Annotated in this window: 104 protein-coding genes, 3 pseudogenes and 1 riboswitch (1 of these 108 cut by a window edge); of the genes and pseudogenes, 62 read left to right on the top strand and 45 right to left on the bottom strand. The window is 72.1% G+C overall.

The genetic code is table 11. The features are described from left to right. Window positions 1–98: 98 nt before the first annotated feature. Entirely contained in the window at window positions 99–758 is a 660-nt protein-coding gene (locus tag ACIQ7D_RS18880; protein WP_403938873.1) for a response regulator, read from the bottom strand. 2 nt (window positions 759–760) lie between these two features. Further along, entirely contained in the window at window positions 761–1,780 is a 1,020-nt protein-coding gene (locus ACIQ7D_RS18885; RefSeq protein ID WP_403938875.1) for a histidine kinase, read from the bottom strand. Between the two features lie 231 nt (window positions 1,781–2,011). On the opposite strand from ACIQ7D_RS18885, the gene ACIQ7D_RS18890 reads away from it, so the two are divergent. The 3 genes from ACIQ7D_RS18890 (at window position 2,012) to ACIQ7D_RS18900 (ending at window position 4,487) form a co-directional block, all read left to right on the top strand. Next, a complete protein-coding gene (locus ACIQ7D_RS18890) occupies window positions 2,012–2,299 on the top strand; it encodes a DUF3040 domain-containing protein (RefSeq protein ID WP_403938877.1) in 288 nt (95 codons plus the stop codon). A gap of 423 nt (window positions 2,300–2,722) precedes the next feature. Next, on the top strand, window positions 2,723–3,208 hold the full coding sequence (locus ACIQ7D_RS18895; RefSeq protein WP_403938879.1) for a cation:proton antiporter regulatory subunit: 486 nt from the start codon (window positions 2,723–2,725) through the stop codon (window positions 3,206–3,208). A 7-nt stretch (window positions 3,209–3,215) separates the two neighbouring features. After that, entirely contained in the window at window positions 3,216–4,487 is a 1,272-nt protein-coding gene (locus tag ACIQ7D_RS18900; RefSeq protein WP_403938881.1) for a cation:proton antiporter, read from the top strand. A gap of 117 nt (window positions 4,488–4,604) precedes the next feature. Here the strand turns inward: ACIQ7D_RS18900 and ACIQ7D_RS18905 are convergent, their stop codons facing one another. Further along, window positions 4,605–5,180, bottom strand: a complete 576-nt coding sequence (locus ACIQ7D_RS18905) for a TerD family protein (protein WP_382888258.1) — start codon at window positions 5,178–5,180, stop codon at window positions 4,605–4,607. A gap of 211 nt (window positions 5,181–5,391) precedes the next feature. Between ACIQ7D_RS18905 and ACIQ7D_RS18910 the strand changes: the two genes are divergently transcribed. After that, a complete protein-coding gene (locus tag ACIQ7D_RS18910) occupies window positions 5,392–5,883 on the top strand; it encodes a BlaI/MecI/CopY family transcriptional regulator (RefSeq protein ID WP_403939290.1) in 492 nt (163 codons plus the stop codon). Between the two features lie 5 nt (window positions 5,884–5,888). Continuing rightward, entirely contained in the window at window positions 5,889–6,878 is a 990-nt protein-coding gene (locus ACIQ7D_RS18915) for a M56 family metallopeptidase (protein ID WP_403938883.1), read from the top strand. Between the two features lie 16 nt (window positions 6,879–6,894). Here the strand turns inward: ACIQ7D_RS18915 and ACIQ7D_RS18920 are convergent, their stop codons facing one another. From ACIQ7D_RS18920 to ACIQ7D_RS18940, 5 genes are all read right to left on the bottom strand, one after another. Next, complete coding sequence (locus ACIQ7D_RS18920) at window positions 6,895–8,358, bottom strand: FAD-dependent oxidoreductase (RefSeq protein WP_403938885.1); 1,464 nt, start codon at window positions 8,356–8,358, stop codon at window positions 6,895–6,897. 168 nt (window positions 8,359–8,526) lie between these two features. Beyond that, window positions 8,527–8,934: a PTS-dependent dihydroxyacetone kinase phosphotransferase subunit DhaM gene (locus ACIQ7D_RS18925; protein WP_403938887.1), complete on the bottom strand. Its 408-nt coding sequence runs from the start codon at window positions 8,932–8,934 to the stop codon at window positions 8,527–8,529. Then, complete coding sequence (gene dhaL, locus ACIQ7D_RS18930) at window positions 8,931–9,584, bottom strand: dihydroxyacetone kinase subunit DhaL (protein WP_403938889.1); 654 nt, start codon at window positions 9,582–9,584, stop codon at window positions 8,931–8,933. Before dhaL ends, ACIQ7D_RS18925 begins: the two co-directional genes overlap by 4 nt. 92 nt (window positions 9,585–9,676) lie before the next feature. After that, on the bottom strand, window positions 9,677–10,669 hold the full coding sequence (gene dhaK, locus ACIQ7D_RS18935; RefSeq protein WP_403938891.1) for a dihydroxyacetone kinase subunit DhaK: 993 nt from the start codon (window positions 10,667–10,669) through the stop codon (window positions 9,677–9,679). An 804-nt stretch (window positions 10,670–11,473) separates the two neighbouring features. Further along, the gene (locus tag ACIQ7D_RS18940) at window positions 11,474–11,977 is read right to left on the bottom strand and encodes an N-acetyltransferase (protein WP_403938892.1); all 504 of its coding nucleotides are present in this window, start codon (window positions 11,975–11,977) and stop codon (window positions 11,474–11,476) included. A 342-nt stretch (window positions 11,978–12,319) separates the two neighbouring features. On the opposite strand from ACIQ7D_RS18940, the gene ACIQ7D_RS18945 reads away from it, so the two are divergent. The 4 genes from ACIQ7D_RS18945 to ACIQ7D_RS18960 all read left to right on the top strand — a co-directional run bounded on the left by ACIQ7D_RS18945 (window position 12,320) and on the right by ACIQ7D_RS18960 (window position 15,970). Continuing rightward, the gene (locus ACIQ7D_RS18945) at window positions 12,320–12,436 is read left to right on the top strand and encodes a putative leader peptide (protein ID WP_403938893.1); all 117 of its coding nucleotides are present in this window, start codon (window positions 12,320–12,322) and stop codon (window positions 12,434–12,436) included. Between the two features lie 75 nt (window positions 12,437–12,511). Further along, window positions 12,512–13,726, top strand: coding sequence for an LLM class flavin-dependent oxidoreductase (locus ACIQ7D_RS18950; protein WP_403938895.1), 1,215 nt, complete (start codon window positions 12,512–12,514; stop codon window positions 13,724–13,726). Between the two features lie 20 nt (window positions 13,727–13,746). Beyond that, window positions 13,747–15,120 (top strand): NtaA/DmoA family FMN-dependent monooxygenase, encoded by a 1,374-nt coding sequence (locus ACIQ7D_RS18955; protein WP_403938897.1) that lies wholly within the window; start codon window positions 13,747–13,749, stop codon window positions 15,118–15,120. Window positions 15,121–15,205: 85 nt separating this feature from the next. Further along, the gene (locus tag ACIQ7D_RS18960) at window positions 15,206–15,970 is read left to right on the top strand and encodes an alpha/beta fold hydrolase (protein WP_403938899.1); all 765 of its coding nucleotides are present in this window, start codon (window positions 15,206–15,208) and stop codon (window positions 15,968–15,970) included. Between the two features lie 174 nt (window positions 15,971–16,144). On the opposite strand, the gene ACIQ7D_RS18965 is transcribed toward ACIQ7D_RS18960, so the two are convergent. The 3 genes from ACIQ7D_RS18965 to ACIQ7D_RS18975 are packed head-to-tail and all read right to left on the bottom strand — an operon-like array spanning window position 16,145 to window position 18,082. Next, the gene (locus tag ACIQ7D_RS18965; RefSeq protein WP_403938901.1) at window positions 16,145–16,561 is read right to left on the bottom strand and encodes an arsenate reductase ArsC; all 417 of its coding nucleotides are present in this window, start codon (window positions 16,559–16,561) and stop codon (window positions 16,145–16,147) included. Then, on the bottom strand, window positions 16,554–17,678 hold the full coding sequence (gene arsB, locus ACIQ7D_RS18970) for an ACR3 family arsenite efflux transporter (RefSeq protein WP_403938903.1): 1,125 nt from the start codon (window positions 17,676–17,678) through the stop codon (window positions 16,554–16,556). Before arsB ends, ACIQ7D_RS18965 begins: the two co-directional genes overlap by 8 nt. Beyond that, window positions 17,675–18,082 carry an ArsR/SmtB family transcription factor gene (locus ACIQ7D_RS18975; RefSeq protein ID WP_403938905.1) on the bottom strand — a complete coding sequence of 136 codons (408 nt, stop codon included), beginning with the start codon at window positions 18,080–18,082 and terminating at the stop codon, window positions 17,675–17,677. The genes arsB and ACIQ7D_RS18975 overlap by 4 nt, the downstream gene beginning before the upstream one ends. Window positions 18,083–18,325: 243 nt before the next feature. On the opposite strand from ACIQ7D_RS18975, the gene ACIQ7D_RS18980 reads away from it, so the two are divergent. From ACIQ7D_RS18980 to ACIQ7D_RS19005, 6 genes and pseudogenes are all read left to right on the top strand, one after another. Beyond that, the gene (locus ACIQ7D_RS18980; RefSeq protein WP_403938907.1) at window positions 18,326–18,517 is read left to right on the top strand and encodes a hypothetical protein; all 192 of its coding nucleotides are present in this window, start codon (window positions 18,326–18,328) and stop codon (window positions 18,515–18,517) included. A gap of 216 nt (window positions 18,518–18,733) precedes the next feature. Beyond that, on the top strand, window positions 18,734–19,072 hold the full coding sequence (locus tag ACIQ7D_RS18985; protein ID WP_403938909.1) for a cupin domain-containing protein: 339 nt from the start codon (window positions 18,734–18,736) through the stop codon (window positions 19,070–19,072). Between the two features lie 244 nt (window positions 19,073–19,316). After that, window positions 19,317–20,477 (top strand): epoxide hydrolase family protein, encoded by a 1,161-nt coding sequence (locus ACIQ7D_RS18990; protein WP_403938911.1) that lies wholly within the window; start codon window positions 19,317–19,319, stop codon window positions 20,475–20,477. 167 nt (window positions 20,478–20,644) lie between these two features. Beyond that, window positions 20,645–21,112 carry a hypothetical protein gene (locus ACIQ7D_RS18995; RefSeq protein ID WP_403938912.1) on the top strand — a complete coding sequence of 156 codons (468 nt, stop codon included), beginning with the start codon at window positions 20,645–20,647 and terminating at the stop codon, window positions 21,110–21,112. A gap of 387 nt (window positions 21,113–21,499) precedes the next feature. Beyond that, a pseudogene (locus ACIQ7D_RS19000) lies at window positions 21,500–21,756 on the top strand (SAM-dependent methyltransferase); the annotation flags it as partial. 42 nt (window positions 21,757–21,798) lie between these two features. Next, on the top strand, window positions 21,799–22,290 hold the full coding sequence (locus ACIQ7D_RS19005; RefSeq protein WP_403939292.1) for a DinB family protein: 492 nt from the start codon (window positions 21,799–21,801) through the stop codon (window positions 22,288–22,290). Between the two features lie 120 nt (window positions 22,291–22,410). Here ACIQ7D_RS19005 and ACIQ7D_RS19010 read toward each other — a convergent pair whose 3' ends face one another. The 4 genes and pseudogenes from ACIQ7D_RS19010 to ACIQ7D_RS19025 form a co-directional block, all read right to left on the bottom strand. Continuing rightward, window positions 22,411–23,307: an SDR family oxidoreductase gene (locus ACIQ7D_RS19010; protein ID WP_403938914.1), complete on the bottom strand. Its 897-nt coding sequence runs from the start codon at window positions 23,305–23,307 to the stop codon at window positions 22,411–22,413. 119 nt (window positions 23,308–23,426) lie between these two features. Continuing rightward, window positions 23,427–23,690, bottom strand: a pseudogene (locus ACIQ7D_RS19015) (hypothetical protein); the annotation flags it as partial. A gap of 5 nt (window positions 23,691–23,695) precedes the next feature. Further along, window positions 23,696–24,826, bottom strand: coding sequence for an epoxide hydrolase family protein (locus ACIQ7D_RS19020; protein ID WP_403938916.1), 1,131 nt, complete (start codon window positions 24,824–24,826; stop codon window positions 23,696–23,698). 29 nt (window positions 24,827–24,855) lie between these two features. Further along, window positions 24,856–25,866: an ankyrin repeat domain-containing protein gene (locus ACIQ7D_RS19025; protein WP_403938918.1), complete on the bottom strand. Its 1,011-nt coding sequence runs from the start codon at window positions 25,864–25,866 to the stop codon at window positions 24,856–24,858. A 269-nt stretch (window positions 25,867–26,135) separates the two neighbouring features. On the opposite strand from ACIQ7D_RS19025, the gene ACIQ7D_RS19030 reads away from it, so the two are divergent. After that, a complete protein-coding gene (locus ACIQ7D_RS19030; RefSeq protein WP_403938920.1) occupies window positions 26,136–27,122 on the top strand; it encodes an AraC family transcriptional regulator in 987 nt (328 codons plus the stop codon). A gap of 156 nt (window positions 27,123–27,278) precedes the next feature. On the opposite strand, the gene ACIQ7D_RS19035 is transcribed toward ACIQ7D_RS19030, so the two are convergent. After that, window positions 27,279–27,836 carry a pyridoxamine 5'-phosphate oxidase family protein gene (locus ACIQ7D_RS19035; RefSeq protein ID WP_403938921.1) on the bottom strand — a complete coding sequence of 186 codons (558 nt, stop codon included), beginning with the start codon at window positions 27,834–27,836 and terminating at the stop codon, window positions 27,279–27,281. A gap of 495 nt (window positions 27,837–28,331) precedes the next feature. Between ACIQ7D_RS19035 and ACIQ7D_RS19040 the strand changes: the two genes are divergently transcribed. Continuing rightward, on the top strand, window positions 28,332–28,631 hold the full coding sequence (locus ACIQ7D_RS19040) for a tautomerase family protein (RefSeq protein ID WP_403938922.1): 300 nt from the start codon (window positions 28,332–28,334) through the stop codon (window positions 28,629–28,631). A 192-nt stretch (window positions 28,632–28,823) separates the two neighbouring features. Here ACIQ7D_RS19040 and ACIQ7D_RS19045 read toward each other — a convergent pair whose 3' ends face one another. The 5 genes from ACIQ7D_RS19045 to ACIQ7D_RS19065 all read right to left on the bottom strand — a co-directional run bounded on the left by ACIQ7D_RS19045 (window position 28,824) and on the right by ACIQ7D_RS19065 (window position 32,795). Continuing rightward, window positions 28,824–29,303, bottom strand: coding sequence for a MarR family winged helix-turn-helix transcriptional regulator (locus ACIQ7D_RS19045; protein WP_403938924.1), 480 nt, complete (start codon window positions 29,301–29,303; stop codon window positions 28,824–28,826). 36 nt (window positions 29,304–29,339) lie between these two features. Beyond that, complete coding sequence (locus ACIQ7D_RS19050; protein WP_403938927.1) at window positions 29,340–30,254, bottom strand: NADP-dependent oxidoreductase; 915 nt, start codon at window positions 30,252–30,254, stop codon at window positions 29,340–29,342. A 262-nt stretch (window positions 30,255–30,516) separates the two neighbouring features. Further along, window positions 30,517–31,224 carry a B3/4 domain-containing protein gene (locus ACIQ7D_RS19055; RefSeq protein ID WP_403938929.1) on the bottom strand — a complete coding sequence of 236 codons (708 nt, stop codon included), beginning with the start codon at window positions 31,222–31,224 and terminating at the stop codon, window positions 30,517–30,519. 40 nt (window positions 31,225–31,264) lie between these two features. Next, on the bottom strand, window positions 31,265–31,912 hold the full coding sequence (locus ACIQ7D_RS19060) for an FMN-binding negative transcriptional regulator (RefSeq protein ID WP_403938930.1): 648 nt from the start codon (window positions 31,910–31,912) through the stop codon (window positions 31,265–31,267). Between the two features lie 46 nt (window positions 31,913–31,958). Continuing rightward, the gene (locus ACIQ7D_RS19065) at window positions 31,959–32,795 is read right to left on the bottom strand and encodes an EamA family transporter (protein ID WP_403938932.1); all 837 of its coding nucleotides are present in this window, start codon (window positions 32,793–32,795) and stop codon (window positions 31,959–31,961) included. Window positions 32,796–32,912: 117 nt separating this feature from the next. On the opposite strand from ACIQ7D_RS19065, the gene ACIQ7D_RS19070 reads away from it, so the two are divergent. Further along, the gene (locus ACIQ7D_RS19070) at window positions 32,913–33,497 is read left to right on the top strand and encodes a helix-turn-helix domain-containing protein (protein WP_403938934.1); all 585 of its coding nucleotides are present in this window, start codon (window positions 32,913–32,915) and stop codon (window positions 33,495–33,497) included. A 115-nt stretch (window positions 33,498–33,612) separates the two neighbouring features. Here the strand turns inward: ACIQ7D_RS19070 and ACIQ7D_RS19075 are convergent, their stop codons facing one another. After that, entirely contained in the window at window positions 33,613–34,002 is a 390-nt protein-coding gene (locus ACIQ7D_RS19075; protein ID WP_403938936.1) for a VOC family protein, read from the bottom strand. Window positions 34,003–34,148: 146 nt separating this feature from the next. Beyond that, window positions 34,149–35,222, bottom strand: a complete 1,074-nt coding sequence (locus tag ACIQ7D_RS19080) for a LacI family DNA-binding transcriptional regulator (protein ID WP_403938938.1) — start codon at window positions 35,220–35,222, stop codon at window positions 34,149–34,151. A gap of 281 nt (window positions 35,223–35,503) precedes the next feature. On the opposite strand from ACIQ7D_RS19080, the gene ACIQ7D_RS19085 reads away from it, so the two are divergent. The 4 genes from ACIQ7D_RS19085 to ACIQ7D_RS19100 all read left to right on the top strand — a co-directional run bounded on the left by ACIQ7D_RS19085 (window position 35,504) and on the right by ACIQ7D_RS19100 (window position 40,775). Continuing rightward, window positions 35,504–36,877, top strand: a complete 1,374-nt coding sequence (locus ACIQ7D_RS19085; protein WP_403938940.1) for an extracellular solute-binding protein — start codon at window positions 35,504–35,506, stop codon at window positions 36,875–36,877. A 23-nt stretch (window positions 36,878–36,900) separates the two neighbouring features. Further along, window positions 36,901–37,851, top strand: a complete 951-nt coding sequence (locus ACIQ7D_RS19090; RefSeq protein ID WP_403938942.1) for a carbohydrate ABC transporter permease — start codon at window positions 36,901–36,903, stop codon at window positions 37,849–37,851. A gap of 2 nt (window positions 37,852–37,853) precedes the next feature. After that, a complete protein-coding gene (locus ACIQ7D_RS19095; protein ID WP_403938944.1) occupies window positions 37,854–38,753 on the top strand; it encodes a carbohydrate ABC transporter permease in 900 nt (299 codons plus the stop codon). Between the two features lie 201 nt (window positions 38,754–38,954). After that, entirely contained in the window at window positions 38,955–40,775 is a 1,821-nt protein-coding gene (locus tag ACIQ7D_RS19100; protein ID WP_403938946.1) for a glycoside hydrolase family 2 protein, read from the top strand. A gap of 84 nt (window positions 40,776–40,859) precedes the next feature. On the opposite strand, the gene ACIQ7D_RS19105 is transcribed toward ACIQ7D_RS19100, so the two are convergent. Continuing rightward, a complete protein-coding gene (locus tag ACIQ7D_RS19105) occupies window positions 40,860–42,506 on the bottom strand; it encodes an RICIN domain-containing protein (RefSeq protein ID WP_403939294.1) in 1,647 nt (548 codons plus the stop codon). A 387-nt stretch (window positions 42,507–42,893) separates the two neighbouring features. On the opposite strand from ACIQ7D_RS19105, the pseudogene ACIQ7D_RS19110 reads away from it, so the two are divergent. After that, window positions 42,894–43,541: pseudogene (locus tag ACIQ7D_RS19110) on the top strand (phosphotransferase); the annotation flags it as partial. Window positions 43,542–43,662: 121 nt separating this feature from the next. On the opposite strand, the gene ACIQ7D_RS19115 reads toward ACIQ7D_RS19110, so the two are convergent. Continuing rightward, a complete protein-coding gene (locus ACIQ7D_RS19115) occupies window positions 43,663–44,172 on the bottom strand; it encodes a cupin domain-containing protein (protein WP_403938948.1) in 510 nt (169 codons plus the stop codon). Between the two features lie 150 nt (window positions 44,173–44,322). Between ACIQ7D_RS19115 and ACIQ7D_RS19120 the strand changes: the two genes are divergently transcribed. The 10 genes from ACIQ7D_RS19120 (at window position 44,323) to ssuE (ending at window position 53,751) form a co-directional block, all read left to right on the top strand. Beyond that, complete coding sequence (locus ACIQ7D_RS19120) at window positions 44,323–44,757, top strand: RrF2 family transcriptional regulator (RefSeq protein ID WP_403938950.1); 435 nt, start codon at window positions 44,323–44,325, stop codon at window positions 44,755–44,757. A 29-nt stretch (window positions 44,758–44,786) separates the two neighbouring features. Beyond that, window positions 44,787–45,701 carry a DsbA family protein gene (locus tag ACIQ7D_RS19125; RefSeq protein ID WP_403939296.1) on the top strand — a complete coding sequence of 305 codons (915 nt, stop codon included), beginning with the start codon at window positions 44,787–44,789 and terminating at the stop codon, window positions 45,699–45,701. A 495-nt stretch (window positions 45,702–46,196) separates the two neighbouring features. Next, window positions 46,197–47,765 (top strand): ABC transporter substrate-binding protein, encoded by a 1,569-nt coding sequence (locus tag ACIQ7D_RS19130; RefSeq protein ID WP_403938951.1) that lies wholly within the window; start codon window positions 46,197–46,199, stop codon window positions 47,763–47,765. A 103-nt stretch (window positions 47,766–47,868) separates the two neighbouring features. After that, complete coding sequence (locus ACIQ7D_RS19135) at window positions 47,869–48,858, top strand: ABC transporter permease (RefSeq protein WP_403938953.1); 990 nt, start codon at window positions 47,869–47,871, stop codon at window positions 48,856–48,858. A gap of 2 nt (window positions 48,859–48,860) precedes the next feature. Further along, a complete protein-coding gene (locus ACIQ7D_RS19140) occupies window positions 48,861–49,751 on the top strand; it encodes an ABC transporter permease (RefSeq protein ID WP_403938955.1) in 891 nt (296 codons plus the stop codon). After that, on the top strand, window positions 49,748–50,620 hold the full coding sequence (locus ACIQ7D_RS19145) for an ABC transporter ATP-binding protein (protein ID WP_403938957.1): 873 nt from the start codon (window positions 49,748–49,750) through the stop codon (window positions 50,618–50,620). Before ACIQ7D_RS19140 ends, ACIQ7D_RS19145 begins: the two co-directional genes overlap by 4 nt. Before the next feature lie 161 nt (window positions 50,621–50,781). Next, the gene (locus ACIQ7D_RS19150) at window positions 50,782–51,591 is read left to right on the top strand and encodes an ABC transporter ATP-binding protein (protein WP_403939298.1); all 810 of its coding nucleotides are present in this window, start codon (window positions 50,782–50,784) and stop codon (window positions 51,589–51,591) included. Window positions 51,592–51,623: 32 nt separating this feature from the next. Continuing rightward, entirely contained in the window at window positions 51,624–52,964 is a 1,341-nt protein-coding gene (locus ACIQ7D_RS19155; RefSeq protein ID WP_403938958.1) for an LLM class flavin-dependent oxidoreductase, read from the top strand. Window positions 52,965–52,973: 9 nt separating this feature from the next. Then, on the top strand, window positions 52,974–53,168 hold the full coding sequence (locus tag ACIQ7D_RS19160) for a hypothetical protein (protein WP_403938960.1): 195 nt from the start codon (window positions 52,974–52,976) through the stop codon (window positions 53,166–53,168). A 25-nt stretch (window positions 53,169–53,193) separates the two neighbouring features. Continuing rightward, window positions 53,194–53,751 (top strand): NADPH-dependent FMN reductase, encoded by a 558-nt coding sequence (ssuE, locus tag ACIQ7D_RS19165; RefSeq protein ID WP_399289052.1) that lies wholly within the window; start codon window positions 53,194–53,196, stop codon window positions 53,749–53,751. Between the two features lie 70 nt (window positions 53,752–53,821). On the opposite strand, the gene katG is transcribed toward ssuE, so the two are convergent. After that, complete coding sequence (gene katG / locus ACIQ7D_RS19170) at window positions 53,822–56,050, bottom strand: catalase/peroxidase HPI (RefSeq protein ID WP_403938962.1); 2,229 nt, start codon at window positions 56,048–56,050, stop codon at window positions 53,822–53,824. Window positions 56,051–56,422: 372 nt separating this feature from the next. On the opposite strand from katG, the gene ACIQ7D_RS19175 reads away from it, so the two are divergent. Beyond that, window positions 56,423–56,842: a Fur family transcriptional regulator gene (locus ACIQ7D_RS19175; protein ID WP_403938964.1), complete on the top strand. Its 420-nt coding sequence runs from the start codon at window positions 56,423–56,425 to the stop codon at window positions 56,840–56,842. On the opposite strand, the gene ACIQ7D_RS19180 is transcribed toward ACIQ7D_RS19175, so the two are convergent. Further along, window positions 56,839–58,230, bottom strand: a complete 1,392-nt coding sequence (locus ACIQ7D_RS19180; protein WP_403938965.1) for a GDSL-type esterase/lipase family protein — start codon at window positions 58,228–58,230, stop codon at window positions 56,839–56,841. The two genes, ACIQ7D_RS19175 and ACIQ7D_RS19180, sit on opposite strands and share 4 nt — an antisense overlap. A 264-nt stretch (window positions 58,231–58,494) precedes the next feature. Here ACIQ7D_RS19180 and ACIQ7D_RS19185 point away from each other — a divergent pair, with 264 nt between their 5' ends. Then, window positions 58,495–59,232, top strand: coding sequence for a GntR family transcriptional regulator (locus tag ACIQ7D_RS19185; protein WP_403938968.1), 738 nt, complete (start codon window positions 58,495–58,497; stop codon window positions 59,230–59,232). A gap of 108 nt (window positions 59,233–59,340) precedes the next feature. Continuing rightward, window positions 59,341–61,065, top strand: coding sequence for a purine-cytosine permease family protein (locus tag ACIQ7D_RS19190; protein WP_403938970.1), 1,725 nt, complete (start codon window positions 59,341–59,343; stop codon window positions 61,063–61,065). Window positions 61,066–61,074: 9 nt separating this feature from the next. Here ACIQ7D_RS19190 and ACIQ7D_RS19195 read toward each other — a convergent pair whose 3' ends face one another. After that, window positions 61,075–62,394, bottom strand: coding sequence for a cytochrome P450 (locus ACIQ7D_RS19195; protein WP_403938972.1), 1,320 nt, complete (start codon window positions 62,392–62,394; stop codon window positions 61,075–61,077). A gap of 246 nt (window positions 62,395–62,640) precedes the next feature. Continuing rightward, window positions 62,641–64,458: an FAD-binding dehydrogenase gene (locus tag ACIQ7D_RS19200; RefSeq protein WP_403938974.1), complete on the bottom strand. Its 1,818-nt coding sequence runs from the start codon at window positions 64,456–64,458 to the stop codon at window positions 62,641–62,643. 190 nt (window positions 64,459–64,648) lie between these two features. On the opposite strand from ACIQ7D_RS19200, the gene ACIQ7D_RS19205 reads away from it, so the two are divergent. Continuing rightward, window positions 64,649–65,818 carry a PucR family transcriptional regulator gene (locus ACIQ7D_RS19205; protein WP_403938976.1) on the top strand — a complete coding sequence of 390 codons (1,170 nt, stop codon included), beginning with the start codon at window positions 64,649–64,651 and terminating at the stop codon, window positions 65,816–65,818. Window positions 65,819–66,344: 526 nt separating this feature from the next. Beyond that, on the top strand, window positions 66,345–67,760 hold the full coding sequence (locus ACIQ7D_RS19210) for a nucleobase:cation symporter-2 family protein (RefSeq protein ID WP_403939300.1): 1,416 nt from the start codon (window positions 66,345–66,347) through the stop codon (window positions 67,758–67,760). A 161-nt stretch (window positions 67,761–67,921) separates the two neighbouring features. On the opposite strand, the gene ACIQ7D_RS19215 is transcribed toward ACIQ7D_RS19210, so the two are convergent. Further along, on the bottom strand, window positions 67,922–68,533 hold the full coding sequence (locus ACIQ7D_RS19215; RefSeq protein ID WP_403938977.1) for a hypothetical protein: 612 nt from the start codon (window positions 68,531–68,533) through the stop codon (window positions 67,922–67,924). Then, window positions 68,530–70,248: a PHP domain-containing protein gene (locus ACIQ7D_RS19220; RefSeq protein ID WP_403938979.1), complete on the bottom strand. Its 1,719-nt coding sequence runs from the start codon at window positions 70,246–70,248 to the stop codon at window positions 68,530–68,532. The genes ACIQ7D_RS19215 and ACIQ7D_RS19220 overlap by 4 nt, the downstream gene beginning before the upstream one ends. Window positions 70,249–70,493: 245 nt before the next feature. Between ACIQ7D_RS19220 and ACIQ7D_RS19225 the strand changes: the two genes are divergently transcribed. Then, on the top strand, window positions 70,494–71,819 hold the full coding sequence (locus ACIQ7D_RS19225) for a jacalin-like lectin (protein WP_403939302.1): 1,326 nt from the start codon (window positions 70,494–70,496) through the stop codon (window positions 71,817–71,819). Here ACIQ7D_RS19225 and ACIQ7D_RS19230 read toward each other — a convergent pair. Then, entirely contained in the window at window positions 71,804–74,230 is a 2,427-nt protein-coding gene (locus ACIQ7D_RS19230; RefSeq protein ID WP_403938981.1) for a beta-galactosidase, read from the bottom strand. The genes ACIQ7D_RS19225 and ACIQ7D_RS19230 overlap by 16 nt on opposite strands. Before the next feature lie 223 nt (window positions 74,231–74,453). Beyond that, window positions 74,454–74,575, top strand: a riboswitch (SAM riboswitch). Window positions 74,576–74,753: 178 nt separating this feature from the next. On the opposite strand from ACIQ7D_RS19230, the gene ACIQ7D_RS19235 reads away from it, so the two are divergent. The 12 genes from ACIQ7D_RS19235 to ACIQ7D_RS19290 all read left to right on the top strand — a co-directional run bounded on the left by ACIQ7D_RS19235 (window position 74,754) and on the right by ACIQ7D_RS19290 (window position 90,882). Further along, complete coding sequence (locus ACIQ7D_RS19235) at window positions 74,754–75,872, top strand: PotD/PotF family extracellular solute-binding protein (protein WP_403938982.1); 1,119 nt, start codon at window positions 74,754–74,756, stop codon at window positions 75,870–75,872. Continuing rightward, window positions 75,839–77,113 carry an ABC transporter ATP-binding protein gene (locus ACIQ7D_RS19240; protein WP_403938984.1) on the top strand — a complete coding sequence of 425 codons (1,275 nt, stop codon included), beginning with the start codon at window positions 75,839–75,841 and terminating at the stop codon, window positions 77,111–77,113. Before ACIQ7D_RS19235 ends, ACIQ7D_RS19240 begins: the two co-directional genes overlap by 34 nt. Beyond that, entirely contained in the window at window positions 77,110–77,988 is an 879-nt protein-coding gene (locus tag ACIQ7D_RS19245) for an ABC transporter permease (RefSeq protein ID WP_403938987.1), read from the top strand. Before ACIQ7D_RS19240 ends, ACIQ7D_RS19245 begins: the two co-directional genes overlap by 4 nt. Beyond that, entirely contained in the window at window positions 77,981–78,919 is a 939-nt protein-coding gene (locus ACIQ7D_RS19250) for an ABC transporter permease (protein ID WP_403938989.1), read from the top strand. The genes ACIQ7D_RS19245 and ACIQ7D_RS19250 overlap by 8 nt, the downstream gene beginning before the upstream one ends. Before the next feature lie 2 nt (window positions 78,920–78,921). Next, window positions 78,922–81,021, top strand: a complete 2,100-nt coding sequence (locus ACIQ7D_RS19255) for a hydantoinase/oxoprolinase family protein (protein WP_403938992.1) — start codon at window positions 78,922–78,924, stop codon at window positions 81,019–81,021. A 43-nt stretch (window positions 81,022–81,064) separates the two neighbouring features. Beyond that, on the top strand, window positions 81,065–83,071 hold the full coding sequence (locus ACIQ7D_RS19260) for a hydantoinase B/oxoprolinase family protein (protein ID WP_403938994.1): 2,007 nt from the start codon (window positions 81,065–81,067) through the stop codon (window positions 83,069–83,071). A 123-nt stretch (window positions 83,072–83,194) separates the two neighbouring features. Then, window positions 83,195–84,415: a substrate-binding domain-containing protein gene (locus ACIQ7D_RS19265; protein WP_403938997.1), complete on the top strand. Its 1,221-nt coding sequence runs from the start codon at window positions 83,195–83,197 to the stop codon at window positions 84,413–84,415. A gap of 101 nt (window positions 84,416–84,516) precedes the next feature. Further along, window positions 84,517–85,863 carry an ABC transporter substrate-binding protein gene (locus ACIQ7D_RS19270; RefSeq protein ID WP_403939000.1) on the top strand — a complete coding sequence of 449 codons (1,347 nt, stop codon included), beginning with the start codon at window positions 84,517–84,519 and terminating at the stop codon, window positions 85,861–85,863. 70 nt (window positions 85,864–85,933) lie between these two features. After that, window positions 85,934–86,974, top strand: coding sequence for a carbohydrate ABC transporter permease (locus ACIQ7D_RS19275; RefSeq protein WP_403939003.1), 1,041 nt, complete (start codon window positions 85,934–85,936; stop codon window positions 86,972–86,974). After that, window positions 86,971–87,870 carry a carbohydrate ABC transporter permease gene (locus tag ACIQ7D_RS19280; protein WP_403939006.1) on the top strand — a complete coding sequence of 300 codons (900 nt, stop codon included), beginning with the start codon at window positions 86,971–86,973 and terminating at the stop codon, window positions 87,868–87,870. Before ACIQ7D_RS19275 ends, ACIQ7D_RS19280 begins: the two co-directional genes overlap by 4 nt. 67 nt (window positions 87,871–87,937) lie before the next feature. Then, window positions 87,938–88,966 (top strand): hydroxyacid dehydrogenase, encoded by a 1,029-nt coding sequence (locus ACIQ7D_RS19285; RefSeq protein WP_403939009.1) that lies wholly within the window; start codon window positions 87,938–87,940, stop codon window positions 88,964–88,966. Continuing rightward, on the top strand, window positions 88,963–90,882 hold the full coding sequence (locus ACIQ7D_RS19290; RefSeq protein WP_403939012.1) for a DUF2264 domain-containing protein: 1,920 nt from the start codon (window positions 88,963–88,965) through the stop codon (window positions 90,880–90,882). Before ACIQ7D_RS19285 ends, ACIQ7D_RS19290 begins: the two co-directional genes overlap by 4 nt. A gap of 63 nt (window positions 90,883–90,945) precedes the next feature. Here the strand turns inward: ACIQ7D_RS19290 and ACIQ7D_RS19295 are convergent, their stop codons facing one another. Further along, window positions 90,946–91,578 carry an N-acetylmuramoyl-L-alanine amidase gene (locus tag ACIQ7D_RS19295; RefSeq protein ID WP_403939015.1) on the bottom strand — a complete coding sequence of 211 codons (633 nt, stop codon included), beginning with the start codon at window positions 91,576–91,578 and terminating at the stop codon, window positions 90,946–90,948. Window positions 91,579–91,898: 320 nt separating this feature from the next. Between ACIQ7D_RS19295 and ACIQ7D_RS19300 the strand changes: the two genes are divergently transcribed. Continuing rightward, window positions 91,899–92,420, top strand: a complete 522-nt coding sequence (locus ACIQ7D_RS19300) for a GNAT family N-acetyltransferase (RefSeq protein ID WP_403939018.1) — start codon at window positions 91,899–91,901, stop codon at window positions 92,418–92,420. On the opposite strand, the gene ACIQ7D_RS19305 is transcribed toward ACIQ7D_RS19300, so the two are convergent. Continuing rightward, on the bottom strand, window positions 92,398–93,318 hold the full coding sequence (locus tag ACIQ7D_RS19305) for a DUF3152 domain-containing protein (RefSeq protein ID WP_403939020.1): 921 nt from the start codon (window positions 93,316–93,318) through the stop codon (window positions 92,398–92,400). The two genes, ACIQ7D_RS19300 and ACIQ7D_RS19305, sit on opposite strands and share 23 nt — an antisense overlap. Before the next feature lie 161 nt (window positions 93,319–93,479). Here ACIQ7D_RS19305 and ACIQ7D_RS19310 point away from each other — a divergent pair, with 161 nt between their 5' ends. From ACIQ7D_RS19310 to ACIQ7D_RS19320, 3 genes are read left to right on the top strand one after another with little or no spacing between them, the layout of a single operon-like run. Beyond that, on the top strand, window positions 93,480–94,163 hold the full coding sequence (locus tag ACIQ7D_RS19310) for a response regulator (RefSeq protein ID WP_403939023.1): 684 nt from the start codon (window positions 93,480–93,482) through the stop codon (window positions 94,161–94,163). 22 nt (window positions 94,164–94,185) lie between these two features. Then, complete coding sequence (locus ACIQ7D_RS19315; RefSeq protein WP_403939026.1) at window positions 94,186–95,736, top strand: sensor histidine kinase; 1,551 nt, start codon at window positions 94,186–94,188, stop codon at window positions 95,734–95,736. After that, window positions 95,733–96,341 (top strand): hypothetical protein, encoded by a 609-nt coding sequence (locus ACIQ7D_RS19320; RefSeq protein WP_403939028.1) that lies wholly within the window; start codon window positions 95,733–95,735, stop codon window positions 96,339–96,341. The genes ACIQ7D_RS19315 and ACIQ7D_RS19320 overlap by 4 nt, the downstream gene beginning before the upstream one ends. On the opposite strand, the gene ACIQ7D_RS19325 is transcribed toward ACIQ7D_RS19320, so the two are convergent. From ACIQ7D_RS19325 to ACIQ7D_RS19340, 4 genes are all read right to left on the bottom strand, one after another. Continuing rightward, window positions 96,335–96,976 carry a DUF305 domain-containing protein gene (locus tag ACIQ7D_RS19325; RefSeq protein ID WP_403939031.1) on the bottom strand — a complete coding sequence of 214 codons (642 nt, stop codon included), beginning with the start codon at window positions 96,974–96,976 and terminating at the stop codon, window positions 96,335–96,337. The two genes, ACIQ7D_RS19320 and ACIQ7D_RS19325, sit on opposite strands and share 7 nt — an antisense overlap. Window positions 96,977–97,033: 57 nt before the next feature. Next, window positions 97,034–97,435, bottom strand: a complete 402-nt coding sequence (locus ACIQ7D_RS19330) for a DUF6153 family protein (protein ID WP_403939034.1) — start codon at window positions 97,433–97,435, stop codon at window positions 97,034–97,036. Between the two features lie 94 nt (window positions 97,436–97,529). Beyond that, on the bottom strand, window positions 97,530–98,630 hold the full coding sequence (locus tag ACIQ7D_RS19335; protein WP_403939037.1) for a FecCD family ABC transporter permease: 1,101 nt from the start codon (window positions 98,628–98,630) through the stop codon (window positions 97,530–97,532). Continuing rightward, on the bottom strand, window positions 98,627–99,700 hold the full coding sequence (locus tag ACIQ7D_RS19340; RefSeq protein WP_403939040.1) for a FecCD family ABC transporter permease: 1,074 nt from the start codon (window positions 99,698–99,700) through the stop codon (window positions 98,627–98,629). Before ACIQ7D_RS19340 ends, ACIQ7D_RS19335 begins: the two co-directional genes overlap by 4 nt. Window positions 99,701–99,755: 55 nt before the next feature. On the opposite strand from ACIQ7D_RS19340, the gene ACIQ7D_RS19345 reads away from it, so the two are divergent. Beyond that, window positions 99,756–100,802, top strand: a complete 1,047-nt coding sequence (locus tag ACIQ7D_RS19345) for an ABC transporter substrate-binding protein (RefSeq protein ID WP_403939043.1) — start codon at window positions 99,756–99,758, stop codon at window positions 100,800–100,802. 80 nt (window positions 100,803–100,882) lie between these two features. On the opposite strand, the gene ACIQ7D_RS19350 is transcribed toward ACIQ7D_RS19345, so the two are convergent. Further along, window positions 100,883–101,467, bottom strand: coding sequence for a TMEM165/GDT1 family protein (locus tag ACIQ7D_RS19350; protein WP_403939045.1), 585 nt, complete (start codon window positions 101,465–101,467; stop codon window positions 100,883–100,885). A gap of 456 nt (window positions 101,468–101,923) precedes the next feature. Here ACIQ7D_RS19350 and ACIQ7D_RS19355 point away from each other — a divergent pair, with 456 nt between their 5' ends. Next, window positions 101,924–102,550 carry a hypothetical protein gene (locus ACIQ7D_RS19355; protein WP_403939048.1) on the top strand — a complete coding sequence of 209 codons (627 nt, stop codon included), beginning with the start codon at window positions 101,924–101,926 and terminating at the stop codon, window positions 102,548–102,550. 34 nt (window positions 102,551–102,584) lie between these two features. Then, a complete protein-coding gene (locus ACIQ7D_RS19360) occupies window positions 102,585–102,980 on the top strand; it encodes a cupredoxin family copper-binding protein (RefSeq protein WP_403939051.1) in 396 nt (131 codons plus the stop codon). A gap of 87 nt (window positions 102,981–103,067) precedes the next feature. Here ACIQ7D_RS19360 and ACIQ7D_RS19365 read toward each other — a convergent pair whose 3' ends face one another. Continuing rightward, a complete protein-coding gene (locus ACIQ7D_RS19365) occupies window positions 103,068–103,982 on the bottom strand; it encodes a DUF2382 domain-containing protein (protein ID WP_403939053.1) in 915 nt (304 codons plus the stop codon). 345 nt (window positions 103,983–104,327) lie between these two features. Between ACIQ7D_RS19365 and ACIQ7D_RS19370 the strand changes: the two genes are divergently transcribed. Continuing rightward, window positions 104,328–105,404 carry an NAD(+)/NADH kinase gene (locus ACIQ7D_RS19370; protein WP_403939055.1) on the top strand — a complete coding sequence of 359 codons (1,077 nt, stop codon included), beginning with the start codon at window positions 104,328–104,330 and terminating at the stop codon, window positions 105,402–105,404. Window positions 105,405–105,474: 70 nt separating this feature from the next. Here the strand turns inward: ACIQ7D_RS19370 and ACIQ7D_RS19375 are convergent, their stop codons facing one another. Next, the gene (locus ACIQ7D_RS19375) at window positions 105,475–106,131 is read right to left on the bottom strand and encodes a TetR family transcriptional regulator (RefSeq protein WP_403939057.1); all 657 of its coding nucleotides are present in this window, start codon (window positions 106,129–106,131) and stop codon (window positions 105,475–105,477) included. A gap of 109 nt (window positions 106,132–106,240) precedes the next feature. Between ACIQ7D_RS19375 and ACIQ7D_RS19380 the strand changes: the two genes are divergently transcribed. Both ACIQ7D_RS19380 and ACIQ7D_RS19385 read left to right on the top strand, forming a co-directional pair. Then, window positions 106,241–106,402 (top strand): hypothetical protein, encoded by a 162-nt coding sequence (locus tag ACIQ7D_RS19380; RefSeq protein WP_403939059.1) that lies wholly within the window; start codon window positions 106,241–106,243, stop codon window positions 106,400–106,402. Next, the gene (locus ACIQ7D_RS19385; RefSeq protein ID WP_403939061.1) at window positions 106,399–106,650 is read left to right on the top strand and encodes a DUF4190 domain-containing protein; all 252 of its coding nucleotides are present in this window, start codon (window positions 106,399–106,401) and stop codon (window positions 106,648–106,650) included. The genes ACIQ7D_RS19380 and ACIQ7D_RS19385 overlap by 4 nt, the downstream gene beginning before the upstream one ends. Window positions 106,651–106,701: 51 nt before the next feature. On the opposite strand, the gene ACIQ7D_RS19390 is transcribed toward ACIQ7D_RS19385, so the two are convergent. The 3 genes from ACIQ7D_RS19390 to ACIQ7D_RS19400 all read right to left on the bottom strand — a co-directional run bounded on the left by ACIQ7D_RS19390 (window position 106,702) and on the right by ACIQ7D_RS19400 (window position 110,550). Beyond that, window positions 106,702–107,754, bottom strand: coding sequence for a PHP domain-containing protein (locus ACIQ7D_RS19390; RefSeq protein WP_403939063.1), 1,053 nt, complete (start codon window positions 107,752–107,754; stop codon window positions 106,702–106,704). A 435-nt stretch (window positions 107,755–108,189) separates the two neighbouring features. Next, window positions 108,190–108,861 (bottom strand): LAETG motif-containing sortase-dependent surface protein, encoded by a 672-nt coding sequence (locus ACIQ7D_RS19395; protein ID WP_403939065.1) that lies wholly within the window; start codon window positions 108,859–108,861, stop codon window positions 108,190–108,192. Window positions 108,862–109,320: 459 nt separating this feature from the next. After that, the gene (locus ACIQ7D_RS19400; RefSeq protein WP_403939067.1) at window positions 109,321–110,550 is read right to left on the bottom strand and encodes an aromatic acid exporter family protein; all 1,230 of its coding nucleotides are present in this window, start codon (window positions 110,548–110,550) and stop codon (window positions 109,321–109,323) included. A gap of 194 nt (window positions 110,551–110,744) precedes the next feature. Between ACIQ7D_RS19400 and ACIQ7D_RS19405 the strand changes: the two genes are divergently transcribed. Then, window positions 110,745–110,957 carry a hypothetical protein gene (locus tag ACIQ7D_RS19405; RefSeq protein ID WP_403939069.1) on the top strand — a complete coding sequence of 71 codons (213 nt, stop codon included), beginning with the start codon at window positions 110,745–110,747 and terminating at the stop codon, window positions 110,955–110,957. Between the two features lie 57 nt (window positions 110,958–111,014). Here ACIQ7D_RS19405 and ACIQ7D_RS19410 read toward each other — a convergent pair whose 3' ends face one another. After that, on the bottom strand, window positions 111,015–111,091 hold the end of the coding sequence (locus ACIQ7D_RS19410; RefSeq protein WP_403939070.1) for a GNAT family N-acetyltransferase. Its footprint extends 472 nt past the window's final position; 77 of the gene's 549 nt are visible here — the last part of the coding sequence; its start codon lies off the right edge, out of view; the stop codon is at window positions 111,015–111,017.

The raw sequence follows: 111,091 nt of genomic DNA on the forward strand, positions 1-111,091 counted from the left end.
CAACCCGCCTCGCCCGGACAGCCCCGTCGTCACCCTCGTCAAGCCCACCAAAACAGCCCCAACCCCACGGACGAAGCCCTAAAACACCGGTATTGCGTCTAGGGTTCGATCAGACCGGCCCGGATCGCGTACCGCGTCAGTTCCAGCCGGTCGCGCAGCCCCAGCTTCTGGAGGAGGTTGGCGCGGTGGCGCTCCACGGTCTTGGCGCTGATGAGCAGCAGACCGGCGATCTCCTTGGAGGTGTGTCCCTCGGCCACCAGCTTGAGGATCTCCTCCTCCCGGGGGGTGACCGCGCTGTCCGGGACGCCGTCGCCCTGCCGTACCCGGTCGAGATAGTTGCGGATCAGGGCCGTCACCGCCCCCGGATAGAGGAAGGGCTCGTCGCGCATCGCCGCCCGGCACGCCTCCACCAGATCGCGGTCCGCCACGGACTTGAGGACGTAGCCGCTCGCCCCGGCCTTCAACGCCTCGAAGAAGTACTGCTCGTTGTCGTACATGGTCAGCATCAGGATGCGGGTCCCCGGCTGGAGCCGGGAGAGTTCGCGCGCCGCCTGAAGGCCGGTCAGCCGGGGCATCGCGATGTCCAGGATCACCAGGTCCGGGCGTTCGGCGCGGGCCAGTTCGATGGCCTCGGCGCCGTCCCCGGCCTCGCCGACGACCGTCAGGTCCGGCTCGTTGTCGAGGATCAGCCGGACCCCGCGGCGGACCAGCGCGTGGTCGTCCGCGAGCAGGATGCGCGTCGGTGTCGTCTCGGCCATGGTCAGTTGCTCCCGTTACTGATCGGCACCCGCAGGCGTACGCCGGTTCCGCCGCCCGGTTCCGCCGTCCGTCCCTGTGTATTCCTGTGCGCGTCCGTCCGTACGTCTGCCCGTACGTCTCGCAGGCCGGGGTCCACGGTGAGTTCGGCCCCGATGAGCAGCGCCCGTTCCCGCATGCCCCTGATCCCCGCGCCCTCCGTCGCCGTACCGACGCCCCGGCCGTCGTCCGCGAGAAGCAGCTCCACCCCGGTGGGTGTGCGCCGGAGCGCGAGATCGACGCGGCGCGCGTCCGCGTGGCGGACGATGTTGGTCAGCCCCTCCTGCGCCACCCGGTAGACGACCAGCTCCACATCCTCGCCCAGCTCCGGCAGATCGCCGTCGAACCGCTGCCGGACCGTCAGCCCGGTGTGCGTGGTGATCTCGGTGGTCAGCGCCTTGAGCGCGCTGATCAGCCCCAGTTCCTCCAGTACGCCGGGGCGCAGCCGGCGCGCGATCCGGCGGATCTCGTCGAGGCTGTCGCGCGTCGTCTCCTGTACGTGGAGCAGATCGGCGCGCAGCGGCGCGGGGGCCCCGTCGGCGACCCGCTTCAGTTCGAGCAGCACGGCGGTGAGGGTCTGGCCGACCTCGTCGTGCAACTCCTGCGCGATCCGGCGGCGTTCGGCCTCCTGCGCGGAGAGCGCGAGCCCGCTGCTCGCCGCGCGCTCGGCCTCCAGCCGGTCGAGCATGGTGTTGAACGTCATGATCAGCTCGGCGATCTCGCCGTGTCCCGACACCGCGGGCCGGCGGCCGGGGCGCAGCAGATCGGTCGTCGTCATCGCCCGGGTGAGCCGTTGCAGCGGAGAGAGCCCCACGCGCAGCAGCGCGGCGTTGGCGACGAGCATGGCCACCAGCCCGAGGGCCATGATCAGGGCCTCCGTGAGCAGTACGGGGGCGGACACGGTGACGGGGCCGAGCAGCAGCAGGGCGGTGGCCGCGAACAGTACCGCGGCGTTGAGCAGAAAGATCCGCCAGAACAGGGACACGGGGCATGGCCTCCTCGCAGGTGACGCCCCCACTATCACCCGCGCGGGAGGAGAGGCCCGACCACAGGACCGCCACCCCCACGCGTCTGCATGTCGCCCACCCCCGGATGTGGGTGTCGATGCGGATGGCGGGGGAGCGCGGTGACGGGCGATCGTAGGGACACCGCCCGGGGCAGGCGGCAGGGCGGGCGGCGGGGCAGGGAACGGCGTACGACGGCGGGGAGGCGGACCATGACGACGCACGAGGACCGACTCGGTGACCTGGCGGAGCGGCTCCGCCACGACGACCCCCGGTTCTTCCACGCGCTGGAGGCCGGCACCCCGTGCCGCCCCCGCGAGTACCGGCACGGCACCGCCTGGCTGACGCTGGCCGTCGCGCTCGGCGGGCTGGCCCTGGGCATCGTCCTCGGCCATGGGCTGCTCATCGCGGGAGGACTGGTCCTGGCGGGGATCGGCGCGCATCTCTTCGACCCCGACCGCGCCCGGGCCGGGCGGGGCATCGGACCGCCTCCCGGATAGCGCCCCCGTGTCCCCGGTCGGCTCGCGCCGCCGGGGAAGGACGAACCGCCGGGGTCTCCGGCGGTTCTTTTCGTTGTATAGGCCACAAACCTCACAAATTATTTTACGTTAAAATAGTTCGGAGGTGACCAACGCTTTCTCCTGAGCGTTGGCACGCCCATTACTGAGATGCTGGGCGGTCGGTCGAATTCGCGGGGGCGGAGGGGGCGGTTCCATGAGACGCGCACCCCTGGCGGCCCGTCGCGTCCGGTCGGCCGGCACGGTGTCCGCCTCTCCGCGCGACCCCTTACACGTGCTTCCCCGCGACGCATGATGCAGAATCCCTGTCCGGTGGCGGACGGCTGACGCAGTCGTGCCCGTCGCCCTGACAGGGGTCAGCATGCCCGCACGCCCTCACGCCACGCCCGCATGGAGCCGTTTCCTATGGAGCACACCGCTCACGTCAGCAAGACCACCCTGCCCGGGGTCGGCACCCGCTACGACCTCAACACGGAAGCGGGAAAGCATCTCTCGGTCGTCGTGCACCAGGACGGGCGCCGCATCCTGGCCTTCCACGACCCCGAGGACGACGACAACTGCCGGGACGCCGCGACCCTCGCCCCGCACGAGGCGACCGCGCTCTGCGAGCTCCTGACGCCCGACCCCGTCGCCCATCTCCACCAGCACATCGAGATCGACCTGCTCACCGAGCACATCCCGGTCACCAAGCGTTCCCCGTACGTCGGCCGGACGCTCGGGGCGACCCAAGTACGCAGCCGCACCGGCGCCTCCATCGTCGCCGTCCTGCGCCGCACCGACGCCTTCCCCTCGCCCACCCCGGACTTCCGCTTCGCCCTGGGGGACACGCTCGTCGTCGTCGGCACCCGGGAAGGCGTGGACGCCGTCGCCGAACTGATCACCGGAGGATAAAGCGCCCGTGCACGAGACCACCGCACTGCTCATCGAACTCGGGGCCATCATCCTGGGTCTGGGGATACTCGGGCGGCTCGCCGGCCGCGTGGGCTTCTCCGCCATCCCCCTCTACCTGCTCGCCGGACTCGCCTTCGGGCACGGCGGACTCCTCCCGCTCAACGCGAGCGAGGAGTTCGTCGCCACCGGCGCCGAGATAGGCGTGATCCTGCTCCTGCTCCTGCTGGGGCTGGAGTACAGCGCGTCCGAACTCGTCTCCAACCTCAAGACGCAGTACCCCTCCGGCATCGTGGACTTCGTCCTGAACGCCGTGCCGGGCGCCGCCGCCGCGCTGGTCCTGGGCTGGGGGCCGGTCGCCGCGGTCGCGCTGGCCGGTGTCACCTGGATCTCCTCCTCCGGCGTGATCGCCAAGGTCCTCGGCGACCTCGGCCGCCTCGGCAACCGTGAGACCCCCGTGATCCTCGGCGTCCTCGTCATCGAGGACCTGGCCATGGCCGTCTACCTGCCGCTGCTCACTGCCCTGCTCGCCGGGCTCAGCTTCGCGGGCGGCAGCCTGACGCTGCTGATCTCGCTCGGCACGGTCGGCGCGGTGCTCTACCTGGCGCTGCGCCACGGCCGGCTGATCAGCCGCGCGGTCTCCTCCGACAACCCCGAGATGCTGCTGCTGGTCGTCCTCGGCCTCACCGTGCTCGTCGCCGGGGTCGCCCAGGAGCTCCAGGTGTCCGCCGCCGTCGGCGCGTTCCTCGTCGGCATCGCGCTCTCCGGAGAGGTCGCCGAGGGCGCGCACAACCTGCTGGCCCCGCTGCGCGACCTGTTCGCCGCCGTCTTCTTCGTCTTCTTCGGCCTGAACACCGACCCGGCCGCCATCCCGCCGGTCCTGGTGCCCGCCCTCATCCTGGCGACCGTCACCACCCTGACGAAGATCGCCACCGGCTGGTACGCGGCGAAGCGCGCCGGGGTCAGAACGGCCGGCCGCTGGCGGACCGGCGGCACCCTCGTGGCCCGCGGTGAGTTCTCCATCGTCATCGCCGGTCTGGCCGTCGGGGTGGAGCCGCGGATCGGCCCGCTGGCCACCGCGTACGTCCTCATCCTGGTGATCCTCGGCCCGCTGGCCGCGCGCTGGACGGAGCCGCTGGCCCGCCGGATCACCGGCGGCTCCAAGGCCCCGGTCCCGGCTGCGGCCGCCGCCGCGCCCGTACCGCTCGTGAAGGCGGAGCCCTCCGACCGGACCGAGCCCTCCGTACCGGAAGCGAGCGACACGGCGCCCAGCCAGGGCTGACCACCCGCGCCCGCCCGCCCCGTACGGCCCTGGGAAGGCGAACGGGGCACAGGACGCGCGCCCTGCGTCCTGTGCCCCTGCCCGGGGGTGCCGGCCGGGGCGGGCCGGCACCGGTGGTCAGACCCCGACGCCGAAGTCCGCGGCGATGCCCGAGAGACCCGAGGCGTAGCCCTGGCCGACCGCGCGGAACTTCCACTCCGCGCCGTTGCGGTACAGCTCGCCGAAGACCATCGCCGTCTCCGTGGCCGCGTCCTCGCTCAGGTCGTAGCGGGCCAGCTCCGCGCCGCCCGCCTGGTTGACCACCCGGATGTACGCGTTACGGACCTGGCCGAAGCTCTGGCCGCGGTTCTCGGCGTCATGGATCGACACCGGGAAGACGATCTTCGACACCTGGGCCGGCACATTGGCCAGGTCGACCTTGACGGTCTCGTCGTCGCCGTCGCCCTCGCCGGTCAGGTTGTCACCGGTGTGCTCGACGGAACCGTCCGGGCTCTTCAGGTTGTTGTAGAAGACGAAGTGCTGGTCGGAGGCGACCTTCCCGGACTCGTCGACCAGCAGGGCGCTGGCGTCGAGGTCGTAGTCGGTACCGGTCGTCGTCCGTACGTCCCAGCCGAGGCCGACAAGGACCGCTGTCAGGCCCGGTGCCTCCTTGCTGAGCGAGACATTGCCGCCTTTGGACAGGGAAACTCCCACGCTGCTCCTCCTGAGCTGAGCCGATCGGTCATGCGGAAGTAAAATCTACAGGAGTGTAGAAGCGAACGGGAGCGAGATCCGGCCCGCTCTGCTGGCCGGTGTCCGCCCCCGTACCGGCCCACCCGGCCGGGCGGCGCGGCACACCGGCTCCGTAGCATGGACCGTTCGCCCCGTGGTACGTCCGCGCGGCCGGAGGGAGACAACGGTGACCGTGCACGGCAGTCCTGACGAGCGCCCCCGCCGGCGCGGCCAGGGCGAACTGGAGGCGCAGGTCCTCGCCGCGCTCCGGCAGGCCCCCGGGCCCGTCACCGCGGCCTGGGTGCAGGAACGGCTCGGCGGGAACCTCGCGTACACGACGGTGATGACCATCCTGACCCGGCTCCAGGCCAAACGGGCGGTCACCCGGGAGCGCGCGGGTCGCTCGTTCGAGTGGCGCGCGGCCTCCGACGAGGCGGGGCTCGCCGCCCTGCGGATGCGCAAGGTGCTCGACGGCGAGACGGACCGCGAGGCCGTCCTGGCCCGCTTCGTCACCGCGCTCTCGCCGGACGACGAACGGCTGCTGCGCGATCTGCTCGCCCTCCCCGATGAGGGCTTCCCCGACGCTTTCCCCGACGCTTTCCCCGACGGCGCCTTCCCCGGGAACGGAACGCCCGGAGGGCCCACGCGCCGGGACGGTTTCCCCGAGGGCGGGGCGGAGGGCTGACAGCGATGGGGGTGTTCGTCTTTCTGCCGCTCGTACTGCCGCTGACCGCGCTGCCCGTCGCGCGCCTCGCCGCACTCCATCTGCACCCCCGGGTCGCCACCCGGCTGCTGTCCGCGCTCGCCGCCGTCCTCGCGGTGTGCAGCACGCTCTGCCTCGGCCTGCTGGTGGTCGTCGGTACGGCGCAACTCCCGGGCAACCCGCTCCCCGACGCCTGGTCGGATCCCGAGGTCCGTGAGGCGGTCCCGTACGACGAGATCGCCGGCAAGGCGGCCATCGTCGCCCTCGCCGCGGTCGCCGTGGGTTGCGCGTCCGCCGCCTGGCGCCACCGGCGCGTACGCCGCGGCGCGCAGGAGGCCCTGGCCGGGCTGCCCGGCGGCGAGCTGGCCGTCCTGACCGACGAGGCACCGTACGCCTACGCGCTCCCGGGCTCCGGGCCGTCCCGTACCGGGGCGGGCCACGGCCCGGGAGCGCGTACGCCCGGCGGACGTGGACGGATCGTGGTGTCCACGGGGATGCTCGCCTGCCTGGACGACCAGGAACGGGACGCCCTGATCGCGCACGAGCGGGCGCACCTCGCGGGCCGGCACCACCGGTTCCTGCTGACGGTACGGCTCGCCGCCCGTGCCAACCCGCTGCTGCGCCCGCTGCGTACGGCGGTCGCCTACACCAGTGAGCGCTGGGCGGACGAGGACGCGGCCCGGGTGACGGGCGAGCGCACCGTGGTGGCCCGTGCCATCGGCAAGGCGGCGCTGGTCTCCCGGGGCATCCCGGCGCCGACGCTCGCCGGGTTCGCCGCGCCGAGCCCCGGCCCCGTGCCGCGCCGGGTGGCCGCGCTGCTGGGGCCCGCGCCGACGGCCGTCCACTGGCCGTCGGCGCGCAGCGCGGTGGGGCTGGCCGTCTGGGCCGCGGCGGCCGGAACGGTCGGCTCCGCACTCTCCTCGGCGAACGCCATGGTCACGCTCTTCCTCGTGCTCCAGGCGGCCACGCCCTTCTGAACGCCCGTGGCGTGAATCAGCCCGCCACGGGCCGCGGGGCGGACCTTCCCGGCTCCCGCCGCCCCGGCTCCGAGAGCACGGGCGCGATCCGCCCGAACAGCACCGCGCGCACCACCCGGGGCGCGAAGAGCACACCGACCGTCGAGGTCAGATGGGTCACGCCCCGGAACGCGTCCCCGACGACCGGATCCTCCCCCACGCGCTCCAGCACCCGCCTCAGATACCAGGCCACCGGCCGGTCCGCCGCACGGACCCGGGCGGCGTTGCCCCGCGCGCCCGGCAGCACCCGGTCCGCTCCGGCCGCGACGTCCCACGCCTGCCGTGACGCACTGACCAGCGCGCGCTGGACGCGCCGGGTCGTCGGCGTACGGCGGGGATCCGCGAGCGCCTTCGCCAGCGCGAGCGCGCCGAGCGCGGCGACCGCCATGCCCTGCCCGTACACCGGGTTGAAGGAACACAGCGCGTCCCCGGTGGCGAGGAACCCGGCGGGCCGCCGCCCCGCCCTGTCGTACCGCCGCCGTACGTTCGCCGTCGAACGGAACGCGTGCACCGGCGACGCCGGCTCCGCCCGCGACAGCCACGCGTGCAGCGCCGGATGGGGGAGCCGGGTCGCGAAGCCGAGGAAGCCGGCGTCGTCCGAGGGCGGTTCGCTGCCCCGCAGCCCGGTGAGCGTGACCAGGTGCAGACCGCTTTCGACGGGCAGCGCCACCCCGCCCTCGGCCTGGTCCCTGCCCGCGACGAAGAAGTAGCCGAGACAGTCTGGCCCTTCGGCGCTCTCCGGGCCCCGGTAGAGCCGGGACGCGTAGGCCAGGCCCGTGTCCAGCGTCTCCTCGTGGGCGGGTTCCGCGCCGATCGCCGCCAGCCAGTCGGGAGCGCGCGTGCCGCGCCCCGAGGCGTCCACGACCAGATCGGCGGCGAGCGGGCGCGCCTCGTACGGGGCCCGCGCCCCGCGCTCGCGCAGGCGTACGCCCCGCACCCGGGTGGCGTCCCCGACCAGCCCGACGACCTCCGTACCCTCCAGCACCGTGATCCGCGGGTCGGCCACCACCCGGCGCCGCACCAGCCACTCCAGCAACGGACGTGAACCGGTGAGGAGATGGGCCGAGGCCGGGGTGCGCCGGAAGAAGCGCCCGCCCTGCCACTGCACGAGATCGCTGGGCTGGCCGATCCGGGGACAGCCGTGCTCGCCCAACTCGTCGAGGATCCCGGGCAGTAACTCCTCCAGGGCCCGCTGCCCGCTCTCCAGCAGCACATGGAGATGACGGCTCTGCGGCACCCCCGCCCGTGGCTCGGGACCCTCCGGGAAGCGGTCACGCTCGATCACGGTCACCCGGTCCACGTGGTCGCTCAGCACTCGGGCCGTCAGCAGGGCCGAGAGGCTCCCTCCCACCACGACGGCGTGACGCGCCCGCCGCCCCGGGGCCCGCTCCGCGCCGCTCGCGCCCCGTACACCGGTGTCCGCGCCTGCCGAGTTCGCCATACCTGTCCCTCCCGGGGGTCCTGGGGCCCCGGGAGGCCCTGAGCCGCCACCCGGCACGGAGGGCGCCGGTGCCCGCGTGACGGCCCAGTATCCCGGTGCCGGGAAGCCAGGACCACGACGACTACCCGCCGTTTCCCCGGCCCGGGGAGGATCCCGTACGGATACGGCTCACTCCTTGCGGTACTGGTACGCCTCCGCCGCCGCGGCCACCACCGCGTCCAGATCCCCGCCCGCGGCGGCGGTGACATACGCCGCCACCGCTCCCTCCACGAACGGCGCGTCCACCAGCCGCGACCCCTCCGGCAGCTCGTCGCCCTCGGCGAGCAGCGCCTTCACCGTCAGCACGGCGCTGCCGAGATCCACCAGAAGGGCGACCCCCGCACCACGGTCCACCTCCGCCGCCGCGGCCGAGATCAGCTCGGAACTGGTCCCGAGTCCGCCGTCCTCGGTGCCGCCCGCGGCCGCCACCGGCGCCGTCCCGCCGCCCGCCAGCCCCCGCGCGAGCCCGGCGAGGGCCGTGGCGAGCGCCGCGCTGTGCGACACGAGCACGATGCCGACCGGCGCTCCGTCGCTCATCCGGCCGCCTCCGCCGTGTCGGCGAGCGCGGCGATCAGCAGCGCGGACGATGTGGCGCCCGGGTCCTGGTGCCCGATGCTGCGCTCACCCAGATAGCTCGCCCTGCCCTTGCGCGCCTGAAGGGGTACGGTCGCCACGGCGCCCCGCTCGGCGGCCTCGGCGGCGGCCCGGAACGAAGCGGCGGCCGGCGCCGGCGCCGCGTCCAGCGCCTCCACCGCGGGCTCCAGCGCGTCGATCATCGTCTTGTCCCCGGGAGCGGCCCCGCCGAGCTGCGCCACCGCCGCCACCCCGGCGCGCAGCGCCTCGGCGAACTGGGCGGGCGTGACCTCGGCGGCCTCCCCGAGCGCCTTGCCCGTACGCCGCAGCAGCGTCCCGTACAACGGACCGGACGCGCCGCCCACGGTGGAGATGAGCTTGCGCCCCGCCAGCATCAGCACGGCCCCGGGGGAGGCGGGCGGCTCCTCCGCCAGCCCGGCCGCGACGGCCCGGAAACCCCGCTGGAGATTGCTGCCGTGGTCCGCGTCCCCGATGGCCGAGTCGAGCTCCGTCAGCCGGTCGGCCGCCTCCTCCACCGCACCGGCCGCGACCACCCCCAGCCAGCGCCGGAAGAAGCCGGCGTCGAGCGTGCGCCCCGATATCTCGTCCGTCACGTGATCTCCTCACCCCAGGGAACGTTCCCCACGTCCCTGTCCTGCCGTGCCCACCGGGCCCTGCCGCGAACCGTCACCACGGCGACAAGCACTCAGCGGCCCCAGCGCAGCGCGGGGGTCTCGACCGGCGCGTCCCACAGCCGCAGCAGCTCCTCGTCGACCTGACAGAGGGTGACCGAGCAGCCCGCCATGTCGAGCGAGGTCACATAGTTGCCGACGAGGGTACGGGCCACGGACACGCCCCGCTCGCCCAGCACCCGCTGAACCTCGGCGTTGAATCCGTACAGCTCCAGCAGCGGCGTGCCGCCCATGCCGTTCACGAGGGCGATCACCGGGCCCGAGGGCCGCAGATCGTCCAGCACGGCGTGTACGGCGAAGTCCGCGATCTCCCGTGCGGTCATCATCGCGCGCCGCTCGCGCCCGGGCTCCCCGTGGATGCCGATGCCCAGCTCCAGCTCGCCGTCGGGCAGATCGAAGGTCGGGCTTCCCTTGGCGGGCGTGGTGACGGCGCTCAGGGCGACTCCGAAGCTCCGGGACGCCTCGTTGACCCGCCGCCCGATCGCCTCGACCCGCTCCAGCGGCGCCCCCTCCTCGGCGGCGGCGCCCGCCATCTTCTCGACGAACAGCGTGGCGCCCGTACCGCGCCGACCGGCGGTATACAAGCTGTCGGTCACCGCGACATCGTCATTGACCAGCACTTTCGCGACCTGGATACCTTCGTCCTCGGCCAGCTCGGCGGCCATGTCGAAGTTCAGGACGTCGCCGGTGTAGTTCTTGACGACGAAGAGCACCCCGGCTCCACTGTCCACAGCGGCGGCGGCCCGCACCATCTGATCGGGCACGGGCGAGGTGAAGACCTCACCGGGGCAGGCGGCGGCCAGCATCCCGGGCCCGACGAACCCGCCGTGCAGGGGCTCATGCCCGGACCCGCCCCCGGAGACGATCCCGACTTTCCCGGCCACGGGCGCGTCGCCCCGTATCACCACGCGGCGCTCGACATCGACGGAGAGCTCGGGATGCGCGGCGGCCATGCCTCGCAGAGCATCCGCGACCACGGTCTCCGGCACATTGATGAGCATCTTCAAGGGTGCCTCCCAGGTAGGCGTACGGCTATGCCCCTGACCGGTGTTGCCGCAGGTCAGGTCACATGTGGGCGTTTTTCGATCTTGGCGGTACCCGGCGCGTCGGAGCGGCGGGGGCCGGCGATACTGGTGCTGACCTCGTGCCGAGCTTTCCGATGCATCGTCAGCTCCTGATGGGCCGGTCCGGCGGCGGTTTGCCACCCGGTTCCAGTATCGATCGAACCCGGCCGGGTGGCACGGCATACGGCGAGATCGCGGGGAGGGCCGTACAGGGATCCGGCTTGTCGTTCGTGACCTGCGGCTTTGCCTTCGGACGGTCTCCACCGTCCCGATCGGGTCGCCGATGAAGTGCTCGGCCCTGTCGCGGCCGGTGTAGAGGTTCCAGTAGGTCGAGGGCGATCTCGTCCGGAGCGCGGTGGGGACTCCTTCGGGTGCCACGGTGCCGATCATGAGGTTGATGGCCACGTTGGCCACGTAGACGCCCTCGTCGGCGAGGGTGTTGTGCGGGTTGATGGCCCAGTTGCGCCGGCCCGCCTGGGCGATGTTGGCGTCGGCGAGCATCGGATACGGGGTGATCGCGCCGCCGCCCGTGTGAACAGCGGGGCTCCCGCCCGGGCCTGGAGCATCCCCGGCAGTACCGCCCGGACGTACAACAAAGACAACAGGGCCTCCGGGAACCACTCGGAATGGGCTCGCACCCCCGAGCTACCTGGAGGCCCTGCTTTCACGCGCGGAATCCGCCGCAGTCACCCGATCGAGACTCCCGTTCGATCGACAGCCTTCGAGATCGGTACGGGCAACAATCACTTACGTGTCGGGATGCTCCGGCAGGGCGAGCCAGTCCGACCAGGAGATCTCGCGGCCGAGGAAGCGCGGCTGCTCGAACGGCCAGTCGGTAGCGATCCACTGCGGCACCAGCGCGTCGAGGGCCTGCTCGACCTTGCTGCCCACCAGCTCGTCCACCACCCACCAGGAGATCTCGCCGTCCGCGCCGGCCCTCTCCGGTGGGTCGATGTAGACACAGCCGAGCAGAGCTGTCTCCGCCGCGTCGAACAGCGCGTAGTTGAAGGACTGGTGTGCGGCGATCTCCTTCTCGTGCCGCAACAGGTCAGCCTGGTCGGCCTCGTAGGTCATGGTGGCCGCGGGCCAGCCCCAGGCCGGGCCGAAGATGGTCCACAGCCGCTCGCGCGAACCCATCACAGCCGGATAGTCGAGCGGGGTGTCCGCCTCCCGGATCGGCCGCAGGTGATGGCCACCGCCCGGCAGCGGTACCAGGACGGGGTGGACGAAGTCATCGGGAAGCCAGCTCATGGCGCCCGACCGTAGCAGCGCGCGGCCGTCCGCTCCCCTGGATTTTCCCCGTATACCGCCAGGCCCTGCTCTCATGCCGGGCAGGGCCCGCGATCACCCGATCGAGACTCCCGTTCGATCGCTTCACGCTCGTCCACACACCCGCCGGACAGCGGGAACCGCAGGACCGGGACCGGACAAGAAGCCGGAGCGCGGAATGAAAGCCACCACCGCGCTGTTGGGCTGCCTGACGAGTGGGGCGATCAGTGGGGCGGTCGGTAGGACGACCGCCTTCGGGATGCCACGAGCACGAGGCCGTCAGGGCCCCGGGGCCGCCGGGCCGGAAGGGTGGAGGTGAGGCATATGCGCAGCGTGTCCCTCCACCGCGCCACGGCCCCGCCCCCGCCCCGCCGTCTGCACCTTTACTCCCGGACGCACATCGACCTGCTCCGCGTGGCCGGCGCGCTCTGTCGCTCCTGACCTGTTGCCCTCGCGGCCGCACCCCTCGTACGGGGGCCGGCTCCCCGTAAGGCTGATCAGGAAGGCGTTTCTCCCATGTCCTCGTCACCCTCCCCGCTGCACCTCGCCGTCGCCCTCGACGGCGCGGGCTGGCACCCGGCCGCCTGGCGCGAGCCGGTCGCCCGCCCCCGCGAACTGCTCACCGCCACCTACTGGACCGATCTCGTCGCCGAGGCGGAGCGCGGTCTGCTCGACTTCGTGACCATCGAGGACGCCCTCGGCCTCCAGTCCTCGTCCCTCACCGAACCCGACGACCGCACCGACCAGGTCCGCGGCCGTCTGGACGCGGTTCTCATCGCCGCGCGGGTCGCCCCGCTGACCCGCCACATAGGTGTGGTGCCGACCATAGTGACCACCCACACGGAGCCGTTCCACATCTCCAAGGCGATCGCCACCCTCGACTATGTGAGCACCGGCCGTGCGGGCCTGCGCGTACAGATCTCGGCACGCCGGAACGAGGCCGCGCACTTCGGACGCCGTACGGTCCCGCCGCTCCGCGCAGAGGAGTACGGCACGCCCGCCGGGCGGAAGGCGCTGACCGACGCCTTCGACGAGGCCGCCGACCACGTCGAGGTCGTGCGCCGGCTCTGGGACAGTTGGGAGGACGACGCGGAGATCCGGGACAACGCGACCGGGCGCTTCATCGACCGTGACAAGCTCCACTACATCGACTTCGAGGGCAGGCACTTCGCGGTCAAGGGCCCCTCGATCACACCCCGCCCGCCCCAGGGGCAGCCGATCGTCACCGCCCTGGCCCACGCGGCCATCCCCTACCGGCTGGTGGCCCGGGCCGCCGACATCGGCTACGTCACCCCGTACGACGCCGGTCAGGCCCGTGCCATCGTCGAGGAGATCCGTGCCGAACAGTCGGCGGCCGGCCGCGCCGAAGAGCCCCTCCATATCTTCGGTGACCTGCTGGTCTTCCTCGACGACGATCCCGCCGAGGCCGTGGCCCGCCGGGAGCGCCTGGACACCCTGGCGGGACAGCCGTACACCGGCGACGCCCGGATCTTCACCGGTTCCCCCGCCCAACTCGCCGATCTGCTGCAGGAACTGCGATCGTCGGGGCTGTCCGGCTTCCGGCTGCGTCCCGCCGTCGCCGGCCACGACCTTCCGGCGATCACCCGGGGCCTGGTCCCCGAACTCCAGCGCCGGGGTGCCTTCCGCCGCGCGTACGAGGCCGACACCCTGCGCGGGCTGCTCGGCCTCTCCCGCCCCGCCAACCGCTACGCCGCCGCCCCGGCCGTCTGAGCCCGAAGGAGCCTCCCACCATGAGCGAACCGCTCAAGCAGATCCACCTCGCGGCCCATTTCCCCGGCGTCAACAACACCACCGTGTGGAGCGACCCCGCGGCCGGCAGCCACATCGAGTTCAGCTCCTTCGCGCACTTCGCGCGTACCGCCGAACGCGCCAAGTTCGACTTCCTGTTCCTCGCCGAGGGGCTGCGGCTGCGGGAACAGGGCGGCAAGATATACGACTTGGATGTGGTCGGCCGCCCCGACACCTTCACCGTCCTCGCCGCGCTGGCCGCCGTCACCGAGCACATCGGACTGACCGGCACCATCAACTCCACCTTCAACGAGCCCTACGAGGTGGCCCGCCAGTTCGCCAGTCTCGACCACCTCTCTGGCGGACGGGCCGCCTGGAACGTGGTCACCTCCTGGGACGCGTTCACCGGCGAGAACTTCCGGCGCGGCGGCTTCCTCCCGAAGGAGGAGCGCTACGCGCGGGCCAAGGAGTTCCTGTCCACCGCGAACGAACTCTTCGACTCCTGGCGCGGGGACGAGATCCTCGCCGACCGGGGGACCGGTGTATTCCTGCGGGACGCGCGGGCCGGAGCCTTCGTGCACCAGGGCCGGCACTTCGACATCCAGGGGCGGTTCAACGTCCCGCGCAGCCCGCAGGGCCGCCCGGTGATCTTCCAGGCCGGCGACTCCGACGAGGGGCGCGAGTTCGCCGCGTCGAGCGCCGACGCCATCTTCAGCCGGTACGCCACCCTCGACGAAGGCCAGGCGTTCTACACCGATGTCAAAGGCCGCCTCGCCAGGTACGGCCGGAACCGCGACCAGTTGCTGATCCTGCCCGCCGCGACCTTCGTACTCGGTGACACCGATGCCGAGGCGGAGGAACTGGCCCGTGAGGTACGCCGCCGGCAGGTGAGCGGGGCCACCGCCATCAAGCACCTGGAGTTCGTCTGGAACCGGGACCTGTCCGCGTACGACCCGGACGGCCCCCTCCCCGACATCGACCCCGACCTCGGCGAGCACACCGTCGCCCGCGGACGCGCCCAGGTACGGATGTACCGCGACCCGCTGGCCACGGCGCGCGAGTGGCGTGAACTCGCCGCCGCCAACCAGTGGTCGATCCGGGACCTGGTCATCGAGACCGGCAACCGGCAGAACTTCGTCGGCTCCCCGGCCACCGTCGCCGGGACCATCAACGACTTCGTCCAGGCCGATGCCGGCGACGGCTTCATCCTTGTCCCGCACATCACCCCGGGCGGCCTCGACCGCTTCGCCGACCAGGTCGTCCCACTGCTCCAGGAACGCGGTGTGTACCGCACGGAGTACGAGGGCACCACGCTCCGCGACCACCTGGGCCTGGCGCACCCCGACGAGGTGCGCGGTGAGCGCGCGGCATCATGAGATTCCTCGCCGTCACCCAGCCGGTGTTCTCGGCCTGGAGGACTTCGTGGGGCGGGGCGAGTAGCCGATGTATAGGATTTTCCGGATGACGCTCTCTCATGATGTGGCCGGAGACGGCCCTGTCCTGGTGCTGCTGCATTCCGGGGTGTGTGACCGGCGGATGTGGGATGCGCAGTGGCCGGCCTTGATCGATGCCGGTCACCGGCTGGTGCGCTGTGATTTTCGGGGCTTCGGTGAGACTCCCGCGCCGGACCGGCCGCACAGCGACGCCGAGGATGTGCTGGACCTCCTGAACAGCCTGGGCATCGCGCGGGCGGCGCTGGTGGGCTCCTCATACGGCGGGCAGGTCGCTTTGGAGATCGCCGCGCGACGGCCGGAGCGGGTCAGCGCCCTTGCGTTGATCTGCTCCGCCCTTCCCGGGCATGAACCGTCTGCCGAACTGAAGGCGCTCGGCCAGGGCGAGGAAGCACTGATCGAGGCGGGTGACATCGTCGGCGCGACGGAGCTGATGGTCAAAACCTGGCTCGGCCCGGAGGCCGACGAGACGGCCCGCGAGGCGGTACGCCGGATGCAACGGCGCGCCTACGAGCTGCAGATGGCCGCTGCCGAGGAGGGCGAGCCGATGGAGACCGAGATTGATCTGGCGGCGATCCAGGCTCCCTGCCTCGCCGTGTCGGGCGCGCACGATCTGGCGGACTTCCGTCAGATCGCCGCCCGGCTGCCGGACCTGCTGTCGCACGCCGACCACGTCGAACTGCCTTGGGCGGGCCATCTGCCCAGCCTGGAACGGCCATCGGCCGTCACCGATCTCCTGATCGGCTTCCTCAAGGACAGGGCCCCTGCCGGTTGATCCTGCTCGCGGGGTTTCTGCCACGCGGCACGGGGGAGCGAGCAGTGCGACGGCCCGGTTTGAACCGGTGGGCCGGCCCTGAGGCGCGACCGCGTGTGAGTGCGAGTCAATTCACTTACTGCTGGTCAATTCACTTACACCGAAGAAGTGTTGGGTGGCAGTCATGTGACGCGATCAGGGACGGGCCTGGACACCGAGGTGTTCCAGGAGGTCCCGGACGCGCCGCTGGATCTCGTCGCGGATGGGGCGTACGGCGTCGACACCCCGGCCCGCCGGGTCGTCGAGGTTCCAGTCCAGGTATGTCTTCCCGGGAAAGACAGGGCAGGTGTCGCCGCAGCCCATGGTGATCACCACGTCGGACGCCTGTACCGCTTCCACGGTCAGTGTCTTGGGGGTCCCGGCGGACATGTCGATGCCGGCCTCCGCCATCGCCGCGACGGCGGCCGGGTTGACGGCGTCAGCCGGTACCGACCCGGCGGAACGGACTTCGACCCGGCCCTCGGAGAGGTGGGTGAGGAAAGCGGCGGCCATCTGCGAGCGGCCGGCGTTGTGTACGCACACGAACAGGACGGACGGCCTGGACTCAGACACCGATGGAACCTTCCGGGGAGACGGCCGGCCGGGCCGTCGGTGCGGGCTGGGGGAAGAAGCGGCGGGCCGCCAGGGCGACATGGACCAGGCCGATCAGGACCGGCACCTCGATGAGAGGGCCGACGACTCCCGCGAGGGCCTGGCCCGAGGTGGCGCCGAAGGTGGCGACGGCGACCGCGATGGCGAGTTCGAAGTTGTTGCCCGCCGCCGTGAACGCCAGCGTCGTCGCCTTGGGATATTCAAGCCCGACCGCGCGGCCGACGGCCATGGACCCGGCCCACATCACAGCGAAGTACACCAGCAGGGGCAGCGCGATCCGCGCGACATCCAGGGGCTTGGAGGTGATGGCGTCTCCCTGGAGGGCGAAGAGCACGACGATGGTGAACAGCAGCCCGTACAGGGCGAACGGGCCGATACGAGGGATCAGCCTTGTCTCGTACCATGTGCGGCCCCTCCCTCTCTCGCCCAGGTGGCGGGTGAGAAACCCGGCGAGCAAGGGGATGCCGAGGAAGAGCAGAACGGAGCGGGCGATCTCCCACACCGACACGTCGAGCGCGGCCTGTTCCAGGCCGAGTTGGCCGGGCAGCACGCTCAGGTAGAACCAGCCCAGTACGGCGAACCCGATCACCTGGAACACCGAATTCAGGGCGACGAGGACGGCGGCGGCCTCGCGGTCCCCGCAGGCGAGGTCGTTCCAGATGATGACCATCGCGATGCAGCGGGCGAGACCGACGATGATCAGCCCGGTGCGGTACTCGGGCAGGTCCGGCAGGAAGACCCAGGCGAGCGCGAACATCAGGGCAGGGCCGACGATCCAGTTCAGCACCAGGGACGGGATGAGCAGGCGGCGGTCGCGGGTGACGGTGTCCAGGCGGTCGTAGCGGACCTTCGCGAGGACCGGGTACATCATCACGAGCAGGCCGAGCGCGATCGGCAGCGAGACCCCGGTGACGGTGACCTTCGCGAGGGCGTCCCCCAGGCCGGGAACGAAGCGGCCCAGTCCGAGGCCGCCGGCCATCGCGAGCATGATCCACACGGCGAGGAAGCGGTCCAGGAACGAGAGCCGCCCGGCCACCGGCCCCGGGGGCGCCGCAGTGGTGACGCCCCCGGGGCTCACGAGGCGGCTCCGGCGGGCGCGGTCTCGGCCGGCGGCTGCCGCTCGGCTGGGCGGGTGAGGATCGCGGCGAGGCGGTCGGTCATCTGCGGGAGCAGCCGGTAGTACACCCACGTTCCGCGCCGTTCGGAGTCGATGAGCCCGGCCTGCCTCAGCAGCTTGAGGTGGTGGGAGATCGTCGGCTGCGACAGGTCGAAGGCCGGCGTGAGGTCACAGACGCAGACCTCTCCACCGGCGCGGGAGGCGATCATCGACAGCAGCCGCAGCCGTACCGGGTCGCCCAGCGCCTTGAACACCTTCGCCAGATCGGCGGCCTGGTCCTCGTCCAGCGGCGCGGTCAGCAGTGCGGGGCAGCAACCATCGACGCCGTCTTGGCCGCCGAGTACCACCAGCTCTTGTTTCGACATACTTCTATGTTGACGTTTTTCGATCCCATGCGCAAGGTTGAATCGAGAGGCATCAATGCAACCCGATGGGGGAGACCGTAGCCCTCAATGTCGCCGAGCCCGACGCCTCGGTGACCTTCTCCTCCCGACTGGACGACCCCGACATGGTGAGGCTCTACAGCCTTTGGGTCGCTCGACTGGCCGGTCGGCGATCCTCGGGTCGTCGAGGTCGTCGACATCCTGGAGCGCCCGAGGATCCGCGCCGTGGAGGCCGGCGAGGCGGATATTGACGGCTTCGACGACCAGTTCGTCGACCTGCTGGACACAACCATGGCCGAGTCCTCGCCGGGCGCCGCGCGGCCGTTGGCAATCCTGGAGGAGCGGGGCTGGAGGGGCTGGACCCGCATCGAGCGGGTGCCTGCCCATCGGCTCAGCGCTGAACTGCCGCCGTCCTGAAGGCAGGTCAGGGTGGTGTGAGGCCGTTCGCCGGCAACCGCATGACCCGGCCGGCTACGTCGCCGCACCGCCTGCGCGGTGGGATCGTCCTGCTCCGTGACCTCCGCCGAGGGGCGGAACTCGGCACGCGCTCTAGGCTGTGTTGACCAAGAACGGTCGCTGCTCCGGGCCGGCCTGGGCTCCACAGCTCCTCACCGCGTACAGAAGGTCACTGCCATGAAGAACGAGCGGGAATTCTTTTCACCGGACGCCATGGAGTGGCGCACCGGGCCGCAGCCCGGGACCGCCGAGAGGGTTCTGAGCAGGGACGAGGCTGATCCGGAGGTGCTGACCCGGCTGGTGCGCTGGGAGCCCGGCCTTGATACCTCGCCCTCCGGTGTGATCCGGCACGAGTGGGCCGAGGAGGTCTATCTGCTCGAAGGCGACCTGCACGACCTGACCCTGGATCAGACCTTCGGCGCCGGAGACTTCGCCGCGCGGCCCCCGGGCATGGAACACGGCCCGTACCGGACAACCGGAGGCTGCCTGATGTTGGAGATCCGCTACCGGCCGTAGAGCGTGCGCCGAGTGGCGGTGCGCGCCCCGTGACGTATACCTGTCAACCGGGTCGGCCCCCGCCGGGCCCGTCACCGCCGTGGCCGTGACCGTCAGCGCGAGCCTCGGCGTCGTCGCGATCCTGATGGTCCTGTCCGCCGCGCTCGCCGATTCCACCCGCCGGTCCCCGGGACCACGCGCGCGCGGCGGCGTGGTCCCGGGCACACACCGCTGTCACGTGAGAACGGAACCCCTGGAGATTCCCGTGACCCACCCCACGCCCATGATCGCCGTACCCGAGGCCGAGTTGGACGAGCTGCGCTCACGGCTGCTGCACACACGCTGGCCGACCCCGTGGCCCACCGGTGACTGGGAGGCCGGCACCGACCCCGGCGAACTGCGCCGCCTCGTCACCCACTGGGCCACCGACTACGACTGGCGTGCCCACGAAGCCGCCGTCAACGCCCTGCCGTCCCACCTCGCGGACATCGACGGAACCCCCGTCCACTACCTCCGCTTCGACGGCGAACACCCCGGCGCCCTGCCGATCATCCTGACCAACGGGTGGCCCAGCTCGTTCCTCGAACTGACCACCCTCGCCCGCCGGTTGGCCGCACCCTCACGCCACGGCGGCGATCCCGCCGACGCGTTCACCGTCATCGTCCCCTCGCTGCCCGGATTCGCCTTCTCCCCTCAGCGGCCCTCGCTCACCGAGCCAGCGCAGACACACGAGATCTGGCACCGCCTCATGCACGGCGAACTCGGCTTCGAGCGCTACGCGGCGCACGGGAGCGACCTCGGTGCCGGCATCACCTCCCGGCTCGCCGAGGCTCACCCCGAGGCCGTGGTGGGCATCCATGTGACGGCGGTCGCAGGACCGGCCGCCCACGACGCGGCCGGTGTCACCGCCGAGGAGCGGGCGTACCTCGACTCCGTCGCCGGATGGTCTGCGGAAGAGGGCGCGTACCTGCACCAGCAGAGCACCCGTCCTCTCACCCTGAGCTACGGGCTCGCCGACTCACCGACCGGGCTGCTGGCCTGGATCGTCGAGAAGTACCGTACGTGGAGCGACTGCGGAGGCGACCTCTCCTCGCGGTTCAGTGACGACTTCCTCCTGACCCAGGCGTCGCTCTACTGGTTCACCGGGACCATCTCGACCTCCTTCCGGCCCTACTACGAGTACGCCCGGGCGCTGACGCGAAGGGTCGAGCGGGTCGAGGTACCCACCGCCGTCGCCCTGTTCCCGGCCGATCTCTCCCAGCCGCCCCGGAGCTGGGCCGAGCGCACGTACCACGTCACCCGGTACACCCGTATGCCCCGGGGCGGACACTTCGCCGCCCACGAGGAACCCGGACTCCTCGCCCACGACCTCACCGAGTTCTTCCGTCGTGCGTCGCTCGAAGGAGTGATGAAGAGCGGTGCGTGAGCGCACGGTGCCGGGCGGATGAACGTGTTCGACGGCACATGGCCCAGGTGGGGCGCCGATGCCGGCCCGGCCGCCCTGACGTTTCCGCCACCGCTGCTGTCGCAGCCGTACGTCGACCCGTCAGGCCGCCGTGCCCACCAGGTCCGACCTCCCCGGAAGCCCTGTTCATGTTCTTCCAGCACTATCTCGCCCTCTACACCGTGCCGCGCACCTCGACGACGTACTACGGTCTGGTCCTCGCCCTCTACGCCCTCCTTCTCGTGGTGGCACAACCGCTCCTGTCGCGATGGATCGCCGGCCTGAGTTACGTGCGCGCCCTGCGGTACGGCTTCTCCGCGATGGGCGTCGGCATGGCCGCCCTCGCCGTGGGAGGGCATGCCGCCGTCCTGGCCGGGGCGGTCCTCGTCTGCTTCGGCGAGATCGTCCTCTTCCTCAAGAACGACCTCGAAGCCCTCGCCCGCCCCACCCGGACGCCCGCCGTGGTCTTCGGCCGCCAACGGCTCGCGGCCGGGCTCGGAGCCTTCGCCAGCGGCGTCGTCGGGGGAGAGGCATACCAACTGGCCGAGCGCACCGCTCACCCGGACTCTTCTGGCTCGCGGTGGCCGCACAATGCCCGGTACTGCCACCGTTGTTGACGAGAGGGTCGCGCAGGTCGCGATCGGCGCCGGGGCCCCTCGCGAGCTAGGGAATCGCTTCGGCCTGGACGAGTTCGGTCACATCAGGTACAGCAGGCGTGGGCTACGGGCGCTACGGGCGCCCCGGGGCGTGCGATCGGCGTGTACGTGGACCCGCCCCCCTGCATGCCGGACAGGACGAGAAGCTCCGCCGCTCCGCCGTCCGCGCTGCCCATCCAATGCGGCAGAGCTTGCAGAAACGGCAAGGACGGGCGCCACTTCGTGACGCGTCGGCCGGGACTGACCGGACGGAAACCGAGGGGAAGGAACCCGATGGAGCGCTCCGGCGCAGCACAGTTCTGGGACGAGGTGTACGCGGACCGGCCCGCCGCCCGCCGACCCGGGACAGCCATCCTCGGCTCCGCCGCCCATCTGCTGCGTCCGGGCGGACGGCTCCTGATCGTCGATCACGGATCAACGGCACCGTGGTCGTGGAACCAAACCCGGACGGACGCTATCCGACTCCTCAAGAGGTCGCGGCACGGATGGGCCTCGCCCCGGAGCGGTGGACGGTCGAACGCGCGGACATGCCGCGCCGGACCGCGATCGGCCCCGACGGGCGAACCGCCGAGGTCGTCGACCACGTCCTGCTCATCCGCCGGACCGTGGACCCCGCCCCACCGAGCACCACAGCAAGGAGAACGCCCGTGCCCACCGCCGCCCGCCGTCATGACACCCCTCCGCCGCGCGCCGCGAACAAGGAAGCCGACGTCCTGCGCGGATTTCTCGACTACCTGCGCGCCTCGATCGCCACAAAGGTCGACGGAGCCGCGGAACCCCAGGTCCGGACACCGGCAGTGCCCTCGGGCACCAGCGTGCTCGGCCTGCTCAACCATCTGGCAGCGGTCGAGAGCGCGACGTTCCTCGGCGAACAGGTCACCGACTGGCAGGCGACCTTCCGGCCCGCGCCCCAGGACAGCGTCGCCGATGTCGTGGCCCGCTACCGGGAGACCGTCGACCGCGCGAACAGAGTTCTCGACGCGTGCACCGATCTCGGCGCACCGCTTCCCCGGCCGGAGAGTTCGGGCCCGGCGCCGAGTGTCCGCTGGGCACTCACCCACATGATCGAGGAAACCGGCCGCCACGCGGGTCACGCGGACATCCTCCGCGAACTCATCGACGGCGCCACCGGGCGCTGAACGCCGGTGGCTTCCACGGGAACGGCCCTGGGGCCCCGGCAGACGCCCCAGGCGTCTCGGACTCCTCGTACACCTCAGACGTCTCGGATGCCCTCAGACGCCTTGCAGACCCCAGGCGCCTCAGGCGCGGAAGTAGGACCCGGCGTCGAGGTCCTGGATGAGGGTCGGCCCGCTGGGAGTCCAGCCGAGGAGTTCCCGCGTGCGGGTGCTGGAGGCGGGGATGTCCATGGCGAAGAAGCCGCCGATCCAGCCGAAGTGATCCTTCGCGTCCTCCGGCGCGATCGAACGCACGGGAACGCCGATTCCTCGTCCGATGGCCTCCGCGATCTCCCGTGCGGGCACTCCTTCCTCGCTCACCGCGTGCAGGAGCGCTCCCGCCGGGGCCTTCTCCAGTCCCAGCAGGGCGAGGCGCGCGGCATCGGACCGATGGACCGCCGGCCAGCGGTTCGTGCCGTCGCCGACATAGCCGGCGACCCCCTTCTCGCGGGCGATCGCGACCAGGGCCGCGATGAACCCGTGGTCGCCGTCGCCGTGCACGGTCGGGGCGAACCGTACGCTCACCGCGTGCACACCACGGTCGACGAACTCCAGCGCGAGGTTCTCACTGCCGCCCCGGGGCGAGTCCGGGCCGTGGAACGGTGACCTGTCGTCCTCGGTCGCCACCCGGCCCGGCGCCGGTCCCGCGACGCCGGACGCCAGCAGGAACGGACGGCCCGAGCCGGTCAGGACGTCGCCGATCGTCTGTACGGCGGCCCGCTCGGCCTGATTGGAGACGGCGGGGTTGGTGAAGTCGTGCTTGTTGGCGAGGTGGAGCACGGCGTCGGAAGCCGCCGCGCCCTCCCGGATGCTGTCGAGGTCGTCGAGGTCGCCCCGGTGCACGCGGGCACCCTTCGCGGCGAGGGACGCGGCCGAGGCGTCGGAGCGGGCGAGCCCGACCACCTCATGGCCCGCGCCGAGCAACTCGTCGACCGTGGCCGAACCGATCCAGCCGGATGCTCCGGTGACGAAAACGCGCATGTGAACGAGCTCCTTCGAAGTCCAGGCATGCTGGACCGAGACTGGCGATGACAGTCACTGACGTCAGTGACTGCTGTCACTGTAGTCGCTATGTCGGTCGCTGTCATCGCTCGGCGTGGTCCCCGCTCCGCGCGGGCCGGCAGCTCTGTCGCGATCTGCGGCTCCAGCAGGTCCAGCGCGTCGTCCACCGCCCGCGCCGCCGGGCACACCGTGGTGGCCGGCAGCGTCGCCGGCCGCCGCGCGTTCCCGTGCCGCCGCGGCAGCAACGCCTTGCCGTCCACCCCGTACCGCAACAGCTCCGCCAACCGCCGCGGCGGTGTCCCCGACACGTCCAGAGCGCCCATGCCGAGCGCGGCGACCTCCTTCGCCCGCTCCGGAGCGCGCATTCTCATCGTGGGGTGCGGAAGCTGGCGCGGACCTCTTCGACGAACAGCTCGGGCTGTTCCCATGCCGGGAAATGCCCGCCCTTCGGCAGCTTGTTGTAGTGGACCAAGGTCGGATAGCGTTCCTCCACCCACCGCCGACTGGCCAGATGGAGATCGCTCGGGAACTGGCTGAAGCCGACGGGGACTTCGATCTCCTGCTCCCGGAAACTGCGCATGCTCTCCCAGTAGATGCGGGCGGACGAGGCGGCGGTCGCGGTAAGCCAGTACAGCGTGATGTTGTCGAGCATGTCGTCGCGGTTCAGCGCCTGTTCGGGATCACCGCCATGGTCCGTCCAGCGTTCGTACAGTTCGTAGAGCCACGCCGCCTGCCCCACCGGGGAGTCGGTGAGCGCATAACCAATTGTCTGCGGACTCTGGATCTGTTCGAGCTGATACCCCGACTTGTTCGCCTGGAAGTCCCGCAGGCGTTCCAGTCCGCGACGCTCGCCCTCGTCCTGGGCCTCCAGCGTCTCGAAAACGGGGAACATGTTGAAATGGACTGCCTGCACCGTCGGCGCGCCGATGGCGCCGAGCGCGTTGGTGATGGCATAACCCCAATCGCCGCCCTGTGCGACGAACCGGTCGTACCCGAGCCGCCGCATCAACTCGACCCAGGCGCGTGAGATACGCTCCACGCCCCAGCCGGTCCCCGTCGGCTTCCCGGAGAGGCTGAACCCGGGCATCGAAGGAACGACGACATGAAAGGCGTCCCGAGGATCGCCGCCATGAGATCGAGGATCTGCCAGCAGCGGCACCGACTTCGCGATCTCGAACGGCGAGCCGGGCCAGCCATGCGTGATCACCAGCGGCGTCGCGTCCGGTTCCGGCGAACGCACGTGAAGGAAGTGGATGTCGAGCCCGTCGATCCGCGTCGTGGACGGGTTGAGCGCGTTCAGCCGTGCTTCGGCTGCGCGCCAGTCGTAGTCATCTCGCCAATAGTCGATCAGCGCCCGCATGCGCGACAAGGGCGCGCCCTGGCTGGAATCGGCCACCGACTCGCGCTCGGGCCAGCGGGTACTCGACAGCCGCTGACGCAAATCTTCGAGGGCGGAATCGGGGAAGGCGAAGGGGTGAGGCAGGATGGTCTCGCTCATGTCACAGCTCCATTGTCGGATAACGAGGTTCAGGAATTTTCGGCGGTCTCAAGGAAGCGGGCGATTTCCTCAAAGCCGTAGAGAAGCGCCAGCTCCCTTGGGGTGACCCCCGTATGGCCTCGAAGATCGAGCTGCGCTCCGGCCTCGACCAGCGCCTTCACGACTTCGAGATGCCCGTGCCATACGCCGTCGTGAAGCGCGCAAAGCCCGTTGTAGGGGCCTTGTGCGTCGATATCGGGCACCTCTTTTCCGGCGTTCCGGGACACCTGCGTCAACAGCCGGACGATGTCGGCGTGCCCGAAATAGGTTGCGTCGTGCAGTGCGGTGCCACCCATCAACCCGATGATTCGGTACGGGTCCGCGCCCCCTTCGACAAGCACACGCGCGATTTCGGGGTGCCCGTCTCGCGCGGCGATTCCGAGCGGCGTGTAATTGTCGTCGGGGCTTCCCACCACCGGGACTTTTTCGTCGAGGGGGGCGCCCGCCGCGATCTGCCGCTCGACCTCGTCCGGGTCACCCGTCTTGACGGCTGCGACCAGCTTCAAGGCGCCGACCCGTTCCTCGTCGTGTTCGGTCTGCCCCTCGATCAGGCCCGCGATTGTGTCGAGGCCGTCAGAACGAGCGATGCCGAGCGCGGTCTGCCGCCAGACGTTGGCAACCGTCGTCTTGGCGCCCCGCTTCAGGAGCAGCACAACGGCTTCCTCCTGCTGGTGCAGGACGGCATCCATCAACGGCGTATTGCCCAGGATCGGCGACTGCTGATCGACAAAGGCGCCATGATCCAGAAGCGACCCGATCACATCGACATTGCCCGACTGCGCCGCCTTGTGCAGCGCGGTCGCGCCCATGCGCCGTTCGACCGCGAACACGTCGGCGCCGGCCGCCAGCAGAAGATCGACCATATAGGGCTGGCCGAGGCCCGCGGCGATCATCAGCGGCGTAAGGCCGTCAGCAGCGCGGAGGTTCGGGTCCGTTCCGGCGTGAAGAAGGCTGGTCACCACCGGTAGGTCACCGGCCCGGATCGAGGATTCAAGCGTCATTTCAGTTCTCCGGTCGTTGGTTCTTCGGCGGCAACACCCTGCGGGGTCGCGTGCCGGCTGCCGGGTCGGTCCAGCCGGATCGGGTAGCGCTGGAGCGAGAGGCCGCGTGCACCGGCGTGCCGCGCAGCCTCGACAGGGCGGCGACGCGGCGGCCGGTGGCGCCGAGGCCGGGGTGGTGCCGTTGCTCTGACGTCGATTCTTCCGACGCCCGATGGACGAATCCATGGGTGAAAAGCTCGGTTGCCTGTGTGAGCGTCTAGCATCGCCTCATGGATGCCTTCGGGGACATGTTCCGCGGGGTGCGAGCCCAGGGGTCGTTGTTCGGCAGTTCGACCCTGACCGCGCCCTGGTCGTTGCTGTTCGTCGACGGCGCGCCGCTGACGCTGTGCACCGTGCTCGAAGGGTCCGGTTGGATCGTTCCTGAGGGGCACCCGTCCGAGTACCTCACCGCCGGTGAGACGCTGATCCTGCGTGGCCCCGCGCCGTTCTCCTTCGTCGACGAGATCGGTACCGCGGCCGAGCCGATCGAGTGCGGGGAGGAGTGCGCGACGCCCGATCAGGGCGGGACCCGTCACCGGCTGGGCTGGCACGACGGCCCTCACGGTGGTCCGGATTGTGCGACGACGCTGATCACCGGCGCCTACCCGGTCCGGGGCGAGATCGGTCGGCGGCTGCTGGACGGGGTGCCCGACGTCCTGCGCGTCGCACCCGACGGTACGGCCGACGCCGTGCGGGCCCTCCTGGCCGCGGAGGTCGCCGTCGACGCCCCGGGCCAGCAGATCGTGCTCGACCGGCTGCTGGACTGGATGCTGGTGTGCTCGCTGCGCGAGTGGTTCGACCGGCCGGGCGGCGAGCCCCCGGCCTGGTACTCCGCACAGCGTGACCCGGTCGTCGGCCAAGCGCTGCGGCTGCTGCACGATGAACCGGCCGCACCATGGACGGTCTCCTCCCTGGCCGACCGGGCCGGGGTGTCACGGGCCACCCTCGCGAAACGCTTCGCCGACCTGGTGGGCGAACCGCCGCTGACCTACCTCACCCGCTGGCGGATGATGATCGCAGCCGACCTCATGAGGGAACGGGAGGCGGCGACCCTTGCCGAGATCGCCCGCGAGGTCGGCTACGCGGATGCGTTCGGGTTCAGCGCGGCGTTCAAACGCATCCGTGGCGTCAATCCGACGGAGTTCCGGCGTGCCCTCGTCGGACTTCCCGACGCCGACAACCTTCCTGAGCGGGTGGCGGCGCACTCGGGCCGCTGACCTCTTCGCGACCGACCGAGACTCCCGCCGGCTCTTCCCCGGCCGTCGCGCCGGCCGGCCGCCGCCGAGTTCACCCGCGCGCTGGGCCGCGACCGTGAGGGTGGCCGTCGATGGCTGAGGAGGCGTGCGTACGGGGTGAAGACGGCGCGCGGTCGCTCAGAACGTCCACCGCGTATGGGTGTAGACCCCGTCGTCCCGGCCGAAGCCGTACGCCGTGACCGGGGCCACCGCGAACACCACCGCGTCCCCCCTGCGAAACGCGTCCCCGATCCCGTGGAAGGTGCCCTCGGGCGAGGTGATGTGCGGCCCGTACTGCGCCTCGTACGCCGCGATCACCTCGTCCAGTACGGCGGGATCGGTTACCCGCTCCGCCGTGCCCTCGACCACGACGTCGAGCCCTTCGGTGAGCGCGTTCCTCCCGGTGGTCAGCGCGCAGTGGCCGTCATGGGCGAGGTTCCGCGCCTTCTGTTCCTCCGGGCCGGTGGAGAAGTACAGCACCCCGTCGTGCCAGGCGGCGATCACCGGCGTGACATGGAGGCGGCCGTCGGGGCGCACCGTGGAGACCCAGAAGATCTCGGCGGCCTCCAACTGCCGCCGGGCCTCGGCCCATTCGGTGGCGGTGACGTCCGAGGCGCCCGGGCGGGGATGGAGCGCGGAACTGTAGCGGGTGTCGAGGTCGGTCGTGGGCTGGTGTGCGGGACCGTGTGCCGGCATGGCGGATCTCCTTGTCTCTTCCCCATGACGACCGGATTCCCGCGCCGAAGTCATCGCGGGGCCCGCCGGGGGTGTGGCCGGACCTGAAGTCAACTGAACCGGTCCGCCGTCCCGGGCCATTGCTGCCGACGAGGGCGCGTCGCGAGAGCCGTAGAGGAAGCGGTCGGGGCCCGCGGGGGCCAGTGAACCGCTGCGGGTGTGGTCGGGGAGCCCGAGCTCCTTCCCGGCCCTCCCCGTGCGCGAGGCTTGCCTTTTCGCTGGGCCCACTTCACCGGGGGCCGCGAAGCCATTGAGCACGCCTTCGACGACGCGGGCCTCACCTGCGTGCTGCGCATCGCCGGCCACGGTAGCCGGATCCCCCTGAAGCCCTGATCAACCCTCACCCGAAGGAGTTCGCCCTGCCCCTCGTACGCCTCGACATGATCCGCGGCCGCGGCCCCAAGAACATCCGGGCCATCGCCGACGCCGTCCCTCGTCGACGTCCTGAAGATCCCCGTGCGGGCCCGTTTCCAGATCATCACCCAGCACGACCCCGACGAGATCATCGCCCTGGACGCCGGCCTGGGCTTCGAGCGCACCTCCGGTACGGTCATCGTCCACATCTTCACCCAGCGCGGTCGCAGCATCCAGGACAAGCAACTGGTGTACAGCACGCTCGCGCAGCAGCTCGCCGAAGCCGGTGTCGACGGCGGGGACCTGTTCGTCAGCTACTTCGAGGACGGCCCCGAGGACTGGTCCTTCGCCGACGGGCGCGCCCAGTACATCGAGGGCGACCTCCCCGCCCCCGGGCACTGACCCCCACTGCGCAAGGAATTGACGTGGACGGCGTCGGTGATCTCGCGCCAGGCGGTCACCCGATGCTCGGAGTGCAGGCCCGGGGTGTCTGGCCACCCCTGGCCGACCGAGGAGGGCTGCCCTCGGGGCGCCCTCGCCGGGCGCGGGGTTGGAGGGGTTGGCCTGGCGAGTGGGCCGCCCGGCCGTGCCTGATCACCCGGCAGATGTCTGCCGGCTCTGGTCCCTGACCGATTTCTCGATCAATCGCGCACACGTGGTGAACATCTCGACCTGCTCAGGAGTCAGATCACGCACGGAGACCTGCTCCAGGGTGCGCCACATATCGGTGATGGGCTCCTGCAGGGCGCGCCCGGCATCGGTGAGGTGGACCACCATGACCCGCCGGTCGTGCGGCGCGGGCTCCCGGGTGAGCAGCCCGGCCTCCTGCATGCGGCGCAGCGACTTGGAGACGGTGGAGTGGTCGAGGCCGACCCGCTCCAGCAGTTCTGCCTGGGTCTGGCCGTCGCGGTCGAAGAGCTGCATCAGCAGCAGTTCCTGGCCCGGGTGCAGGTTCATGGCGCGCAGCATGGCGGCGGCATGGCCGCGGTGGACGCGGGCGAGCTGGAAGATGGCGTAGCTCAAACGCCCTTCGCCCGCCGCGTTCGGCAGCTCTGATGAGGTGGTACCGAACATCGCTGCTTCCTTGATCACGTGAGTCGGATTGATCGTTCAGTTGACGGTGAGGACGATCTTGCCACGGTTGTGGCCGGCGTCACTGGCCTGCTGCGCCTGGGCGGCTTGTGCCAGCGGGTAGGTGGCGCTGAGCGTGGTCACCAGCGTGCCGTCCGCCGCCTGCCGGGCCAACTCGGCGAGGCGGGCGGCGGAGCGGCGCTGGGGCCCTTCGGCGAAGACGATGCCGAGTTCGCGGGCGCGGAAGTCGGCAGCGGTGACGATCCGGTCGGTGCCTCCGCGCAGGGTGATGGAGTCCTCCAGGGCGCCCTTGCCCGCGGCGTCGAAGACCGCGTCCACCCCGTCGGGGGCGAGCGCACGGACCCGCTCGACCAGGTTGTCCCCGTAGGTCAGTGCCGCAGCACCGAGCGAGGCGACGTACTCCTGGTTGGCCGCTCCGGCAGTGCCAATGACGCGGGCACCGCGTGCCACGGCGAGCTGGACGGCGATGGTGCCGAGCGCGCCCGAGGCGCCGTGGATCAGCAGCGTTTCACCCGCGCTGACGTCGAGCAGGTCCAGCACTCGTTCTGCGCCGTCGCTCGCCACGGGCAGGGCGGCGGCATGCGTCCAGTCCAGACCGGCCGGCTTGGGGGCAAGGACCGCGGCGGAGGCCAAGGCGTACTGGGCGTACGAGCCCGTGTCGGACCAGCCCAGAACCTCGTCGCCCACCTTCAGATGGTCGACACCCTCACCGAGCGCGTCGACCACGCCGGCGATTTCCCCGCCGGGCACGGCGGGCAGCGTGGTGGGGAAAATGGCCTCCATGACACCGGAGCGGATCTTGCCGTCCACCGGGTTGACGCCGACGGCGTGAACGCGCACGCGGACCTGGTCCGGGCCGGGCTGGGGGGTCGGGATCTCTGCCTCGTGCAGGACCTCGGTGCCGCCGAACGTGTCGAAAACGATGGCCTTCATGACTGCTCTCTCCTCAAGTGGGTTCGTCACGCCGCCCACTTACGTGGCCAGCCACATAAAAGTAGCACCGATTATGTGGCTAGCCAAGTAATAGCTTTGTGGCCCCCGGAGGCGCAGCTCCGGTCAGGTTGGGGCCCTCTTGTCGTGCCGGGATCTCCCACCGCTTCACCGGGCTGCCGACCGCGGAACCGCGGATGCTCCCGGCACGCCTCACCGAGGCCGAGCTCCTCCGGCGTGACGACCGGCTTCACCAACGATCAGCTCACGCTGTGGCTTCGGGCTGCTCCGGGCTGAGATAGCGGACGGTGCTCTGTCGGGCGTGCGGGACGAGGAGACCGGTCAGTTCCTCGGCGGCGGCCTTGAGGAGATGGCCGTCGCGGGTGGCGCGGAGGGTTTCGAGGACGAACGCGACGCGGGTTGAGCCTTCGGTGACGCGGGTGCGGTGGGCGTCGCGGTGGTTCCAGTGGCGGGTCAGGACACCGGCGGTGTCCGTGTAGATGATCTCGCCGGGCTTGGGGTTCTCGACAGTGTCGGGTTCGCCGAGCGGGGTGAACTCCTCGGTGCCGTCCGCGTACTTGATGTCGACGTCGCCGGTGACGTGGTCGAGGTCGAAGGCGCCGGCGGGCAGGCCGTGCCGTACGGAGACGGCGTTGTAGGAGTCGACGGCGGCGTTGATGCGCGGCAGGGTGCCCTTCTTGGCCATCCGGCGGCCGAGCGCGTCGACGCTGGGGCGGATGCGGCGCGGGTTGGTGCCGAAGGAGCGGTGGGCGGTGTGCCACGCCTCGATCCGCGGGTCGCTCTCGTCGGCCGGGGCCCAAGTGCCGGTGGCGAGCCGCTGTTCGAGATCGTCGAGTGCGGCGCCGGTGTCGGGCCAGGGCTCGTCGCCGCGCAGTCCGCCGGCGGTGACCACGGCGATCAGGGTGTCGGGGAAGGCGGCGGCGACGGCGGGGTCGATGCGGAAGGCGGTCATGAGCGGAGCTCCGTTCCGGGAGGGTGCGGGGATGGGCGTGTCAGGGTTTCCAGGGGCCGATGCGGTCCAGGCGGCGCCGCTGCTGGCGGGCTGTGGGCTCGTCGAGGGCCTGGTGGCGGGCGGTGAGGCGGTCGGCGACGCTGGCACGGTGCTCGGTGGGTTTGTGGTCGTCGTACTTGAACTTGGCCCGGACCTCCGTCACCTCCAGCGTCAGGCCGCGGATGCCGGGCAGCAGTCGCCCGTACGGCGGCCGGCCGTCCTCGATGGGGGCGTGGTCGCCGTCGGGCTGGAAGTGGGCGAGCTGGCGGCGCAGCAGTTCGGCCTTGGCTTCCGGGTCGTCGACGATGTGGGCCTGGCAGATGAACTGGACGGCCGCGTAGTAGCTGGTGGGCACGCCGTCGGTGGGCGGAATACCAGGCCCCGCGCGCCAGGGGCCGGGGATGAAGGCGTAGTCGCCGATGACGGTGAAGGTGACGTTCGGGTCGGCCTCGATCGTCCGCCAGACGGGGTTGGGCCGGGCGAGGTGGACCAGGAGGTGGGTGCCGTCGGTGGTGAAGTGGGTGGGGACGACAGCGGGCGCCTGGCCTGGCGGACCGTTGACGCTCAGAAGGCCGAAGTCGTGGCCGTCGGCAATCCAGGTCCGCCATTCGGCGTCGTCCAGGGTGGCGTCCCAGGGCTGGATGAACATGCGTTCTCCCTGCGTGATCGTGTGCGGGATCGTGGGGTGCGGCGGGTCAAGTGAGAGCGAGGAGGCCGACGGCGACGGCGGCGGTGCCCAGGCCGACGAGCTGGCCGCGGTAGATTTTTTCGGCCAGGACACTGCGGGCGAGCAGGACGGTCCCGGCCGGGTAGAGGGCGGTGATCACGGCGACGACGGCGAGGTCGCCGTTGCGGGCGGCGAGCAGGAACATCAGGTTCGCCAGCGAGTCCAGCGCGCCCGCTGCGGCCGACATCGCGTGGACGGGCTTCTCCGTACCGAGCCTGCGGCCCATCAGGCCGGCGGCGGTCAGGGTGATGGCCGAGGGCACCGCCCTGCCGATGATCAGCGGGGCCACGCCGCTGTCGGAAGGAGCCTGGTGCAGGCAGACCATCTGCGACGCGATGGCGGCGCCCGCGCCGAGGGCCGGCAGCAGCGCCGAGCGCGAGGGCCGCGCGGAACCGGCGCCGTGACCGGCACTGACCAGCACGACCGCGACGAGCGCGAGCGGCAGGCCGAGCAGCCCGGCCAGGCCCAGGTGCTCGCCCTGGAGCAGCCCCACGCCGACGGGCAGTACGGCGGACACCAACGCGGTGACGGGCGAGAGCACGTTCATCGGGCCGATCGCCAGGGTCTGGTACAGCAGGGCGAAGGCGGCGGCCGAGGCGAAGCCGGAGGCCGCGCCCCAGACAAGGGCGCCGGTACTGAACGAGGCACCGAGGAGGGGCCACAGCAGCAGTTCGACCGCGAGCGAGGCCGGGGCGGCGATCATCACGGTGCGCAGGACGTGGGCCCTGCGGGCGCCGAGGCCGCCGAGGAAGTCGGCGCATCCGTAGGCCAGGGAACTGCCCAGGGCCAGCAGCAGAGCGAGCACGGTGACATCCCTTACTATCAACGGAACGACTAAACCGTACAACAGGCCGACCGAGTGTACCAATCGAATGACCGTCTGGCGCATTGCGGTGGTCCGCCAGTGAGGAAGGCGATCCGGATGACGGAGACCGAGGCAGCGCTGCGCACCCTCGCGGGCAACGTCCGGGCGGCCCGCACCCGCGCGGGCCTGTCCCTGGACGAATTCAGCCGACGCGCCCACGTCAGCAAGGGCGCCCTCGTGGCCCTGGAGAAAGCGCAGGGAAACCCGAACTTCGCCACCCTGGTGCGGCTGGCCGACACTCTCGGCGTCTCCGTGTCCGCACTCATGGAAGGCCCCGCCCAGGGCCGCGTCCGCGTCGTGTCCGCCGACACCGTGATGCCCCTGTGGACCGGAGAGGAGGGCGGCACAGCCCGGCTCATGCTGACGACATCCGGCCCGGCACCGACCGAGGTCTGGCGCTGGGAACTCCGACCGGGCGACGCATATCCCAGCCACCCCCACCAGCCCGGTGTCACCGAGACCGTCAGCGTCACCGCCGGACGGATGACCCTGATCGTCGACGGCACCGAACACCCCGTCGAAGCCGGACAGACCGCCACCTTCAACGGCGATGCCCCGCACACCTACCGCGGCACCGGCACCGAAACCTGCCACCTGATCATGACCGTCCACCTGCCGCCCGGCCCCACCTCCACCACCTGACAGTGAGGATCGACCATGGCATCGCCCGGAGGTCCGACTCCATCTGACTGACGCTTCGGCAGTCCTGTGCGGGAATCGCCGGCCTGCTGGGCCATGCCGTCCGGCGCGTGGCCCCTCAGGCGTCCTGCGGGTACCAGCGCAGCTCCACGGAGTTGCCGTCCGGGTCCTGTACGTAGAGGGAGACCGCGGTGCCCCGGGCACCGAAGCGCTCACCGGGTCCGTCGAGGACCGTGAAGACGCCGGAGTCGAAGACCTGCTGCCAGTCGAGCGGTTCGACCACCAGGCAGATGTGGTCGACATTGGAGTCCCGCGGCTGTCCGCCGGGTGCCTCGACAAGGTCGATGATGGTGGTGGGGCTCACCCGTACGGACGGGAAGGGGGCCTCGCCGGCCCGCCACTGCTCCACCCGTACCGGCTCCAGCCCCAGCGGGCCGGTGTAGAAGGCGAGCGAGCGCTCGATGTCGGCGACGTTCAGGACGAGGTGGTCGAAGGCGATCACGCGCACAGGGAACTCCGGGGATCGGGGCGCCGGGGCGCCGATGGCGGAACGGCTGGGACGGCGGGACCGGGTCTCACCGGTCCGGGGCGGTGTACGGCCGCGGGTTCAGCATCGCCGACCACGCGTCCGCCGGTCCAACGCGCCCGCCGTGATCACCGCCGGGCCCGGCCCGGTCGGTGCGCGGCGCCCTCGGTGCTCTCCCGCAGGACAAGGCGGTGCGCCACGACGCGGTCCTGGGGGGAGAGCGGGGCCGGTGCCGGCTCGTCCGCGCCGGCCTGCGGCCGGGTCGCCTCGGCGATACGGTGGCGCAGCAGGTGTACGGCGACCTTCGCCACCGCACCCTTGTCGGGGGCCACGGTGCTCAGCGTCGGTACGCTGTACCGCCCGCCCTCCACGTCGTCGAAGCCCATCACGGCGATGTCCTCGGGCACCCGTACGCCGTGCTCGTGCAGTGCGCGCAACGCCCCCAGGGCGAGCTGGTCGTTGAGGCACAGCAGCGCGTCGGGGCGGGCGCCGCCGCTCAGGGCCCGGTGCACCGCGTCGGCCCCGTCGGGCATCCGGAACGCCCCCACGGGCAGCAGCGCCGCCGCGTCGTAGGCGATGCCCGCGGCCGACAGGGCCGCCCGGTAGCCGCGGGTGCGGGCCTCCGCGGTGCCCAGCCCGGGCTCGTCCCGGCCGCCGATGACCAGGATGGCGCGGTGCCCGCGGGCGATCAGGTGCTCGGTGGCCTCACGCGCGGCCTGTTCGTTGTCGATCGCCACATGGTCCGCCCCCTCTTCGAGCAGTTCGCCCAGCAGGACCGTCGGCGGAGAGCCGGCGTTGTCGCGCAGGTCGTCGCTGGTCAGGGCGAGCGGGCTGAGGATGATGCCGTCGACGAAGTCGGAGCCGAACCCGGAGAGCGCAGCCAGCTCGTGCCGGCGGTCCCCGCCGGACTGGTGGACCAGCACCGTCAGCGAGCACTCCTCGGCCGCGCGGATCACGTGCCGGGCGAGTTCGGCGAAGTACGGGACGTCCAGCTCCGGTACGACCAGGGCGATGACCCCGCTGCGCCCGGTGCGCAGATGGCGGCCCGCCAGATTGACCCGGTAGCCGAGATGGTCGATGGCCTCGCGGACCACACGCCGGGTCCGGTCGGACACATGGACGTAGTCGTTGATCACGTTCGAGACAGTCTTCTCCGACACGCCCGCGTGTCGTGCGACGTCCTTGATCCTGGGTCGTGCCACGGCCATCTCCCCCTGCCACTTGCGCACCGCCGAGTCTATGCCGTGGCGGGCCGCGATCCTCGCGGCGGTCTCCGGCGCGGCCTGGCCTTCCGGCCGCGCTCGGGCCTGTACAGCGAGCAGTGCCGCACCTCTTTACAGCCGTTGTACATCGATGTAAAAACATGGCATCGCGCCGGTCGCCGGAGCGGTGCCCACCCGTTGCAGCGGTGGGCCGCCACCGGTTGCCCATGCCGGTGGCCGCCGTCAACCGGCATGGTCGACCGGCCGTCGAAAGGTCCGTGATGAGTTCTTCTCCACCTGCCCCCGGGCCGCGGCCCGCGCTCCCGCCCCCGCCGACGGCGGGCGTGAGCCGCCGCGGGCTCCTGCGCTACGGCGTGGCCGGGGCCGGCGCCGCGCTGCTCGCCTCCGGCCCGCTGACCGGCTGCGCCTCGCCCGCCGCGTCCTCCGATGCCTCCGCCCTGAAGGTCTGGGACCTCTTCCAGGGCGGCGACGGCATCCTGATGAACGACATGATCAAGGCCGTCTCCACCGCGCGGGACGGCTTCGCCGTCGACCGCACCATCCTGGACTGGGGCCCGTCCTACTACACCAAGCTCGCCATGTCGGCCGCCGGAGGCCGGGCGTCCGACGTGGCCGTCCTCCACCTCTCCCGGCTGGCCGGATACGCCCCCGGCGGACTGCTGGACGCCTTCGACCTCGACCTGCTCGCCGAATTCGGCTGCGGCGAGGCCGACTTCACCCCGGCCGTCTGGAAGCGGACCCGGTACGAGGGGACCGTGTACGCGATCCCGCTGGACGTCCACCCCTTCATCGTCTTCTACGACCAGGACGCCGCGGACAAGGCCGGGCTTCTCGACACCTCGGGCGAACTCGCCCCGATGGGGTCCCCCGAGGCCCTGCTGGACGCGGGGAAGGCGCTCGCGAAGGCCACCGGAGGCTCGGGCATCCTCTTCGGCCATGTCACCGACACGGCGCAGTGCTGGCGGCAGTTCGCCGCGTTCTACGCCCAGACGGGCGCGGAGTTCACCCTGCCCGAGGGCGGTCCTGCCGAGATCGACGTGGACGCCGCCGTCCGGGTCGTGACGTTCATGCAGCGGCTCTTCGACGGGAGGACCAACCCCAACAACCTCGACTACTACGGGGCGATGGCCGCGTTCCTCGACGGCCGCGGCGGGATGGTCATGCTCGGCGAGTGGGAGCTGCCCGCCCTGCGCAAGTCGGACATCCGGCTGGGGGCCGCCCCCTTCCCGCAGGTCTTCGAACGCCCCGCCGTCTACACCGACTCCCACAGCTTCGTCCTGCCGCACCAGGCCGACCCCGACCCCGCGCGGCGCCGCGAGGCCCACCGGTACGTCGCGCAGATGCTCAAGCAGAGCCTCACCTGGGCGAGCGCCGGACACATCCCCGCGTACCAGCCCGTGCTGGCCCGCCCCGAGTACGCGAAGCTGCGCCCCCAGTCGTCCTACGCGGACGCGGGCGAGGTGGCGGTGCTCGACCCGCCGAACTGGTTCGCGGGAGCGGCCTCGAACTTCCAGAACCGCATGTGCCAGCCGCTCCAGGCGGCGCTGCTCGGCAACACCTCGGCCGAGAAGGCGGTGCGGCAGATGGTCCGTGAGGCGGACGCGCTGCTTCGGCAGCCCAACCCGGTGGCCTGACCGGAGCACAAGGAGCTACAGACGTGACTACCACCGTACCCACCGGTACCGCCGTGCCCCCCGGCACGCCACCGTCCACCCCTCCCGGCCGCCGGCTCCCCTTCCGGGAGAAGAACGCCGCCGGCCGGAGCGACGGCCTGCTCTTCGTCCTGCCCTTCCTGGTGCTCTTCGCGGTCTTCCTGGTCTGGCCCGTCGCCCACGGCGTCTGGATGAGTTTCACCGACAGCTCGCTCGCGCTGCGCGACACGGCCTTCGTCGGATTCGCCAACTACGCCGAGGCGTTCGGCGACCCGGACGTCTGGAGCAGCCTGGGCAACACACTCGTCTTCACCCTCATCTCGTGCGTACCGCTGGTGCTCGTCGCACTCGCGATGGCGCTGCTGGTCCACAGCGGGCTGGCCGGCCAGTGGGCGTGGCGCCTGGCGTTCTTCGCGCCCTACCTGCTGCCCGTCACCGTGGTGACCCTCATCTGGGCATGGCTGTACCAGCCGGACATCGGCTTCGGGAACCAACTGCTCGGCACGCTCGGCATGGAGCCCGTCGGCTGGCTGTCCGACGAGTCGGTCGCCATGTGGTCCATCGCCGCCCTCACCGTCTGGTGGACGGTCGGCTTCAACTTCCTGCTCTACCTCGCCGCGCTCCAGGCCCTGCCGGAGACCCTCGACGAGGCCGCCGCGCTCGACGGCGCGGGCGCCTGGCGGCGGCTGTGGTCCGTCACCCTGCCCCAACTGCGCAGGACCACCGTGCTGGTGGCCATGCTCCAGGTCCTGGCCTCGCTCAAGGTCTTCGACCAGATCTACATCCTCACCAAGGGCGGCCCGAACGGCACCACCCGTCCCATCCTGGAGTACGTCTACGACGTCGGATTCACCGGCTACCGGCTGGGCTACGCCTCGGCCATCTCCTACATCTTCTTCGCGCTGGTGATCGTCATCTCCGTCGCGCAGCTCCGCTTCTTCCGCCAGGAGGACTGACCGTGTCCGCTACCGCAACTCCTGTGCGCCCGCGCCGCCGTGCGCCCCGCGAAGCCGGCGGTTCACCGATGCTCCTCGGCCCGGGACGGCTGCCGCGCGTCCTGGCCGGCACCGCGCTGGTGGTCCTGGCGACCGTCTGGCTGCTGCCGCTGGTCTGGGCCGTCGCCACCTCGCTCCAGAGCGAGCAGGACGTGTCGAAGCCGGGCCTGTCCCCGCTCAAGGGCGCCTTCACCCTGGAGTCGTACCGGCAGATCCTGGAGCGCGGGAACGTCACTACCTGGGCCTTCAACAGCTTCCTGGTGGCCGGTCTGGTCACACTGATCACCGTGGTGGTCTCCACGCTCGCCGCCTACGGCTTCGCACGCGGAACGTTCCGGGGCCGCCGGGTCCTGCTGGCCGTCACCGTCGCCGCCATCATGGTGCCGCCGCAGTTGCTCGTCGTGCCGCTCTTCGAGCAGATGCTCCTGTTCAACCTGGTGGACACGTACGCGGCGGTCATCCTGCCCCAAGTGGTGGCGCCGATGATGGTGTTCATCCTCAAGCGGTTCTTCGAGGGCCTGCCCAAGGACCTGGAGGACGCCGCCCGGATCGACGGCGCGTCCGAAGGCAGGGTCTTCCTGTCCATCGTCCTGCCGCTGTCCCGGCCCATCGTGGCCGCCGTCGCGATCTTCGTGTTCATCGGCGCCTGGAACAACTTCATGTGGCCGTTCATCGTCACCAACGACCCCGGCCTCATGACCCTCCCGGTGGGTCTGGCCACCGTCAAGGACTCCTTCGGCATCCTGTACGCGCAGTCCATGGCGTCCGCGTTGCTCGCCTCGCTGCCGCTGATCGTCATGTTCCTGCTCTTCCAGCGGCGCATCATCAAATCGGTGGCCACCACGGGGCTCGGCGGTACCTGATCCGGCCGCCCGCCCGTGCTCCCGGCCGCGCCCGCCCGCGCTCCCGGCCCCCGGGCCGGGAACGCGGGCCCCTCCGTCGCCCCCCGTGCGCCCTGTCCCACGATCGACCCGCGCCGGATTTACATCGATGTACATTGTGGTTCGGTGACCGCACCGCACCGCCCCTACCGCACCGCCCCCTACACACCGACTGGAGCATGCGTGCCCACTTCCTCCGTACCGCGCCCGGAACACCCCCGGCCGCAGTTCGTCCGTAACGACTGGCTCAACCTCAACGGAACCTGGCAGTTCGAGACCGACCGAGGGGACAGCGGCCTGGAACGCGGTCTCGTGGACCGCGCCCTGACCGGCGAGATCCTTGTCCCCTTCCCGCCCGAATCGGAGCTGTCCGGCATCGGCGACACCGATTTCCTGGAGGCCGTGTGGTACCGGCGGGTGCTCACCCTGCCGTCCGCGTGGGCCGGACGCCGGGTGCTGCTGCACTTCGGCGCCGTCGACCACGACACCACCGTATGGGCCAACGGTGTCGAAGTGGCCCGCCACCGGGGCGGGTTCACCCCGTTCACCGCCGACCTCGGTGACCTCGCGGGCTCCGGCGAGGTCACCCTCACCGTCCGCGCCCGCGACCCGCGTTCGGGCCCGCAGGCCCGCGGCAAGCAGGCCGTCCAGTACGCCAACCACGACTGCAACTACACCCGGGTCACCGGCATCTGGCAGACCGTATGGCTGGAGCCCGTCCCCGACCTCCACCTGCGCCGCCCCCGCATCACCCCTGACCTGGCGGGATCCGCGTTCCATCTGGAACTTCCCCTCTCCGGCAACCGCCCCGGCCACCGGGTACGCGCGGTCCTCGGTGACGACGACGGCGAGGTCTGCCGCGCGGAGGCCCGCGCCGACCTCGACCTCGCACCCCGTCTGCACCTTCCGGTGCCGCAGGAGCGGGTGCGCCCGTGGGGCCCGGAGGATCCGCACCTGTACGACCTGCGCATCGAACTCCTCGACGCGGCGGGCGAGGTGGTCGACAGCGCGGAGAGCTATGCCGGCCTTCGGGCGGTGGGGATCCGGGGCAAGGCCGTCACCCTCAACGGGCGGCCCCTCTTCCAGCGGCTCGTGCTCGACCAGGGCTGGTACCCGGACGGCCTGATGACCGCGCCGACCGACGCCGCGCTGGTCCATGACATCGAGATCGCCATGGCGGCGGGCTTCAACGGGGCACGGCTGCACCAGAAGGTGTTCGAGGAGCGCTTCCTTTACCACGCGGACCGCCTCGGCTACCTGGTCTGGGGGGAGTTCGGCGACTGGGGCTGCGAGACCGGCGGTTCGTCGGGCAACAACCAGCAGCCGGACGCCTCCTACACCGCCCAGTGGCTGGAGGCGCTGGAACGCGACTACTCGCACCCCTCGATCATCGGGTGGTGCCCGCTCAACGAGACGTACCAGAAGCTGCACGACCGCATCACCCAACTCGACGCCGTGACCCGGGCGATGTTCCTGGCCACCAAGGCGATGGACACGACCAGGCCGGTCCTCGACACGTCCGGGTACGCCCACCGGGTCATCGAGACCGACATCTACGACTCCCACAGCTACGAACAGGACCCGGCCGCCTTCCAGCGCCAGATGTCCGGCCTGGCCAAGGACGAACCGTACGTCAACACCCATGAGAACGGCGCCACTTACTCCCTGCCGTACGCGGGCCAGCCCTACTTCGTCAGCGAGTTCGGCGGCATCTGGTGGGACCCGGCCGCGGCGGCCGCGTTCTCCGGCGAGGACCGGACGGAATCCTGGGGGTACGGCGAACGGGTACGCGACGAGGAGGAGTTCCACGCGCGGTTCGCCGGGCTCACCGGCGTCCTGCTGGACGACCCCGGCATGTTCGGCTACTGCTACACCCAACTGACCGACGTGTTCCAGGAACGCAACGGCATCTACCGTTTCGACCGCGGCACCAAGCTGGACGTCGAGCGGGTCCGCGCCGCGCAGATCCGTCCGGCCGCCATCGAGGAGCAGGACCCCGCGTAGCGGGCGCGTCCCCGTACAACCGCCTCACCGCACGCCAACGCCTCCCCGGCCCGCGCCGGGGAGGCGTTGGCGTACGGCGAGCCGTCAGAGCCGCTGGAGATGCCAGAGCTGGGGCTGGAGGCCGTTGCACGTCCACTGCCGTACGTCGGCGCCCGTGGCCCGCGAGCCCTCGGCCACGTCCAGACACTGACCGCTGGACCGGGCGACGAGCCGGTAGGCGCCGCGCCCGGCGTTCTCCAGCCGCCAGTCCTGCGCGGACGCGCCGTTGCAGTACCACTGACGCACATCGGCGCCCGGCGTCTGCGAGCCGTCCCGCACGTCCAGGCAGTACCCGCTGTTGCGGCCGGTGAGGGTGAACCGGTCGCCGCCCCGGGCGCGCAGCGTCCACTGCTGCGGTCCGAGGCCGTTGCACGTCCACTGCTGTACGTTGCCGCCCGGCAGCCGGGAGTCCTCGGCCACGTCCAGGCAGTGCCCGCTGTTGGCGTTCACGAGCCGGTACAGGGCGCCGTCCACCACCCCGGCCGCGTCACCGCTGCCGGTGATCCCGCCGGTCGCGTAGTAGGGCTTGCAGACGGTGCCGTCCCAGTCGGTGGCGATCTCCAGGACCTGCCTGCCGTCGGCCGAAGGGAGCAGCGGCGAACTGTAGTTCTGGCAGTAGTTCGCGCTCGGGTTCGCCACCCGCACCGGTGCCTCGATCTCGTACCAGGGACCGGTGCCGTTCTCCGTGTTGGCGAGGATCGTGCGTCCGCTCTCCGCCGCCGGGGTGCCGTCACGGTTGAGCAGCATCTGCCCGATCAGCAGCAGCCGGCCGTTCGGTCCGCCGTCCGGTGCGGGGGCCCAGGCGACGGTCGGCGCGGCCCGGAAGTACTTGCCGTCGACCGTCTCGGGACGGAAGCCGAGCGAGGCCGGGTCCCCCCAGTTCCAGCCGTCCGCCGAGGTCCGGTAGTGCACCACGCACTGGTACTGGCCACCGGGGTTGCAGATCTCGTAGCTCATGAAGTACGTGCCGTTGGGCAGTGTGCGCACCATCGGCATGCCGGGACGGTCGGGCTGCCAGGTGCTCGCCACGGTGTTGTGCCGGTCCTGCCAGTGCACCCCGTCGTAGCTGCGGGAGGCGGACAGCTTCTGGCTGTGTCCGGGGTCGGTCTCGTCGGCGTAGTGGCAGACGAGCGCCCCGTCGGCCGCGACGGAGAACTCCGGCTCCCAGAGCCCGCCCGTGCCGCTCGCGGTGGCGCAGGACGACAGGTAGGACCAGGTGCGGCCCACGTCGTTGCTGCGCCAGACACGCAGGGCCATGCGCCGGTCGGACTCGTCCTGCCCGGCGGACGCCGCCCACAGCAGGGTGCCGGCGGTCAACCCGCCGATCTGCCGGGGGAGTTCGAAGAGAGTGCCGCAGCACTGGCCCTGGCCACCGGACGATTCAGGATCGGCGATCCTGCCCACCTCACGGAAGACCGAACCGTTGTCGGTGCTCTCGTGGATGGCGCCGATGCCGTTGTTGCCGTCGAAGGTGGTGACGCTCGCGAGTACGCGTCCGTTCGCGGCGCCGTTGTGCGCCAGCCGGATGGCCCGGGGGTACAGCCCGGTGCCGTTGCGCAGCGGCGAACCCGTGGCGGCGGGCGCGGCGTCCCGCGCCGTGGCCTCCCGCACCGCGGCCCCCGCCGTGTCCGCGGGGCTCGCGCCACCCGCGGCGAGGGCGGGGGAGGCGGGGACGAGCAGCGCGAGGCTCAAGGCCCCGGCGAGCCCCAGCAGTACGGACCGGGCTCTTCGCCGAGGGCGGCGGCCGTCGGTACGGGGATGGTGCGACGGGGGAGCGGGGGTGGCGGGCAGGCCGCGCGAGAGGGGGCCGCAGGGCCGGTGGGGGCGGGGATGGCGGAGACGGAACACGGAGCTCCTTCCTGGGGGTGCACTGGATGCGAGCGCCAGAGTAGAGCCGTGTGTACATCGATGTACACAGATGTGCGCCAACCTTTTACATCGATGTACACGTGACTCTGGCGTTTCCGGTACGCGGCGGACCCAGCGTCGTAAGTCCCGTGTGGCGCCAATGCCTTGGCGCTGCCCGGCAGTCAAAAATCCGGTGACGGGGGGCTTGTGCGCTCCCTAGGATCGGACCTTGTGTTCTCCCGTCCCTCCTTCATCGGCGACGAAGCGGTCGCGCACGCGGTCGCCGCGCACTGGCTGCCCGAGGTCACCGACCTCACCTACCTGCCCTGGGGGTTCGGCGCGTACCACTGGCGGGCGACCGGCGGCGGTACGACGCTGTTCGTGACGCTGGACCAGTTGGCGCCCCGGCACACCGCGGCGTCGCTGGAGGCCGCCTACGCGGGAGCCGCCGCACTGGCCACCGCCGGTCTGGACGTGGTGTGCGCGCCGCTGCCCGCCCGGTCCGGGCGGTTCACCGTCGATGTCGGGGCCGGTGCGCTCAGCGTGACGCCCTGGTGGGAGGGACGGTCCCCGACCCGGGCGGAGGCGGCCGGGCCCGACCACGTCCGTGAGATCGTCGCCGCGCTGGCCGCGCTGCACGGCGCCGTACCACCGGACGGTCTGCGGCGGTGGGCTCCGCGCGTCGGACCGGGGTTCGCCGACGAGTTGCGCGCCCGTACGGCCCGGACCTGGACGTCCGGACCGCTGGCGGAGGAGGCGCGCGTCGCGATCGCCGCCCGAGAGGACGCGATCAGACGCTGGACGGGCCGGTACCTCGACCTGGCGGCCCTCGCGCTCGCCCGCCGGGACTCCTGGGTGCCGACCCACGGCGAGCCGCACGCCGGTACCGACGACGACCAGGTGGCCCTGCGCGGGCTGTACGAGGAGCTGTCGGACGCCCCGGGGTGACCCGTGCGCGTCCGCCGGCGGCCCCCTCCGGTGTGGGTGGCCCGCCGGGCCGTCAGGCCTCCTCGGCCGGAAGCGCGTACAGACGGGGCAGGTTGACCACCACCGCCTCCTGGGTGCTGCGGGCGATGACCACGACGGCCTCCTCGGTGGGGTCGGGGTTCTCCTCCCGGTGCGGCACGAACGGCGGGACGAAGACGTAGTCGCCGGGTGAGGTGCGCAGCCGTACCTCCTGGGGCTCCTCGCCCGAGTCGTCCAGGAAGACGAACTCGGGGTGGCCGCCGACCACATAGATGGCGGTCTCGGACGCGCCGTGGTGATGGTCGGAGGACGAGGTCGCGGGCGCCACCAGGGTCTGGCCCATCCACAGCTTCTCGGAACCGACCGTCCTGCCGCTGATGGCGGCGAACCTGCGCATGCCGCCGGTCTGTGCCGTGTCGCCGTCCAGGGAGTCCGCGCGGATGTGGTGCAGCCGGGTGCGCAACGACGCCGTCGAGTGGTCCGGCGCGTCGGGGAGATGCGGATGGAAACCTTCGCCCGGGTTCGTCGTCAACGGCTCGCTCATGGCACGGACGCTAGAGCGGCGGCGAAAAGGATGTCAAGAGGTGTCTTTTGGGCTTCACCTGCGGCAATGTTCCCGCAACGAACCGGGAAGGGGGCGGAGGCCCACCGGAAGTCCTCGCCCCCGAACGGCCGTCCGGGCATGATGGGACCTATGCATATCTCCGCGAAGGCGGACTACGCCACGCGCGCTCTGCTGGAGCTCGCCCGTGCGGCCGGCCGTCCGCTCACCTGCGAGGCCATCGCCTCCTCGCAGGAGATTCCGTTCCGGTTCCTCAAGTCCGTGGTGGGCGAGTTGCGCAAGGCCGGCCTGGTGCGCAGCCAGCGCGGCTGCGAGGGCGGGTACTGGCTCGGCAGGCCCGCCGAGGAGATCACCCTGCTGGACGTCGTACGCGCCGTCGACGGCGAAGTGATCACCCTGCGCGGCGAACCGCTGGCCGGACTCGACTACCCGGGCCCCGCGGCGGGCCTGCCCCGGGTGTGGCGGCAGGTCGAGGCGGACGCGGCGGCCGTGCTGGGCGGGCTGGCCCTCGCCTCGCTGCTGCCCGCCGGTGAGGCGGGAGCGCGCCCCAGGCTCGGCGCCGCGTGACGCGCGGTCAACCGCGGCCTCCGGTCGAGGTGGTGGAGTACACCGACCCCCTGTGCCCCTGGTCCTGGGGTTCGGAGCCCGTCCTCCGCCGGCTGCGGGAGGCGCTGGACGGCCGGGTCCGCTGGCGTCGGGTGTACGCCATCCTCTTCGACCACGACGACGACCCGGCGCCCGACCCGGTGGCCGAGACGGCCTGGTACGCGCGGTACGTGGCGGAGGTCACCACCCACACCCTGGCCCCGCGCGCGGTCCGCCTGAGCCGCGTGGCCGCCAGCTCCTGGCCCTCCTCGCTCGTCGCCAAGGCCGCGGAACGCCAAGGCCCCGAGGTGGCCGAACGGGTGCTGCGGCGGCTGCGGGAGACCGTCTTCGTCGGCGGCGAACCGGCGGACACCACCGCACTGGCGCTCTCCGCCGCGCGCGGGGTGCCGGACCTCGACCCCGAGCGGCTGGCCGCCGACGCCGCCGCCCCCGGCGTACGGGAAGGGGTACGCGCCGACCGTGCGGAGGCGCGCCGTCCGGTGCCCGAAGTACGGTCCGTACGCGGGGGATCGCCGCACCCCGGCGCCGCCAGGGAGACCGCAGACGGCGGGTACCGCTACGCCCTGCCGACGCTGCTGATCCGGTCCGCCTCGGGGTACCGCGCCGTACCCGGTCTGCGGACCTTCGAGGAGTACGTGTCGGCCGTCGACGCGGTCCGCCCGGGGCTGGTGAAGGCCGCCGGGCCGCTCACCCCGGCCCAGGCGCTGGAGCGTCACCGGAGTCTGACCGAACCCGAGCGGCCCTGGCGGGCGGAGGGTGCCTGGCCGCCGCCGGGCGCCGTCCGGGTGGACACCGGGAACGGCCCCCTGTGGCTGCATCCCCAGGAAGCCGCGGTCCATCCGGCCACCCGCCGCGCGCTGTCGCGGGGTTCCGGCCCCGAGGGCGGGGCCCGTTCCACCGGATGAGACACCAATTGGTGTCCATTGACAGTCTCCGGCGGTCGGCCTCAGGATGTGGAGCATGCTCACGACGCACCCCGGTGTGGTGTGCCGCTACGTGGACCTGCGGCGCACCTCCAGCGCACTCTGTCGCTGACCACCCGCCGCCCCCGGCCCTCAGGCGCCGCCTGACCCCCGCCCGCGGCACCGGCGTTCCGCCGGGCCCCGTCCGCCTCCGCGCCTCGTCCGCCCCTGCGCCGGTCCGCCTCCGTGCCGGCCCGCCTCCGCGTCTCCTCTCCCCTCGCCGCGTTCCGTCGCGCGCCGTCTCCGTACCACCGGTCCGCCTCGCGGGACCGCTGCTTCCGGTCGCCCGGAGCGGTGTCGCCCCCTGGCCCCTCGCCCCGCCCGGTGGCCCGTTCGTGCGGCTGTGTGCCGGTGGTTCGCGTGGATTCGGCCAGAGCTGCCCCGTTCCCCGGTCCCGTATGCCTGCCCCGGGCCGGGACCCGTTACAGAAAGAGTGAGATGTCCACACGACGCACGATCCGCCGCCCCGGCCGGGTCCGACCCGCCCGGAAGGCCGGCGGCCCGCGGGCCAGAGCCCTCGGGGCCGCCCTCGTCGCTCTCCTCGCCCCCGCCCTGAGCGGCTGCGGAGGCGACGCCTCCTCCGCGACCGGCGCCGCGACACTGAAGTGGGCCTCCTCGTACTTCCCGGCGCACTGGGACCCGGTGGTCTCGGGCAGTGGAGCCCAGTTCCGCGAACTCGCCCTGGTATATGCCTCGTTGACCCGTACCGACGAGACAGGGAAGGCGGTGCCCGACCTCGCGAAGAGCTGGGAGTACAACGCCGGGGGCGACCGGATCACCTTCCATCTGCGCCCCGGCCTGAAGTTCAGCGACGGGGAGCCGGTCGACGCCGCCGCCGTCAAGACCGCGATCGAGCGGGCGCAGAAGCAGAAGAACTCCGCCCTCTTCGGCGATCTGACCTCCATCAGGTCGGTGGAGGCGGACGGACTGGACGCGGTGCTCCACCTCACCCAGGTCGACTACCAGATCCCGCAGTTGCTCGGTGAGCGCGTGCTCCAGATCTCCAGCCCCAAGGCGGCCAGGTCTCCGGAGAAACTGGACCAGAACCCTGTCGGCGCCGGGCCGTTCATCGTCCAGCAGTTGATACCGGGCACCAAGGCGGTCCTGAGGAAGAACCCGGACTACTGGGACGCGAAGAACATCCACATCGACAACGTCGAGCTGATCTCGGCCCCGGACACCTCGACGGTCGTCTCCGGGCTGCGGACCGGCGTCTACAACTTCGCGGACATCGAACCGAGTCAGGCGGACGCCGCCGAGAAAGCCGGGCTCGACGTCTTCGTCCAGCCCGGCTTCAACGCCTCGAACATCAGCCTGAACGTCAACAAGACGCCGTTCGACGACGACCGGGTCGTCGACGCCGTCCGGCACGCGGTCAACCGCCGGGAGTTCGTCGACAAACTGACCTTCGGTCACGGCGAGACGACCGACCAGCCGTTCCCGAAGGGGTACGTGGCCTACGACCCGCAGGCGGCCGGCTCCTTCCCGTACGACCCGGCGAAGTCGAGGAAGCTTCTCGCCGAGGCGGGTCACCGGGCCGGTGACATCAAACTCGACCTGGTCATCCCGGCGGAGGACCCCCAGGCGGAGATCGTCCAGTCCCAGTTGGCCGCGGTCGGCATCAAGGTCACCATCAAGGTCGACAAGAACTGGGCCACGCCGTTCTTCGCCAAGAACCTGGCCTTCTCGCTCTACTCGACCACGGGCCGTGACTCCGCCGTACAGACCCTGACCGCACACTTCGGTCCCAACGGTCCGCTCAACCTCAGCACCCCGTACGAGCCGGCCGGTTTCGCGGCGGCCGTCGCGAAGGTCCGCCGGACCCCGCTGGACGCGGCCGTGTACCCGGAGGTCCTGCGGGCGGCGACCCGGGCGGGCCTCCGGAGCAAGGCGCTGGTGTTCACGTACTCCTCGCCGAACCTCTTCGCCAAGAGCCCGTCGGTCTCCGGCCTGCCGAAGAACCCGGCCCACATCGACTGGACCGGCGTGACCGTGTCCGGCAAGTGACCTCCACCCGCTTCCGGAGCTCCCTCTACTTCTGGACCTCCACCTACTTCTGGACCTCCACCCGCTCCGGACCATCCATCCACCCCAGAGAGGGGGCAACCCCATGACGGTCGCCGCAACCAGGGCGCGGCACGCGCTGGGCCGCGTCCTGGGCGCCCTCGCCCGGTCGGTCGCGATCTTCGTGCCGGTGTTCCTGGTCGCGACCTTCGTGACGTTCGCGCTCCGTTCGCTGAGCGGGCTCAGCCCGGCGCGGATCCAGCTCGGCGAGCAGGCGACCCCCGAGGCGATCCGGCGGATCGAGGCCCAATGGGGTCTCGACCAGCCCTTCCTGACCCAGTACTGGCACTGGTTCACCGATGTCCTGCACGGACAGCTCGGTTCCAGTTGGGTCAACGGGGCCGACATCTCCACGCTCATCGGCCTCGGCCTGGGTGTGAGCCTCTCGGTCGCGGTCCTCGCGCTGATCATCGGGGTGCTCGCCGGTTTCGCCCTCGGCACGGTGGCCGCGGTCCGGCGCACCACCCCGCTCGACCGCGCGGTCACGGGGTTCGTCACCGTGATCTCGGTGATGCCGGCCTTCGTCGTCGGCATCGTGCTGGTCACGGTCTTCTCGGTCGGACTCGGTCTGTTCCCCTCGGCCGGCTACGTCCCCGCGGAGCAGGGCATCGGCCCGTGGCTCGCGCATGTCACGCTTCCCGCGCTCGCGCTGAGCTTCGACGTCATCGCCGACGTCGCCCGCCAGCTCCGTACCAGCCTCATCGCCGCGTACAGCGAGAACTATGTGACCGGTGCGGTGGTACGGGGGCTGGGGCCGCGGCGGATCTTCTTCGGCCATGTCCTGCGCAACGGTCTCGGGCCGGCGCTCGCCACACTCGGCCTCAAGTTCCCTTCCCTGGTGGGCGCTTCCGTCGTCACGGAGTGGATCTTCGGTCTTCAGGGCTTCGGCCGGTTCGCCAACGACTCCGCCCAGGCCGGTGACGTGCCCGCGGTGCAGGGGGTCCTCGTGGTGTCGATCGTCCTGGTCGTCACCTTCAACCTGATCGTCAACCTGGTGCTGGCCCGTGTGACGCCGGCCGCCCAGCGGGGGGTGTGACCATGGTGCGCCGCGTCTTCGCCCTGACGTCCGGCAGGGTCGCCGTCGTGATCCTCGTCCTCATCGCGCTGCTGGCGCTCCTCGGCCCGTGGCTCGCTCCCCACGATCCGCTGGCCACCGGCGACCACACGCTCGGGGACGCCTCGGGCGCCAACTGGCTGGGTACGGACCACCTCGGCCGCGATGTGTTCAGCAGGCTGCTGGACGGTTCGCGTATCAGTGTGCTCGGCTCGCTCGAAGTCGCGCTGACGGCGCTGGCGGTCGGCGCGGTACCCGGCATCCTCTCCGTCCATCTGGGACGGGGCTTCGAATGGCTCACCCTCCGCCTGGCCGACACACTGGTCGCCCTGCCGTTCCTGCTGTTCGCCGTCGCGGTGATCGCGCTGCTCGGCAACGGCATCACCCAGGCGATGCTCGTCACGGGCGCGTTGGTCTCGCCGCTCTTCTACCGGGTCTCCCGCGCCGCCACGCTGGCCGTCGCGCGCTCCCCGTACGTGGAGGCCGCGCTCATCTCCGGTGCCTCCATCGGCTGGGTGGTGCGCCGGCACGTCTGGGTCAAGGTGCTCCCACCGCTCGCGGTCGCGCTCGCCCAGACCATCGGTGTCGGCTTCGTCATCGTGTCGTCCCTGACGTTCCTCGGTATCGGCGTCCAGCCGCCCGCGCCCACCTGGGGCGGTCTGCTCGCCTCCGATCTGGGCTATCTCAGCCACCAGCCGTGGGCACCGCTGGCGCCCGCACTGCTGATCATGGTCACCGTCTGGGCCTGCAACCTCCTCGCCGACGCGATCCGCGATGTCTCCGGCGAGGCGGGGCGGGCGCTGGTCAACCGCCGCAAGGTCCGTGCCGCCCGCCGCGACCACGCCCGTTCCGTCTCCGCCGGAGGTGCCCGATGACGACCCTGTCCCACCACACCGTGCCCGAACGGGCCGAGGACGCCGACCCGTCGGCCCCACCGGTCCTCGCGGTCCGCGATGTACGGATCAGCGACCGGACGGCCGACCGGGAGATCGTCCACGGGGTGAGCTTCGACCTCACGCCCGGCAGGGCCGTCGGCATCGTCGGCGAGTCCGGCAGCGGCAAGACCCTCACCTGCCGTGCGGTGCTCGGCATCCTTCCCCCGCACTTCGAGATCACCGGCGGCTCCGTCGAGATCGCCGGCACCGACATCGCGACCCTGACGCCCCGGCAGTGGACGGCCCTGCGCGGCGCCACGATCAGCGCGGTCTTCCAGGACCCGGCGTCGTACCTCAACCCGTCGATCCGGGTGGGCGCTCAGATCGCCGAGGTCATCCGGGTCAAGAAGGGCCTGAAGCGCCGGGCGGCCCGGCACCGTGCCGTCGAACTGCTGCGGGCCGTACGGCTGAGGGACCCGGAGCTGGTCTACGGCCAGTACACCTACGAGCTGTCCGGCGGCATGCTCCAGCGCGTCCTGATCGCGGCGGCCATCGCCGCGGAACCGCGGGTCCTCATCGCCGACGAGGCCACGACGGCGCTCGACGTGACCGTCCAGGCCGAGATCCTCGACCTCCTCGCCGAACTGCGCGAACGGGCCGGTCTGGCCCTCGTGGTCGTCTCCCACGACCTGGCCGTCGTCGCCCAGGTGTGCGACGAGGTGCTGGTGATGCGGGAGGGCGTCGTGGTGGAGCACGGCCCGACGCGGTCGGTGCTGTACGACCCGCGGCACGCGTACACCCGGCTGCTCGTCGCCGAGCACGAACAGTACGGCCTGGAGAAGTTCCTCACCCCCAAGGAGACGGCGTGACCAGCGGGTTTCCCACCGCGACCCCGGCGGACGGCTCGAAGACCCCGGCAAACCACACGGACACTCAGGCGGACCACACGGACACTCCGGCGGACCCGACGGACAGCCCGGCGGACCCCACGGAGGCACCGGCCGGGCGTACGGAGACCCCGGCCGCCGTACTGGACGTCACCGGCCTCGACGTGCACTACGGCCGGGGCCGCCGGCGCCACCACGCCCTGCGCGGTGTCTCGCTGAGCGTCGCGCCCGGCGAGACCCTCGGGGTCATCGGCGAAACGGGTTCGGGCAAGTCGACGTTCGCCCGCGCCGTACTCGGCCTGGTACGCGCCTCGGCCGGGTCGATCGTCGTCGACGGCGAGGACGTACGGACCTACGGCGGCCGACAGTGGCGCGCCCTGCGCCGGCGCGGCGTGATCCAGTACGTCTTCCAGGACCCGCTGCGCAGCCTCGACCCCGACCTCACCGTCGGGGAATCCCTGAGCGAACCGCTGCTCGTCCAGGGAGTCCCGCGCAAGGAGGCGGCCGAGCGGGCCCGGGCGTTCCTCGGGCGGGTCCGCCTCGCCGAGGAACTGCTCGACCGGCTCCCCGGAGAACTCTCCGGCGGGCAGCGCCAGCGGGTCGCCGTGGCCCGCGCGCTGGTCACCGAGCCCCGGCTGGTCATTCTCGACGAGCCGGTCAGCGCCCTCGACTCCGCCAACCGCGTCCAGATCCTGGAGATCCTGAAGGAACTCCGCGCCACCGGCGTGGCCCTCGTCCTCATCTCCCACGACCTCGGGTCCGTCGCCGGGACCGCCGACCGTATCGCCGTGCTGTACCGGGGCGAGCTGGTCGAGTCCGGCCCCGCCCGTGAGGTCGTCAACCACCCGCGCCACCTCTACACCCGCCTGCTCGTCAGCTCCGCCCCCACCCTGCGTACGGACTCCGTCGACCGGACCGAGCGCAAGGCCCTGCGCGCGCGGCTCGGCGCCTGAGCGGGACCGGCGCACCACAGAGAGGAACCCCCATGTCCCGCAGGATCCACCTCGCGTTGCACCCGTACGGCGTCGGCGGCCCAGGCCAGCACGGGCTCTGGAAGGACCCGCGCGTCGCGAAGAACGCCAGCATCGACATCAACTACTACATCCGGCAGGCGCAGGCGGCCGAGCACGCGCTCTTCGACGCCCTGTTCGTCGTCGACAGCCAGTTCATCAACGCGACCTACCCGGCGCACTACCTCAACCGGCTGGAACCGCTCACCCTGCTGTCCGCGGTCGCCACCCACACTCGTCACATCGGCCTGGTCGGCACCGCGAGTTCGACGTACAACTCACCGTTCAACCTCGCCCGCCGCTTCGCCTCGCTCGACCACATCAGCGGCGGCCGGGCCGGCTGGAACGTGGTGACCAGCTTCGACACCGGCACCTCGAAGAACTACGGACTCGACGAGCACCTGGACTACGCCACCCGGTACGGCCGCGCCCTGGAGTTCGTCCAGGTGGCCCGCGGCCTGTGGGACTCCTACGAGGACGACGCCTTCCCGGCCGACGTGGCGCGCGGCGTCTTCCTCAACCCGGCCAAACTGCACGCGCTCGACCACACCGGTGAGCACTTCACCGTCGCGGGACCGCTCAACCTGTCGCGCTCACCGCAGGGCCAGCCCGTCATCTTCCAGGCCGGGGTCTCCGAGGAGGGCCGCGATCTCGCCGCCCGGGTCGCCGAGGGCATCTATGCGCCGGGCGGCTCGCAGGAGCAGGCGCGGGAGTACTACGCCGACATCAAGAAGCGCACCGCCGCGTACGGACGCGACCCCGGCCACATCAAGATCTTCCTCCACGGCGGCCCGGTCGTCGCCGCGACCGACGAGGCCGCGCTCCGCCGCGAGCGCGAGATCTTCGAGGAGGACAACGACTTCGACCGCAACCTCGCGCTCCTCGGCCGCTCGTTCGGCGCGTACGACTTCAGCCGGCACGATCTGGACGCGCCGTTCCCCGACGTCGCGCACCTCGCCGAGAAGGGCGGACGGACAGGAGCCGCCAAGATCATCGAACGGGCGACCGCCGAAAACCTGACACTTCGTCAAGTCGCCGACTCGCTGGGTCAGTTCCGCAAGTCCCCGTTCGTCGGGGCGCCGGAGACCGTGGCCGACCGGATCGAGGAGTGGTTCGACGCGGGCGCCTTCGACGGCATCAGTCTGGCCTTCCGTACCGACGACGACCTGAACCTCTTCGTCGACGGCGTCGTACCGATCCTGCGCCGGCGCGGGCTGCTGCGCACCGAGTACGAGGCCGACACCCTGCGCGGCAACCTCGGTCTGCCGGTCCCCGCCAACCGCCACACGCACGAGCGCCCGCTCGTGAACAACTGAGGACCGGCCATGAGCGAACATCATCCGCGGCGGGAGCACGAGTTGACCGAGCACACCGACCACGGTGGCGGCGGAGACCGTCACCTTCCTGGAGACATTGCGCGCCGACCTGGTGCCGCTGATCACCGTGCGGTCGAGCGCGTGGTGACCACGCCGTACGACGGGTGCGCGGGCGCGGTGCCGCTGCCCACCCGCTCCTTCTGAACCCCGAACCGGGAAGGTCCCTCATATGGCTGTCATCCTGTCCGTCTCCGGAAGTCCCTCCGCCACCTCCCGCACCGCACGCCTGCTGCGCCACCTGGACGACCGGCTCCGGCACCAGGGCCACGACGTGACCTCGCTGGAAGTCCGGAGCCTGCCCGCCGAGGCGCTGCTCGGCGCCGACTTCCGGCACCCCGCCGTCGTCGAGGCCACCGCGCTGTTCGAGCGGGTGGACGGTGTGGTGATCGGCACGCCCGTCTACAAGGCCGCCTACTCCGGGCTGCTGAAGTCCCTGCTGGACCTGCTGCCCCAGTACGCCCTGGCCGGCAAGACGGTCCTGCCGCTGGCCACCGGTGGCAGTACCGCCCATGTGCTGGCCATCGACTACGCGCTGCGCCCGGTGCTGAGCTCCATGGGCGCCTCGCACATCGTTCCTGGCTGGTTCACCCTCGACAAGGACATCACCGTCGGCGAGGACGGGAAGCTGACGGTCGCGCCGGGCTCCGCCGAGGCCCTGGCACAGGTGACGGACCAGTTCTCCGCCGCGCTGGGCGGCCGCCGTACGGTACTGGCCGCCGCCGGCTGAGCGGCGGCGGCCAGTACCGTACCGGACACACGTCCGGGCCGGCCCCTGGAGGCCGGCCCGGACATCGGGATCAGACGAGGTCGAACCGGTCGAGGTTCATGACCTTGTGCCACGCGGCGACGAAGTCCCGCACGAACTTCTCCTTCGCGTCATCGCTCGCGTAGACCTCGGCGAGCGCCCGCAGCTCGGAGTTGGACCCGAAGACCAGGTCGGCGCGGCTGCCGGTCCACTTGACCTCGCCCGAGGCGTCGCGGCCCTCGAACGTGTTCGCGTCCGCGGACGTCGCCGTCCACTCCGTGCCCAGGTCGAGCAGGTTGGCGAAGAAGTCGTTGGTCAGCTTCCCGGGGGTGGTGGTGAGGACACCGAGAGAGGACTGCTGGTGGTTCGCGTCCAGGACACGGAGACCGCCGACGAGGACCGTCATCTCGGGCGCGCTCAGGGTGAGCAGGTTCGCCCGGTCGATCAGCAGGTACTCGGCCGGCAGCCGGTTGCCCTTGCCGAGGTAGTTGCGGAACCCGTCGGCGGCCGGTTCGAGGGCGGCGAACGACTCCACGTCGGTCTGCTCCTGCGAGGCGTCCGCACGGCCCGGCGTGAAGGGGACCTCGACGGTGACACCGGCGTCCTTCGCGGCCTTCTCGACGGCCGCGCCACCGGCGAGCACGATCAGGTCGGCCAGGGAGACCCGCTTGCCACCGGTCTGCGCGGCGTTGAAGGTCTTCTGGATGCCCTCCAGGGTGCTCAGCACCGTCGCGAGGCGGTCGGGCTCGTTGACCTCCCAGCCGCTCTGCGGCTCCAGGCGGATCCGCGCGCCGTTGGCGCCGCCGCGCTTGTCGCTGCCGCGGAAGGAGGAGGCCGCCGCCCACGAGGTGGACACGAGCTCGGACACCGACAGGCCGGAGCCGAGGATCTCGCTCTTGAGAGCGGCGATGTCACCGGCGTCGACCAGCTCGTGCTCCACCGCGGGGAGCGGGTCCTGCCACGGCAGCTCCTCGGCCGGGACCTCCGGGCCGAGGTAGCGCACGACCGGGCCCATGTCGCGGTGGGTCAGCTTGAACCACGCGCGGGCGAAGGCGTCCGCGAACGCGTCGGGGTCCTGGAGGAAGCGGCGCGAGATCTCCTCGTAGGCCGGGTCGAACCGGAGCGAGAGGTCCGTCGTGAGCATCGTCGGCGCGTGGGTCTTCGACGCGTCGTGGGCGTCGGGGACGGTGCCCGCGCCTGTGCCGTCCTTCGGGCGCCACTGGTTCGCGCCCGCGGGGCTCTGGAACAGCTCCCACTCGTACCCGAACAGGATCTCGAAGAAGCTGTTGTCCCAGGTCACCGGGGTGTTCGTCCAGATGCCCTCAAGGCCGCTGGTGATCGCGTCGCCACCCTTGCCGGTGCCGAACGAGTTCTTCCAGCCGAGGCCCTGCTGCTCGATGGAGGCGCCCTCGGGGTTGGCGCCGACGTGGTCCGCCGGGCCCGCGCCATGGGTCTTGCCGAAGGTGTGACCGCCCGCGATCAGGGCGACCGTCTCCTCGTCGTTCATCGCCATCCGGCGGAACGTCTCACGGATGTCGCGGGCGGCGGCGATCGGGTCCGGGTTGCCGTTCGGGCCCTCCGGGTTGACGTAGATGAGGCCCATCTGGACCGCGCCGAGGGGGCTCTCCAGGTCACGGTCGCCGGTGTAGCGCTCGTCGTCGAGCCAGGTGGTCTCGGGACCCCAGTACACGTCCTCGTCGGGCTCCCACACGTCCGCGCGGCCACCGGCGAAGCCGAAGGTCTTGAAGCCCATGGTCTCCAGGGCGACATTGCCGGCGAGGATCATGAGGTCGGCCCAGGAGAGCGCCTGGCCGTACTTCTTCTTGACCGGCCACAGCAGACGGCGGGCCTTGTCGAGGTTCCCGTTGTCCGGCCAGCTGTTGAGCGGCGCGAAGCGCTGCTGCCCGGCCCCGGCGCCGCCACGGCCGTCGCTGATCCGGTACGTGCCCGCGCTGTGCCACGCCATACGGATCATGAACGGGCCGTAGTGACCGAAGTCGGCCGGCCACCAGTCCTGCGAGTCGGTCATGACCTCCGCGATGTCCCGTTTCACGGCCGGGAGGTCAAGCGTCCCGAACGCCTCCGCGTAGTCGAACTCCTCGCCGAGCGGGTTGGCCACGGCGGGGTTCTTGGCGAGGATCTTCAGGTTGAGCCGCTCCGGCCACCACTGGCGGTTTCCGCCGCCCTGCGTCGGGTGCGGGGCCCGCCCGTGCACGACCGGGCAGCCGCCCCCGCTCTCCTTCTTCGCGTCTACGACGATTTCATCATGGTTCTCAGACATGGGAATCCTTCCGGACCGGGTGGATCTGGTGCTCAGGAACTGTGGCTGGTGGAACGGCCGGGGAGGTGATCGCCTCGACGTCGAAGTGGTGGTCGCCCGGAAGGTCCGCGGGCGGTGCGCCGCGCACGGCGGTCACCCGCGTACCGGCACCGCCCGGACTCCCGGCGGTGATCCCGTCACGTCTCCGTCTCCTGCCGTACGGGAGTCTTCCTGCCCCTTGGCTATTGTCGGAACCGATCCTACAATGGACAGAGTCTTAGTCAAGAAGCACATCAAACCCCTCTCCGGATCTGGCCCCGGGCTCCGGATCCGGCCTCGGGCGCCCACCGGTAAACTTCGGGTATCCCACCAAACCTGAATAGGTGAACCGACATGAGTGACCTGCTGGAGCGACTGCGCGGGCGTGGCTGGCGGATGACCTCGCAGCGACGTGTCGTCGCGGAGGTCCTCGACGGCGACCACGTCCACCTCACGGCCGACGAGGTGCACGCCCGCGCGGCCCGGCGGCTCCCCGAGATCTCCCGCGCGACCGTGTACAACACGCTGGGGGAGATGGTCTCCCTCGGCGAGGTCATCGAGGTCTCCACGGACGGCCGCGCCAAGCGCTACGACCCCAACGCGCACCATCCGCACCAGCACCTGGTGTGTTCCGCCTGCGGCACCATCCGCGACGTCCACCCGACCGGCGATCCGCTGGCGGACCTTCCCGCGGTGGAGCGGTTCGGCTTCGCGGTCTCCGAGGCCGAGGTCACCTACCGCGGCGTGTGCCCGTCCTGCGCCGGGACGTCTTAGTCCGGGAAGCCTTGGCCCGGGACACCACGGCCCGGGACACCACGGCCCGGGACACCACGGCCCGGGACGCCCTGGCCCGGGACACCATGGCCCCGGTCGCGCGTGAGCATCGCCAGGGGGACGTGGTCGGCGATCGCCCGCTGCCCGGCGATGTTGGCGTGGATGCCGTCGCCGGTGTCGTAGTCGAGGCGCAGACGATCGGGCTGGAGCGGGTCCTTCAGCACCTGGTCGAAGTCGATCACGCCGTCACACCGGCCCGAGCAGTTGTTCCCCTGCCTGACCACGGTGTTGACGGCGTGCCGGTCGAGATTGTGCTGGTCGGTGTATGAGCCGCGCGGGGTGATCGGGGTGACGTACACCGCGATCCCGGCCCGGCGCAGCCGCTGGAACACCGTGTCGTAGCTCGTGAGGATCGCGGCCGCCGTGCAGCCGTTGGCCAGATCGTTCGTACCGTAGTAGTAGAGGACGCCCGTGACCCCGTGCAGCGCCAGCACATCGCGCTCCAGCCTGGCCGCCCCGTCCAGTCCGGCGAGTTCGCCCGGGGTGCCGGGGCAGGCGTCGGAACTCGTCGTTCCGCTGATCCCCGCGTTGGCGACCGCCAGTTGCCTGCCCGGGGGCAGTTCCTGGGTGATACGGCGCGCCAGCACATCCGTCCACCGCTGGTTCGTCCCGGTCTCCGTGCACCCCGGGCCGCAGTTGGTGCTGCCCACGCCATCCACCACGGAGCTGCCGTAGGGCACGACCGTGCCCTTGAGGGCCGGATTGCGGACATCGACGGCGCTGACCAGGAGGGTCGAGTTCACCGTCTCCGTGTAAGGGGCACCGGAGCGGTCGTCCGTGTGGTCACCGGAGCGCACCGGCGTCAGATAGTTGTCGCGGAGCCCCGTGGCGTGGTGGCCGGGAACGACCGGCCCCGGGGCGAACATGCTGACCGCGACATTCTGCTGAGGGCGCGTCAGAAGCCGGGCGGCGTCGCTCCACACCTCACCTCCCGCGGGGACCGTGATGGCCCGCCGGCCCTGGAAGGTGACCGGTACGGCGGCGCCGACAAGGGCGGCCCCCTCCCCGCCGCGCCCCACGGTGACGGCGTCGACGGTGAGCGGCGCCGTACCGAACGTGTTCTGGACCCGGATGCGCAGGGCGTCGCCACCCTGGCTGAGATGGGTGATCATCCGTACGGACTGATCGGTCAAGCTCCGGGGAGCCAGGCCCTGTTGGGACTGCGCCCAGGAGGTGAACCAGGAGCGTCCGGCCGGCGGGGCGGCGGACGCGGCGGCCGGTTCCGGCGATTCCGCGGCGGACGCGGAGTCCGTGAAACCGGCCAGGGTGAGGGCGAGGACCATCGAGACGACGACGCGCCTCGCTCCGCCGGTACGCGGTCTGAACATCGGCGCGCTTCCTTCCCGGTCCGCGGCCAGGGCTGCCGCGCTGTGTGAGCTCGGGGTACGGAGGGTCCCGCGGGACTGGCGGGGCGGCTGGGACCACACCGGCTGATCCTCTCCGAGGACGTCGCACCGCGCCAGCGCCGTCACAGGATCGGCCGGGCACGGGGCCGGATCACATCCCCGGAACTCCCGGCTCCGGAACGCCGAAACACCGTCTTCACACGGGAGGCGTCGGCGGGAAACAGACCGTTCCTACCGTTCCGCGTCATGGATACGGGCCGGTATACAGCGTCGGACACAGGGCCCCCCGCGCCGGACGGTGCGGCGGCGGCGCCGCACCGCGAGCGGGTGTACGCACGGCTGCGCGAGGAGCTGCTGTCCGGCCGGATCGGGCCGCGCGAGCGACTGGCCGAGGTGCGGCTGGCGGACCGGTTCGGAGTCTCCAGGACGCCCGTGCGCGAGGCGATGACGCGGCTGCTGGCCGACGGCCTGGTCGAGCGGGCCGACGGGGGGTTCTACCCGGCCGTACCCACCCTCACGCAGGTGCGGGACCTGTACGAACTCAGGGCCACCCTGGAACTGCGCGGGGTGGCGCGGGCCGTCGAGGACGGTTCCGTACGGCACGACCCCGGCGTCCTCGACGCGGAGCTGCGGCGCTGGTACGCGCTGCGGGCGGACCCTCCGCCGCCGGATCCCCGGTTCGTGGTGCTCGACGAGGAGTTCCACACCGCTCTCTCCCGGGCCTCCGGCAACCCGGCGCTCACCGAGACCCTGGTGGCGGTCTCCCAGCGGATCCGGCGGGTACGGATGTACGACGTCCTCACCCCGGACCGGATCGCCTCCACCGTCACCGAACACATCGCGATCATGGAACTGGTGCGCGACGGCCGCCTCGACGAGGCGTACCGGGCGCTGCGCCGCCATGTCGGTGGCTCCCCGGCCGCCGTGCGGGAGCGCGCGGAACGGGCCCTGACCCGGATGGCCCTGCACACGGACCCGATCTGACTGCGCACCACCCCATGTGCGTAACCCCCATGTGCGTACCCCCCATGTGCGTAACCCCCCCCACATCCGCACCACCCCCACCCCCTCACTCTCCCCAGGAGGCGCGGCATGAGCAGCGAGCCACAGCTCATAGCTCCCACCAGCGACCAGGAGCCACCCGCCGTACGGCCGGGCGGCGAACCGGCCGCCAACGAGACGCTGGAGGACTACACCCTCCGGTTCGCCCCGCGCAGTTACCGCCGCTGGACACCCATGGTCGTGGCGACCACCGCGCTCGGCGGGATCGCCTATCTCGCGGACTTCTCCATCGGTGCCGGGATCGGCCTCACCCACGGCACCGGCAACGCGCTGGCCGCCATCGCCGTCGCGGCGGCCGTCATCTTCGTCACCGGCTTCCCGCTCGCCTACTACGGCGCGCGGTACAACATCGACCTCGACCTGATCACCCGAGGCTCGGGCTTCGGCTACTACGGGTCCGTCCTGACCAGCGTCATCTTCGCCAGCTTCACCTTCATCTTCTTCGCCCTCGAAGGCTCGATCATGGCGCAGGGGCTGAAACTCGGCTTCGGACTGCCCCTGTGGGCGGGGTATCTGGTCTCGACGCTGATGGTGATCCCGCTGGTCATCTACGGCATGAAGGCGCTCAGCAAGCTCCAGGTCTGGACGACCCCGGTGTGGCTGCTGCTGATGGCGGGCCCGCTCGCCTACCTGATCGTCACCGACCCGGGCACGGTGGACCGCTGGCTGGCGTACGCGGGGACCGACGGCGACGGCGGCGTCAACACCGCGTCCGTGCTGCTCGGGGCCGGGGTGTGTCTGTCGCTGATCGCGCAGATCGGCGAGCAGATCGACTATCTGCGCTTCATGCCGCCGAAGACCCGTGCCAACCGCCGCGCCTGGTGGACGGCCGTGGTGATGGCCGGCCCCGGGTGGGTGGTGCTGGGCGCGCTGAAGCAGGCGATGGGTGTCTTCCTGGCCGTCTACATCCTCTCCGAGGTGGGCCCGGTCGCGGCCACCGAGCCCATCCAGCAGTTCCGGGGCGCGTTCGACGCGATGATGCCGTCCTGGCTGGTGGTCCCGCTCGCCGTGGTCCTCGTCGTGATCAGCCAGATCAAGATCAATGTCACCAACGCCTACTCGGGCTCGCTGGCCTGGACCAACTCCGTCACCCGGGTCTCGAAGCACTACCCGGGCCGGATGGTCTTCGTCCTGGTCAATCTGGCGTTCGCGCTGATCCTGATGGAGGCCGACATGTTCAGCTTCCTCAACAGCATCCTCGGCTTCTACTCCAACTGCGCCATCGCCTGGGTGGTCACCGTCGCCACCGACATCATGGTCAACAAGTATCTGCTGAAGCTCTCCCCGCACGCGCCCGAGTTCCGCAGGGGCATGCTGTACGCCGTCAACCCGGTGGGCGTGGTCTCCTTCGTCGTCGCCTCCGGGCTCTCCATCGCCCTGTACTTCCACGCCCTGGGCGACACCCTCCAGCCGTACTCGCCCGTCGCCGCCGCGCTGATCGCCTTCGTCCTCACCCCGCTGATGGCCGTGGCCACCCAGGGCCGTTACTACCTGCGGCGCGCGGACGACGGGATCGACGAGCCGCCGCTCGACGCCGAAGGCAACCCCAGCGCGACCACCTACCCGTGCCATGTCTGCCGCCAGGAGTTCGAACGGCCCGATCTGGCCGCCTGCCTGACCCATGGAGCGGTGGTCTGCTCGCTGTGCCTGAGCACCGACAAGCTCGGCGACCATGTCCTTCCCGCCGGCCCCGTGGCGGCGAGGTCCGGGGCAGCGGGAGCGGGCGGGACCACCGGCGCCGGACCAGCCGGGTAGCCGCGCCCCTCAGTGTTCCCGGCCGTCCCCGGGGCGCACGGTGTGGGCGGGGGTGAAGGTCACCGGGAGGGCCGTCAGGCCGCGCGCCCACGGGGAGGGCCGCCGGGTCAGCGCGTCGGCGGGTACGGCCAGATCGATGTCGGGGAGCCGGTCGAGCAGCACCTCGATGGCCGTACGGGCGATGACCTCGGCGATCTCCTGCGCCGGGAACGGGCAGCGGTACTCACCGTGCCCGAACGAGAAGTAGGCGTTGTTGCCACCGGTGAGCGCGGAACCGTGGGTGCGGACCTGCGGATCGTTGTTGGCGGCGGCGATCCCCAGGAGCAGCATGTCGCCCGCCTTGACGGGATGGTCGCCGAGGGCGGTGTCGCGGGTGGCCCAGCGGCCCACGGCGTTCTGCGCGGGGGTGTCCTCCCACAGGACCTCGTTCATGGCGTCGGCGACGCTGTGCCGTCCGCCGGAGAGGGAGGCGGCGAACCGCTCGTCGGTGAGCATCAGCCGCAGCGAGTTGCCGATCCAGTCGGCGGTCAGCGTATGGCCCGCGATGACCAGCACGATCAGATCGTGGAGGACCTCCTCCTCGGTGAAACCGGCGCTGTTGCCCAGCAGCCGGGAGGCGACGTCCGGCGGGCCCGCGCCGTCCTTCTTCGTGGCGAGGAGCGACGCGGTCGCCTCGAAGAGGTATTGCTGCGCCGCCTGGGCCAGTTCGCCGCCGTCGGCCAGATCGATCGCGGCGGCGGCCAGACCGGGACCCTGGTCGTCGGGGAAGCCGTAGATCCTGGCGAGGACCCGGACCGGGAACGGCATCGCGTACCGGGCGATGATGTCCGTACCGCCCTCGGCGCAGAAGCCGTCGATCAGCTCGTCGGCGAGCTGCTCGGCGAAGTGCCGCAGCATGAACGGGTCGACGGCCTCCAGCGCGTCGCTCACCATCGCGGCCCGTTCGCGGTGGCGCTCACCGGTCGTGTAGAGGATGGACGGCTGCCCCCGGCCGATCAGCGGTGCCAGCGGCCAGTCCTCGGGGACGCGGTGCCACTGGTTCCACACCTCGGAGTCGCGGCTGAAGAGCACCGGGTCGCCGGTGACCTGGTGCAGCTCGCGGTAGCCGAGGACCAGCCAGGCGGGTATGCCGCCTTCGAGGAGGACGGGCGCCACGGAGCCGTGATCCCGCCGCATCTCGCGGTAGAGCCGGCTGGGTTCGGTCTGGAAGCGGGGGCCGCTCAGCGGTACGGCGGAGTCCGCGGGGTCCCCGTCCGCCCGGTGTGCGGGGCATCCGGGCGGCGGGGCGGCGGCGCCGGTGTTCCGGGCGGTGGGTTCGGCCGGTGTCATCGCTGTTGTGTCTCCGAGGTCGGGTACGTCCGGGGCGGCACGCCATCAGCCGGTCCAACCAGCGGGGTCAGGGGCCGGGAGGCCGGTCGACGCTGATTCGCACGGTCATCGTGGCCCTCCGTGTGTCCCCGGCACTATAAGGGGTCCGCGTTCGCCGCCGGGAGGACCGCGTCTCCCCCGGCGGCCACCAGGACCCGCCCGCCACCTCAACTCGGTTGACCGGCCCGTTCGTTCACCGTACGGAGCTCAGGCGGTGGCCGCCGCGGCGGCCCGGCCCGCCTGACGGCCGGAGAACAGGCAGCCGCCGAGGAACGTGCCCTCCAGGGACCGGTATCCGTGCACCCCGCCCCCGCCGAACCCCGAGACCTCCCCGGCCGCGTACAGCCCGGGGACCGGCGTGGCCGACGCGTCCAGCACCCGGCCGGAGAGGTCGGTCTGGAGCCCGCCGAGCGTCTTGCGGGTGAGGATGTTGAGCCGTACGGCGATCAGCGGACCGGCGCTCGTGTCCAGGATCCGGTGGGCGGAGGCGGTACGGCTGAGGGTGTCCCCGGGGTAGGCGAGGGCGTTGCGGATCCCCATCACCTGTGCGTCCTTGGTGTACGGGTTCTCGATCTCCCGGTCCCGCGCCTCGATCTGGCGCTTCAGGTCGGCCAGGTCGATGAGGCCGCTCCCGGTCAGCCGGTTCATGCCGGCGACCAGTTCGGGCAGGGTCGTGGCGACGACGAAGTCGACACCGTTCTCCTTGAACTTCTCGATCGGCTCCGGGCTCTGCCAGATGCGCGAGAGGAGCTTCAGGATGTCCTTGTTGGTCAGGTCCGGGTTCTGCTCGGAGCCCGACAGCGCGAACTCCTTCGCCAGGATCTTCTGGGTCGTCACGAACCACGAGTAGTCGTAACCGCTCGCGGTGATCGACCCCAGGGTGTGCAGGGTGTCGTACCCGGGGAGGTCGGGGGCGGAGAAGCGTTTGCCGGTGGCGTCGAACCACAGGGACGAGGGGCCCGGCAGGATACGGATGCCGTGACCGGGCCAGATCGGGTCGTAGTTCCGCAGGCCCTCGGTGTAGTGCCACATCCGGTCGGGGTTGACGATCCGTCCGCCGGCCTTCTCCGTGATGGCGAGCATCCGGCCGTCCACATAGGCGGGCACCCCGGTGATCATGTTCTTGGGCGGGGTGCCGAGGCGCGCGGGCCAGTTCTGCCGTACGAGATCGTGGTTGGCGCCGATTCCGCCCGAGGTGACGATCACCACCGGGGCGCGGAGTTCGAAGTCACCCACGACCGTGCGGGAGGTGGCCTTGCCGCGGGGGGCCGTGCTCGGCTCCAGCACCGATCCGCGTACGCCGGTGACGGCGCCGCCGGTCCGCACCAGCTCGTCGACCCGGTGCCGGAACCTGAACGTCACCCGGCCGGCTTCGGCGGCGGCCCGTACCTTCTTCTCGAACGGCTCGACCACGGCCGGGCCGGTGCCCCAGGTGACATGGAACCGGGGCACCGAATTGCCATGCCCGTCCGCGAGACCGCCGCCGCGCTCGGCCCAGCCGACGATGGGGAACCAGCGCACGCCCAGCCCGTACAGCCAGGACCGCTTCTCCCCGCCGGCGAAGTCCACGTACGCCTCGGCCCACTGCCGCGCCCAGTGGTCCTGGCCGCGCGGATCACTCACGCCCCGGTCGAAGCCGGCCGTCCCCAGCCAGTCCTGCCAGGCCAGTTCATGGGAGTCCTTGATCCCCATGAGCCGCTGCTCGTCGGAGTCGACGAAGAAGAGGCCGCCGAACGACCAGAACGCCTGCCCGCCCAGATTGGACTCGGGTTCCTGGTCGAGGAGGAGCACCTTGCGTCCGGCCGCGGTCAGTTCGGCCGTCGCCACCAGCCCCGCCAGACCGCCGCCGACGACGATCGCGTCCGCGTCCGAGGCCGCGGACGGGGCCGCGAAGGCCGGCAGGGTCTGGGAGAAGGCGGCCGCGCCGGCGATCACCCCGCCCGCCACCGTGAGCGCGCGGCGCCGGCTGAACACGGCCGGGTCCGCGAGCTTCTCCGTCTTCTCCGTGTTCTCCGACTTGTCCATGGGGGGCCTTCCGAAAGGGGACGCGGGGGAGGTGTTGCCACGAGGACCCTGCTGTTACCGTGCGGTAGCTCACAGATAATCAGGTCGCCACAGAAGTGCGGTAGTAGCCGGGCGCCAACGCATCCGCCCCGTCGTTGTGGCCCGGCGACAGTGCTCCGTGACCGCGCTCCGACGGAGAAGGGCGAGGCTCATGACGGTCATCCCTCAGCGCGAGCCGGTCACCGGGATCCTGCGGGCCATGGCCGTCGACCCGGCCGTGTGCGGCGAACTCGTCCACGCGGCGCGTATCCGATCGCCCGCGGTGGCCCGGCTCGCCGAGGCGGAGAACCGCCGGCATGTGTCCGCCCTGGTCACCGCCGCCGGCCAGTGGTTCGCCACCCTCGACCGGGTCGAGGAACAGAGCTTTGCCGCCGCCCTGCTGCTCGGCGCCGACCGGGCCGGCCAGAGTGTGCCGGTCACCGCCGTCCTGCGCGGTGTGCAGGCCGCCCTCACCCGCGCGGTGGAGATCACCGTCGACCGCAGCAGGGCCGCCGGGGTCCCCGACTCCCTGGTGCTCTCCGCGGTCCTGCTGCTCAAGGAGTACGGCGACGCCGTCGAACGCCATGTGGTCCACGGCTACCGCACCGCCGAACAGCGCGTCCCGCCCACGGCGGGCGGGGTCAGGGCGGGAGTGCTGAGACAGCTCCTGGGGAGCGGTCCGCCACCGTCCGCCGAGGAGCTGACGCGGGCCGGCATCCGGCCGGACCGGGTGGGCCACTGCCTGGTCACCGAGGCCACGGGCCCCGCGCGCAGCCAACTGCTCGCCCCCCGCTCCGCCTCCCCGTGCGGCGACTTCGCCCTGGTCGAGGGGCGCCTGGTGGGACTGTGCCCCCGACCGCCGCGCGCCGAGGAGATCCCGGCGGGCTCCCTCGTCGTGGTCTCCCCGGCCGTCCCCCTGGACGCGCTCCGCCCGGTCCACCGGCTCTGCGCCCGCGCCCTGGACATCGGCGCCCGGCGCGCATGGCGCGGCGTGTACGAACTCACCGACTTCGCCGCCGAGATCGCCCTGTCCGACCAGCCGCTCCTGGGTACGTATCTGACCCGCGCCCTGCTGGGCTCCCTCGACCCCTCGGACGACTTCCACCGCCAACTCGCCCTCACCGCACTGACGTTCCTCGACCACGGGCGGCGGCTCGACCAGACGGCGGCGACCCTGTTCACCCACCCCAACACCGTTCGCTACCGGCTCGGCAGGCTCCAGCAGATCACCGGGGAGTCGCTGACCGAACCCCACCACGACGGCCGGCCGGGCCCGTTGGCCACCCTGCACTGGTGGTGGGCGCTGACCACCTGGCTGCACCCGCACCCGGACACCCGGTAGGGCTCACGTACGCCCGTGGGGAAGCCGGCCGGGAGAACCGACGCGTCGCGGGCGGCCGCGGCCCAGTGCGGTGCGCCGGTCCGCCGCGCGACCGCCAGCGCCCGCCGGTAGTGGTCCGCCGCCCGCTCACGCTCCCCGCACGCGAGAGCGAGGTCACCGAGATGGCGGGCCACCGGGCCGAGACAGGGCAGCCCGCTGCCCGCCCGTCCGCACCGAGGCGCGGAGACGGCAGCGCGAGCGGGAGAAGGCCCTGCGCCACCCCGCTCCTCCGTCTCCCCGGGCCACTTCATGGCCGAGGAGGCCCCGGCCGAGGTCGTCAAGGCGCTGCGGGCCCTCCTGGCCAGGGTAGGGCCGCTCGCCGATCCGGCCAGAGGGGAGCGGCCCTACGCAACAGCGCCGTAGAGGGGTGGCAATGTGCGGGAAACGAATTCAACAGAAAGTTGACTCGCTGCTGGCCCCGCCACCCTTCACTCCGGAGGCACCCGTGACCCAGGGAACCGTTCCGTCCCCGCATCCCGTCGACCGGATGCCGCCGCCCGGCCGGCTGGGGCTGCTCGGCCTCCAGCACGTCCTGGTGATGTACACGGGCTGTGTGACCGTGCCGCTGGTCTTCGGCGCGGCCGCGAAGCTCGACACGTCCACCATCGGACTGCTGATCAACGCGGATCTGCTGGTGGCCGGGGTGATCACGCTGCTCCAGGCGCTCGGCGTCGGCCGGATCCTCGGTGTACGGCTGCCGGTCGTCGCGGGCGCCACGTTCACCGCCGTCACCCCGATGATCCTGATAGCGGGCGAGTACGGACTGCAGGCCGTGTACGGGTCGATGATCGCCGCAGGGGTCTTCGGCCTGCTGGTCGCCGTGCCCTTCGCCCGCGCCGTACGGTTCTTCCCGCCCCTGGTCAGCGGCTCCGTGATCACCGTCATCGGGCTCTCGCTGATAGGGGTCGCCGCCGGCCTGATAGCGGGTCAGGACCCGGCCGCCCCGGACTACGCCGCGCCCGGCCGGCTCGCGCTGGCGGGCGGGATCGTCCTGTTCATCGTGCTGGTCGGCCGCTTCGGCCGGGGCTTTCTCGCCCAGTTGGGCGTGTTGCTCGGCCTGGTCGGCGGCACGGCCGTCGCGGTGTTCATGGGCCTGACCGACTTCTCCACCGTCGGGGACGCCGACTGGTTCGGGGTGGCCGCGCCCTTCCACTTCGGTGCCCCCGAGTTCCCGGTCGCGGCCGTCATCTCGATGTGCGTGGTGATGCTGGTCACGTTCACTGAGTCGACCGCGGACATGCTCGCCGTCGGGGAGATGACGGGCCGCCCGCTCAGCTCCCGCGACCTGGCGAAAGGGCTGGCCGCCGACGGGGTGTCCGGTGTGCTCGGCGGGGTCATGAACGGCTTCCTGGACACCGTCTTCGCACAGAACGTGGGGCTGGTCGGCATGACCAGGGTCCGCAGCCGTTACGTCGCCGCCGTCGCCGGGGCCATCCTGATCCTGCTGGGCCTCGTTCCCAAGCTCGGCGAGGTCGTCGCCTCCCTGCCGGGCCCGGTGGTCGGCGCGGCCGGGCTGGTCATGTTCGCCACCGTCACGGCCGTGGGCATCAACACCTTGCGCAAGGTGCCGTTCGACGGCACGGACAACCTGCTGATCGTGGCCGTCTCCATCGGCGTCGGCATGCTCCCGGTCGCGGCTCCGACGATCTACCACGCCTTCCCGGACTGGTTCCAGATCATCGCCGGCAGCGCCATCACCAGCGCCACGCTCACGGCGTTCCTCCTCAACCTGCTCTTCCACCACACCGGCGCCAGGGGCACCCCGGAGGGGACCGAGCCCGTACCCGAGGAGGCGACCACCACCGGCGCCTCCGGGAAGGAGACGTCCGCGCCGCCGCTACCCGAGGCCGCCGACGCGCACGGGGGTCTCCGCGGCGCCGCCCGTCGCCGCTCGGGCGGGTGACGGTCCCCCGACGACTCGCCTGGTGGCGGGACGTGCCCCACCCCGCCACCCGGGTCGTGATCGAACTCCTCGCCGGCCTGTACCGGACCGGCTGAGCGCGGGCGCGGAGAGCGATCTCCCCCGCCCGCGCCCGCGCACGCGCCGCTCGGTCGGCTGACGCCTCAGTGGTCGGCGCAGCAGGGGGTCGGGTCCGGCACCTCGAAGGGGACCAGGACCCCGCCCGCCGCCTCCATCACCGTCAGCACCAGCCGCCCCTCCCGCCACTCGGGCCGGAGATGGTCCCGGGTCAGGATCCGGCGCTCGCCGTCCGGCGGCCCGGCGGCGCCGAGCAGCGCCACCTCGTCCACCGCGGACGCCGCGAGCAGTTCGCCCACCTCCACCGTGCCGGTGAGCGCGCCGGCGCCGGGGAAGAGCACCGCCCGGCCCGCGCCGCGTTCCGTCCGCTCGGCCACCGCGTGCGCCGCACCCTCGGACAGCTCGGCCGGGCCGTGGCGCCGCTCACCGAAGGCGAGCCCGACCGGTTCCGGCGCCGAGCGCACGGTCAGCGCCCGCCACACCTCGGCGGCCGTGGCCGCGTCCGGCAGCGTGAGCGAGAGCGCCAGATGCGGCCGCCCGCTCCGCACCACGTGGGTACCGACCGACGCGGTCCCCGGCAGGGCCAGTTCACCGACGAGCACCCGGGCCAGGTGATCGGCGTCGCCCAGAACGGCCGTGGCCCCGTCGACCCCGATCACCGTGGCCGCGTCGACCCCGATCACGGTCGCCGCTGTCATGCGGGCAGCACCCAGATCGGGTTCGAGTAGAACCAGAGGTCGCGCCACGGGTCGGCGTCACCGACGACGTCGAGCGCGGGCCCCGCCGGGTCGACGGCGGCACCCCGCGCGCCGACGGCGGTGCGGTTGCCGTCCGTACCGCGCAGCCGGACGTAGAGCGGCCGGTCCACCCGGCCCAGGGAGTAGGTGAGCCGGACCGTGCCGGTCGACTTGTCGACGTCGTACGACGAGACGACCTTGGCGGTCGGCGCGGTGAACGTGTCCTTGTCCTTCACCTCGCCCGTCACATCGCCCTGGATCACGTCCACCCGGGCCAGCTTCGGCACGAACTGCGCCCAGTTCGCGGCCCCCGCGAGCGCGATGTCGACCGTCAGCGTCACGTTCGTACCGCGCCGTACGTGCAGGGCGCCGCCCAGTGTGGCCCAGCGCCCGCCGCCCGCGACCCGGGCGTCCAGGCCGCTGATCAGCCCGCCGTGGTCCACCCAGACGCGTCCGGCGCGGATGCCGTCCATGACCGCCGCGTACGAGAAGCCGTCGGAGCCCACGTGCGTACGGCTGTACTGGCCCGGCCAGAAGTCGCCCTCGGTGAGGTCGAGTCCGCCCCGGTAGACCGGGTCGGTGTGCTTGCCGTTGGCCGTGAAGTCGGAGTCGGGGCCGCCGCGCTTCGCGGTGTCCGCGTACACGTTGTGCGAGTCCGAGTTGGCGGTGATCCACCACGGCCGGCCCTCGGCGAGCAGGCTGTCCCACAGACCGCCCACCGTGGCGGTCATCCAGTCGAACCCGCCCCACGTGCGGTAGCTCTCCAGCGGGTAGCCGGGGAAGGAGCCCGCGCCCGGGCTGCCGTCGTAGATTCCCCGCGCGCGGCCCATCCCGGTCGGCGCCGGGAGCCCCGCGGCCTGGTGGCCCGGCGCGCCCTCGAACCCGACGGCGATCTGGTGGCTCCGGGGTGTGGCGTCGCGCCAGGCGCGGATCTCGTGCGGGGAGTCGATGCCCTTGCGCGACGGGTGGTTGGCGAGCATCAGGGCATCCTGCACCTTGCGCCGCTCGACCTGCTCGGAGAGGAACGAGAGACCGGCGATGGCCAGCGCCTCGTTGGCCGGCGTGGAGTCACCGGCCCCGCGCACCGAGCCGTCGAAGGAGGTCTCGAACTCCTTGAGGACGGCGACCTCGTTACGGCCCGGGTGGACGAAGACCGTGCCGTGCTCGGCGGCCGGGATGTTCCACTCCAGACCCTGGAAGACCAGCGTGTCGTCGTACGCGGCACGGGCCTCCTTGATGTCCGGGTTGACCTTCTCCACCCCGATCTTGGCGTGCGTCCCGGAGCCGTGGTCGGTGATGACCATCCAGTCCAGGCCGTGCCTGGCGCCCTGCCGCACCTGGTCGACGACCCGGTACTTGCCGTCGCTGCTGTACTGCGTGTGGATGTGGTGGTCACCGGCCAGCCACAGGAAGCCGCCTGTGCGGTTCGTACCGGAGTTGCCCGGTCCGCCCCGGCCCGTGGCGTACGCGGGGGAGCCGGCCACCGCGCCGCCCGCCACGCTGCCCGCCGCGAGCCCGGCGCCCAGCAGCCCCGTCCTGCGGAGCATCGAGCGGCGGGAGAGCTGGGCGGGGGCGAGGGCTTCGTCGGGCACCGAGGTGTCGAGCGCGGGCGGCAGCGCCGTGCCCGTGTCCTGCGCGTGGGAGTGCGTGTGAGGGTGGTGGTGCCCGTGTCCCATGGAGACTCCTGTGTCCGGTTGTTGCCGTTGTGACAGAGAGGTTCCGGGTGAAACATGAACAGTGGGCGATCCGGGGATGATCGGCGGGCGGCCGCCGCACGGCAGGATGACGCGTCGCGCCGCTCCGCCTGCCCGGTTTGGCAACTGCCCTTGTGCGGCAGGCGACTTGACCGTACATGATGACCTTCCGCAGTACCTTCCCCGCACCTTTCTCACCTCCAGGAAAGGCCCCCATGCGAACTCCGATACGGAGACTGGTCGGCGTCCTCGCCGCCGGCGCGCTGGCGTTGACCGGCCTCGCCGTCACCCCGGCCACGCCCGCCGTCGCGGCCCCGGCGGCCGACTCCGGCACGCTGAAGGTCCTCACGTACAACATCGCCGGGCTGCCGCTCGGCCTCGGGCAGGGCGACCCCGAGACCAACACCCCGCTCATCGGGCAGCGCCTGGGCCCGTACGGCATCGTCAACGTCCAGGAGGACTTCAACTACCACGCCTCGCTGTACGCCAACGACACCCACCCCCATCGCACCGCCACCAGCGGCGGCGCCGCCTTCGGCGACGGCCTCAACACCCTCTCCGACCACCCCTTCGAGGACTTCGAGCGGGTCCGCTGGAACGACTGCACGGGCACCGACTGCCTCACCCCCAAGGGCTTCTCCCTCGCCCGGGTCCGGCTCGCCGAGGGCGTGTTCGTGGACCTCTACAACGTCCACACCAACGCCGACACGACGGATGCCGCACTGGCCGCCCGGCGCGCCAACATCGTCCAGCTCTCGTCCTTCATCCGGACGTCCAGCGAGGGCAACGCCGTCATCGTCATGGGCGACACCAACACCCGCTACACCCGCACCGGTGACAACATCCGCACCCTCGTCTCGGAGAACGGCCTCACCGACGCCTGGGTGAAGCTGGTACGCGGCGGCTCCGCCCCGGCCCTCGGCAGCGACGCGCTGGTCTGCGACACCGTCGCCCCCACGCAGAGCTGCGAGGTCGTCGACAAGGTCCTCTACCGGAGCGGCCCGCTGGTAGGTCTCGACGCCACCGCCTACACCAACGCGTGGCGCGCGTTCCTCGACGGCGCGGGCAAGCACCTCTCCGACCACTACCCCCACGCCGTCGACCTCGCCTGGTCGCGGCCCGCGAACCGGCGCGCCTCCGACTTCTTCGGCGGCCCGCACGGCGCCGCGTTCAACGACGCCCGCGCCCTTCCGGCCACCCCCGCGCCCCGCACCCTCACCCTGCGCGGCGGAGCCCGGCTCGACGGCCTCGACCTCACCCTCGACGGCGGTACGGTGCTGAGCCACGGCGGCGCGGGCGGCACCGCGTCCTCGCTCACGCTGGCCGCGGGCGAACACCTCACCTCGGTCAGGCTGACCCAGGGCCAGAAGGACGGCCGTACGCGGATCTTCTCCGCCGCGTTCACCACGGACCGGGGCCGTACCGTCGCGGCGGGCACCGCCACCTCGGACGCGGTGACCTACACGGCGCCGTCGGGATGGCGGATCGTCGGCTTCACCGGCCGCTCCGGGGAGGAGATCGACAAGCTCGGCGTCGTCTACGCGCCGAAGTAGCCTGCGCCCGAAGGGTCCGGGTCCTCCGTCGTACGCAGCCGGACCCGGCGGACCGGGACGAACGCCGCGGAGTCCACCGACGCCCGGGTCCTGGCCGCCGCCAGACCCTCCCGTACCGACGCGTCCACGTACACCCCGTCGTCGCGGCCCAGGGGCAGCACCCGGATCTCGACACCGTGCTCGACGGCCTCCGCGGCGTGCCGGCGCAGCCCGATCTCCCACACCGGGCCGTACCAGAAGTGGTCGGCGACGAGCCGGCCGCCGATGAAGGCGCGGGCCACGTCACCGGTGTACGTGAGTCGCAGCAGCACCTCCCCGCCCTCGTCGAACACCGCGCGAGGGACGGCGATCCGGTGGACCGCCGCCTCCGCGAAGTCGGCGTCCACCGGCGCCGAGGCCCGGTGGTGCGGGCCGCCGTCCCGGGCGGGCGGCGCCACGGCATCGGCGCGTACGCACTCCACGGCGGCGGCCCCGCCCCCGGCCGCCCCCGATGCCGTCCAGGTGGTGAAGACGCCGTCGGCGCGAGGGCCGGAGAGCCCCGTCGTACCGTCCGCGGGGGTACGGAGTCCGGCGGCGGTCGCGGGCGCCAGGGAGAGGGAGACGGTCTCCGCCTCGGTGAGCACGCGCAGTTCGCCGCCGTCGGCCAGCACGGCGTCGTCACAGAGCACCAGCCGCTCCGCACCCCAGATCCGCACCCGCTGGAGCCGGCGCCCCTGCTCCTCGGTGAGGAAGAGCAGCCGGACCGGCCCCTCGGACCCGGCGACCGTCACCACCGCGTCCGTCCCGGGCGCGGGAACCTCCACCACCGTCCGGCCGTCCCGCGTGGCGAGCGCCGTCCCGCCCGACACCACGGACCCCGGCGCCGGCGAGAGCTGCGGGGTGATCCCCGCCGTCGCCGCGAACACCGCGGTCGGCACCCCGTCGATCTCCAGCCGGGCCAACGGCTGCGCGCTCACCCAGTCGAGCCGGACACCGGGCCCCGCCTCGTACCCGAGGGGCCAGACGAAGTGCGCACCGCCCGGCACGGTCACCGGCGTGGCCGGTACCCGGTACGTACCGCCGTCCAGTGCGACATGGAAGCGGACCCCGCGATGGTCGGGGAGGGGTTCGTGGGGCTGATGGTTGTTGACGAAGAGGAAGCCCTCCCCACCGCTGGAGCGCACCGCCCAGCGCAGCGTGGACCGGTCGTCGAGGCCGTCCGGGCCTCCGTCGGGCAGCCGCAGCGGCATGTCCGCGAGCCGCGCCCCCGAGTCCCGGATCAGCAGATGCTGCGCGCGCAGCGCGTGGAACGAGGGGCGCACCTGGCCGTACTCGCCTATCGGCGCCTGGAAGTCGTAGCTGACCGACGGCAGGTCGTTGGGGTAACCGGTGGCGTGGGACTCCTGGTTGGGCAGCGCGAGATCCAGCCGCTGGGAGCAGCCGTGGTACAGGTAGTACCCCTGCCAGACCGAGCCGCTGCCGAGCTTGGCCAGCGCCAGCGCGGAGACATCCTCGGTCCGCACCAGGGGCCGCCGGTGATACGCGACGGCCATACCGGAGCCGAGTTCACAGGTGAGGTACGGATAGCGCCGGTCGTCCGGCACCCCGTGGCTCGCCCGGGTCGCGGGACGCAGATCGGCGCCGATGGCGGGATCGTCCCTGACCGGGGTGAAGAAGTAGTGGCGGCGCATCTCCCGCGCCCACCCGTCGTGCGCCTCCGCCCAGAACGCCTCCGGGTAGCCGCCGTACACCGGCAGCAGGACATCGCGCGGAAGATCGGCGGCGTCCCACCCGGTGGCGGTCCACAGGGGGGCGGCGATCCCCGCGGCCTCCGCGAGGCGGCGCAGCGTCGCGAGGTGCGCGGGCGCGTCGTACAGCTCGTTCTCGATCTGTACGGCGACGACGGGGCCGCCCTCGTCGTACGACAGGCCCCGCAGCTCCCGGCCGATCCGCGCGAAGTACCGCTCGACGAGCGCCAGATAGGCCGGATCGTCCGTGCGCGGGACGCAGCCGGCGCCGTCGAGCCAGTCCGGGAAGCCGCCGCCCCGGCACTCGCCGTGCGACCAGGGGCCGACGCGTACGGCGACGGAGAGGCCGAGGCCGCCGCAGAGCCGGACGAAGCGGCGCAGATCGAGGCCGTCGTCGAAACGGAACGTCCCGCGGCTCTCCTCGTGCTGGTTCCAGAAGAGATACGTGGCCACGGTGTCGATCCCGCCGGCCCGGATCTTCAGCAGCTCCTCGCGCCACTCGGCGGCGGGGTAGCGGCTGAAGTGGAATTCCGCCATCACCGGCAGCCAGGGGACCCCGCCCCGCAGGATCCTGCGGCTGTCGGGGACCAGGGGCGCACGGACCCCGCCGGCGCTGCCCATCGACAGGTGCCCCGACGGTCCGGGGGGTGGAGCGTGCAGGTCATGAGCGTGCAGCGACAACATGACGGACGGCTCCCGCTTCGGCGACGGCTGGGAAGATCGCTTCATCGTCGGCACCGCCCCGGGCCCTGTCAAGGAGTCCTCCTGGGTCGCCGTCCGCCATCGGTGAGCAGCACTTTTGGCCGGTATCGGTCTTACGCGATCCGCCTGCCCTGTGATCCAGGTGTGATGTTCATGTGATCCATCGTGTCTTCAGATCGCCGCCACGGGGTGTTACGTTTCTCGATGTCACGAGTCCCAGCGACAAGCCCCGGCTTGCTGGGCGGCAACCCTCCTTCTGCGGTGGGGTGCCCCGGGTGATGACACGGCTCCACGCGCACACCGATGTGCCGGGAGCAAGCGCGGACCTGTCAGCCAGGTCCAGTACCTGGGACGGGAGCACAGGATGACAGTGGACGCGGTGCCTCACAGAGCGTCGTCACGCTGCCCCGACCAGCGGCCCCCGCTCGACGAGCGGCCGGCGAACCATCACCCACGGGCCGGCGCGCCGTACGACGCCACCCCGCACCGAGGAGCCTCCACCCTCATGAGACCTGCCCTGTCACGCCCTCGCGGGCGACGCTCCCTCCTGGCCCTCGCCTCGGCCGTCACGGTCCTCGCCGCCGTCGCCGGGTGCGGTGTGGACACCGGCGGCTCCGGTGACGGCGGATCCGGCTCCAAGGGGGAGCAGATCACCGTCACCGCGTTCGCCGGCCCCTGGGGTGAGCTGTTCAAGAAGTCCTTCGTCGCACCGTTCGAGAAGGACACCGGCATCAAGGTGAACCTCGTCTACGGCGCCGACTCCGCCTGGCTCACCAAGCTCCGCGCCGCGGGCGGCAAGGACGCGCCGTTCGATGTCGTCGCCCTCACCCCCGGCTCCCTGCACCAGGCCGTCGGCGGCGGTCTCCTCCAGCCGCTCAAGACCGGCGACCTCAAGAACTGGAAGCAGCTCGACCCGGTGCTCACCCAGCAGTCCACGGTCGACGGCGCCTCCTACGGCGTACCGCTGACCACCGGCTCCAACGGGCTGCTGTACCGCACCGACAAGATCAAGCAGGCGCCTCGGGACTGGACCGACATCTTCGACAAGAAGTACTGCGGCCATGTCGCGCTGCCCCCGCTGACCTACAACGCGGGCCTGGAGTTCTTCTCCGCGCTGGTCTCCCAGGACGGCGGCAAGCTCTCCGACCCCGCCGCTGTCGACAAGGCGTTCACGAAGCTCGCCGCGCTCAAGGGCTGCGTCTCGGCGTACCCGGCGGACGCGGGCTCCGTCTCCACCGTCCTGCAGAACGGCGACGCCTGGATCGTGCCCTTCTGGGACGGCCGCGCCTTCGCCATGGCGCAGGAGGGGCAGCCGATCGGCTTCAGCTACCCGGCCTCCGGCGCCGTCGGCGCGCTGACCTCGTACTACGTACCCAAGGGCAGCGCGCACACCAAGGCCGCCTACACCTTCCTGAACTACCTGAGCGCCGCCCAGCACCAGAAGCCCTTCGCCGAGGGCACCTTCTACGGCGCGGGCAACGACACCATCGACTACAGCCCCGGTTTCAAGGACAAGGTCAAGTACGGCGAGGCCGTCTACAAGACCTTCACCTGGGTCGACTACAAGACGGCGACCCCCAAGCTGAACGAATGGCAGCAGCGGTGGAATCAGATCTTCAAGTGACCGGCAACCGGCACGACACCGACGGCGGGACCGCCGCGCACATCGACATCGAGGGCCTGGCCGCCGGGTACGAGGGGCAGCGCATCCTCGACGTCGACCGGCTCTCGATCCGGCGCGGCGAGTTCCTGTCCGTCCTCGGCCCCAGCGGCTGCGGCAAGACGACCCTCCTCAACAGCCTGGCGGGGTTCGTCCGCCCCACCGCCGGCCGGATCACCCTGGACGGCACCGACCTCACCGACGTCCCCACACACCGCCGGGGGCTCGGACTGGTCTTCCAGAACTACGCGCTCTTCCCGCACATGACCGTCGCCGGGAATGTCGCGTACGGACTCAAGGTGCGCCGCACCGAGCGCGCCGAGCGGGACGAACGCGTCGCCGAGGCGCTGCGCCTCGTCGGCCTGGAGGCGTACGCGGACCGCAGGCCCAAGCAGCTCTCCGGCGGCCAGCAGCAGCGGGTCGCCGTGGCCCGCGCGCTGGCCACCCGGCCCGCGGTACTGCTGCTCGACGAGCCGCTGTCCAACCTGGACGCCAAACTGCGCCGCGAGATGCGGGTGGAGCTGCGGGAGCTCCAGCAGCGCCTCGGCATCACCATGGTCTTCGTCACGCACGACCAGGAAGAGGCGATGTCGCTCTCGGACCGGATCGCCGTGATGAACGGCGGCCGGGTCGAACAACTCGGCACCCCCACCGAGGTGTACCGGACGCCCGCGACCCGCTTCGTCGCCGAGTTCATCGGCGCGGCCAACATCCTTCAGGGCACCGGCGCCCTTGACGGAACGCTCCACCTGGGCGGGGCACGGCTGGACTCCGGACTGGCCACGCTGCCCGACGGGGAGCCGGTCACCCTCGCCGTACGCCCGGAACGCGTCACCGTCCGCGCCGCCGAGGCCGGCGGTGACAGCGGCGCCGGTGGGTCGGCCGGGGCCGAGCGCGGCTCCGGGATCGTCGGCTACCGGGCGTTCACCGGGGAGGCGTGGCAGGCACAGATCGTCGTGGCCGAGGGCGTCGCGGTCAACGCCAGGACGGCCGAGGAACCCCCGGCCGTCGGCGCCCGCGTCGCCTTCGGCTGGTCCGCGGCCGATGTCATCGTCCTCGGACCCGCACAGGACGGCGGGGCCGGGGGAGCGGGCGGAACGGCCGGCGGGGGTACCGCCCCGGCCGGCGGGGACGACACTCCGGTCACCGGAGACGCCGCCCCGGCCGCCGGGGACGCCGCCACGAAGGAGGCGACGCCCGGATGAGCGCGCCCGCCGCCCGCGCGCCGCGCCGGCTGCGCGGGCTGCTGCCCGTCACGCCGGTCGTGGTCTTCCTGCTGGCCCTGTTCGTGATCCCGCTCGTGCGCGTCCTCGCGCTCAGCTTCCACCCCTCGGACGCCAACGGCTATCCGCTCGACGGCTACTCGTTCACGCAGTACCACAGGGTCTTCACCGAGGCGTTCTTCTCCGAGTCCCTGTGGCAGAGCCTGCTCACCTCGCTGCTGGTCACGGCCTTGTGCGTGCTGCTCGGCTTCCCCGCCGCGTACGCGCTGGCCCGTGCCCGCAAGGGAGTCGTCCGCACCCTGCTCTTCGTCGCGGTCGTCTCCCCGCTGCTCACCAGCGTGGTCGTCCGCAGCTACGGCTGGGTCGTGCTCTTCTCCGCCAACGGCGTGGTGAACCGGACCCTCGTCGGCCTCGGCATCCTGGACCAGCCCGCGTCCCTGCTGACCAGCTATGCCGTGGTCGTCGTCTCCGTCACCCATGTCCTGCTGCCGTTCGCGATCCTGCCGCTGACGACCGCGCTCGGCGGTATCGACGACAACCTGGCCCGCGCCTCGCGGAGCCTGGGCGCCGGGCCCGTACGCACCTTCTGGAAGGTCACGCTGCCGCTCAGCCTGCCCGGCATCGCGGTGGGCGCCACCGTCGTCTTCCCGCTGGCCATGGGCATCTACATCACCCCGCTGCTGGTCGGCGGCGCCAACCAGCCGCTCGCCGGGCTGCGCGTCTACAGCCAGATCACCAGCGTCTTCGACTACCCGGTGGCGGCGGCGCTCAGCCTCACGCTGCTCCTGCTGACCCTGGTGGGCGTCTCCGCCCTCGGCACCGGATTCCGCTTCTGGGAACGGAGACTCCATGGCTGACCCGGCCGTCGACCCCGCGCACGACCACCCCGCCGCCGACCGGTCCGTGCGGACCGCCGCGAAGAGCGCCGCGCCCACGAAGGGGGGCCCGCCCGCCACGGCAGGACCGCCGTCGCGCAACGGCGCCGGCCGGGGCTCCGTCCTGCTGCGCCGCGCCGGACGGACCGCCGTGGCGCTGCCCGCCGTCGCCGTCTTCCTCTTCCTGCTGGCACCGCTCGCGGTCCTGGCGCTCAGCTCCCTCAACTCCACCAGCTCCCTGAGCTTCCCGCCCAGCGGACTCTCCCTGCGCTGGTACTCCGAGGTGCTGTCCTCCCCGGACTGGCTGGTCTCCTTCCGGCTCAGCGGGGTCCTGGTGCTGCTCGTCGTCCTCACCACCGTGACCATCGGCACGCTCGCCGCCTATGGCCTGGTCCGCGGCGACTTCCCCGGCCGCGGCCTGCTCTCCGGGCTCGCCCTCGCTCCGCTGATGGTCCCCGAGATCATCATCGGTCTCGGCCTGCTCTACTACTTCCAGGGCCTCGGCCTGGTCAACACCCTCCCCGGGCTCTGGCTGGCGCACTCCCTGGTCGCCCTGCCCTTCGTCATCCGTACGGTGATGGTCAGCGCCCAGGCCCTCGACCCGACTCTGGAACGCGCGGCGGCCACGCTCGGCGCCGGGCGGGCCCGTACCTTCCTCACCGTCACCCTGCCGCTGCTGCGCCCCGGCATCCTCGCCGGAGCGGTCTTCGCCGCCGTCACCTCGCTCGGCGAGGTCGCGGTCTCCGCGCTGGTCTCCGGCTCCAACACCACCACCGTGCCGGTCCGTATCTTCTCGGCGGTCCAGTTCCAGCTCGACCCGTCGGTGGCCGCCGTCTCCACGCTCCTGATGCTCGTCAGCGTGCTCGTCCTGGTGGCCGTCGACCGGTTCACCAACTTCTCGGAGGTGCTCTGACCGTGCCCGCTGACCCCACCGCCGCAGCGGGTGGACCCGCCCGCCCCCGCGCCCGCGTCGGCATCGATGTGGGCGGCACGTTCACCGACTTCGTCCTCGCCGTGCCCGGCGACCGAGGCACCCTCCTCCACCACAAGGAGCCCAGCACCCCCGGCGACCCGGCGCGCGCCGTCGCCGACGGACTCGCCGCCGTCCTCGACCGGGCCGGACTGAACCCCGGCGATCTCGCCGCCGTCACCCATGGCACCACCATCGGGCTGAACGCGATCATCCAGCGGCGCGGCGCCCGGATCGCCCTGGTCGTCACCGAGGGCTACCGGGACATCCTGGAGATCGGCCGCAGCCGCATGCCGTCCTCCTTCGACCTGCACGCGGCCAAGGAGGAGCCGCTGGTCCCCCGGGACCGGATCGTCGAGATCCCCGCCCGGCTCGGCCCGGACGGCCGCCCCGTACGTGTCCCCGACGACCGTGAACTCGCCCGGGTCGCCGAGGAACTGCGCGCCACGGACGCCGAGGCCGCCGCCGTACTCGTGCTGCACGGTCACACCGATCCCGCCTTCGAGGCGGAGGTCACCCGCCGGCTCGCCGCGCTCGTCCCCGGGCTGCCGCTCACCTCGTCGGCCGCGATCTGGCCCGAGGTCCGCGAGTTCGAACGCGCCCTCGTCACTTGCCTCAACGTGTACATCCAGCCGCTGATGCGCCGCTATTTCGACCGGCTCGAAGCGCTCCTCGACGGCCTCGGCGTCACCGCGCCCGTCTACATCGCCGCGTCCAACGGCGGCTCGCTCAGCCTGCGTTCGGCCGCCGAGCGCCCCATCGAGACCGTCCTGTCGGGACCGGCCGCCGGCGTCACCGCCGCGACCCGGCTCGGCCGCGCCGCCGGGATCAGCCGGCTCGTCACCTTCGACATGGGCGGCACCAGCAGCGATATCGCCGTCGCCGTGGACGGCGAACCGGAATTCGCCACCCACACCACCATCGGCGGACTCCCGCTGATCCTGCCCGTCGTCGCGGTCAACGCCATCGGCGCGGGCGGCGGTTCGGTCGTACGGGCCGACACGTACGGGGCCCTCAAGGTCGGCCCGTCGAGCGCCGGGGCCGACCCCGGGCCCGTCGCCTACGGCCGCGGCGGCACCCGCCCCACCGTCACCGACTGCTATCTGCACACCGGCGTCATCGACCCCGCCACCTTCCTCGGCGGCCGGATGACCCTCGACGCGCCCGCCGCCGCCCGCGCCCTCGGCCTGGTCGGCGACGAACTCGGATTCGCCACCGCCGACCCCGGCGCCGCGGCCGACCGGGCGGCCGACGGCGCGCTGCGGGTCGCCACCGCGGGCATGGCCGTCGAACTCCAGAAGACCCTCGCCGGACGCGGCCTCGACCCCGCCGAGTTCACCCTCGTCCCGTTCGGCGGCGCGGGCCCCACCCACGCGGCCGTGCTCGCCGAGGAGGTCGGCATCCGCGATATCGTCGTCCCGCCCGCCGCCGCCACCTTCTGCGCGCTCGGCGCGGTCGGCGCCGACCTGCGCCGCGACTTCGCCCGCAGCCTGCGCCGCGACCTTGACGACGCCACCGTCGCCGCGCTCCGCGACATCCTCGCCGGACTGGCGGAACGGGCCCGTACCTGGCTCGCCGAGCAGGGCCCGGCGACCGCGCCGCCCGTCCTCACCCTGGCCGCCGACATGAGCTACACCGGGCAGGCGTACGAGCTGCGCGTGGAGCTGTCCGGCGAGCTGACCCTGGCCGCCCTCACCGAGGCGTTCCACCAGGAACACGAACGGCTCTACGGCTTCCGCGACGCCACCGCCGCCGTCCGGCTCGGCACCGCGCGGCTCGCCATCAGCGCCGCGGGCCCCGACCTCGCCACCGCCCCCGCCGAGGCCGCCGCGGGCGACCCGCCGCCCGCGCGGGCCGGCACCCGTACCGTCCTGCTCGCCGGAGAGCGCGTCACCGCCGACGTCCACCGGCGCGACGGACTGCGCACCGGGAACACCCTCACGGGACCGGCCGTGATCGAGCAGGACGACACCACCGTGCTCGTACCACCGCACTGGTCGGCCACCGTCGACCCGCTGGGCAACCTCCGGCTCCGGCACTCCTGACCACCGCACCGCACGTCACGGCAAGGCAAGGACGCATCCGACCATGAAGCTCGACCCGGTCACCCTGGAGATCATCGGCAACAAACTCGGCGCCCTCACCGAGGAGATGTGCCTCACCCTCCAGCGCACCAGCCGCTCCCTGTACGTCAAGGAGACCGCCGACTTCTGCTGCGCGCTCGCCGGACCCGACGGCGCCTTCACCGCCTACCCGCGCGGCATCGGCGTCTCCGGCTTCGTCGGACTCGACGTCCGTACGGCCGTCGACCACGTGGGCCCGCTGGAACCCGGTGACGTCATCGTCACCAACGACCCGTACACCTCCGGCGGTCTGGCCACCCATCTCACCGACATCCAGCTCATCGAGCCGTACTTCCACGACGGCGAGGTCATCGGCTACGGGTGGGCGTTCATCCACTGCTCCGACATCGGCGGACGCGTCCCCAGCAGCCTGGCCCCCACCAACCACGAGATCTACCAGGAGGGCCTGCGCATACCGCCGGTCAAGCTCCTGCGGGCCGGTGAGCCCAGCCGCGACATCACCGCCCTCCTGAAGGCCAACAGCCGTACCCCCGAGGCCAACGACGGCGACCTGCGCGCCATGCTCGCCGCTCTGCGCACCGGCCGCGAGCGGCTGGCGCGGGTCGTCGCGCAGCACGGCGCCGCCGATGTCGCCGCCGCCCACACCGACCTTGTCGAGCACACCGCCGACAAGGCCACCGCCGCGCTGGCCACCCTGCGGGACGGCACCTACCGGTTCACCGACTACCTCGACGACGACGCGGTCTCCCCGGTGCCCGTCCGGATCTCCGTGACCGCCACGCTCGACCGGGGCGCCCTGCACCTCGACTTCACCGGCACCGACCCCCAGGTCGACGCCGCGTTCAACATCGCCAGCCACGGCCGCGCGCACGCCTGGATCACCACCCGCGTCCTCGCCCTGATCTGTACGCTCGACCCGGGCATCCCGCTCAACGGCGGACTGATCAGGCCCGTGACCGTCACCGCCCCCGAGGGCTCCGTCGTCAACGCCCGGCCGCCCGCCGCCGTCGGCATCCGGCACGCCACCGCCTCCCGCGTCAACGACGCGCTCGGCGGGGCGCTCGGCCTCGCCGCGCCCGAGGTGATGCCCGCCGCCAGCAGCGGCCTCGTCGTCCCCGTCGTCGTCGCCGAGAACGCGCCCGGCGGCGGACAGAACGTCCAGGTCCTCGAACCCATGGTGGGCGGCACCGGCGCCCGCGACGGCGCGGACGGCGTCGACGGCCGCGACAGCGGCATCTCCAACCTCGCCAACAACCCCGTCGAGACCGTCGAGACCGAGATCGGCGCGGAGATCGTCCGCTACGCGCTGCGCCCCGACTCCGGCGGCCCCGGCCGCTGGCGCGGCGGCTGCGGCCTCGAACTCGTCTTCCGCGTCCTCGGCGACGACAGCAGGCTGCTCGCCCGCGGTCTGGAGCGGATGCGCTTCCGCCCCTGGGGCACCGCGGGCGGCGGCCCCGGCGCCCCCGCCGAACTCGTCATCAACGAGGGCCTGCCCGGCGAACGCCGCTACACCAAGATCGACATGGTGGCCCTGAGCCGCGGCGACACCGTCACCCTGCGCACCTCGGGAGCGGGCGGTTACGGAGCCCCCTGGACCCGCGACCCGCGGGCCGTGCTCGCCGACCTCCGGCGCGGGCTGGTCACCGAGCGGGCCGCGGCGCTCTCGTACGGCGTCGTCGTCACCACCGGACCCGACGGCCGCCCCGCGCTCGACGAGGCCGCCACCGAGGAGCTGCGCCGCACCCCGCCGGCCCCGCTCACCGAGGCCGGGCCCGAGCGCGCCGCCTGGGACGCGGTCCATGACACCGAGGCCGCCGACCGTCTGGTCGCGGCGCTCTTCCGCCTCCCGTCGTCCCGCCGCTACGCCCGCCGGGCCGCCGTCCACACGGCGGTGCTCGCCGCGCTCCCCGACGGTTTCCCCGTCACCGCCGCCTCCGCCGCGGAACTGGCCGAGGCCCGCACCGTACTGCGCCGCCACACCGACGCGCTGGAGGAGGAGAGCACCGTCTGATCCTTCCCGCCGGTCCACGCCGGCGGACGACTGTCGCTATGCTGCGGCCCCAAGCGCTCATTCGAAGCAGTCAAACGAACAGGCGCGGGGTACGGCGGCGGTACGGCAAGGGGGCAGGCGGACATGCGGGAGCCGGTCGAACTCAGACGGCAACGGATCCTCGCGGCGGTGGAGTCGCGCGGCGCGGTCAAGGTGAGCGTGCTCGCCACCGAGCTGGAGGTCTCTGTGGTCACGGTGCGGCGCGACGTCGAGGAGCTGACCCGGGCCGGCCGGCTGCGGCGCGCCCACGGCGTGGCGCGCGCGGTACGGCCCGTCGAGACGGCGGTGACCGCCCCGGCGGCACGCCGGTCCGAGCAGCCCGCCGAGGGCGGCGCGGTCGCCCTGGTGGTGCCGGAGCGCCACTCGTACCTGTACGAGGCGGCGTACGGCGCCAGACCGGTGCTGGAGGAGGCCGGGTTCCGGGTCGCCCTGCACGTCGCCCCGCAGGCCCCCGGCGCCGAACGGCCGCTGGTGGAACGGGCGCTGGCGGACGGGGCGCGGGGGCTGCTGATCGCCCCGAGGTGGCGCGGCGCGGACACCGAGGAGGCGGACCACGGCTGGCTCGCGGGGGTGGGCGTGCCGACCGTCCTGATGGAGCGGCGGCCCCGGCCCGGCAGCGCGCTGCACGCCCTGGACATGGTCTGTTCCGACCACTGGTACGGGGTGCACCTGGCCGTCGACCATCTCATCGGCCTCGGCCACCGCCGTATCGTGCTGGCCGCCCGCGACGACAGCCCCACCGCGCGCAGTATCCGCGCGGCCTTCACGGAGATAGCCGCCGCCCGGCCTGAGGTGGCGGACTGGTCGGTCGCGCTCTCCTCGCCCGACGCGGTGCCGGCCCCCGTACCCGGCTCCCCGGGGGCGGAGGCGCCGCCGCGTGACCGCACCCCGCTGGACCTCGCGGGGCTGCTGCGCGAACGCGGCGCCACCGCGGCGCTGCTGCACGGCGACGTGGACGCGCTGATGCTGGTCCAGAGCCTCGCGGAGCAGGGCGTACGGGTGCCGCAGGACTGCTCCGTCGTCGCGTACGACGATGTGCTCGCCGCGCTGGGCTCCACCCCGCTGACCGCGGTGGCCCCGCCGAAGGCCGAGGTCGGCCGGGCGGCGGCCGAACTGCTCGTGCACCGGCTCTCCCGGCCGGGGGGCGCGGCCGGCCCCGTACGCCGGATCGAGCTGCTGCCGGAGCTGAAGGTACGCGGCTCCACCGCGCGCCCGGCGGACGCCCCGGCCCACGGCCCGGCGGACCCGCCGCCCCCGGGCGCGGGCGCTGTACGGGTCCCGGCGCCGATCCCCGTACAGAAGTGAGCGTTTGACCGTTTCAACTTTCTTCTGAGCGATCTATTGACCAATTGTGATCAGCCGATCAGGATTCCCCGTGTCTCGAACCGGAGCCGCGGGAGGCCCCCATGCCTGGTCGACAGAGCCGTCGATCCGTGCTGGCCACGATCGCCGCGCTGCCCCTGACGGGCGCCCTGGGCGCCTGCTCCGGGGGTGGCGCGGACACCCGATCGGGCAGCGCGAGCACCACCAGCGGAAAAGCCACGCACCTCACCTTCTGGTCCGCGCTGCGCGGCAGCCAGGAGGTCGTGGACGCCTTCAACAAGACCCATGACACCATCCAGGTCGACTTCCAGCAGATCCCCGGAGGGGACTCCGGCGGTTACGCGAAACTCAGCAACGCGGCCCGCGCCGGCAACGCCCCGGACATCGCCACGCTCGAATACCCACAGGTCCCCGGCTTCGCCATCGACGGCGTCGCCCGGGACATCACCGGTCTGGTCAGCGACCGGCTGCGGGCGAAGCTGCTGCCCCAGGCGCTGGGGCTGACCACCTTCGAGAAGCGGATCTTCAGCCTGCCCCTCGACATCGAGCCGATGGTGATGCACTACCGCGTCGACCTCTTCGAGCGGTACGGACTCGACGTCCCCCGCACCTGGGAGGAGTTCGAGTCCCTCGCCAGGACCGTGCGCCGCAAGGCCGGGGACCGCCGCCTCGTCCTCTTCCCCACGGACGGCTTCACCCAGTTCGCCGCGTACTCCTGGCAGGCCGGCGCCCAGTGGTTCGACACCGCGGGCGGCGCCTGGAACCTCTCGCTCGCCGACGAGCCGACCCGCCGCGTCGCCGCGTACTGGCAGCGGCTGATCGACGACGACCTCGTCTTCATGAACGCCGTCAACAGCCGCCAGGCCGACGCCCAGATCGCAGACGGCCTCGTCCTCACCCGGCTCACCGGAGCCTGGGACGCCGGCGCGCAGATGAAGGCGCGCCCCGGACAGAAGGGCCAGTGGGCGATCGCCCCGCTCCCGCAGTGGGACACCGGCCGGCCCGCCGTCGGCACCCACGGCGGCTCCACCTTCGCGGTCACCAGCGGCAGCCGCCACCCGGAGGCCGCCATGGAGTTCATCGAGTGGCAGATCTCCCACCCCGACGCGCTCCGCGCCCGGCTCTCCAGCGGTGCCAGCAGCCAGTACCCGGCGGCGCCCGGGCTCGTCGCCGTCGGCCGGGCGGCGTTCGACCGCGACTACTACGGCGGCCAGGACATCTACACCCTCTTCGAGCAGCAGGCACACACGATCCGCGGCGGCTGGGTCTGGGGTCCCCGGTCCAGCGCCACCCAGCGGGTCATGCAGGACGGGTTCGCCCGGGCGAGCGGGGGACAGGGCTCCCTGATCTCGGCGGTGCGCGCGGCACAGGAAGGCACCATGCCCGACCTGAAGGCCCTGGGCCTCGCCACCACCGAGCACAGCACCTGAGCGCCTGCCCGCCGACCGGCGAACGCCCCCACCCGTCCCGTCCCAGCAGCAGAGAGGCAGGTGACACCTCATGACCACCCCCATGACCGATCCCGGCTCCAGCTCCCTCACCACGCCCCCGGCCACCGGCACCGCGCCACGGTCCGCCGCGAGCGGCGCCCCAGGCGCCCCAGGCGGCCCCGCGGCCACCGCCCGCTCCGCCCGGAAATCGGCCAGGCGCCGTGTACTCGGCGCGTGCGGTGTCCTGATGACCCCGTTCTTCGCCCTCCTTGTCACGGTCTTCCTGATCCCCGTCGGCACCGCCGTCTGGCTGAGCTTCTTCAGCGACGACCAGCCCGGCCTCGGCTTCGGCCCCGAACGCACCGTCTTCGTCGGACTGCGCAGCTACGCCGCCGTCCTGACCGACCCGACCTTCCTCGGCGGCCTCGGCACCGTCGTCCTGTACTGCGTGATCTACATCCCGCTGATGGTGATCGGCGCCCTCGCGCTGGCCCTGCTGCTCGACTCCGGAGTGGTACGCCTGCGTTCCTGGGCGCAGCTCGGACTCTTCCTGCCGCACGCCGTGCCCGGCATCATCGCCGCCCTCATCTGGCTCTACCTCTACACCCCCGGCATCAGCCCGATCATCGAACTCTTCGGCAAGGCCGACATCACCATCGACTTCCTCGGCGTCCACACCGTGCTGCCGTCCATCGTCAACATCGCGCTGTGGAGCAACCTGGGCTACAACATGGTGGTCTTCTACGCCGCGCTCCAGGCCGTACCGCGCGAGGTCATCGAGGCGGCCGTCGTCGACGGCGCAGGACCGGTCCGTACCGCCCTCCAGGTCAAGACGCCGCTGGTGCGCTCCTCGATCGTGATGGTGGCCATGTTCACCCTCATCTTCGCCCTCCAGCTCTTCACCGAACCGATGCTGCTCAGCCAGTCCACCCAGATGATCAGCTCGCGCTTCTCGCCCAGCATGTACATCTACGACGCGGCGTTCACCCGTAACAACTACAGCCTGGCCGCCGCGTCCTCCGTCGTCCTGCTCGTCTTCACCGTCGCCCTCTCCTACGGCGTCACCCGCTGGACCAATCGCGTCAACGCACCGGAGGAGGCAACCCGATGAGCGTGACGAGCACCGCCCCGCGCACCCCGCCACCCGCCGTCACCCGCGGCGGTCCGCCGCGCCCGCCCCTCCTCGGCCGTGCCGTCGTCAACCTCGTCGTCGGCATCTCCGTGCTCTACACCCTGCTGCCGGTGCTCTGGCTGGTGCTCGCCGCCGGCAAGGACCGCGACGCCCTCTTCCGCAGCGATCTGCTCGGTGCCGGCAACTTCTCCTTCGTGCAGAACCTGAAGGACCTGTTCGCCATGGACGGCGGCCTGTACACGCGGTGGTACGGCAACAGCCTGCTGTACGCGGTCCTCGGCGCCGCGCTCGGCGCCCTGATCTCCATCGCCTGCGGCTACGCCTTCGACAAGTACCGCTTCCCCCACAAGGAGAAGCTGTTCGGGCTGGTCCTCGCCGCCGTGATGGTCCCGCAGACCGTCCTCGCGCTGCCGCTCTACCTGATGGCCTCGAAGACCGGCCTGGTGAACACCTTCTGGGCCGTCTTCATCCCCGTGCTCTTCAACCCCTTCGGCGTCTACCTCGGCCGGATCTTCAGCCAGGGGTACGTACCGGACGAAGTGCTCGAAGCGGCGCGGGTCGACGGCGCGGGCGAACTCACCACCTATGTACGGGTCGCCCTGCGGATGCTCGGCCCCGGCCTCGTCACCGTCTTCCTCTTCCAGCTCACCGCCATCTGGAACAACTTCTTCCTCCCCATGGTGATGCTCTCGGACCAGGACCTGTATCCGGTGAGCCTCGGCCTCTACACCTGGAACAGCTCCGCCTCCGTCTCCCCGGAGTACTACCCCGCGGTGATCATCGGCTCGCTCCTCGCCGTGCTGCCGCTGATCCTCGCCTTCACCCTGCTCCAGCGCTTCTGGAAGTCCGGCCTCACCGCGGGCTCCGTCAAGTAGCCGCCACGGGAACGGCCGCCCGGCCAGGCAGGACCGCCGATCCTGTGCCACCCCTACCAGGAGAGAGATGCCCCCCACCCCGACCGCACGCCCCCGTCCGCGCGCCGCGCTCGCCATGTCACCGCGGGCCGCGGCGGCCGTCCTCGACCCGGAGAGCCTGGCCGCCCTCGGCGCGGTGTGCGCGCTGACGCCGCCGCCCGTCCTCGACGACCTCACCACCGAGCGGGCCCGCGCCACCCTCGCCGACGTGGAACTCCTCGTCACCGGCTGGGGCTGCCCGCCGCTGGACGAGGCGGTCCTCGCGGCTGCGCCCCGGCTGCGCGCCGTCGTCCACACCGCCGGTACCATCCGCGGCCATGTCACCGAGGCGTGCTGGGAACGCGGCATCGAGGTCTCCTCGGCCGCCGCGGCCAACGCCCTGCCCGTCGCCGAGTACACCGTCGCGATGATCCTGCTCTCCGGCAAGCGGGTCCTGGAACGCGCCCGCGCCCTGCGCGCCACCCATGAGCGCGGCGACTGGCTCCGGATCTCCACCGGCACCGGCAACTACGGCCGTACGGTGGGGATCCTCTCCGCCTCGCTGATCGGCCGCCGGGTGATCGAACTGCTCCGCCCGTACGATCTGCGGATCCTGCTGCACGACCCGTACGTCTCCGACGCGGAGGCGACCGCGCTCGGCGCGCACCCCGTCGGACTCGGCGAACTCTTCGCACACGGCGACGTGGTCAGCGTCCACACCCCGCTGCTGCCCGCCACCCGCGGCCTCGTCAGCCGTGAACTCCTCACCTCCATGCGCCCCGACAGCGTGCTCATCAACACCTCGCGCGGCGCCGTCGTCGACCAGGACGCCCTCACCGATGTCCTGCGCGCCGGGCGGGTCCGGGCCGTTCTCGACGTCACGGACCCCGAGGTCCTGCCACCCGAACATCCCCTCTGGACCTGCGAGAACGCGCTCATCACCCCGCATCTCGCGGGCTCGCAGGGCAATGAGCTGCGCCGGCTCGCCGACCTGGCCGTCGGCGAGGTCACCCGCTGGGCGGCGGGCGACGGCTTCGATCACCCCGTACGACGCGAAAGGCTGGCATTCCTCGCATGACCCCCACCCACGGCACCCCCGCCCCCGGCGGACCCGCCTTCCCCCTTCCCGCCGACGACCGGGCGCTGAGCCCGCTCACCGGATACACCAGGGCCCACTGGGAGGCCACCGCCGACGGACTGCTCCAGGCCGCCTGGCGCTGGGCCACCCCCGGCAGCGCCCTGCTCGACCTGCCGGGCCGGCCCTCGGGCTCCGGGGTGCGCTCCGACGGCCTCGAAGGCTACGCCCGTACGTTCCTGGCGGCCGCCTTCCGGGTCGCGGGCGCGGGCGGCAAGGACCCGCACGGCTGGCTCGACCGGTACGCGGACGGGCTCGCGGCGGGGACCCGTACCCCCGGGCGGGACGACACCGAGTCCTGGCCGCTCATCCTCGACCACCACATACAGGGCCAGCCCATGGTCGAGTCCGCGTCCGTAGCCCTCGGGCTGCGGCTGACCGCGCCCTGGCTCTGGGACCGGCTGGACCCCGCCGTCCAGGACCGCGCCGAGGAGTGGCTGCGCGGCTCCCTGCGCCATACCCCCGCGCCCAACAACTGGTACCTCTTCCCGTACTCGGTGGCCGGGTTCCTGGAGTCCGTCGGCCGCGGCGACGCCGAGACGGCGCGCGCCAGGGAGCGGGCGCTCGCCCTGCTGGAGGGGTGGTACCAGGGCGAGGGCTGGTACGCCGACGGCGACAGCCGCGCCTTCGACCACTACAACGGCTGGGCCCTGCACCTCTATCCGATGCTCGACGCCCATCTCGCGGGCGACTCCGCGCAGCTGGCGCATCACGGCGCCCGGCTGCGCGCCCATCTCGACGGCTTCTCCCTGCTCTTCGGCGCGGACGGCGCGCCGATGTACTTCGGCCGCTCGCTCGCCTACCGGTTCGCGGCGGGCGCGGCCGTCGGTCTCGGCGCCGTCACCGGACACACCCCGCTGGCGCCCGGGGTGTCGCGACGGCTGGTGAGCGGCGCGCTGCGGTACTTCCTGGACCGGGGCGCGACCGGCGACGACGGGCTGCTGAGCCTCGGCTGGCACGGCCCGCACGAGGCGACGCTCCAGCACTACTCGGGCCCCGCCTCGCCGTACTGGGCGTCCAAGGCGTTCGTCTCGCTCCTCGCCCCCGAGGACCACCCGCTGTGGACCGCGCCGGAGGAGCCCGCGCCGAGCGAGGGCCCCGACCGGGTGCTGGCCCTGCCCGTACCGGGTCTGCTGGTCCAGTCGACCGGCGCGGACGGGATCGTACGGCTGCACAACCACGGCAGCGACCATCTGCGCCCGCACGAGGGCGAGGCGGGCGTGGCCGACGATCCGCACTACAGCCGGCACTCCTACTCGACCAGGACCGGCCCCACCGCCGCGGCCAACGTCGCGGACAACCAGATGGCGGTGGAGGTCGCGGGCCGGGTCGCCGGCCGTCGCCGGATCCACCCGCTGGGCGCCGGCGGCGGCGAGGGCTGGGGCTGGGCGGCCTCCTGGCACCGTCCGGTCTTCCCCTCGGGCGCGCCCATGGTGCCGGGGCTGCGGGTGGAGAGCGTCACGGTGGCCCGGGGACGGTACGAACTGCGGGTGCACCGCGTGGTGAACGCCCCGCCGGGCGCGCGGGTCCGGCAGACCGGCTGGGCGACAGGCCCCGACGAGGAGGTACGGTCCGCCCTGCACGGGCTGTACGGCTGGGAGGCGGAGCCGGGGGAGCGACGGGCCCCGCAGGGAACGGCGTTCACCCGCTGGGCGGTGGTGCCCGAACTGACCGCGCCGGCCGAGGGCACGCTGCTGTTCGCCGCCCTCGCCACGCTGACGGCGGAGTCCGGCGCGGCCCCGCCGACCGATGCGGTGAGCGGGGTGAGCGTCGACGGGGGGACCGTCGAGGTCCGGTGGAGCGACGACGGATCGCGGACCCGGATCGCCTTCGGCCCGCTGACGGTCGACCACGGCTGAGCGGGCCCGCACTGACGCTTCCGTCCCGCCCCGCCGTGTCACCGGCCGGGCGGGGCGGGGGAGTCAGCCGTTGACGAGATCGATGTAGCGGGCCCAGTCCCAGTACTTCCCGGGGTCCGTGTGCGTGGCCCCGGGCACCTCGCTGTGCGCGATGATGTGCGCCCGTGTCTTGGGGATGCCGTACCGGTCGCAGACGGCGGCGGTGAGCGCGGCGGACGAGGCGTACAGCGCGTCGGTGAAGTAGGCCGGGCGGTCCACCCACCCCTCGTGCTCGATACCGATGCTGCGGGTGTTGTAGTCCCAGTTGCCGGCGTGCCAGGCGACGTCCTTCTCCCGTACGAACTGCCCGATGTACCCGTCGGCCGAGGCCACCATGTAGTGCGCCGACACCTTCTTGGCCGGGTTCTGGAAGATGTCCCTCGCGTCCGGGAAGGTCTCCTGCGTCACATGGATCACGACGAAGTCGACGGAGTACTGCGTCGGGCGCGAGGCGACGGTGTAGTTGGAGGCGCTGGCCGGGATCCAGTGGGTCGTCGGATAGGCGACGGCGGCGCGGCGGCCCGCCGGACCGGCCGCCTCGGCCGCCGAAGCGACCGAAGCGGCGCTCGCGGTGGTGAGTCCGAGGGCGGCGGCGCCCAGATACGCACCGGATCTGAGCAGCGAGCGCCGGGACGGGGTGGGGTCGTGGGCTTCCATGATGGTCTCCCGAAATCCGTTTGCCGTGGGGGGAATTGACGCGCGTAGCCGGATTCCTCTCCATGCTGACCGGTCGACAGGTGCATGCCAATATCCTGTTGGCAAAGAAAGAGAGCACCGGGTGGTCCCGACCTCTGGCAGGCGCTGCGCGTCCCCGGGCACGGTGCGGCGGACCGGCCCGCGCCCACCCTGCCGGGACCCTGCCCGCCGCCCGTGGACCCCACGCGGTGGGCAGCCCCACGATGGCCCGTACGAGGGTCGGGGCGCCCCCGTGTTCGTATCGCGTCCGAGCCCCCCTCGCGATGCGTAATACTCTCCGTATGGGATCGAGGATTACGCGGCCGAGAGGCGGGGCACGCGGCGCGGCCGTGGCGATCAGACGGGCGACCGCCGGGGACGCCAAGCGGCTCACCAGGCTGGTCAGGGGCTCCCACGCCTACCGAGGCCCCTACGCCTCGGTGGTCGCCGGATACCGGGTGGGCCAGGACTACATCGAGACTCATGAGGTCCATGTGGCCACCGGCGACGACGGGCGGGTGCTCGGCTTCTACGCGCTCGTCCTCGACCCGCCCGAGCTGGATCTGATGTTCGTCGCGGACGACGCCCAGGGGCTCGGCATCGGGCGCCGGCTCATCGGGCATCTCACCGACCGGGCGCGCGAGGCGGGGCTCGACACCGTACGGGTGGTGGCCCACCCGCCGGCCGAGGGTTTCTACCGGGGCATGGGCGCCGTACGGACGGGAACCGTGGCCGCGCGCCCGCCCGCCGTACCGTGGGACCGTCCCGAACTGGCGCTCCCGGTCGGCCGCGACCCGCGGGTCACGGAGCGGGAGGGCCGGTGATCGGCGCCCCGTCCTCCGCGTAGGGCCAGGCGTTGGTGACACACCCGTGCAACCCCTTGATCTGCTGCATCATCGCGGGGGCGGGCTCTTCGGCGCCGGGGCAGGTCTCGTGGCCGTGCCCGAGGTAGTGGCCGACCTCATGGTTGATGATCAGCGCCCGGTAGGACGGTATGTCGTGGGCGTAGGCCGGGGTGGCCAGCCGCCAGCGCTTGAGGTTCACCATCACATGCCGGCCCACATTGCAGTTGACCTCGCCGCCGGTGTCCAGGTTGTACTCGCCGCAGATCCGGTCGACGGTGTCCGGCGTCGCGAGCTGGACGACGAAGTCGGCGGCCTCGTCCGCGACCCGCCGGAAACCGGTCGCGCCGTCGGCCGTCCAGCCGCGCGGGTGCGCCAGGATCCTGTCCACCTCCGAGGCGACGGCCCCGGCGGACTCGTCGAGCCCGTCCTCGACGGAGACGGAGTACGTCACGATCCGCCCGCCGCCGACCGGAGCGCCGCCCGCGCCGGCCGCGCTGAACGTGCCGGGACCGGTCTTCGGGATGCCGGTGTCCGAGCCGGTCTTGTCCGTACCGGTCTTGCCTGTGCCTGCCTTGTCCGTACCGGCCTTGTCCGTGGCGGCCTCGTCCGTACCGGCCTCCGCTGTCTTCCGGGAGGCGGTCGCTTCGGACGGGGCCGGGGCCGGATCGGCGCGCGGGGCGGCGGTCTGCCGCGCGCTCGCCGTGGGCTCCTTTCCGCCGCTGCCGAGCTCCGTCACGGCGAGGCCGACGGCGGTCAGTACGGCGAGCGCGGCGAGTCCTGCGGCGAGCGATGCCGTACGGGCGGGCCCGGCGTGGGCGGCTCCTTTCGAACGGCGACGCCTGCCGGGCGGCCGGGCGGGGGAAGTGCGAGAGGTCATGGGAGAAGAGGCTGTGGCGGCGGTGTGCCCAAGCCTGGACCGGAAGGTCACGGAACCGTAACGACCCTGCGAGGGAGGTTTCATATGATCGTCGCGTAACAGTTGCCCCTGCGGCCGTCCGGGTGGCGGGCCCGCCACCCGGACGTACGGATACTGTCGGCATGCCACGAGTCCTGCTCATCGAAGACGACCCCGCCGTACGCGAAGGCGTACAACTCGCGCTGCGCCGCCAGGGCCACGACGTGGAGGCGGCCGCGACCGGGGAGCTCGGGCTCGAACAGTTCCGGCGGTTCCGCCCCGACGTCGTCGTCCTCGATCTGATGCTGCCGGGGATGAGCGGCCTCGACGTCTGCCGCAGGATCAGGACCGGCAGCCAGGTGCCCGTCATCATGGCCACCGCGCGCGGCGACGACGTAGACGTCATCGTCGGCCTGGAGGCGGGAGCCGACGACTACGTCGTCAAACCCGTCCAGGCCCGGGTCCTCGAAGCCCGGATCCGGGCCGTGCTGCGCAGGTTCGGTGTCCCCGCCGACGCCGACGCGAGAATCGAACGCCACGGTGACCTGGTCATCGACCGTGCCGGACTCGACATCTCCCTGCGCGGCGAACCCGTCTCGCTCGCCCTGTCCGAGATGCGGCTGCTGCTCACGCTCTCGGCCTCGCCCGGACAGGTCTTCAGCCGCCAGCAACTCCTCGAAGCCGTCTGGGAACACAGCTACCACGGCGACATCAGGCTCGTGGACGCCTGTGTGAAGCGTCTGCGTTTCAAGATGGCCGAGCCCTCGGGGGCGCCACGGTACGTCCAGACCGTACGCGGCTTCGGCTACCGCTTCCGCTCCCCGTGAGCCCCCGATGAGACTCCCCGGAATGACCCCCCTGATCTCCCTGATCTCCCGGATCCGCCTGATCTCCCGGATCCGCCTGGTCCCGCGGCTGCGCGGGCTGCGTGTGCGCCTCGTGATCGCCTTCACCCTCGTCGCCGTCGCGGGAACCCTCACCAGCGGCGCGCTGACCTTCCGCGAGGCCCGCACCGGCGTGCTCCAGCAGAGCCAGGACACCGTCGTCACCCAGTTCCGCGAACGGGTGAACGGCTCGGCGCCCGGGATCAGACTGCCCGCCGAACGGGCCGACCTGGAGTGGTTCACCGACGAGGTCGCCAAAGCCGGCCGCTCCGAGGGCTGGCGGGTCCTGACCGTCTATCGGAACCTGCGCGTCACCTCCCGCCCGGACGACGCCTTCACCGAACTCACCCCCGAACTGAGACGGGCGGCGCTCACCGGCTCCGACACGGTCTTCCAGCGGGTCCCCGCGAAGGACACCTCCGTCCTCGTCGTCGGCCTGCCCGTCACCTACGCCACCCCCGAGGGCGGGACGCCCCGAAACTCCGGCCTCGCCGTCTTCCTGACCGTCTCGCAGAGCGACGAGGAGGCGTACGTCAACGCCCTGGTCTCCGCCGTCCAGCGCGCCACCCTTCCCGCGCTCGGCCTGGCCGTCCTCCTCGCCCTGCTGGCCGCGCGCGGTGTGCTGCGCCCCGTACGGGAGCTGCGGCGCGCCGCCCGCTCCATGGCCGAGGGGCGTTTCGACACCCGGCTCGCGGTGCACGGCTCCGACGAACTGGCCGACCTCTCCCGTACGTTCAACGAGACGGCCACCGCGCTGGACCGCTCCGTCGCGGAACTGCGCCGGATGGAGGCCCGCGCCCGCCACTTCGCCTCCGACGTCTCCCACGAACTGCGCACCCCGCTGGCCGCCATGGCGGCCGTCACCGACGTGCTCGACGAGGACGCCGGCGGGCTCGACCCGGACACCGCCACCGCCGTACGCCTCATCAGCCAGGAGACCCTCAAACTCGCCCGGCTCGTCGACGACCTCATGGAGATCTCCCGCTTCGACGCCGGCGCGGCCGAACTCCAGTGGGACGACATCGACCTCGCCGAGTCCCTGCGCCGTACGCTCGCCGCGCGCGGCTGGACGCAGACCGTGGAGACCGAACTGCCGCCCCCGGACGCCCTGCGCGGCCGGGCCGACGCGCGCCGTCTCGACGTCGTCGTCGCCAACCTGGTCGCCAACGCGCTGCGCCACGGCGGACGCCCGGTACGGCTGCGGCTGCACGCGTCCGCCGGGCGGGCCGTCATCGAGGTCATGGACAGCGGCCCCGGTATCCCCGACGACGTCCTGCCGCATGTCTTCGAACGCTTCTACAAGTCGGACACCGCCAGGACCCGCACCGAGGGCAGCGGTCTCGGGCTCGCCATCACGGCGGAGAACGTCCAGCTGCACGGGGGCACCATCCGGGCCGCGAACCGGCCGGAGGGCGGCGCCGTCTTCACCGTGGAGATCCCGCTGCCGGCCGGCCCGGCCTGCCCGGCCGAGCCGATCCCCGTACCCCGTGACCGCCGTCCGAAGGGCCGATCATGACCCCGACACCCCGGCGGCACCCGGCCGCCGCACTGCTCCTCGCGCTCACCGCGCCGCTCCTGCTCGCGGCCGGCTGCCGGATCCCCGGCACCGGTGTCGTCCAGGCGGGCGAACCGGCCACCGGGGTGCGCCCCGTGGTCCTGCTCTACCTCGTCAAGAACGACGCCCTGTATCCGGTGGCGCGCTCCGCCGACGTCACCGCGATCGATGCCGGGACGGCCGTCTCCCTCGCGTTCCGTGGACCCCACCCCGCCGAGAGGCGCGGCGGGGTGACCACCGAGCTGCCGGCGGTCGAGACCCGGCCACGCGTCGTCGTGGACGGTGACCGGGTCTCGGTCGAACTGCCGGGGCCGGCCCCTCTCACCCCGCTCGCCGTGGACCAGCTCGTCTGTACGGTGACCGCGGCCCGGGCGCTGGAGGCCCGGGCCGCGGCCCCGACCGTGACCGTCGTCGACCGGGCAGGACGGCATACGGTCACGGCCGCCGAGGCCCGCTGTCCCGCCGGAGGCAGCTCCTCCGACGCGTACGGGCCCGGCGAGGGGCGCCTGTTCGAGCCGCCGGAGCCCCTGCCCACCCCGGGCGGTGAATCCGGCGGGGGCTACTGACCCAGCACGGTGTTCATCCGGGTGATCTCGGCGGTCTGCGAGGTGACGATGGCGCCGGCCATCTCCCTGGCGCCCTGATGGGCACCCTGGGACTGTTCGGTCCTGGCCATCTCGACCGCGCCTTCATGGTGCTCGACCATCATCTTCAGGAATGCGGTGTCGAACTCCTTGCCGGACGCCTTCGCCAGCTCCGCCATCTCGTCGTCGGCCATCATCCCGGCCATGGAGTGGCCGGAGTGCTCCGCGCCGTCCGCCGGGGCGTCCTGCGCGGGTACGTCCTCGCCCCAGGCCGTGAGCCACTCCGACAGAGTCCTGATCTCCGGCGCCTGGGCCTTCTTGATCTCGGCCGCGAGCGTCCTCACCTCCGCCGACGAGGCCCGGCCGGCGGCGAGGGAGGACATCTCCACCGCCTGCCGGTGGTGCGGGATCATGCCCTGGGCGAAGGACACATCGGCGGCGTTGTGCGCCGAAGCGGATGCCGTACCCGTGGGCGCGGCGGACGGGTCGGAGCCATGGCCGGAGTGGGCTTTCGTGGACGTGTCCTGACCGCCGCAGGCCGCGAGGACCAGGGCGGCGCTCAGGACGGCGGCAGCGGCGGCGGCCCGGCGACGGGCCGGAAAACGGTTTGAGGTCATGCTGGAACAACTCCTGTGCGTGGAAAAGGGACAGAGGCATGCCGAACGCGGGCACGCCTATATGCGCAGGAGTTGCAGTTCGCTCAGTGAGGGAGGGGCCCGGTCGCCCGGCGCCGACCCCGGGCCCCGGCGCGCGACGAGCGCGAGGGCTTCCGTACCGGACGGCGGGCCCGGCAGCGGCGGTGTCCAGAGCACGGGACCGGTACCGGTACCGGTCGCAGCGCAGGTCGCGTCCGCGTGGTCCATGTGCCCGCCGCCGTCATGGGCGGGCGGGGCGCAGACCGGTGCGTCGGCCGCCGTGGCATGGGCCGAGGCGGCGGGCGGCGCGGTGTGCGTTCCCAGGGCGGGGACCGGCCCGAGGCCGTGCATGGCCAGCAGCCCGGCGGTCACCGCCAGCACCAGCGCCAGCAGAGCACGTCCCCCGAAGGGGCCGTGCTCGCCGTGCCGGGGCCGTCTCATGGGGCCATCGTAGGCACAGCTCCTCGGCTGCCGTGCGGCGGCGTCCACCCGGCGGCGCGCCGCCGGGGCGGTGCGGCCGGCCCCGCCGCCGGGGTCACGCGGAGCGGGCGGTCCTCCTCTCCCGCGACAGCAGCCAGAGCAGATAGACCCCGCCGAGGGCCCCGGTGACCAGCCCCACCGGGATCTGGAACGGCGAGAGCACCCGCTGCGCCAGCAGATCCGCGGTCGCCAGGAGCAACGCCCCGGTCAGCAGGGCCGGTCCGATCGGGGGACCGGGGGAGCGGGTGATCCTGCGGGCGAGTTGCGGGGCCGCCAGCGCGAGAAAGCCGATCGGGCCCGCGACCGCGACGGCCGTACCGGCGAGGGCGACGCCCATCAGCAGACAGAGCGCCCGCACCCGGGTGACGTCCACGCCCAGCGCCCCCGCCGTGTCGTCGCCCATCTCCATCAGCCGCAGCGGCCGGCCGAGCGCCAGGGTCACCACCACGAGCACCGGCAGCACGAGCGCCAGAGGGGTCACCTGCGGCCAGGAGACGGCGTTGAGGCTGCCGAACGTCCAGGCCTTCGCGCTCTCCGCGGACTCCAGGTCGGCGCGCGTGAGCAGGAAGTCGTTGACCGAGGAGAGCATCGCGCCGACGGCGATCCCGGCGAGCACCAGCCGGTTGCCGGAGACGCCGCGCGAGGCGGTGAACGCGTAGACCACCACCGCCGTGCACAGCCCGCCGAGCACCGAACCCGCGCCGACCCCCACCCCGGCCCCGCCGCCGCCCGCCAGGATGACGACGAGTGCGCCACTGGTGGACCCGGTGGTGAACCCGATGACGTCCGGGCTGCCGAGCGGGTTGCGCGACAGGCTCTGGAACAGCGCCCCCGACAGCCCGAGCGCCGCCCCGACGAGCAGCGCGGCGCAGACCCGCGGCAGCCGCTGGCCGACCACGATGAACCGATCGGTGGCGGAGCCGCCCCCGGTGAACAGGACATCGGCGACCTGCGCGGCCCCGATCCGGTACGTCCCCGTGAACAGGGTGAGCGCCCACACCGCCGCGCAGCACACCAGCAGCACGGCCAGCACGGCGGCCGTACGCCCCGAGTAGCGCAGGGTGATCCCGCGGGGCAGCCGCGCCACCCGGGTCCGGGCGGCCGTCCGGGGCGCGGGGGCGGGCCGCGCGGCGGCGGTCCGGGTCGCGCGGCTCACGTGGCGACCTCCCGGCGCCGTACGACCAGCCACAGCAGCGCCGGAGCGCCGATGAACGCGGTGACGACGCCCACCTCGATCTCCCCCGGCGGCGCGATCACCCGCCCCGCGATATCACTGACGAGCAGCAGGATCGCACCGCCCGGCAGCGCGAAGGCGAGCAGCCAGCGCAGATCGGGCCCGAGCAGCAGTCGCAGCACATGCGGTACGACCAGTCCGACGAAGCCGATCGGCCCGGCCGCCGCGGTCGCGGCGCCGCACAGCAGCATGATCGAGGCGAACCCCGCGGCCCGCACCCACGGCACCCGAAGCCCGAGCGCCGCGCCCGCCTCGTCCCCGAGCGCCAGGGCGTTCAGGGACGGGCCGAGCACCAGCGCGACGACGGTCCCCACCAGGACGAAGGGAACGGCGGCGGCCAGCGCCTCCGTACCGCGGTTCTCCAGCGACCCGACCACCCAGAAGCGGTACGAGTCGAACGCGGAGGAGTCGAACATGGTGAGGATGCCGGTACCGGCCCCCAGGCTCGCCGACAACGCGGCCCCCGCCAGCACGAGCCGGGTGTGATGGTTGCTCCGGGTGGCGCCCGAGGTGAGCGCGTACACCAGCAGCGCGGCCAGTACGGCGCCCGCGAACGCGAACCAGATGTACCCGGACACGCTGGTCACATGGAACGCGGCGATGGCCGTCACCACGGCGAACGAGGCACCGGAGTTGACCCCCACGATGCCCGGTTCCGCCAGCGGATTGCGGGTGACGGCCTGCATGACGACCCCGGCCAGCGCCAGCGCCGCGCCCACCGTGACCGCCAGCGCGGTACGGGGCAGCCGCAACTGACGGACGATGATGGCGTCCGGGCTGCCGTCGTCGTGGAGCAGCACCCGCCACACGGTGTCCAGCGGGACGCCGCGCGCGCCGACGCCCAGGCTCACCAGGAGCAGCAGGACGACGAGACCGAGACAGCCCACCAGTGCCACGAGCCGCCTGCCGGCTTTCGGCCGCGGCGCACCGGTCGGCGCCGGTCCGGTCCGGGGCGCGCCGGTCCGGTCCGTACCTCCCGATATGTGATCCATCGCATGACTGCCATACCTACTCATCCGCACTTAGGAGAGCCTAAGCTAAGCGCTCGTGTACCGCTTCCGTGATCTCCCTCTCACCCGTCTGATCAGCGGCGTCGCCCTGTCGGGCGCCCTGCTGCTCACCGGCTGTTCCACGTCGACCCCGACCGTCTCGTCGGCCAGCGGCCCGGCCGGCACATCGTCGGCCGCCGCCACCCACACCGCTCCCCGGACCGTGCCCAAGGGCATGGGAAGCGGCAAACCGGACGGCGAATTCCCGCGTACGGTCGGCCACTTCGAGGGAAGGACCACCATCGGGGCCGCGCCGAAGAAGGTCGTGGTCATCTCCACCGGCCAGGCCGACGCGCTGCTCACGCTCGGCACGGTGCCGGCCGGCTCCACCCGGGGCGACGGGGCCGACCTCGTACCCCAGTACCTGAAGGACGACTATCCCCAGGACGCGGCCGCGCTGGGGAAGGTCGTCGACGTGGGCTCGCGGGTGGATCCGAACCTGGAGACCATCGCGAACATCAAGCCCGACCTGATCCTGATGAACGTCGCGGGCAAGAACGCCAAGGGCCTCTACAAGGCGCTGACCGCGGTGGCGCCCACCGTCGCCACCCAGGGCACCGGCCTCTACTGGAAGCAGGACTTCCTGCTCGTCGCCGACGGACTCGGCAGGACCGGGCAGGCGCGCACGTACCTGGACCGCTTCCACACCGACGCCGCCTCGCTCGGCGCCGCGCTCGACAAGCCGGTGACCCTCTCGTTCCTGCGGCTCAACGGGGACCGGCTGCGCGTCTTCGGTGTGCCGTCCTTCACCGGCAGCATCGCCGAGGACGCCGGGCTCGGCCGGCCCGAGAGCCAGCGGTTCGACAAGACGTCCCAGAACATCAGCAACGAGCAGCTCGACCGGGCCGACGCCGACTGGATCTTCTACGGGGTCCAGGGCGACGCGGCGAAGGCCGCCGAGCTGACCAAGGCACCGCTGTGGCCGACGCTCTCCGCCGTCGCCGGCAGGACCGCGATCCCGGTCGACGACGACATCTTCTACCTCAATACGGGCCCCACGGCCGCCCGTGACGTACTCACCACCCTCAAGAAGCACCTGACCTGACCCCCCGTACGAAGGGGCCCGGTCCCGTCGGTACGCGACCGACGGGACCGGGCCCCTTCCTGTTCGCCGTACGGGAGGCGTCAGCCGACGAAGATCTCGGTCACCGACCAGATGGCGAGGCCGAGCATGCACAGACCGCCGATGCGCTGCACGGTCTTCAGCGGGACGCGGGTGGCGATGAACCGGCCCGCGAGCAGGGCCAGCGCGGAGACGGACATCAGTGCGGCGGCCGACCCGATGGCGGTCGACCAGGTGCCGTTGCTCGCGGCGAGGTTGGCCGTGGTGATCTGGGTCAGATCGCCCCACTCACTGATGAAGACGGCCATGAAGGCGGTCGAGTAGACCGGCCAGAACCCCGTGACCGTCTTGGTCTGCGTCTCCTCGTCCTCGCCGTCGTCCCCGCCGCGCAGCAGCATGAAGGCGCCGAAGGCGAAGAGCGCGGCCGAGACGAGCTTGACGATCCAGTCGGGCAGCAGCCCGATGAGGCTGCCGGCGCCGATGGCGATGGCGACATGCACGATGAACGCGGTCGAGGTGCCGAACCACACGTAGAGCGGACGCATACGCGTGCCCATGGCCAGGGACGCGAACATGGTCTTGTCGGGGAGCTCCGCGAGGAAGATCAGACCGAAGGCGGTGAGGATCGCCAGGGGATCGAGAGACATTCCGGGTGGCTTTCTCTGGGGGCCGGGCCCGGGTCTTCGCGAAGCGCCGTATCGGAGCCAGGAGGACCACTCGGCCCGGCACGACGGTAGTGCCCGCGGGACGCGGACATGTCAGTGCCTGACCGAAGGTCTCGCCCGCCCGCCTCATCGGCGGGCCCGGCCACCGGGAACCCGGGGGTTCCAGTGTGTCGACGACCGGTTCGCGGGGCTACTCCCCTTCGCAGGCCCCCACGGTACCTCACCCGGGACGCGGGGTGCGTGCCGGGCGATGCCATACCCGTGAACCGCGCGGTACGCGCGAACAGTGCGGCGTACGTGTGAACCGTGCGGCGTACGGGGGCCCGGTCGGCCCTGTCCGCTGGCTCGCCCCCCGGGGCTGCCGTGTAGTGGGTCCTGCGGTCGCGTTCGGGCGGGCGCCGTGCTGCCCCTGGGGCGGCCTGATCCGAGGAGTTTTGAATGAAGAGCAACACCAGGGCAGTCACCGCGATGGCCGCGGCCGTACTCTGCGCGGCCGCCCTCGCAGGATGCTCCGGCAGCGACAGCGCGTCGGAGGGGGGGCCCGCCGAGGCCGCCGCCTCCGAATCGATGTCGATGAGCGCCTCGCCGTCGACGACGGCCTCCGAGATCGAGGGCAAGGTCTCCGAGAAGGAAGTGGCGCCGTACGGGAAGATCCTGGTCAACGGCCGGGAACGGACGCTGTACCTCTTCGCCGCGGACAAGACGAAGGAATCGACCTGCACCGGCGACTGCGCGAAGGTCTGGCGCCCCGTGCTGGTCACCAATGGTGTCGAGCCGAAGGCGGGCACCGGGGTCAAGCAGAACCTGCTCTCCACCGTCACCCGTACCGACAACACCAAGCAGGTCACCTACAACAACCACCCGCTCTACACGTACAAGTCCGACCGCATGCCGGGCGAGGCGCGGGGGCAGGACGTGACCGAGTTCGGTGCCAAGTGGTACGTCGTCGACACCGAGGGCAACAAGGTCACCACCGCGCCGCCGAGCTCGAGCACCAGCCCCGGCGGGAGCACGAGCCCCAGCGCGGGCATGAGCTCCACCCCCAGCTCCAGCGCCAGCTACTGATACCCGCCGACGGGCCCGACAGCTCGGAGAAACCATGCCGTTCCCGGGCGCCGGCCGCAGGGCCGCGCCGGCCGTCGCACTCGCCGCCGTCCTCGTGGCCACGCTCGTCGGCTGTTCCGGCGGCGGTGGTGGCGGGACCTCGTCCGCGTCGCCGTCCCCGCCCGCGTCAGCGGGCGGATCGGCGCGGGTGACGATCGACAACTTCGCCTACGCCCCGTCGGCCCTGACCGTGGCCCCGGGCAGCAAGGTGACCGTGGTCAACAAGGACTCGGTCGCCCACACCCTGACCGCCACCGCCGGCAAGGCGTTCGACACCGGGACCATCGGCCCGGGGAAGACGGCCACCTTCACCGCACCGTCCAAGGCGGGCGCGTACCCGTACATCTGCACCATCCACCCCTTCATGAAGGGGACGCTCACAGTCCGCTGAGGGCCGACCGGCCGACGACAGCCCCCGCCACCACGCGTACGCGGTGGACGGGGGCTCGGCGTTCCCGGGGGAGGCGGTGGGGCCGGGTCAGCGGCCCGGGCCGCGCTTGCCGCGCGCGCCCTTCTCCTCCTGGTCCGTGTCGTACTCGATCTGTTCCTTGCGTACCTCGGCGGAGACCTCCCGCTGCTCGGTGACCTTCTCGGTGTCCATGCGGACGCGTTCGACGGGGATGGACTCCTTGCTGATCACCGGCTGGTCGGCGTGGAGCGTCACCTCGGTCTGCGCCTCACCGATCCGCATGCCCCGGACGGAGTTGCGGTCCTCGGGAGAGATGGCCTCGTGGACCACCCGGACCTCCTCGTGGCTGAGCGGTACGGAGGTGGTGACGTTCTCCGTCACCACGACCTTGCGCAGCCGCGCGTGGCCGACCTCGCGCTCCTCGGTGGTGACGTGCAGCTCCTCCTCGGAGCGGATCAGCTCCTCGCCGTGCTTCTCGCCCGTGCGCATGTCGCCCAGGTCGGCGCCGCGTGTCGCGGACCCGGCCATGGCCGGTCCCCGCGTCCCCTCCGGCGTGGCGGCGCGGCCGGTGGACATGCCAGGACCCGTGGCCGTGCCCGTTCCGGCGCGCGGCCGGCCGCCGGCCGCCGTGCCCATGCTCGCCGCGGTGCCGATGCCGCCCGCCGCGGTGAGCCCGTAGTGCTGGTAGAGCTGCTTCTCCTGGCCGGGGTCCAGATGCTCGTCGGCGTCGAGGCGCGGTGCCTCCTTGACGGTGTCCTTGGCGTACGGCACGTGGATGTCCTCACCGGCGCGCCGGGCGCCGGACAGCGGAACGAGGCTTTCCTTCATCCCGAACAGACCGGTCCTGACGGTGACCCACTCCGGGCGGCCCGTGCGGTCGCCGACATAGACCTGACCGATGCTGCCGATCTTGTCGCCGTCCCTGTCGTACACGCTCTTGCCGTTCAGACTGCTCGGGTTGTTGAACACGCCTTCGGCTGACATCAGCGATCACTCCTCGCGTGGGGGAAGCGCGTCTGCGGGATGAGGCCCCTCACGGTCAGGCGCGCACCACTCCATCGCGCATCCGCACGGGGCCGTCGGCAACCGGAACGGGGCGGCGGGACGGCGACGGCGACGGCCCGCTGCCCAGTCCGGGCAACGTTCCCGGGGGGCGGCACCCCGGCCCAGCTATCCGCCATTCGAGTGAACCCGGGGTGGGTTGCGCGGGCGGTGTCCGGGAGGTCGGCGTGCGCTCCGGCCGCCTCCTCCGTCATCCTGGAGACGGCGGCGTGCCGGAGACCGGCGGCCCAGGTGCCGACCGGACATGACGTACGGAGAGCGGACCCCATGGCTGTGGAACGTGTCGGTCTCGTGGTCCACCAGGGCCGCCCGGCCGCGGTCGGGACGGCCCGTACCGTCCACGCCTGGTGCGACGCGCACCGCGTCCCCTGCGCGGATCTCGACGTGTGGCGGGACCACGAACCCCGACACGGCGGCCAGGAGGAGGCGTCCGCGGCCGGCCGCCCCGACCTCGTGGTCACCCTCGGCGGCGACGGTACCTTCCTGCGCGGCGCACGGATCGCCGCCACGTGCGACGCCGCGGTCCTGGGCGTCGACCTCGGGCATGTCGGCTTCCTGACCGAGGTCCCCGCCGAGCAGGTCGGCCACGCCCTGGACGCCGTCCACGAGGACCGCGCGGCCATCGAGGAGCGCATGACCCTCACGATGCGCGTCTCCCGTCCGCCGACGATGCCCTCGGAGGTGGCGGCGCTGCTGAGCCACGGCCGGGGCCCGGCGCTGCCGCCGCCCCCGGTGCGGCCCGGGGCCACCGGAGAGGGCTGGGGCGTTCCCCTGGACGTCGTCGCCCTCAACGACGTCGTCCTGGAGAAGCTCGCCCGCGACCGGCAGATCGCCCTGGGCGCGTACGTCGCGGGCCGGCTGCTCGCCTCGTACTCCGCCGACGCGCTCATCGTCGCCACCCCGACCGGTTCCACCGCCTACAGCTTCGCGGCCGGCGGGCCGGTGCTCTCCCCGCACATGGACGCGGTGGTCTTCACGCCCGTGGCGCCGCACATGACGTTCGGCCGTACGGTCGTCGCCGCCCCCGACGAGTCCGTGGCGCTGCGGATCCTGCCGCACTCCGGGCAGGTGGCGCTCAGCATCGACGGTCAGTTGCGCGGCGCGCTGGAGCCGGGGGACTGGGTCGGCGTCTACGGGGCCAGGTACCGGCTGCGGCTGGTGCGGCTGGGGCCGACCGACTTCTACACCCGGCTGCGCGAGCGGTTCCGTCTCACCGACGCGCCCGCCACGGCGGCCGACGGTGAGGCCCCTCCGCTGTTCCGGCCGGACGGGCCCGTCCCGGACGACCTGGCGCATCTGCGGCTGCCGCCGCCACCGGGGGAGCGCCCCGAACGCCGCGGCTGACGGCCGTTGCCCGGACCGGGTGGGGCGGGGCCGGGCGGGCCGGGGCCGAACTCCGGCCGCCGGGCGGATGTCAGTCGAGCCAGTGACGGCGGCCGAGGGCGATCAGCCGGAGCCTGCGGCGCGCCGCGGACGCCACCCGCGCCTCCGCTCCGGCCCGCGCCTCCGCTTCCGGCCCCGTGCCCGGATGGTCCTCCGCCGCGTGGAGGAACGCGGACGCGGTCATCACCATCTGGTCGACATAGACGTCGGCCAGCATCCGCAGGTCCTCCCGGCTCCATCCGGCCGAGACCGGCTCGGCGGCGAGCACGGCGGCCACCTCCTCGGAGAAGCGGCGCAGTTGGGCGCCGATGGCCTCGCGCACGGACCGTACGCCGCCGTGCCGCTCGCGGGCGATGAACCGGACATGGGCGGGGTACGCGCGGACATACCGGGCCATCACCTCGACGGTGCGCTCGATCCGTTCCTCGTCACCGTCGGTGGCGGTGAGGATGGTGCCGATCGTCCCGTGCAGGCTGTCGAGCGCCTGCTCGACCAGGGCCACCCCGAGATCGGCCGGGTCCCGGAAGTGCCGGTAGAAGGCCGTGGGGGCGACACCCACCGCGCGGGTCACCTCGCGCAGCCCGAGGCTGCTGAGGCTCTGTTCCTCCAGCAGCAGCAGCGCCGCGTCCAGCAGCGCCTGACGGGTCTTCTCTTTACGGGCCTGCCGGACGCCCGGGGTGTGACTCATGCCATTCAGTAAACAACCGTTCTCCGGAAAGAGGAAGATTAGACTCGGAAGTCAGTGCACAAGTGTTCTCGGAAAGCGTGCTCGACCGTGCTCCACAAGGAGGCATTTCATGATCTTCCTCGTCGCGGCTCTCCTCCTGATGGGGGTGGTGCTCGGCGCGGTGGCCCATGTCCCGCTGCCCGTCACCCTGGTCGCCGCCGCCGTCATCGGGGGCTGGCTGCTGCTGTTTGCCGCCCGGGAGTTCCGCGCCCAGGGGCGGCGGTACCGATGACCGCGGTACGGGAGCGCGACGCCGACGGCATGGCCGTCGCCTCGTTCCTCCTCGGCCTCCCCGGCCTGCTCGTGCTGAACCTCCTCCTCGGCCCCATGGCGATCGTCCTGGCGTCCCTGGCTCTGTGGCGCGGCACCACGCGCAGGGGCCGGGCCCTCCTCGGGCTCTTCCTCGGCGTCGCCGATCTCGTCGTCCTCGCCGTCCTGATCGGCGCGGACCGCACGGTGTCCTGGGGCCTGGCCGGCTGACCCGCCGCACGGCGGCGCCGCGAGGTCCCGCAGCCTGCCTCGGCGCGCGGCCTACCCGCCGGGCGGCCGCCGGGTGCGGGTCCACTCGCGCAGCTCCTCGGCCGTCCAGGTGTTGACCACCCGCTCCGCCGGGACACCGCACTCCTCGGCCCGCGCACAGCCCAGGAGCTGCCAGTCGAGCTGGCCCGGCGCGTGCGCGTCGGTGTCCACGGCGAAGAGGACCCCGGCCGCGACCGCCTCGCGCAGCAGCCGCCGGGGCGGGTCGAGACGCTCGGGCCGGCTGTTGATCTCCACCGCCGTGCCGGTCCCGGCGCAGGCCTCGAAGACCGCTCGCGCGTCGAACTCCGACTCGGGCCGGCTGCCGCCCGTACCCCGGTCCCGGCGGGTACGGCCGATCACCAGCCGTCCCGTGCAGTGGCCCAGCACATCGGTGCGCGGATCACGTACGGCGGCGATCATCCGCCGGGTCATCGAGGCGGCGTCCATCCGCAGCTTCGAGTGGACGGACGCCACCACCAGGTCCAGCCGGTCGAGGAGTTCGGGCTCCTGGTCGAGCGAGCCGTCGGGCAGGATGTCGCACTCGATACCGGTCAGCAGCCGGAACGGGGCCCAGCGCGCGTTCAGCTCCGCGATCACGTCGAGCTGTTCGCGCAGCCGCGCGGCCGACAGGCCGTTCGCCACGGTGAGTCCGGGGGAGTGGTCGGTGAGGACGGCCCATTCATGGCCGAGCGCCGCCGCCGTACGCCCCATCGCCTCGACGGAACTGCCGCCGTCGGACCAGTCGGAGTGCAGATGGCAGTCCCCGCGCAGCGCCGCGCGCAGCGTCTGCCCGGCTTCCGCGAGGGGCGTCCCGGCCTCCCGCTCCAGCCGCTCCAGATACTCGGGTACGGAGCCCGCCACCACGGCCTCGACCACCTGGGAGGTCCGGGGGCCGATGCCGCGCACCCGGCCGAGCGTGCCGGCCGCCGCGCGCCGCGCGACATCGTCGGGGTCCATGGCCGCCACGGTCGCCGAGGCGGTACGGAACGCCTTGACCCGATAGGTGTCCGCCCGCGAACGCTCCAGCAGGAAGGCGATCCTGTCCAGCGCCTCCACCGGGTCCATGGGCGCCCCAGACTGTCGGTGTGCCGTCCGTTCCGCGTCCGGGTCTCTTCCGTACGCGCGCCTTCAGTGTGGGCGTGGCGGGCGTGCCGTGCATCTCGCCCGGGGCGTCACACGGGCCGAGGGGCCCTGTCCGGGCCCCCGGGTTGTGCCCGGGGGCCCGGACAGGGCCGTACCGCCGGCCTCGGGGCCGGTCCCGACCGGGTCCGCGGCGCGCACCGTGGGCCGGTGCGGCGACGTACGGCCCCTGCCGTTCTGTCCATGCCTTCGGCCGGGTGTCCGGCGTCCGGACGCGCCGCGTGGCGGCGGTGCGGGACGCCGTCCGGCAGGGGCGGCAGGGGCTGGGCGGGCCGATGGACAGGCCGCCCCGGTCATGACGGCGGGTGATGCGGTGATGCGGTGGTGCGGGTGATGCGGTGGTGCGGGGGAACGCTCGGGTCAGCCCTGTACGGAACGACGCTTGCGCGCGGCCCACATGATGCCCGCTCCGGCGACCAGCACGACACCGGCGGCGCCGGCGATCAGCGGGGTGGAGCTGGAGGCACCGGTCTCGGCGAGGTCGTCACCGGCGGGGCTCGGCTGCGAGGAGGGGACCCCTGCGGCCGAGGTGCTCGCCTCGCCCGACGGCTCGGGGGCCTCGGTGGCGGGCGTGTCCTTGCTGGGCTCCGCCTCGGGGGCGGACTCCGACGGGGCCGACGACGACGGCTCCTGTGGCGGGGTGGACTCGGCGGGCGGCGGGGTGGACTCCTCGCCCTCGCAGACCGGGGCGGTCTTGGTCTCGTCCTTGGAGAACTGGTCGCCGTCGGCGGCCTTCACGACGAGACGGACCGTCAGCTCGCTCTTGTGCGCGGGCAGGTCCAGCTTCTTGCTGAAGTCGTTACGGAAATTCTCCGTGGGCAGCAGGTCCTTGCCGTCCACGGTGACCGTCACGGTGTTCTTGTCGCTGTTGCCGTAGGCGGTCAGGTTCAGACTCACCTCGGAACACGTCACCGACCAGGTCGGCGTGTGCGCGAACGCGGGAGCCGCCGACAGGCCGACGCCCAGGGCGCTGGTCGCCGCGACCGCTATGAAGGCGCTTCTGCGCCGCCACGATCTGCTGAATTGGGTCACAAAATCCTCCGCTATAACCGCGCCGCCCACGATGACGGCGCGCGCGCACAGTACCGCCATCCACGCGGGCGCCAACAATCGCCCCACCCAACTCATGGTCTCCGTACGCCCCGTGGACCTGCGGGGACGTCGAGGACCGGCCAGGAGGTCCACCCGGGGGAGCGCCGGGGCGACGGGAGCGGGGACCATGATCACAAACCGGAGGGATGGCCCGATCATGCCGTCATCACTGCTTTCGCCCGTCAATACGGGGGTGTGGACCGGTGGGCCGAGCGCTTCCCCGCCCTCATTCACGGCAACATGTCAGGGCAGTGGTAAACATTCCGTCAATAATTGGCCAGGAGCTTTCCGTTGCTCCGGGAACCGGCGAATCCCGCCGGGCCGGAGGCCGATTGCCGTCGGCGGCACATTCCCTTCCCCGTCCCTTCCTCCCCCGTTCGCCCGGTTCGTGGCCGGCCCCTATCGACGGCGCAGCCCGGACTTTCGCCGTACCCAGTGCCGGGCCGCCGTCAGCCGGGGATGGCGCTCCCGCTCCTCCCGGGAGGCCCGGTCCAGTTCCTCCATCAGCCGCCGGGAACGATGCTCCAGATCCAGCTCGTCCAGGATCCGGTCCAGTTCGGCCAGCAGCGCGCCGTGGAGCTGCCACTGTCCCGGGTCGTCGCGCACCTCCGCCAGCAGCAGCTCCGCCAGCCGCGCCCGGCTGGTCCGCGCCGTCTCCAGGTCCTCGGCGAGGCGTGCCTCCGCCGTCTCGGCGCTCCGGGTGACATCGGTCGTCACCATGACGGCGAAACTCACCACCGCGTCGGCGACCTCCGCCAGCAGCTCCCGCAGCGCCGCGCCCACCTCCGGAGGGAACAGCGCCTCCCGCTCCCGCTCCTTGGCGAGGTCGGTGAGCGTTCTGGCCAGCACCCGCAGGACCACCGTGCAGATCTCCAGGGTGTCCAGGCCCGTCCGCAGCACCACCCGGTGCAACAGCCCCTCCTTCACCCGGGGGTTGAGCCGGACGCTGTCCTCCGCTTGGCGCAGCGCCGCGTCCACCTCGCCGATGTCGTGGTCGAGGCGGCGTGCCTCGTGCAGCCGTGAGGCCGCGCGCTCCACCGGGATCGGCTCCGTCAGCCCCTCCCCGATCCGCAGCAGAAGCTGGCGCATACGGCGCGCGAGGCCGTCCACGGACTCGCCTGCGGTGGCGACCCACACCGGCGGCGCCAGCAGGAGGTTGAAGAGCAGCCCCACCACCGCGCCGATCAGCGTCTCCAGCACCCGGTCCCAGGCGGTGGACGCCACCCGGGGCACCCCGAGCACGAGCATGGCGCTGATCGCGACCTCGGGCACGAACTCGCTCACCCGTACGACCCGTCCGACGACCAGCGAGGCAAGGATGATCAGCCCCAGGCTCCACCAGGTCAGCCCCACCAGCACACTGAAGGCGCTGGCCACCAGCACCCCGGTCACCACGGCGTTCACCCTGCGGATGCTGGTGGTCAGGGTGGAGTAGAGCGTCACCTGGACGACGAGCAGCGCGGTCAGCGGGGCGGTGAGCGGCGCGGGCTCGCTGCTCAGCCGCAGCGCGACCACATAGGCGATGGTCGCGGCGGCGGACGAGCGCAGCGTCTGGGCGACGACGGGCTCCCGGCGCCACTTGACGAGCTCCGCCACCGGCCCGCTCAGGGACACTCCGACATCACGCACGACCTCTTCCTTCCCCCTCAGGACCCGGCCGGACCCGCGCCGGTCCGCCCGATAGGCCGGGTGGACGAGCCCGTGCGCGACGCGCTCCGGCGACCCACGGTTGTGCAGGACAGGGAAGGATGGGGTAGACACCTCTTCAGCGGGTCGACCGGCATGGGGCCGCGCGGCCGCTCGATTCTTCCGAACGGTTGTGCATGCCTACTTCAGCGTCCCGCCAGGACCCGGTTCAGGACTCCACCGCGGGCGCCGCGCCGAACGCGCGGCCACAGCACCACGGCATCTTCCTCGAACCCCGCTACACCGTCGAACTGCCGCCGCACGAGGGCGACGAGGAGACCCCCACGGAGAGCTTCTTCGACCGGTCGGCGGCCACCCGGCCCCGTACCCTCACCGCACGCAGGAACTAGGGACTTTCGTCAACCGCCGGTAAACGGCACCGGCCGGCCCGCCACCGGGCCCGGACATCACCCGGCCCGTCGACCGTCCGTCCACGAGCGCAGGGTGTCGGCCGCCGCCTCGTCGACGGGCCAGGCGATCCGGT

Origin of the sequence: Streptomyces sp. NPDC096310, assembly GCF_044763125.1 — a bacterium.
Taxonomy (GTDB): domain Bacteria; phylum Actinomycetota; class Actinomycetes; order Streptomycetales; family Streptomycetaceae; genus Streptomyces.

Bases quoted from the DNA above. Each gene is read 5' to 3' on its own strand.
- ACIQ7D_RS18880 (WP_403938873.1), bottom strand. From the start codon at position 758: ATGGCCGAGACGACACCGACGCGCATCCTGCTCGCGGACGACCACGCG.
- ACIQ7D_RS18890 (WP_403938877.1), top strand. From the start codon at position 2,012: ATGACGACGCACGAGGACCGACTCGGTGACCTGGCGGAGCGGCTCCGC.
- ACIQ7D_RS18895 (WP_403938879.1), top strand. From the start codon at position 2,723: ATGGAGCACACCGCTCACGTCAGCAAGACCACCCTGCCCGGGGTCGGC.
- ACIQ7D_RS18915 (WP_403938883.1), top strand. From the start codon at position 5,889: ATGGGGGTGTTCGTCTTTCTGCCGCTCGTACTGCCGCTGACCGCGCTG.
- ACIQ7D_RS18920 (WP_403938885.1), bottom strand. From the start codon at position 8,358: ATGGCGAACTCGGCAGGCGCGGACACCGGTGTACGGGGCGCGAGCGGC.
- ACIQ7D_RS18925 (WP_403938887.1), bottom strand. From the start codon at position 8,934: ATGAGCGACGGAGCGCCGGTCGGCATCGTGCTCGTGTCGCACAGCGCG.
- ACIQ7D_RS18940 (WP_403938892.1), bottom strand. From the start codon at position 11,977: ATGAGCTGGCTTCCCGATGACTTCGTCCACCCCGTCCTGGTACCGCTG.
- ACIQ7D_RS18945 (WP_403938893.1), top strand. From the start codon at position 12,320: ATGCGCAGCGTGTCCCTCCACCGCGCCACGGCCCCGCCCCCGCCCCGC.
- ACIQ7D_RS18950 (WP_403938895.1), top strand. From the start codon at position 12,512: ATGTCCTCGTCACCCTCCCCGCTGCACCTCGCCGTCGCCCTCGACGGC.
- ACIQ7D_RS18955 (WP_403938897.1), top strand. From the start codon at position 13,747: ATGAGCGAACCGCTCAAGCAGATCCACCTCGCGGCCCATTTCCCCGGC.
- ACIQ7D_RS18960 (WP_403938899.1), top strand. From the start codon at position 15,206: ATGACGCTCTCTCATGATGTGGCCGGAGACGGCCCTGTCCTGGTGCTG.
- ACIQ7D_RS18975 (WP_403938905.1), bottom strand. From the start codon at position 18,082: ATGTCGAAACAAGAGCTGGTGGTACTCGGCGGCCAAGACGGCGTCGAT.
- ACIQ7D_RS18985 (WP_403938909.1), top strand. From the start codon at position 18,734: ATGAAGAACGAGCGGGAATTCTTTTCACCGGACGCCATGGAGTGGCGC.
- ACIQ7D_RS18995 (WP_403938912.1), top strand. From the start codon at position 20,645: ATGTTCTTCCAGCACTATCTCGCCCTCTACACCGTGCCGCGCACCTCG.
- ACIQ7D_RS19010 (WP_403938914.1), bottom strand. From the start codon at position 23,307: ATGCGCGTTTTCGTCACCGGAGCATCCGGCTGGATCGGTTCGGCCACG.
- ACIQ7D_RS19020 (WP_403938916.1), bottom strand. From the start codon at position 24,826: ATGAGCGAGACCATCCTGCCTCACCCCTTCGCCTTCCCCGATTCCGCC.
- ACIQ7D_RS19025 (WP_403938918.1), bottom strand. From the start codon at position 25,866: ATGACGCTTGAATCCTCGATCCGGGCCGGTGACCTACCGGTGGTGACC.
- ACIQ7D_RS19030 (WP_403938920.1), top strand. From the start codon at position 26,136: ATGGATGCCTTCGGGGACATGTTCCGCGGGGTGCGAGCCCAGGGGTCG.
- ACIQ7D_RS19035 (WP_403938921.1), bottom strand. From the start codon at position 27,836: ATGCCGGCACACGGTCCCGCACACCAGCCCACGACCGACCTCGACACC.
- ACIQ7D_RS19045 (WP_403938924.1), bottom strand. From the start codon at position 29,303: ATGTTCGGTACCACCTCATCAGAGCTGCCGAACGCGGCGGGCGAAGGG.
- ACIQ7D_RS19050 (WP_403938927.1), bottom strand. From the start codon at position 30,254: ATGAAGGCCATCGTTTTCGACACGTTCGGCGGCACCGAGGTCCTGCAC.
- ACIQ7D_RS19055 (WP_403938929.1), bottom strand. From the start codon at position 31,224: ATGACCGCCTTCCGCATCGACCCCGCCGTCGCCGCCGCCTTCCCCGAC.
- ACIQ7D_RS19060 (WP_403938930.1), bottom strand. From the start codon at position 31,912: ATGTTCATCCAGCCCTGGGACGCCACCCTGGACGACGCCGAATGGCGG.
- ACIQ7D_RS19070 (WP_403938934.1), top strand. From the start codon at position 32,913: ATGACGGAGACCGAGGCAGCGCTGCGCACCCTCGCGGGCAACGTCCGG.
- ACIQ7D_RS19085 (WP_403938940.1), top strand. From the start codon at position 35,504: ATGAGTTCTTCTCCACCTGCCCCCGGGCCGCGGCCCGCGCTCCCGCCC.
- ACIQ7D_RS19115 (WP_403938948.1), bottom strand. From the start codon at position 44,172: ATGAGCGAGCCGTTGACGACGAACCCGGGCGAAGGTTTCCATCCGCAT.
- ACIQ7D_RS19120 (WP_403938950.1), top strand. From the start codon at position 44,323: ATGCATATCTCCGCGAAGGCGGACTACGCCACGCGCGCTCTGCTGGAG.
- ACIQ7D_RS19130 (WP_403938951.1), top strand. From the start codon at position 46,197: ATGTCCACACGACGCACGATCCGCCGCCCCGGCCGGGTCCGACCCGCC.
- ACIQ7D_RS19135 (WP_403938953.1), top strand. From the start codon at position 47,869: ATGACGGTCGCCGCAACCAGGGCGCGGCACGCGCTGGGCCGCGTCCTG.
- ACIQ7D_RS19140 (WP_403938955.1), top strand. From the start codon at position 48,861: ATGGTGCGCCGCGTCTTCGCCCTGACGTCCGGCAGGGTCGCCGTCGTG.
- ACIQ7D_RS19145 (WP_403938957.1), top strand. From the start codon at position 49,748: ATGACGACCCTGTCCCACCACACCGTGCCCGAACGGGCCGAGGACGCC.
- ACIQ7D_RS19155 (WP_403938958.1), top strand. From the start codon at position 51,624: ATGTCCCGCAGGATCCACCTCGCGTTGCACCCGTACGGCGTCGGCGGC.
- ACIQ7D_RS19160 (WP_403938960.1), top strand. From the start codon at position 52,974: ATGAGCGAACATCATCCGCGGCGGGAGCACGAGTTGACCGAGCACACC.
- ssuE (WP_399289052.1), top strand. From the start codon at position 53,194: ATGGCTGTCATCCTGTCCGTCTCCGGAAGTCCCTCCGCCACCTCCCGC.
- katG (WP_403938962.1), bottom strand. From the start codon at position 56,050: ATGTCTGAGAACCATGATGAAATCGTCGTAGACGCGAAGAAGGAGAGC.
- ACIQ7D_RS19175 (WP_403938964.1), top strand. From the start codon at position 56,423: ATGAGTGACCTGCTGGAGCGACTGCGCGGGCGTGGCTGGCGGATGACC.
- ACIQ7D_RS19180 (WP_403938965.1), bottom strand. From the start codon at position 58,230: ATGTTCAGACCGCGTACCGGCGGAGCGAGGCGCGTCGTCGTCTCGATG.
- ACIQ7D_RS19185 (WP_403938968.1), top strand. From the start codon at position 58,495: ATGGATACGGGCCGGTATACAGCGTCGGACACAGGGCCCCCCGCGCCG.
- ACIQ7D_RS19190 (WP_403938970.1), top strand. From the start codon at position 59,341: ATGAGCAGCGAGCCACAGCTCATAGCTCCCACCAGCGACCAGGAGCCA.
- ACIQ7D_RS19195 (WP_403938972.1), bottom strand. From the start codon at position 62,394: ATGACACCGGCCGAACCCACCGCCCGGAACACCGGCGCCGCCGCCCCG.
- ACIQ7D_RS19200 (WP_403938974.1), bottom strand. From the start codon at position 64,458: ATGGACAAGTCGGAGAACACGGAGAAGACGGAGAAGCTCGCGGACCCG.
- ACIQ7D_RS19205 (WP_403938976.1), top strand. From the start codon at position 64,649: ATGACGGTCATCCCTCAGCGCGAGCCGGTCACCGGGATCCTGCGGGCC.
- ACIQ7D_RS19210 (WP_403939300.1), top strand. From the start codon at position 66,345: ATGCCGCCGCCCGGCCGGCTGGGGCTGCTCGGCCTCCAGCACGTCCTG.
- ACIQ7D_RS19215 (WP_403938977.1), bottom strand. From the start codon at position 68,533: ATGACAGCGGCGACCGTGATCGGGGTCGACGCGGCCACGGTGATCGGG.
- ACIQ7D_RS19220 (WP_403938979.1), bottom strand. From the start codon at position 70,248: ATGGGACACGGGCACCACCACCCTCACACGCACTCCCACGCGCAGGAC.
- ACIQ7D_RS19230 (WP_403938981.1), bottom strand. From the start codon at position 74,230: ATGTTGTCGCTGCACGCTCATGACCTGCACGCTCCACCCCCCGGACCG.
- ACIQ7D_RS19235 (WP_403938982.1), top strand. From the start codon at position 74,754: ATGAGACCTGCCCTGTCACGCCCTCGCGGGCGACGCTCCCTCCTGGCC.
- ACIQ7D_RS19240 (WP_403938984.1), top strand. From the start codon at position 75,839: ATGGCAGCAGCGGTGGAATCAGATCTTCAAGTGACCGGCAACCGGCAC.
- ACIQ7D_RS19245 (WP_403938987.1), top strand. From the start codon at position 77,110: ATGAGCGCGCCCGCCGCCCGCGCGCCGCGCCGGCTGCGCGGGCTGCTG.
- ACIQ7D_RS19250 (WP_403938989.1), top strand. From the start codon at position 77,981: ATGGCTGACCCGGCCGTCGACCCCGCGCACGACCACCCCGCCGCCGAC.
- ACIQ7D_RS19260 (WP_403938994.1), top strand. From the start codon at position 81,065: ATGAAGCTCGACCCGGTCACCCTGGAGATCATCGGCAACAAACTCGGC.
- ACIQ7D_RS19265 (WP_403938997.1), top strand. From the start codon at position 83,195: ATGCGGGAGCCGGTCGAACTCAGACGGCAACGGATCCTCGCGGCGGTG.
- ACIQ7D_RS19270 (WP_403939000.1), top strand. From the start codon at position 84,517: ATGCCTGGTCGACAGAGCCGTCGATCCGTGCTGGCCACGATCGCCGCG.
- ACIQ7D_RS19275 (WP_403939003.1), top strand. From the start codon at position 85,934: ATGACCACCCCCATGACCGATCCCGGCTCCAGCTCCCTCACCACGCCC.
- ACIQ7D_RS19280 (WP_403939006.1), top strand. From the start codon at position 86,971: ATGAGCGTGACGAGCACCGCCCCGCGCACCCCGCCACCCGCCGTCACC.
- ACIQ7D_RS19285 (WP_403939009.1), top strand. From the start codon at position 87,938: ATGCCCCCCACCCCGACCGCACGCCCCCGTCCGCGCGCCGCGCTCGCC.
- ACIQ7D_RS19290 (WP_403939012.1), top strand. From the start codon at position 88,963: ATGACCCCCACCCACGGCACCCCCGCCCCCGGCGGACCCGCCTTCCCC.
- ACIQ7D_RS19295 (WP_403939015.1), bottom strand. From the start codon at position 91,578: ATGGAAGCCCACGACCCCACCCCGTCCCGGCGCTCGCTGCTCAGATCC.
- ACIQ7D_RS19300 (WP_403939018.1), top strand. From the start codon at position 91,899: ATGGGATCGAGGATTACGCGGCCGAGAGGCGGGGCACGCGGCGCGGCC.
- ACIQ7D_RS19305 (WP_403939020.1), bottom strand. From the start codon at position 93,318: ATGACCTCTCGCACTTCCCCCGCCCGGCCGCCCGGCAGGCGTCGCCGT.
- ACIQ7D_RS19310 (WP_403939023.1), top strand. From the start codon at position 93,480: ATGCCACGAGTCCTGCTCATCGAAGACGACCCCGCCGTACGCGAAGGC.
- ACIQ7D_RS19315 (WP_403939026.1), top strand. From the start codon at position 94,186: ATGACCCCCCTGATCTCCCTGATCTCCCGGATCCGCCTGATCTCCCGG.
- ACIQ7D_RS19320 (WP_403939028.1), top strand. From the start codon at position 95,733: ATGACCCCGACACCCCGGCGGCACCCGGCCGCCGCACTGCTCCTCGCG.
- ACIQ7D_RS19325 (WP_403939031.1), bottom strand. From the start codon at position 96,976: ATGACCTCAAACCGTTTTCCGGCCCGTCGCCGGGCCGCCGCCGCTGCC.
- ACIQ7D_RS19330 (WP_403939034.1), bottom strand. From the start codon at position 97,435: ATGAGACGGCCCCGGCACGGCGAGCACGGCCCCTTCGGGGGACGTGCT.
- ACIQ7D_RS19340 (WP_403939040.1), bottom strand. From the start codon at position 99,700: ATGGATCACATATCGGGAGGTACGGACCGGACCGGCGCGCCCCGGACC.
- ACIQ7D_RS19350 (WP_403939045.1), bottom strand. From the start codon at position 101,467: ATGTCTCTCGATCCCCTGGCGATCCTCACCGCCTTCGGTCTGATCTTC.
- ACIQ7D_RS19355 (WP_403939048.1), top strand. From the start codon at position 101,924: ATGAAGAGCAACACCAGGGCAGTCACCGCGATGGCCGCGGCCGTACTC.
- ACIQ7D_RS19360 (WP_403939051.1), top strand. From the start codon at position 102,585: ATGCCGTTCCCGGGCGCCGGCCGCAGGGCCGCGCCGGCCGTCGCACTC.
- ACIQ7D_RS19365 (WP_403939053.1), bottom strand. From the start codon at position 103,982: ATGTCAGCCGAAGGCGTGTTCAACAACCCGAGCAGTCTGAACGGCAAG.
- ACIQ7D_RS19370 (WP_403939055.1), top strand. From the start codon at position 104,328: ATGGCTGTGGAACGTGTCGGTCTCGTGGTCCACCAGGGCCGCCCGGCC.
- ACIQ7D_RS19375 (WP_403939057.1), bottom strand. From the start codon at position 106,131: ATGAGTCACACCCCGGGCGTCCGGCAGGCCCGTAAAGAGAAGACCCGT.
- ACIQ7D_RS19380 (WP_403939059.1), top strand. From the start codon at position 106,241: ATGATCTTCCTCGTCGCGGCTCTCCTCCTGATGGGGGTGGTGCTCGGC.
- ACIQ7D_RS19385 (WP_403939061.1), top strand. From the start codon at position 106,399: ATGACCGCGGTACGGGAGCGCGACGCCGACGGCATGGCCGTCGCCTCG.
- ACIQ7D_RS19390 (WP_403939063.1), bottom strand. From the start codon at position 107,754: ATGGACCCGGTGGAGGCGCTGGACAGGATCGCCTTCCTGCTGGAGCGT.
- ACIQ7D_RS19405 (WP_403939069.1), top strand. From the start codon at position 110,745: ATGCCTACTTCAGCGTCCCGCCAGGACCCGGTTCAGGACTCCACCGCG.